The 89,118-nt window shown below is 33.0% G+C and carries 76 protein-coding genes, 2 tRNA genes, 1 pseudogene and 1 CRISPR repeat array; of the genes and pseudogenes, 31 read left to right on the top strand and 48 right to left on the bottom strand.

All coding sequences use genetic code 11. The features are described from left to right. Positions 1–116: 116 nt before the first annotated feature. The 12 genes and pseudogenes from P8K68_RS05810 to P8K68_RS05755 form a co-directional block, all read right to left on the bottom strand. A complete protein-coding gene (locus P8K68_RS05810; protein WP_300248750.1) occupies positions 117–3,110 on the bottom strand; it encodes a TonB-dependent receptor in 2,994 nt (997 codons plus the stop codon). Positions 3,111–3,215: 105 nt separating this feature from the next. Further along, positions 3,216–4,565, bottom strand: coding sequence for a T9SS type A sorting domain-containing protein (locus tag P8K68_RS05805; RefSeq protein ID WP_300248749.1), 1,350 nt, complete (start codon positions 4,563–4,565; stop codon positions 3,216–3,218). Between the two features lie 353 nt (positions 4,566–4,918). After that, positions 4,919–5,692 (bottom strand): annotated as a pseudogene (locus P8K68_RS05800) (cysteine peptidase family C39 domain-containing protein); the annotation flags it as partial. Positions 5,693–5,700: 8 nt separating this feature from the next. Next, a complete protein-coding gene (locus P8K68_RS05795; RefSeq protein ID WP_300248748.1) occupies positions 5,701–7,236 on the bottom strand; it encodes a thioredoxin-like domain-containing protein in 1,536 nt (511 codons plus the stop codon). A 58-nt stretch (positions 7,237–7,294) separates the two neighbouring features. Continuing rightward, a complete protein-coding gene (locus tag P8K68_RS05790) occupies positions 7,295–7,525 on the bottom strand; it encodes a hypothetical protein (RefSeq protein WP_300248747.1) in 231 nt (76 codons plus the stop codon). Positions 7,526–7,592: 67 nt separating this feature from the next. Next, a complete protein-coding gene (locus tag P8K68_RS05785) occupies positions 7,593–9,134 on the bottom strand; it encodes a thioredoxin family protein (protein WP_300248745.1) in 1,542 nt (513 codons plus the stop codon). A 59-nt stretch (positions 9,135–9,193) separates the two neighbouring features. Further along, entirely contained in the window at positions 9,194–9,472 is a 279-nt protein-coding gene (locus P8K68_RS05780; RefSeq protein WP_300248744.1) for a hypothetical protein, read from the bottom strand. A 199-nt stretch (positions 9,473–9,671) separates the two neighbouring features. Beyond that, a complete protein-coding gene (locus P8K68_RS05775) occupies positions 9,672–9,896 on the bottom strand; it encodes a hypothetical protein (RefSeq protein ID WP_300248743.1) in 225 nt (74 codons plus the stop codon). 22 nt (positions 9,897–9,918) lie between these two features. Continuing rightward, a complete protein-coding gene (locus P8K68_RS05770) occupies positions 9,919–10,218 on the bottom strand; it encodes a hypothetical protein (protein WP_300248741.1) in 300 nt (99 codons plus the stop codon). A 120-nt stretch (positions 10,219–10,338) separates the two neighbouring features. Further along, complete coding sequence (locus P8K68_RS05765; RefSeq protein ID WP_300248739.1) at positions 10,339–10,656, bottom strand: thioredoxin domain-containing protein; 318 nt, start codon at positions 10,654–10,656, stop codon at positions 10,339–10,341. A gap of 395 nt (positions 10,657–11,051) precedes the next feature. After that, positions 11,052–13,961, bottom strand: coding sequence for a hypothetical protein (locus P8K68_RS05760; RefSeq protein ID WP_300248737.1), 2,910 nt, complete (start codon positions 13,959–13,961; stop codon positions 11,052–11,054). Between the two features lie 362 nt (positions 13,962–14,323). Then, positions 14,324–14,405: transfer RNA gene (locus P8K68_RS05755), tRNA-Leu, on the bottom strand. A 116-nt stretch (positions 14,406–14,521) separates the two neighbouring features. Here P8K68_RS05755 and P8K68_RS05750 point away from each other — a divergent pair. From P8K68_RS05750 to P8K68_RS05740, 3 genes are all read left to right on the top strand, one after another. Then, positions 14,522–15,910, top strand: a complete 1,389-nt coding sequence (locus P8K68_RS05750) for a dipeptidase (RefSeq protein ID WP_300248736.1) — start codon at positions 14,522–14,524, stop codon at positions 15,908–15,910. Positions 15,911–16,077: 167 nt separating this feature from the next. Beyond that, positions 16,078–16,938: a DMT family transporter gene (locus P8K68_RS05745; RefSeq protein ID WP_300248735.1), complete on the top strand. Its 861-nt coding sequence runs from the start codon at positions 16,078–16,080 to the stop codon at positions 16,936–16,938. Between the two features lie 83 nt (positions 16,939–17,021). Continuing rightward, positions 17,022–18,122 carry a DUF4407 domain-containing protein gene (locus tag P8K68_RS05740; RefSeq protein WP_300248734.1) on the top strand — a complete coding sequence of 367 codons (1,101 nt, stop codon included), beginning with the start codon at positions 17,022–17,024 and terminating at the stop codon, positions 18,120–18,122. Here P8K68_RS05740 and P8K68_RS05735 read toward each other — a convergent pair whose 3' ends face one another. Further along, the gene (locus P8K68_RS05735) at positions 18,123–18,404 is read right to left on the bottom strand and encodes a hypothetical protein (protein ID WP_300248733.1); all 282 of its coding nucleotides are present in this window, start codon (positions 18,402–18,404) and stop codon (positions 18,123–18,125) included. It lies immediately after the preceding gene. 276 nt (positions 18,405–18,680) lie between these two features. On the opposite strand from P8K68_RS05735, the gene P8K68_RS05730 reads away from it, so the two are divergent. After that, on the top strand, positions 18,681–19,112 hold the full coding sequence (locus P8K68_RS05730; RefSeq protein WP_300248732.1) for a nuclear transport factor 2 family protein: 432 nt from the start codon (positions 18,681–18,683) through the stop codon (positions 19,110–19,112). A 222-nt stretch (positions 19,113–19,334) separates the two neighbouring features. Here the strand turns inward: P8K68_RS05730 and P8K68_RS05725 are convergent, their stop codons facing one another. The 8 genes from P8K68_RS05725 to P8K68_RS05690 all read right to left on the bottom strand — a co-directional run bounded on the left by P8K68_RS05725 (position 19,335) and on the right by P8K68_RS05690 (position 25,178). Continuing rightward, the gene (locus tag P8K68_RS05725; protein WP_300248731.1) at positions 19,335–19,913 is read right to left on the bottom strand and encodes an alkylphosphonate utilization protein; all 579 of its coding nucleotides are present in this window, start codon (positions 19,911–19,913) and stop codon (positions 19,335–19,337) included. 129 nt (positions 19,914–20,042) lie between these two features. Then, on the bottom strand, positions 20,043–20,873 hold the full coding sequence (locus P8K68_RS05720; protein WP_300248729.1) for a hypothetical protein: 831 nt from the start codon (positions 20,871–20,873) through the stop codon (positions 20,043–20,045). A gap of 160 nt (positions 20,874–21,033) precedes the next feature. After that, positions 21,034–21,393, bottom strand: a complete 360-nt coding sequence (locus tag P8K68_RS05715; RefSeq protein ID WP_300248728.1) for an MmcQ/YjbR family DNA-binding protein — start codon at positions 21,391–21,393, stop codon at positions 21,034–21,036. Between the two features lie 113 nt (positions 21,394–21,506). After that, positions 21,507–22,109 carry a DUF4230 domain-containing protein gene (locus P8K68_RS05710; RefSeq protein ID WP_300248727.1) on the bottom strand — a complete coding sequence of 201 codons (603 nt, stop codon included), beginning with the start codon at positions 22,107–22,109 and terminating at the stop codon, positions 21,507–21,509. Next, on the bottom strand, positions 22,110–22,859 hold the full coding sequence (locus P8K68_RS05705; protein WP_300248726.1) for a cyclase family protein: 750 nt from the start codon (positions 22,857–22,859) through the stop codon (positions 22,110–22,112). Next, positions 22,856–23,989: a radical SAM family heme chaperone HemW gene (gene hemW / locus P8K68_RS05700; RefSeq protein WP_300248725.1), complete on the bottom strand. Its 1,134-nt coding sequence runs from the start codon at positions 23,987–23,989 to the stop codon at positions 22,856–22,858. The genes P8K68_RS05705 and hemW overlap by 4 nt, the downstream gene beginning before the upstream one ends. Next, entirely contained in the window at positions 23,989–24,540 is a 552-nt protein-coding gene (gene ruvC / locus P8K68_RS05695; RefSeq protein ID WP_300248724.1) for a crossover junction endodeoxyribonuclease RuvC, read from the bottom strand. The genes hemW and ruvC overlap by 1 nt, the downstream gene beginning before the upstream one ends. Next, the gene (locus tag P8K68_RS05690; RefSeq protein WP_300248723.1) at positions 24,540–25,178 is read right to left on the bottom strand and encodes a cell envelope biogenesis protein OmpA; all 639 of its coding nucleotides are present in this window, start codon (positions 25,176–25,178) and stop codon (positions 24,540–24,542) included. Before P8K68_RS05690 ends, ruvC begins: the two co-directional genes overlap by 1 nt. 30 nt (positions 25,179–25,208) lie before the next feature. On the opposite strand from P8K68_RS05690, the gene P8K68_RS05685 reads away from it, so the two are divergent. The 3 genes from P8K68_RS05685 to P8K68_RS05675 all read left to right on the top strand — a co-directional run bounded on the left by P8K68_RS05685 (position 25,209) and on the right by P8K68_RS05675 (position 28,121). Further along, positions 25,209–26,177: a lysylphosphatidylglycerol synthase domain-containing protein gene (locus P8K68_RS05685; RefSeq protein WP_300248721.1), complete on the top strand. Its 969-nt coding sequence runs from the start codon at positions 25,209–25,211 to the stop codon at positions 26,175–26,177. A gap of 2 nt (positions 26,178–26,179) precedes the next feature. After that, positions 26,180–27,325: a glycosyltransferase gene (locus P8K68_RS05680; protein WP_300248720.1), complete on the top strand. Its 1,146-nt coding sequence runs from the start codon at positions 26,180–26,182 to the stop codon at positions 27,323–27,325. 61 nt (positions 27,326–27,386) lie between these two features. Beyond that, positions 27,387–28,121, top strand: a complete 735-nt coding sequence (locus tag P8K68_RS05675) for a Bax inhibitor-1/YccA family protein (RefSeq protein WP_300248719.1) — start codon at positions 27,387–27,389, stop codon at positions 28,119–28,121. Between the two features lie 3 nt (positions 28,122–28,124). On the opposite strand, the gene P8K68_RS05670 is transcribed toward P8K68_RS05675, so the two are convergent. Continuing rightward, positions 28,125–28,601 (bottom strand): hypothetical protein, encoded by a 477-nt coding sequence (locus P8K68_RS05670; RefSeq protein WP_300248718.1) that lies wholly within the window; start codon positions 28,599–28,601, stop codon positions 28,125–28,127. Positions 28,602–28,720: 119 nt separating this feature from the next. Between P8K68_RS05670 and P8K68_RS05665 the strand changes: the two genes are divergently transcribed. Further along, positions 28,721–29,218: a DUF456 domain-containing protein gene (locus P8K68_RS05665; protein ID WP_300248717.1), complete on the top strand. Its 498-nt coding sequence runs from the start codon at positions 28,721–28,723 to the stop codon at positions 29,216–29,218. 331 nt (positions 29,219–29,549) lie between these two features. Here the strand turns inward: P8K68_RS05665 and P8K68_RS05660 are convergent, their stop codons facing one another. The 4 genes from P8K68_RS05660 to P8K68_RS05645 form a co-directional block, all read right to left on the bottom strand. After that, positions 29,550–30,224, bottom strand: a complete 675-nt coding sequence (locus P8K68_RS05660) for a response regulator (RefSeq protein ID WP_300248715.1) — start codon at positions 30,222–30,224, stop codon at positions 29,550–29,552. Positions 30,225–30,233: 9 nt separating this feature from the next. Then, positions 30,234–31,964, bottom strand: coding sequence for a sensor histidine kinase (locus P8K68_RS05655; RefSeq protein ID WP_300248714.1), 1,731 nt, complete (start codon positions 31,962–31,964; stop codon positions 30,234–30,236). Between the two features lie 228 nt (positions 31,965–32,192). Continuing rightward, the gene (locus P8K68_RS05650; protein WP_300248712.1) at positions 32,193–32,348 is read right to left on the bottom strand and encodes a hypothetical protein; all 156 of its coding nucleotides are present in this window, start codon (positions 32,346–32,348) and stop codon (positions 32,193–32,195) included. Between the two features lie 365 nt (positions 32,349–32,713). Then, positions 32,714–33,715, bottom strand: coding sequence for a LacI family DNA-binding transcriptional regulator (locus P8K68_RS05645; RefSeq protein ID WP_300248711.1), 1,002 nt, complete (start codon positions 33,713–33,715; stop codon positions 32,714–32,716). A gap of 207 nt (positions 33,716–33,922) precedes the next feature. Here P8K68_RS05645 and P8K68_RS05640 point away from each other — a divergent pair, with 207 nt between their 5' ends. Further along, positions 33,923–36,430, top strand: coding sequence for a TonB-dependent receptor (locus P8K68_RS05640; RefSeq protein WP_300248710.1), 2,508 nt, complete (start codon positions 33,923–33,925; stop codon positions 36,428–36,430). A gap of 345 nt (positions 36,431–36,775) precedes the next feature. On the opposite strand, the gene glgP is transcribed toward P8K68_RS05640, so the two are convergent. Beyond that, positions 36,776–38,416 (bottom strand): alpha-glucan family phosphorylase, encoded by a 1,641-nt coding sequence (gene glgP / locus P8K68_RS05635; RefSeq protein WP_300248709.1) that lies wholly within the window; start codon positions 38,414–38,416, stop codon positions 36,776–36,778. Between the two features lie 420 nt (positions 38,417–38,836). Continuing rightward, complete coding sequence (locus P8K68_RS05630) at positions 38,837–40,153, bottom strand: glycoside hydrolase family 2 TIM barrel-domain containing protein (protein ID WP_300248708.1); 1,317 nt, start codon at positions 40,151–40,153, stop codon at positions 38,837–38,839. A 385-nt stretch (positions 40,154–40,538) separates the two neighbouring features. On the opposite strand from P8K68_RS05630, the gene cas1 reads away from it, so the two are divergent. Beyond that, the gene (gene cas1, locus P8K68_RS05625; RefSeq protein WP_300248707.1) at positions 40,539–41,423 is read left to right on the top strand and encodes a type II CRISPR-associated endonuclease Cas1; all 885 of its coding nucleotides are present in this window, start codon (positions 40,539–40,541) and stop codon (positions 41,421–41,423) included. Next, positions 41,414–41,743 carry a CRISPR-associated endonuclease Cas2 gene (gene cas2 / locus P8K68_RS05620; protein ID WP_300248705.1) on the top strand — a complete coding sequence of 110 codons (330 nt, stop codon included), beginning with the start codon at positions 41,414–41,416 and terminating at the stop codon, positions 41,741–41,743. The genes cas1 and cas2 overlap by 10 nt, the downstream gene beginning before the upstream one ends. A gap of 104 nt (positions 41,744–41,847) precedes the next feature. Then, a CRISPR array of direct repeats spans positions 41,848–43,135; the repeat unit is 36 nt; unit sequence AATATCGTGTTTTCTAATCTTTAATCAAACCACAAC. Between the two features lie 87 nt (positions 43,136–43,222). Here cas2 and P8K68_RS05615 read toward each other — a convergent pair. The 9 genes from P8K68_RS05615 to dnaE all read right to left on the bottom strand — a co-directional run bounded on the left by P8K68_RS05615 (position 43,223) and on the right by dnaE (position 56,535). Next, entirely contained in the window at positions 43,223–43,507 is a 285-nt protein-coding gene (locus P8K68_RS05615; RefSeq protein WP_300248704.1) for a type II toxin-antitoxin system RelE/ParE family toxin, read from the bottom strand. Continuing rightward, entirely contained in the window at positions 43,500–43,745 is a 246-nt protein-coding gene (locus P8K68_RS05610; RefSeq protein WP_300248702.1) for a CopG family transcriptional regulator, read from the bottom strand. Before P8K68_RS05610 ends, P8K68_RS05615 begins: the two co-directional genes overlap by 8 nt. A gap of 40 nt (positions 43,746–43,785) precedes the next feature. Then, positions 43,786–47,895, bottom strand: a complete 4,110-nt coding sequence (cas9, locus tag P8K68_RS05605) for a type II CRISPR RNA-guided endonuclease Cas9 (RefSeq protein ID WP_300248701.1) — start codon at positions 47,893–47,895, stop codon at positions 43,786–43,788. Positions 47,896–48,291: 396 nt separating this feature from the next. Further along, positions 48,292–48,365, bottom strand: a tRNA-Asp gene (locus P8K68_RS05600). Between the two features lie 79 nt (positions 48,366–48,444). After that, positions 48,445–49,374 carry a DUF58 domain-containing protein gene (locus P8K68_RS05595; RefSeq protein WP_300248751.1) on the bottom strand — a complete coding sequence of 310 codons (930 nt, stop codon included), beginning with the start codon at positions 49,372–49,374 and terminating at the stop codon, positions 48,445–48,447. A 142-nt stretch (positions 49,375–49,516) separates the two neighbouring features. Further along, on the bottom strand, positions 49,517–50,062 hold the full coding sequence (locus P8K68_RS05590; RefSeq protein WP_300248699.1) for an ATP-dependent Clp protease proteolytic subunit: 546 nt from the start codon (positions 50,060–50,062) through the stop codon (positions 49,517–49,519). A gap of 202 nt (positions 50,063–50,264) precedes the next feature. After that, the gene (gene trxA, locus P8K68_RS05585) at positions 50,265–50,582 is read right to left on the bottom strand and encodes a thioredoxin (RefSeq protein WP_300248697.1); all 318 of its coding nucleotides are present in this window, start codon (positions 50,580–50,582) and stop codon (positions 50,265–50,267) included. A 402-nt stretch (positions 50,583–50,984) separates the two neighbouring features. Next, positions 50,985–52,136 (bottom strand): serine hydrolase domain-containing protein, encoded by a 1,152-nt coding sequence (locus tag P8K68_RS05580; RefSeq protein WP_300248695.1) that lies wholly within the window; start codon positions 52,134–52,136, stop codon positions 50,985–50,987. 10 nt (positions 52,137–52,146) lie between these two features. Continuing rightward, positions 52,147–56,535, bottom strand: coding sequence for a DNA polymerase III subunit alpha (gene dnaE, locus P8K68_RS05575; RefSeq protein ID WP_300248693.1), 4,389 nt, complete (start codon positions 56,533–56,535; stop codon positions 52,147–52,149). 292 nt (positions 56,536–56,827) lie between these two features. On the opposite strand from dnaE, the gene P8K68_RS05570 reads away from it, so the two are divergent. The 9 genes from P8K68_RS05570 (at position 56,828) to P8K68_RS05530 (ending at position 67,524) form a co-directional block, all read left to right on the top strand. After that, positions 56,828–57,898: a lactonase family protein gene (locus tag P8K68_RS05570; RefSeq protein ID WP_300248692.1), complete on the top strand. Its 1,071-nt coding sequence runs from the start codon at positions 56,828–56,830 to the stop codon at positions 57,896–57,898. A 96-nt stretch (positions 57,899–57,994) separates the two neighbouring features. Then, positions 57,995–58,519, top strand: coding sequence for a 30S ribosomal protein S16 (locus tag P8K68_RS05565; RefSeq protein ID WP_300248691.1), 525 nt, complete (start codon positions 57,995–57,997; stop codon positions 58,517–58,519). Positions 58,520–58,681: 162 nt separating this feature from the next. Beyond that, entirely contained in the window at positions 58,682–59,212 is a 531-nt protein-coding gene (gene rimM, locus P8K68_RS05560) for a ribosome maturation factor RimM (RefSeq protein WP_300248689.1), read from the top strand. A gap of 59 nt (positions 59,213–59,271) precedes the next feature. After that, positions 59,272–59,931 carry a methyltransferase gene (locus tag P8K68_RS05555; RefSeq protein WP_300248687.1) on the top strand — a complete coding sequence of 220 codons (660 nt, stop codon included), beginning with the start codon at positions 59,272–59,274 and terminating at the stop codon, positions 59,929–59,931. Positions 59,932–60,040: 109 nt separating this feature from the next. Continuing rightward, complete coding sequence (locus P8K68_RS05550) at positions 60,041–61,219, top strand: acyl-CoA dehydrogenase family protein (RefSeq protein WP_300248686.1); 1,179 nt, start codon at positions 60,041–60,043, stop codon at positions 61,217–61,219. Between the two features lie 146 nt (positions 61,220–61,365). Continuing rightward, on the top strand, positions 61,366–64,818 hold the full coding sequence (locus P8K68_RS05545) for a hypothetical protein (protein WP_300248685.1): 3,453 nt from the start codon (positions 61,366–61,368) through the stop codon (positions 64,816–64,818). A 102-nt stretch (positions 64,819–64,920) separates the two neighbouring features. After that, positions 64,921–65,676 carry an SGNH/GDSL hydrolase family protein gene (locus P8K68_RS05540; RefSeq protein ID WP_366143731.1) on the top strand — a complete coding sequence of 252 codons (756 nt, stop codon included), beginning with the start codon at positions 64,921–64,923 and terminating at the stop codon, positions 65,674–65,676. A gap of 145 nt (positions 65,677–65,821) precedes the next feature. Beyond that, positions 65,822–66,724, top strand: coding sequence for a metallophosphoesterase family protein (locus tag P8K68_RS05535; RefSeq protein ID WP_300248683.1), 903 nt, complete (start codon positions 65,822–65,824; stop codon positions 66,722–66,724). A gap of 5 nt (positions 66,725–66,729) precedes the next feature. Beyond that, positions 66,730–67,524, top strand: coding sequence for a DUF1853 family protein (locus tag P8K68_RS05530; protein WP_300248682.1), 795 nt, complete (start codon positions 66,730–66,732; stop codon positions 67,522–67,524). Between the two features lie 230 nt (positions 67,525–67,754). Here the strand turns inward: P8K68_RS05530 and P8K68_RS05525 are convergent, their stop codons facing one another. Then, positions 67,755–68,084 carry a 2Fe-2S iron-sulfur cluster-binding protein gene (locus P8K68_RS05525; RefSeq protein ID WP_300248681.1) on the bottom strand — a complete coding sequence of 110 codons (330 nt, stop codon included), beginning with the start codon at positions 68,082–68,084 and terminating at the stop codon, positions 67,755–67,757. A 228-nt stretch (positions 68,085–68,312) separates the two neighbouring features. Between P8K68_RS05525 and P8K68_RS05520 the strand changes: the two genes are divergently transcribed. The 7 genes from P8K68_RS05520 to P8K68_RS05490 are packed head-to-tail and all read left to right on the top strand — an operon-like array spanning position 68,313 to position 73,781. Beyond that, entirely contained in the window at positions 68,313–68,741 is a 429-nt protein-coding gene (locus P8K68_RS05520; RefSeq protein ID WP_300248680.1) for a SoxR reducing system RseC family protein, read from the top strand. Positions 68,742–68,747: 6 nt separating this feature from the next. After that, on the top strand, positions 68,748–69,680 hold the full coding sequence (locus tag P8K68_RS05515; protein ID WP_300248679.1) for a Fe-S cluster domain-containing protein: 933 nt from the start codon (positions 68,748–68,750) through the stop codon (positions 69,678–69,680). Further along, a complete protein-coding gene (rsxC, locus tag P8K68_RS05510) occupies positions 69,673–71,001 on the top strand; it encodes an electron transport complex subunit RsxC (RefSeq protein ID WP_300248678.1) in 1,329 nt (442 codons plus the stop codon). Before P8K68_RS05515 ends, rsxC begins: the two co-directional genes overlap by 8 nt. 1 nt (position 71,002) lies before the next feature. After that, entirely contained in the window at positions 71,003–72,007 is a 1,005-nt protein-coding gene (locus P8K68_RS05505; RefSeq protein ID WP_300248677.1) for an RnfABCDGE type electron transport complex subunit D, read from the top strand. A gap of 2 nt (positions 72,008–72,009) precedes the next feature. Continuing rightward, the gene (locus P8K68_RS05500) at positions 72,010–72,594 is read left to right on the top strand and encodes an RnfABCDGE type electron transport complex subunit G (protein ID WP_300248676.1); all 585 of its coding nucleotides are present in this window, start codon (positions 72,010–72,012) and stop codon (positions 72,592–72,594) included. Positions 72,595–72,599: 5 nt separating this feature from the next. Then, positions 72,600–73,202, top strand: a complete 603-nt coding sequence (locus tag P8K68_RS05495; protein WP_300248675.1) for an electron transport complex subunit E — start codon at positions 72,600–72,602, stop codon at positions 73,200–73,202. A 3-nt stretch (positions 73,203–73,205) separates the two neighbouring features. Further along, positions 73,206–73,781 carry an RnfABCDGE type electron transport complex subunit A gene (locus tag P8K68_RS05490; RefSeq protein ID WP_300248674.1) on the top strand — a complete coding sequence of 192 codons (576 nt, stop codon included), beginning with the start codon at positions 73,206–73,208 and terminating at the stop codon, positions 73,779–73,781. 40 nt (positions 73,782–73,821) lie between these two features. Here the strand turns inward: P8K68_RS05490 and P8K68_RS05485 are convergent, their stop codons facing one another. The 3 genes from P8K68_RS05485 to P8K68_RS05475 form a co-directional block, all read right to left on the bottom strand. Then, a complete protein-coding gene (locus P8K68_RS05485; protein WP_300248673.1) occupies positions 73,822–74,556 on the bottom strand; it encodes a class I SAM-dependent methyltransferase in 735 nt (244 codons plus the stop codon). 119 nt (positions 74,557–74,675) lie between these two features. Then, positions 74,676–75,689, bottom strand: a complete 1,014-nt coding sequence (locus tag P8K68_RS05480) for a 2-oxoacid:ferredoxin oxidoreductase subunit beta (protein ID WP_300248672.1) — start codon at positions 75,687–75,689, stop codon at positions 74,676–74,678. A gap of 2 nt (positions 75,690–75,691) precedes the next feature. Then, complete coding sequence (locus P8K68_RS05475; RefSeq protein WP_300248671.1) at positions 75,692–77,548, bottom strand: 2-oxoacid:acceptor oxidoreductase subunit alpha; 1,857 nt, start codon at positions 77,546–77,548, stop codon at positions 75,692–75,694. Between the two features lie 153 nt (positions 77,549–77,701). Here P8K68_RS05475 and P8K68_RS05470 point away from each other — a divergent pair, with 153 nt between their 5' ends. Both P8K68_RS05470 and nifJ read left to right on the top strand, forming a co-directional pair. After that, on the top strand, positions 77,702–78,052 hold the full coding sequence (locus tag P8K68_RS05470; RefSeq protein WP_300248670.1) for a 4Fe-4S dicluster domain-containing protein: 351 nt from the start codon (positions 77,702–77,704) through the stop codon (positions 78,050–78,052). Positions 78,053–78,371: 319 nt separating this feature from the next. Continuing rightward, positions 78,372–81,902, top strand: a complete 3,531-nt coding sequence (gene nifJ / locus P8K68_RS05465; protein ID WP_300248669.1) for a pyruvate:ferredoxin (flavodoxin) oxidoreductase — start codon at positions 78,372–78,374, stop codon at positions 81,900–81,902. A gap of 132 nt (positions 81,903–82,034) precedes the next feature. On the opposite strand, the gene P8K68_RS05460 is transcribed toward nifJ, so the two are convergent. The 5 genes from P8K68_RS05460 to trmB all read right to left on the bottom strand — a co-directional run bounded on the left by P8K68_RS05460 (position 82,035) and on the right by trmB (position 85,303). After that, positions 82,035–82,277: a NifU family protein gene (locus P8K68_RS05460; protein WP_300248668.1), complete on the bottom strand. Its 243-nt coding sequence runs from the start codon at positions 82,275–82,277 to the stop codon at positions 82,035–82,037. Between the two features lie 52 nt (positions 82,278–82,329). Then, a complete protein-coding gene (locus tag P8K68_RS05455; RefSeq protein WP_300248667.1) occupies positions 82,330–83,466 on the bottom strand; it encodes an Mrp/NBP35 family ATP-binding protein in 1,137 nt (378 codons plus the stop codon). 200 nt (positions 83,467–83,666) lie between these two features. Continuing rightward, positions 83,667–83,996 carry an MGMT family protein gene (locus tag P8K68_RS05450; protein ID WP_300248666.1) on the bottom strand — a complete coding sequence of 110 codons (330 nt, stop codon included), beginning with the start codon at positions 83,994–83,996 and terminating at the stop codon, positions 83,667–83,669. Continuing rightward, positions 83,997–84,626 carry a LysE family transporter gene (locus P8K68_RS05445; protein ID WP_300248665.1) on the bottom strand — a complete coding sequence of 210 codons (630 nt, stop codon included), beginning with the start codon at positions 84,624–84,626 and terminating at the stop codon, positions 83,997–83,999. 2 nt (positions 84,627–84,628) lie between these two features. Then, complete coding sequence (gene trmB / locus P8K68_RS05440) at positions 84,629–85,303, bottom strand: tRNA (guanosine(46)-N7)-methyltransferase TrmB (RefSeq protein WP_300248664.1); 675 nt, start codon at positions 85,301–85,303, stop codon at positions 84,629–84,631. A gap of 362 nt (positions 85,304–85,665) precedes the next feature. Here trmB and P8K68_RS05435 point away from each other — a divergent pair, with 362 nt between their 5' ends. Next, positions 85,666–86,712: a glycosyltransferase gene (locus P8K68_RS05435; RefSeq protein WP_300248663.1), complete on the top strand. Its 1,047-nt coding sequence runs from the start codon at positions 85,666–85,668 to the stop codon at positions 86,710–86,712. Here the strand turns inward: P8K68_RS05435 and P8K68_RS05430 are convergent. Together P8K68_RS05430 and P8K68_RS05425 are read right to left on the bottom strand one after the other, a co-directional pair. After that, on the bottom strand, positions 86,695–87,738 hold the full coding sequence (locus P8K68_RS05430; RefSeq protein WP_300248662.1) for an ATP-binding protein: 1,044 nt from the start codon (positions 87,736–87,738) through the stop codon (positions 86,695–86,697). The two genes, P8K68_RS05435 and P8K68_RS05430, sit on opposite strands and share 18 nt — an antisense overlap. A 2-nt stretch (positions 87,739–87,740) precedes the next feature. Further along, complete coding sequence (locus tag P8K68_RS05425; protein ID WP_300248661.1) at positions 87,741–88,421, bottom strand: response regulator transcription factor; 681 nt, start codon at positions 88,419–88,421, stop codon at positions 87,741–87,743. 195 nt (positions 88,422–88,616) lie between these two features. Between P8K68_RS05425 and P8K68_RS05420 the strand changes: the two genes are divergently transcribed. Next, on the top strand, positions 88,617–88,958 hold the full coding sequence (locus tag P8K68_RS05420) for a T9SS type A sorting domain-containing protein (RefSeq protein WP_300248660.1): 342 nt from the start codon (positions 88,617–88,619) through the stop codon (positions 88,956–88,958). Positions 88,959–89,118 lie beyond the last annotated feature (160 nt).

The following is an 89,118-nucleotide window of genomic DNA, read 5'->3' as shown; positions in this document are numbered from 1 at the left end:
ATTTGCCTTGATTCATTTTCGTAATTTTGAATTACGAACATAATATTCATTTCAAATCGTCACGCTTCAAAATGAGACTTAAAATACAGACTTACAATAATTTCAAAGAACTTTGTTTAATTTTTAGTGGACACTAGTGATAAATTATATCCTGTAACAAAAAATCTAACTTCATCAAATTTCTCATTAAGTAGCGCTTCTGGTAAGGAGTAACCTAAGTTTATATTTTTGAATCTAACGTGTTTTCCATCTCTAACCCAAAAATCAGAGTATCTAGAATTATTAGGATTAGCTCCCCCATTAGTTACTCTTGGATAAGCTGCGCCAGTATTTTCGGGCGTCCAATAATCCATTTGATAATCATAGCCAGTAAATCCATTCAGTAAAGGACTTTGTGCCTCTCCAGAAATATAAAGATCATAACCTGATGCACCTGTTAATAAAACGGATAACGTAAAGTTTTTATATTCAGCACCTAAATTTAGAGAATAATTTGAAGCTGCTTTATTACCATTTCCAAATACTTTTTGGTCTCTTACATCAATGATATTATCGCCATTTAAATCTTGGTATTTAATGTCCCCGCGCTGAATACTTGTATTTCCATTTCCATCTTGGTCAGCATGCGCATCTATTTCTTCTTGTGACAGGAATAAACCATCAGAAATATAACCTCTTCGAAGTCCTGTAAAACCACCTGTTTCGGTAAAGTTCATTCTCATAAAAGGATCTTCTTGAAGCGCTTCATCTATAAATACTGCTTTCTCTCTAGAATGCGAATAGTTTAATCCTGCAATAATTTTTAAATCCTCATTTAATTCCTTTTCATAATTTAACGAAAACTCAAAACCTTCATTAGAATATTCATGTAAATTTTGAGCCGCTACACCGACTCCTAGAGTGCTAGGTATAGCTGCTGAAGGCTGCGCTAAAACATCTTCTTTTGTTCTGAAGAAATAATCGAAAGATAATTTAAGATCTCTGTTAAATAAGCTCGCGTCAAAACCAATATCATAAGTTGTGTTAGTTTCCCAAGTGATTTCCCTGTTTGGTAATGCCGTATTGTCTATTGTAGGAATAGCAGTATCGTTAATAGCATAGAAGAAACTATAATTAAACCCACTTAACCACTGATAGCCAGCAGTTCCATCATTACCAGCGGTCCCTATTGATGCTCTTAATTTAAACTCTGGAACAACCTCTTTCCATGATTCGAAAAATGTTTCTTCAGATAATCTCCATCCTAATGATAATGACGGAAACAAACCCCACTCGTTTCCTGGAGCGAATCGTGAAGACCCATCATATCTGTACGTCGATTCTATAAAATATTTTGATTGATAATCGTAAGAAAATCTTCCCACAAACCCTAAACGATTTTCGCGAAACTCACCACCATTAGCCCCTTGATTTTGTAATGAACCTGCAAATAGTTGATCAATTGCAGTCGATTGAAAGTCCTGTCGACTTGCCGAAAAATCCTGACCCTGTATTTTTTGGATTTCAGCAAGTAATAATGCGGACACATTATGGTCTCCAAAAGTTCTCTCGAAATTAATAGATTCTTGTAATACATAATGATTACTGTAGTTTGTGCCTTGAGATAAAATTGTTTCACTTGGTGTATCTAAAGGTGTCGCTCTAAATACATCATAGTTACCGGTTTGTCTATTTAACGTAAAAAGGTCATAACTTTTGTTCCATGTTTTATTAAATGATGTGTTGTAAACCATAGAAGCATACGATTTAACCTTTAAGCCTTCTACAAACGGAACATCCCATTCTAATGATAGTTTAGCGTCAAAATTGTTATTTCTAGCTCTATAGTACCCTGAGTTAAAATCTCTCAATCCTTCAACAATATGAGTTGGACTAAAACTTGACTTTGCAGGTGTTCCGTCTGGGTAGTAGGCTAGATCTGTTGGAAGTGCTCGACTCAATTCTCTAAAAATATTAAAAGCCGAAAATCCTGGCGCTTCAAACAACTGTCTACGACCTCCCATTTTTAATATTACATTTAAATTATCCGTAATGTCTGCATCAATATTTGCACGCAGATTATAGCGTTGAAATGAAAGCGCATCTGATTGATAATTTGAACCTTGATCTACAAAGCCACCCGAAACAAAATATTTTACATCTTCATTACCACCAGTTACGTTTAAATTGTGTTGTTGTTGAAACCCTGAATCTTTAATCACTAAACTTCTCCAGTCTGTATTTGGATAGTTAATAGGGTCTGTGCCGTTTCTATACAATTCTAATTGCTCCTCCGTATAAAAAGGGGTTTGACCAGCATTTCTTAACCCTTCATTTAAAACCTCGCCATATTGTGCAGAGGTTAAATACTCTGGAAAGGAGGTAAAAGAAGTGGAAGTAAACTGATTGCTATAAGTAAGTTTAGGTTTTCCGATAAACCCTTTTTTTGTTGTAATCAAAACTACTCCGTTACCCCCTTGCACACCATAAACCGCTGCAGCCGCAGCATCTTTCAACACTGAAATACTTTCAATTTCATTAGGGTCTAACTGGTTTAAATCTCCAGGGGAACCATCAACAATAACCAAGGCATTACCAAAGTTTCTAATTTCAAAGCTTGAGTTACTAAAACCAGGTTCACCAGAGCCTTGTCTTACAAATAAACCCGAAGCCAATCCTTCTAATGCATTACTAACATTCGGTACTGGTATTTTCTTAAGCGTTTCCTCGTTTACTGTAGAGACGGCTGATATTAATTTTGTTTTTGACTTGGTACCATACCCTATGACCACCACTTCCTCTAAAGTACTGGCATCTTGTTGAAGGATAATTGAAAGGGTTGTCTCGTTTCCTATAGTTACCTCCTTAGTTGCAAAACCTATAAAGGAAACAACAAGTATGTCGCCTGTTTCTGCGTTAATCGAGAAATTACCATCAAAATCTGTTTGTGCACCATTGGTAGTTCCTTTAACAATAACGTTTGCTCCTGGCAAGGGCAGATTAGTCTGATCAAAAACCGTTCCTGTAACAGAAACCTGTGCCATACCCATACCAAAGCATAGATATAAGGCTAGAACAAGAAGACTTCTTTTTCTAAGTCTTTTTGAATAATTTAAGAGCTCTTTCTTCATAATAATTAATTTAATTTAGAGTTTTATATCCGAATTTATTTGACAAATTAATAATCCTGCATAGTTGGTTATCCCATACAGGATTATGTGTTTTAAAAATACTTATTATTGTTTTATTAATCTTCTACTTTCCGTTCCTAATTCTGTTGTAATGTTAGTAATGTAAATTCCTGGAGCTAAGCTTGAAGCGTCAACTTGAGTATTTAATGTATTTGGTTTTAGAGTTTGCACCCTTTTTCCTAAAATACTATAGACCTCAATAGATTTTATAACTTGATTTTTTGTTGAAATGGCCCATGAAGCTGTTGTTGGGTTTGGATAGATTGTTAAGCCTTCAATTTTAAAATCTTTGGTGCTTAATGATGCAAATACTCCAAATATGAAGTCATCAACTTGAAAAACATTATCATTTGGGTCAGGAAAAGCAGTATCATCTTCTTGAATACCAAAAAACACAGCAATTTTAGTGTTTGTATTTGACGTAAAACTTGAAAAATCAAAGTCAAGTTTTTGCCAAACGTTTGGTGTAGTATAGTCAACTGCCACAGAATGCTCTACTGAGCCCTCAACTTTTATGGTAACTGAAAGCGCTCTTGGTCCTTTAACTTTCATTGAAAAACCCCTATCTCCAGTAGACAAATCTACTCCGTCGTCATATTGATATTTTAACTGAGACCACCAACTTAAATTTATACCGGAAAGCTCACCAACATTAGCAGTTGGGTTAATGCCGTTTAAAACAGTATTTATAGCATCATCATTAAATGTAGCACTTTCAGCCCCTTCCAGTGGAGTTACGGTATCAAAATCAAAGCTAAAATCTGTAAGCTTTGGTGGGCAAGGGGCACAAGTAGTACCTCCACAATCAATATCAATTTCGTCACCATTCATAATACCATCTGTACATGTAGGAGGGAGAAGAGTAGCACTTTTTTCAATATCATCAAAATAATATTTATGTCCAACTCCTGAAGGAATAGTATTCCCACCATCAAAATAAAGAACAACTCTATTATAATTTGTTGCCGTTGCGTCTTCAAAATTGAATTCTAACTGTATCCATTGATTTGTTTCTCCTGCACCCACTTGATATTTAACCTCTTTACTTTCCCACCAATTTGGGTCGTTTTGTAATTTAAAAATAATTTCAACTGGCTCATCAACCCAAACTTTCATTTTAAAGGTAGGTGTTGCCGTAAAATCAAAATTACTAAAAGGACCAGCAGATTCTATTCCAATATACCCACTACTACCGTCATGTGTAAATTCTCCAACATTCGCTGAAGTGTTTAAACCCGTTTGATCTGGGTTTACTATTTGTGCAAAACCAGCACTTCCCCAACTCCCAAAGCTACTTGAGGTTCCAGGTGTCTCATAATCAACGAGCACTTGACCTTGTACTTGATAAATAAATGCTATAAAAAGCATAATTGATAATAAAGTAATTTTTTTCATAATATTTAGTTTAAGTTAATTTAGCATACAAATACATCAAAATGCTTGTTGTTTAAAAGACGTATCGCAAGTATTTTTGTAGGTAAGCAAAAAGCTTGGGGATGTTTTTGATTTCACAAATATTTGTTAAAACAGAGTGAATTCCTAAAAAATCACATCTACAAAAACTTTGAATCAGCATGTAGAGCCCTCTACAAAACCTCTACATTTAAAATGTAAAATTCTGATTTAAAGGGTTTTAGAAAATAAAAACCATTATCACATTAAAAAGACTGAATGTAATTTGTAAGACTAGCGTCTTTTGGTAAATCTAACTTTTTTCGGAGGCGCCAACGTCCTTGCTCAACGCTTTTTATGGAGATATTCATAAGCTTTATAAAAAAATCTGAAACCAAAGAAATATTTATACGCGTACTAAAATGTAACAAAATCCAACTCCTAAAAATACCTACACTAGTTTGACCAATAAATAACATGACTTGAGCAATTAAAACCACGTAGATAAAATTAATATCTTGGTTTTGTATCCCAACATCTACAATACTCTGGGTTAAAAACGGGAAAATAAGTTGTAATAAACTCCCAACTACTAAACCAATAATAAGTTGTACAAGTAGTTTTTTGTATTTAAATAAATATTGAAACAGAAACCGAAATGATTTTTTATCGGTTTCTTCCCAATCTAGTTGTTTAAACTTTGGGGTGAGTTCTATTAAAAGTGCAACACCTTCTTTGGTGTCCTCTGTGGCATTATTACCTATCCATCTGGAAATAAAATCATCTTTTGAGTACGTTATTAAACCATAAGAAGGGTCAGAAATATATATTATATCTTTTTTAATTTTATAAACTACAACAAAATGGTTTTTGTTCCAATGCACGATTAATGGCAGAGGCGCTTCTTTAAGTTTTTTAAAATCAAATTTAACACCCAAAGACTTAAAGCCTATAGCCTCGGCGGCATCGCTTAATTTTAATAAATTACTACCTGCCCTCGTGGTTTCAGATAGACCTCGTATATCTTGTAAAGAAATGAGTTTGCCATAGTGTTTGGCTATAATACGCAAACAAGTAGGGCCGCAATCTTTTGCATCGGGTTGTTTGTAAAAGGGAAATGCCTTTTTCAAAAAAAAAATTATTTTATATTATCAATTATTTGTTTGAATACTTGGGTATCAGATGGTCTTGGCGCATTATTTAAAACAATTTCATTTTCTTTATTCAAGATTATATATCTAGGAATCCAATTGACCTTAAAAAATTTCCCTAGCTGAGAATTTGTACCATCAATAACAAAATATTGATTCTTTATATTTAAAAAGGGTTCAAGTTCTTTCGATTTTTTTAGCCATTTTTCTTTATCTTTATCTATCGATAAATAAATCCATTCTACATCTTTTTCAATTGACAACTTGTCCTTAAATGATTTTGCCTTTTTAATTTCGCTAATGCATGGGGGACACCAACTTGCCCAAAAATCTAACACTCTTATTCTTTTGCTTGAACGCTTAAAAATTTCGCCTAATGTTAAAGTGTCTCCAAATTTATCGAGTAACTTTGTATTTAATGCTGATTCAGGAAGTTTTAATTCGAAAGAATTCAAATCTTCCAAAAAAACTTCCATGTCCTTCGTATACTGAGAGGCGGGATATTGTTTGCCATATTCACGAATTTCATTTTTAAAAAAAGAAACACTTTCCTTACTGTTCCCGAAACCTTTATCATGATAAGTAGCGATAAGAGAAGCCATGACGTCTTCCTTGATTTTTCCATCAAAATTATGCTCAATAACAGCTTTTTCTGCCAAAAATTTTTCTTTTGAGTATTTTGGATGGTCTGAAGTTTCAAAATGATTTCTTATGAGTGTTGGTAAAACAGACTTGAAAGAAAGCATATTTAAATGGCTCTCATCTTTAAAATCATCTATGGTAATATCTCCTAAATAGTTTTTAATATTAAACAACCTCTCACTATTACTGTACTCTTTATGAATAATTGGAGTTAATCCATCTGGGGCAACCAAGTAAATAGAGTCTCGCCTTTTTTGTGTTCTAGGATTCGTTAATTCAAATACGTGCCAATATTTCAAATCTGACTCTATAAAATTAATAAATGTTTTTGATGTAATATAATGCCTCCTTATGTATCTATTGAAAAAATCTACTTTTTTATTGTAGATAGAATCTACCCTAGATTTATATTCCATAATATTACCTTTATAGGCGTTAAGCATATAATTTGGCGTAGAATCTTTTAAATTTGAATAAAAATTATATTCATTCGCTTTTTCTCCTATAAGAAGTAATCGCTTATTTTTAATTTCAAAAATTATCGTATCCTTTGGTTTTAAAATAAACTTTGCAAAGCTCCTTAAATTATCAGTATAAGAACTCATGAGTATTAATTGTGGTTCTGCAATGGAGTCAATCTCCAAGACTAAAGAGTCACCAATTACTTTAAATTCATTTATGTAATTTTTTAGTTTAAATGAAAACGAAGAGTTGTTAGTTATATTAAAATATTCAAAATCTCTTAAATCATCTGTTTTACCAATAATTAGAGCCTTTTCTAATTTTACATCACCCGTTTTAACCTTTATATAATCGGTATTGGTTTTATTGTTATTACAGCTAAACACAATTACTATTATAATAAATATTTGCTTTCTCATTGAAATATTAAATGTATTAACAGGGAAAAATAATTATCTTTCCCTGTATTAAATTAAATTATGCTCCTGTACATATCCAACTAGTGTATAATGGGTAATTCTGATCACAAAGATCACCGCATTTATTACAGTCATCCGTATTTGTTTCAGCCGACCTAGTGGGAGATAATTTGCATGTACATAAACCATTACCATAACCCCCATAACCCCCAAACACAGTTTTTAATTGGTTGCGTTGAAGCATATCTGTAGCCTCTAATTTTAAATTTTTTAAACTTAGTTTTTTCATAATAAAAAGTTTTAATAATTATATTTACCTTGAACAGTTAAAGACACTCATGGTTTATTCTGATTTTTTATTCAATACTATTAATAACTCTTTTAAAAACAAGACTATCCGAAGGATGAGGTGCATAATTCAAAACAATCTGATTTTGTTTATTTAGAATTATATACCTTGGAATCGAATGGACTTTTAGATATCTTCCTAGTGGCGATTTTTTACCATTAATAACTAGATATTGGTCACGAACATTAAGATAGCTTTCAAGTTCTCTTGATTTTTCTAACCATTTCTTTTTGTCTTCATCTATTGATAGGTAAATCCATTCTACATTATTTTCAACTGATAGTTTATCTCTAAAGTTTTGTGCCTTTTGTATTTCACTAATACAAGGAGGGCACCAAGTGGTCCAAAAATTTATAACTCTTATCCTTTTATTGGAACGGTTAAAAATTTCACCTAATGCTAAAGTGTCTCCATATTTACTGAGCAATTTGGTATTTAATGCAGATTCTGGAAGCTTTAATTCGAAATAATTTAGATCTTCTAAAATATATTCCATTTCCTTTGTATACTCGGAATCTGGATATTGTTTACCATATTCGTGAATTGCATTTTTAAAAAAAGAAACATTTTTTTTACTGTGCCCAAAGCCTCTTCCATTATAAACAGCAATGAGAGAGGCGATTGCGTACTCCTTGATTTTTTCATCAAAATTATGTTCTATAACAGCTTTTTCTGCCAAAAATTTTTCTTTTGAATAACTTGGATGATCTGAAGTCGCAAAGTAATTTCTTATAAGTACTGATAAAGCAGGTTTGAAAGAACCTATACTTAAATGGCTCTCATCCTTAAAATCATCTATTGTAATGTCTCCTAAATAGTCTTTAAAATTAAACAACTGCTCTTTACTACTATACTCTTTTTGAATAATTGTAAATAATTCCTCTGGGCCAGCCAAGTAAAAAGAGTCTCCATTTTTTTGTGTTCTGGGGATTATTAATTCATATAGGTGAGAATATTTCAAACCAGACTCTACAAAATCAATAAATGACTTTGATGTGATATTATGCCTCCTTACGTATTTATTAAAAAAGTCTACTTTTTTTCTGTAAATAGAGTCTACCCTGGATTTATATTCTATGATACTGCCTTTATAAGGATTGTGTATATATCTTGGAGTAGAATCTCGTAAACTTGAATAAAAGTTATGTTCATCTGCTTTTTCTCCCTTAATGCTAAATCGCTTATTTTTAATTTCAAAAAATATCGTATCATTTGGTTTCGCCATAAATGTAGCACGATACTTGAAATCTTTGGACGATGAAGCCAAGTGTAAGAGTTGCGGTTCTAAAATAGAATCGATCTCCATGACTATAGAGTCACCAATCACTTTTCGGTCAGTAATGCAATTTCCATGATTAAGTGAAGCCGAAGACGCGTTGAATACAGTAAAATGGTTAAAAGGTCTTAAATCATCTGTTTTACCAATAATTAAGACTCTTCCTTTTTTTACAATATTTGTGTCTTTAATCTTTTGATGATTGCTATTGCTTTTATTATTACAGCTAAAGACTACAATAACTATTACGATATAAAATATTATCTTTCTCATTGAAGAGTTAAATTTAGTTAACACAGGTTAAAGGTAATTACCTTTAACCTGTGTTTTTGTTAATAACCGTAACCACCACCTCCTAAAGGCCCTGTACATATCAAACTGGTCCAAGTTTTACCTGGAGGAACTTGATTATCACACCAACTACTTGTACAGACATCACAGCTACTGACGCCATCAAACCATGCAGCTCCAGTATTAGAATTTTTACAGCGGCATTCAACAGAACCTCCTCCTCCATAACCACCATATCCGCCAAATACAGTTTTTAATTGACTACGCCGAAGCACATCTGTCGTTTCTAACTTTAGGTTTTTTAAACTTAATTTTTTCATAATAAAAAAATTTTAATAATTATATTTGCCTTGAACAGTTAAAGACACTCAATGTTTGTGTCTGCCTTTCGCGAAAAGGATATTGTTTGTGCCCCAAGGGGTTTGTCTTGGGCCTTTTTATTGTAAAACATCTTTTAAATCTTCAATACTACTATCCTCTATTTTAAAAAAAATACTAAGAAGCGTTTCCTTTTAGGGTTTAATAAACAGTTGTTCCATGATTTCTACTATCAACTGTATGATATATTAAATATGAAACTGCTCCGGCAATGGGGATAAACATTACAATCAAAAACCAAATAAAAAACCTCCAGCCCCTTACGTTTTTTGATAAAAAATACAAAGCTGTTACATATAAAATAACTAAAAGCAGTCCAAATATCACAATTTCTATTGGAGCTATTGATAAAGATAAAGTGTTCATGTTTTAGGAAATTAAAATTAAATTAAGTGCAACAAAATGCCATTGTATAGTAGTGAACCACACCTATATCAGAGTATTCTGACGAACCTAATGCTATACAATTGGCGCCCATCCCTCCTGCTGTCAAATCATTGCCCAAATTAGTTACAAAAGTGGCATAGGCTGCAGATTGATTTAAACCGGCACCTACACTATAATATATATCCCAAAAACTACAGGCTCTAGAATACCCACCATACCCACCAAACCCAGATTTCAATTCACTTCTTTGAAGTACCTGATCAACTTCAATCTTTAGATTTTTTAAACTTAATTTTTTCATAATAAAAAAATTTAATAATTACATTTGCCTTGAACAGTTAAAGACACTCAAGGTTTGTGTCTGCCTTTCGTGTAATGGTATTGTTCGAACCCAAAGTTCAAACTTTGGTATCTTTTAATTTTATTGCAAAACTTCTGTTAAATCATCTATACTATACTCTTTGGGCAGTTCATAACCATTTATAAATATGGTGGGTGTATGAGTTATATTTTCGGCAATACACCAGTTATGCATAGCTTCCATTTTATTATTTTGCTGTTTTAATCCACCATTAATAGGATATTTACTAGCAAACAACTTATAATTTTTTATGTCGGCAAGATACCAATCGTTTAAAGCTTGTTTGGTTTTACTTTTAGTACTTAGGTCATCAATAGCTAAAAAATGAATTACAGGTTTGACTCTAGCATCATTACCGTCTGTATGCGCCGTAAACAATATTTGTAAATTATTTTACCTGCATTCACCAAATCTTCCAATACAGGGTGTGCTTTTGCACAAGGCCCACAATATGGGTTACATACTTTGATAATATGATATTTAGCCGATTCGTTATATATAGAAATTCCTAAACCTTCTGTTCTAGTTTCTATTTTTCTTGACTTAACCAATAAACCTTCTAAAACATTAAGGTTTTCCAAATGAATCTAAATCCATTATGAGTGTTTTTACTGTCTTATCACACCTAGCGAGTTAACAGAACAAATATAGTATTAAAATTAATTAAACGTAGTCTTTTACTTTATTTTATGACAGATAAAACCTCTACAAAATCTCTACAGATAAATTGTAAGTAATTGTTATTCAAATAGTTAAATAATACAGGTTTGTTTTTAAAAAGACTGAATGTAATTTGTAAGACTAGCGTCTTTTGGTAAATCTAACTTTTTTCGGAGGCGCCAACGTCCTTGCTCAACGCTTTTTATGGAGATATTCATCAACGACGCTATTTCTTTTGAAGATAGATTTAGCTTTAGGTAAGCACTTAATTTTATTTCGTTGGAAGATAAGTTGGCGTGTTTTTCTCTTAATTTATCAAAGAAATCGGCATGCGCATTTCTAAAATGTAGCTCGAAAGTGAGCCAATCATCTTTATCGACTAAATGATTATTAATCTTTTTTATCACCTTATTTATTGGAGAATGCAACGAGCTATTAAGTACGTTTTTATCTATTTTTTCAATATCCTCTATTAAATTAGAAAGTAGCTCGTTCTTTTTTATATTGTTAAGTGTAGACGAGGCTAATTCTGAATTTTTCTTTTTTATTTCTAAATTTAAATTTTCTTCTCTTAAGATTAACATTTTTCGCTCAGCTTCCAATCTATCCAATTCAAATTTTTCTTCTTGTCGTTGTCTTTTTTCTTGTTCTTCTGATTTTAAGACAGTCATTTGTTTTTTACTCTTTCTCTTAAAATAAGCTCTATACGAATAGTTTATTATTAATAACAACAACCCATAAACAACGAATGCTAAATGAGTTAAATACCAAGGTGGCTTAATATAAAATGCTTTAGAAATAGTTTCGGGATTCGTTTCTTTTTCATCGCCAGATCGCAATTCTAAAATATAATTTCCAGATGCCAATCCAGGGAAATTTAATTCAGAGAGGTTTTCCCAATTAGACCACTCCTTATTTAAACCGTTTAATTTGTATTGTATTTTTTTCGAATTAGCTAAAGCCATTTTAGGCAATGCTATACTTACTTTTAAAAAATTATTATGATTAGGAACCTCTAATTTTTCATTCTGATTTATTGGCGCTACAATAGTATCGGTTGTGCTAATAAATTCGATAGACCTAAACATAGGAGCTACTTTATGGGCATCTAATTCTTGATTATTAATATTATGGAAAAACATCCCATTATTGATACCAATTCCAAAAACAGAATCATTAATCTTTTTAAATGTATTAAAATCATTTAAATGTTTATTTCGTATGGAATGAAATGGCTCTTCAATAGTTTTAAATTGGTTTCTAATTCTTGAAACATAACCCAAAGACTTTAAGGTGGAATACCAAAACATATTGTCCTGTTGCGAAATACTGTTAATCCCTTTTATATCTTTAAAAACTACCGAAGGGTATTTAGCGGTTATAAAAGCATTATCAATAGGATCATAATTAAAAAACCCTTTTGGATTATAAAACACCAAATCCGTATCAATTTTACATAAATAGGCATAGATATCTACAAATTTGTTTGATACACCATAAAATTCGTAAGCTTTAAGTTCCATCCCATCATCTGATAAAAGCAATCGATAATAGCCCTTAGAAGGATGTGCTACCCACATATGGCCATATTTATCGAACTCTATAAAACGGGATGATTCCCCATAATTCTGCCATTTATCTACAAATTGCCATACGCCATTAATGTTCTTAAATACAGCAACGCCCGAATAAAAACCAACATAAAGCACATCATCTAACTTAGGGTGTTTTTTAAATACCCAAGCACCACCTTCATAATGAATCGGTTTTATCTTTTTATTATCGACACTAAAAACACCTTCGTGGGTACCTACTAATAATTGATTATTAACCTCTTCAATGCTCCATACCTGACCAATACCTTTATCTATTAATTCTGGAACTGACTTACTATCAAAAATATTTTTGGCAAACAACCCTTGATTTGTTCCTAAATACAATAGAGAATCTTTTAAATGACTTGTGTAAACTGTTCCAAACTCGCCCTCTGTATCGATTAAATAACGCGTATTACTATTAATTTGCACATAGCTAAGCCCTTGCTCCATACCTAACCAAAGGTTTTGGTTCAAATCGATAAAAAGAGTTCTTACGGTATTATCTAAAAGGCCATTATTCTTTTCTATATGAAAAAGCACTTTTCCTTGAGGAGAAACGATATAAACACCATTTCTTATGGTTCCAATTACCAGATAATTATTATCAAGTACTTGCACATTATTTGCTAAATGTTTCTCTATAACATCATTTATAACCCATTGCTTTTTTGAGAACACATTATTTTTCCATCCCCAAATACCATTATCTCTAGTTACCACTAATAACGCCTTTGTGTTTTCAGCTACAACACCAACAATATGAAATTTTACCTGATCTGTACCTTTAATTAATGAACGGTTATTTTCGGTTATTTCAAAAAGTCCCATTCCAGTATCCTGAATAAAAACTCTATTGTTTGAAGAAAATAGCAAATTGAATCCTTTTAAGGCAGAAATAGAATCTAATGTGTTTTTTAAGGGGTCGAATATGAATATTTGCTGAAATGTTTGAAACAAAATTTTCCCATTAACCTCTTTTATTTTTGAAAAAATAGGAAGTAAAGGGGATTCCTTTAATGGTTCTTTAAAAAACAAACTTGTATACTCTAATTTGCCTGTTTCATTTTTTGACCAATAACCAAATCCGCCATGACCAGACGTATAAATATGTTTATCATCTTTGTATAAAACAGCACGTAAGTCTGATTCTTTACCTGCCGTATAACTTATCCAACGAATACCGTCATATTCTAAAAGCGCCCCAGCAGTAGCAAAATACATGATACCGTTACTGCTTTGAGAAACCCCATAGATGGTTAGATTTTTATTTGTGCTTTCTTCTGTGAAGTTTTTAATAAAAGGTATTCCAGGGGCGTTTGAATACTGTGCAAATATGGTGGTACTAAGAAATAAAAAAACGAGAACAATTAAGTTTCTTTTCTCTTTTTGAATTCGTAGTGTTTTTACGTGTTTGGTTTTTAGCATAAAGCTCTAAAAAAATTCAACTAAATTTAGACTATTTTATTAAGGAAATCAAAAATAAAAATTTAAAACAGCGCTTTATTTAAAATATGTAATGAATTTACATTAAGGTCTACTTGATCAAAAAGTAACTAAATTGATTAAATATAGCTTTAAGAAAGAGTTTTTAAAAACAGTACATCCATTGTTTAATGACTTTAGCTTTATTTAGCGAACAGAAAATTGTTAACTCAAGTATTATTTTAGTTTCAAGAAATTTTGAAACAATTAAGGAAAACCAAAAAATCTTTTACTTATTTGTTGTAATAAAAAAAAGCTACTCTAGCGAAGAGAAGCTTTTAACTACACTTTAGTAGTGTACTATGTGCGGGCGGGGAGACTCGAACTCCCACACATTGCTGCACTAGATCCTAAGTCTAGCGTGTCTACCAATTCCACCACGCCCGCTTTTTGTCCCGATAATTACCGGGATGCAAATATAAACAACATTTTTAAATTGCAAACTTTATAGTATCAAAAAACATTCTTTTTTATACTTTTGATTGCATCCTTATAAAATTTCTATGAACCATATCAAATCTTATATTTCAGAACACAAAAACCGATTTTTAAACGAGCTAATCGAGCTTTTAAAAATTCCATCTATCAGTGCCGATTCAGCTTACAAAAACGATGTCTTAAAAACTGCAGATGCCATTAAAATTAGTCTTGAAAAAGCGGGTTGTAACACCGTTGAAATTTGCAAAACCGAGGGCTACCCAATAGTTTACGGCGAAAAAACAATAGACAAAAATCTACCTACGGTTTTGGTTTACGGCCATTATGATGTGCAACCACCAGACCCAATAAATTTATGGAACTCCCCGCCTTTTGAACCTGTTATCAAAAAAACAGATAAACACCCAGACGGAGCTATTTTTGCCCGTGGCGCTTGTGATGACAAAGGTCAAATGTATATGCATGTTAAGGCTATGGAGTTTATGACTTCCACCAACCAATTACCTTGCAATGTCAAGTTTATGATTGAAGGTGAAGAAGAAGTTGGAAGTGCAAACCTAGCCACCTTTGTAAAAAACAATCAAGAAAAACTAAAGAACGATGTTATTTTAATTTCGGATACAGGCATGATTGCCAATGATGTGCCATCAATTACCACTGGATTAAGAGGATTAAGCTATGTGGAGGTAGAAGTTACAGGTCCAAATCGCGATTTACATTCTGGGCTTTACGGTGGTGCTGTAGCTAACCCAATCAATATATTAACAAAAATGATTGCATCGCTTCATGACGAAAATAATCACATCACCATTCCAGGGTTTTATGATCAAGTAGAAAACTTATCCACAGAGGAGCGTGCAGAAATGGCTAAAGCACCTTTTAGTTTAGAAAACTATAAAAAAGCTTTAGATATAGACGCTGTTTATGGAGAAGCAGGCTACACCACCAACGAACGTAACTCTATCAGACCAACTTTAGATGTTAATGGCATTTGGGGCGGATACACTGGCGAAGGCGCAAAAACCGTTATCGCTAGTAAAGCGTACGCAAAAATATCCATGCGCTTAGTGCCGCATCAGGATTGGGTAGAAATCACCGAATTATTCAAAACCCATTTTGAAAATATCGCTCCTAAAGGTGTAAAAATAAAAGTAACACCGCATCACGGTGGGCAAGGCTATGTTACGCCAATAACCGGCATAGGTTATCAAGCTGCTAGTAAAGCCTATCAAGACACGTTTGGAAAAACCCCTATACCCCAGCGCAGTGGCGGAAGCATTCCTATTGTTGCGCTTTTCGAGCAAGAATTAAAAAGCAAAACTATTTTAATGGGCTTTGGGCTAGACAGTGATGCCATACATTCACCAAACGAGCATTTCGGGGTGTGGAACTACCTAAAAGGCATAGAAACCATTCCTTATTTTTATAAATATTTTACGGAGTTATCCAAATAATGTTTTGGGCGTTACTTTTTGCTTATACCTACAAGGCGCTTTACCAAACTTGGTTTGGTACAGCGCCTTGCAGGATCACAAAAAGTCGGGCTTTCAGGAGTCGCTCCCTCCTACCTCGGGGAGCTTCAACAAATCCTTCAATCCCTAACGCAAATTAGTAACACACCATGAAAAACCAACATAGTCATCAGCTTTTATTACTCACATTTGCAACCTTACTAATCAGTACTTCGGGTGCCTTAGGAAAGTTTATAGACTTGCCAACACCTGTAATTATTTGGTGCAGAAGTGCATTAGGTGCTGTATTCCTTTATATTTTTTGCCGATACAAAAAGTTGAATCTCAAAATTCAATCTAGAAAAGACATACCAACCATTTTTTTAAGCGCCTTATTATTAGGCACACATTGGGTTACCTATTTTTATGCCTTAAAACTATCTAACGTCGCCATTGGGATGCTGTCACTTTTTACATTCCCAGTAATTACCGCCTTGTTAGAACCGTTTTTTACAAAAGCTAGATTAAACCCTATACATATTCTTTTAGCCTTAATGGTATTGCTAGGAATTTACATTCTTGCACCAGATCTTAATTTTGAAAACACTTATATAAAAGGGATTCTTATCGGAGTTTTTTCAGCTTTATGTTACGCCTTAAGAAACCTTATTTTAAAGCGTCATGTGCATAAATACGACGGTACCGTACTCATGATGCAGCAAGTTCTAATAGTAAGTATCCTTTTATTACCAGTCATGTTCAAAATGGATATTAGTAACATCCAAACACAATTTCCATACTTGCTATTATTGGGTTTAGTTACTACAGCTATTGGGCATTCATTATTTATTAACAGTTTAAAACATTTCTCTGTAAGTACCGCAAGTATTATTGGAAGTGCCCAACCTATTTTTGGAATAATTATAGCTTTCCTCTTCTTAAAAGAAATCCCAACACTAAACACTTTTTTTGGTGGCTCTTTGATTATTGCAACTGTAATTATTGAGAGTGTTCGGTCTAGAAATAAATAAACGATTAATCTTTTACCTCTAAAAATGTAACAAACTAGATCATTTAGCGTTCTAATAGACATCAATCAAAAATCAATCACATCATGTTAAAACGCTTTTTCATCATCTGCTCTGGGGCAGATACTGATATTTTAGAAGATTGTTCCATTGGCGAACAAAACAAATATGCCGGTATTGGAGCCACCGTTTTTTTTACGGCCGTAATGGCTTTTATTTCCAGCAGTTATGCCCTTTATACGGTTTTTAATAATCTATATACTTCTATTTTCTTCGGACTCATTTGGGGGTTACTCATTTTTAATTTAGACCGATATATTGTTTCTACCATTAAAAAAACAGGAAGCGTTTTTGATGAATTAATTCAAGCTTCACCTAGAATTGTATTGGCAGTTATTATTGCTGTAGTAATTTCTAAACCTTTAGAATTAAAGATTTTTGAAAAAGAAATTAATCAAGTTTTACTAGAACAAAAAAACGAGCTCACACTTGCCAATAAAACCCAAATTGCGGAGCAGTTTACACCAAACATAGAGGGGTTAAATAATAACATTCTAAGCTTTCAACAACAAATAGATGCTAAAGAAGCGGAAGTCAATCAATTATACGACACGTATATAGCCGAAGCCGAAGGAACTGCGGGCACTAAACTTTTAGGCAAAGGACCTGTTTACAAAGAAAAACGAGAAAAACATAATGCTTTATTAGCTGAACTACAACAATTAAAAATTGACAATAAAGCAAAAATTGCGACGATTGAATCAGAAATTGTAAATCTAAAAGTAGATTATGACACACAGGTTAACGCCACACAACCTATTATAAATAATTTTGATGGTTTAATGGCGCGTGTTACTGCCTTAGGAAAACTACCATGGTTACCTTCATTTTTTATATTCATGCTATTTTTAGCTATTGAGACCTCTCCTATTTTCGCGAAATTATTATCTCCAAAAGGTGCTTACGACTTGAAGTTGGAAGACCAAGAAATGGTATTTAAAACTCATGTACTTCAAAACAAAACCCAACGCGAAGCCCTATTAAAAGCAGAGTATGCCATTAACGACCGTATTTATGATGACTTAAAAACCGACCAAGAATTATATACCTACAAACGCAAAAAAGCGAGGGAACTTATGCAATTTCAGGCAGATGCCTTTTATAAACAACAGAAAAATATATTATAGCTAGGCTGCTGCGTTTTCTTTTTTAAAATGATCGTATAGTTCTTTACAACCAAAACCGATTATAGATAGTTTTTTATTTCGAGTTAACGCTTCCTCATGAAGTTTTGAAATGGCATCCACACCATATTTATCCATACTCACAATATCCTGAATACTGATAGTTAGGTTATTAACGCGGTCAAAAATGTTGTTAAATTCTTTATTGAATACAGCCACTGAGTTTTTGTCTAAGATACCTTTTACTTTAAAAAAAGTATTGCAATGTGTAATTTTAAAATCCATAATTTATTGGTTTTTACGGGTTAATAATAAACTTGAGGGAGAGTAATCTTGGTGACTACAGATTAAAAGTATAAAAACAAAGCCGTTAATCCACTATTTTTTCGACCAATAGATTTTAACTTTAGACGAAAAATTTCTTTGTGTAAATTTCATCGATGAGTAACCTTTAATAATTATGATATTTTATTACATTTACCATCGCCTATTAATTTTTAATATTAAAATTGGTACAGGTTTTGTATTAAAATGAATGTATTTAAAAAATATTCTAAACTCATGAAAAAACTAGTTATGTTACTGTGTATGGTCTGTTTTTTTACTGGCTTCTCTCAAACCAATGAAGAGGCTGATATAAAAGCCATTAATAAAGTTTTAAAAAAACAGAGAATTGCCTGGTCTAATAATAACTTAGAAGGGTATATGGAAGGGTATTGGAAAAGTGATTCATTAAAGTTTTATGGCAGTAACGGGGTAACTCATGGATGGGAGAACACTTTAGAGCGTTACCAAAAAGCCTACCCTACAGAAGATCATACTGGCAAACTGAGCTTTAGAATTAATGATATCACAAAAATAAGTGAAGGTGCTTATTATGTTTTAGGTGAATACCATATTAAACGAGATCTTGGAAATGCCGACGGTATTTTTATGGTTATTTTTAAAATTATTAATGGTGAATGGAAGATTATTGCTGATACATCTACCTAAGAATTCTTTTAAACTTAGATTTCACTTAGAGTTTTTGTTAATTAATTCTTGATTATTCTTATGAAGCTAAATTTAAAAACTTATCTCAAATACAAACCTAAATTATTGAAACGGCATCCTTTTTTGAGATACAAAAAAACATATAGCTCTTAGGCTTTACTCAGAATAAATTCCAAACCAGAACCTCTTGGGCAACCTGTAGGTAGGAAGTTGCCTAAAAAACTATAACTTCTTTACATATTCAGTTATAATAACAATTTGTTGTGCGCCAACTTTACCTTCTATGTACTTATCATTCTCATAATCTACACGAATATTACGAACGGCTGTACCTTGTTTGGCAACCATACTTGAACCTTTAACTTTTAGATCTTTTACAAGCACTACATTGTCGCCATTTTCTAAAATAACCCCATTAATATCTCTATGGATAATTTTTTCGCTTTCGTCTTTATGCTCGCCTGTTTCTTTAGCTAGCGCCATAGCATCATCATCTAAATACATCATGTCTAGTAAATCTTTTGACCAACCTTCGTTACGGAGTCTTTGGAGCATTCTCCAAGCCATAATTTGAACTGCTGCATGCTCGCTCCACATGCTATCATTTAAACAACGCCAATGGTTTGGATTCATATCTTCGTCACCATTAATTTGGTCTAAGCAGGTTTTACAAACTAAAACATCGTTAGCTACATTTTCATTCAATGAAGGCGGAATGGTGTATTGTTCTAAATCTTTTGCAGAACTACATAATTCACAGGTATTATTGCTTCGTTCTTGTAGTGTTTGTAATACGCTCATGACTGTAAATTTGATTTTGCAATGATACAGCAAAATAGCAGGTTCTACAAGTTTAGAGTTTTGAAGGTTAACTTATTTAAACAAAAAAGGGACACTTAAAGTATCCCTTTTTATAAACTCATCCTATTTTTATTTTGAAAGGTCGTGAATAAATGTATATAAATAATCCCCGTGAACACCAGTAAAATATTTCCCCCATGCTTTTCCTTTAGCTTTATTAGCCTCATTTTCTGGATAGGCTTCTTTCATTAATTCAGAATTTCTATCAAACATTTTGTCTAAATCTGCCATTGAATCAAGAAAAAAACCTTCCATAAACTCTGTTTTATCTGATCCCCAAGCATGTACATTAGGATAGTATGCTTTAACGTATTCGTTTTTTTGAACAATAGCAGCATTACCTTCCATTCTTAATTTATTAAACTCTTCCATTGTACCGTCTTCAGGAAAAGCAAAATGACTTTTTCTGACGTAACACAACATATCCTTTGTTGGCTTTTCTGCCATAAATTTAGCACCAGATATAGGAGCATAAATTTCATCTGAATGCTCATTTGCATAATACGAATTTAGGTTTTTTAAAAAAGCTTTTCTCTTCGCTTCATCTGGCCATGCTTCATTTTCTAACTCACTACTTCTTTCCCCAAACTTTCCTATATCTTCCCAAGAGGCAAAGGTTTGCACAGTAAGAAACTCCGTATTGTCTGCTGTCATATTATGCAAATACATGGAGGCTCCCATAATATATTCATTATTCATTGTTACTTTTTCATGGTACTCTTTTGCAGCAGCTTTCCATTCGGACATTTTAAAGTCTTCTTTATCCATGTTCCAATGATTGGTGGTTACTGCAATAAATTCAGGTCTTTCTGGGGCGTCATCTTGCGCTAAAATTGTAGTGGAACTAAATAACAGTAATGCTAGTACTATTGCTGAAAATAATGGTTTGGTTGTTTTCATAATCTGTTAAAAATTAAAGTTAATATATTGGTTAAAATTAAATACTACTTTAAGATTTAAGGGCAATTCTGATTATGCTACTACTGTAATTAGGGAGAACAGAGAATATAAATGTACGATAAAAATATTTGATTATTAGGCAATTATATGTTATTTATTTTTACAAAGTAGCTCTTAGCTTTTTAGACATGCCTTTTAAAACCATACTGTAGCTATGGTCTATCAATTCTAAAATAAATTTTGCTGGTAATTCGCCTTTATAAATGGCGATAGTATTCCAATGTTTATTACTCACATAAGGACCAGGATAAACACTTTCATATTGTTCTCTTAATTCAACAGTGTAAATGGGGTCACTCTTTAACGTAATAGAGGCCTCTCCACTTTCCCATTTGTTTAGCGGTGCAATAACAAACATCTTGTTTAAAACCTTAAATACGAGTGTGTCCTTGTCAAAAGGGAAACTTTCTGTGGTTCCTTTTTTACTTAGGCAGTATTCTCGAATTTGTTCAATGTTCATGTTTATGAGCTTTCCAAAAAAAATTCACAGATTAAATTTAACTTCAATATAATTTAACAAAAACAAAACACACCCCTAAAGTCCTCATAAGGGAACAATTAAAAAAATTTATTTTATACGTTTTGTTTTCCTTCTTCAATTTTCAAAGCTGAATAGTCCAATTTCCACCCAATAGTTTCAACAATGGTTTCTATGAGTAAAATAGTTTCTAAAGCTTCTTTTTGAGCTGCTTGAATCAAACCACTTTCTGGTATTTTATCTTCAATATGTTTTTTAGCCTCCTTATGTAAACCCGTTAAATCAGTGGCCTCAAATCTATTAAAGTAACCTTCGGTTTTATCGTAATAATTCAAATTAGTTTCTATGGAAAGTACTTCGGGCTGCGGAAAATACTTTAACATAATTTTTCTTTTATCTACATCTGCTTGCAATTCAATTTTAGACAAATCATAACCTACATGAGCCTTCGCATGAATTACAACCAGTGCTTTTTTTCTACTAGAAAGGAGTTTTAAGAAACGTTCTTTAACATCTTCATAATGATAAATTTCAGCAAAATCACCCTCAACGGTAATAAACTTACATACCTTTTTTATCTTATCTAGAAGTATGGTTGACTGCGAATTAACAAGCTGTTTTTTCTTGATAGACTTTAAAACCGCAACAACTCCTAGTGTTACTAAAATTGCAATAATGACTGCTAAAAAAACTTCCATCTAACTCATAACTTTATATAAAACAGGTTTACTTGGTGTAGCATCATTTTCAAATGGTGCTATTTGTAAATTTAAAAAATACTCGCCATCTTCTATTTTATTAGACACATAAATTAATTCGGTAATTGTAGCATCAAGCCTTAATTTTCCTTTGGTATTCCAAAAAGCGTTATGGCCTAATAACTCACCACCATCTTTTTCTTTATCAATACTCGGTAAATCAATTAGCAAATGTTTTACACCCTTACTTACTAAAAATTCTAAAGCATCTTCTTTTAAATATGGCCAATTTGTATTTGAGTATTGTCTTGAAAATTTATCACGCGTATTTGGAATGGTTCTTAAAACAACAGCGTCTCTCTTTTTATTTCCTAAAGCAAATTTTAGTTGCTTTTTTGAAATAATTTTATCTTCCGCATGAGTTTCTGGGGCCACAGTAATCACCTCTGCAAGAAAAAAGAATGCTTTTAAGTTTTTATTAATAGAATGTACTTTTTCTGTAATATGTCCTACACATTCGGTATGTGTACCGTGAGCATGCGGGTTAAAGTTGATATTATTAAAATTGATACTTGCGCCTTTACTTACCGCTGCTATCCAATCTCCATCTTGTGCAGGTTCAATTTTTGGAGCATCAACATACCAGGCATTAACATTTTTTTCAGATGAAATTAAAGGCATTGAAATATCCAATGGTTTTGTAAAATCTATTTGAAGTTTTCTAGAATTGTATTGTATTGTTGCAATCAAGTTAAATTAATTTTAAAAAGGTTTGAAGCGATTCCATCACTTAAAAATTTTCCTTTTTTTGTGGTTAATAATTTCTCATCATCAATATACAATAAATGTTCCTTAATGTAAATCTCTGCTTGTAGTAAAAGGTATTTTTTATAACTCTTTCCAAAATCGTCTTCTACTTTTTTTAATGACACGCCCCAAATAGTACGTAATCCCGTCATAACATACTCATTAAATTTATCGGTAACTGTGAGTGTTTCAGTTTCTAAAGGCAGCATATTTTCTTTTATGGATTTAATATACTTGATGTTGTTATATACATTCCAACTGCGTTGATCTCCATTAAAAGAATGTGCTGAAGGACCAATACCCATATAGCGTTTTCCTTGCCAATAGGCAGAATTGTTTTCACTAAAATAATTTGGCTTACCAAAGTTAGAAAGCTCATAATTTACAAATCCTGAGTGTTCCAACTTTTCTGTTAGTATACTAAATTGCGCTTCGGCTAAATCATCATCGACATTATCTATAATACCTTTTTTTATGAAAGATGCCAAAGCTGTTTCTGGCTCTACAGTTAAAGCATAACTCGATATGTGAGGTATATTAAATAACAGCGCTGTTTCAATATTTTCAAGCCACTCTTCATTACTTAATCCGGGAATTCCGTATATTAAATCGATAGAAATATTATCAAAATGTTTCGTTGCCTCTTCCAAACATTTTAGAGCTTCCTTAGATTTATGCGCGCGATTCATGAGTTTCAAATCGCGTTCAAAAAACGATTGAACACCTATACTTAAACGGTTTATTCGTGTAGTTGTTAATTTGTTTATTTGTTTTTTTGATAAATCATCGGGGTTTGCTTCTAAAGTGATTTCTGGATTTTCTGCAACATTATAATTTTTATAAATCGTATTAATTAATAACTCTAATTCATGTTTAGTCAATAAACTAGGCGTTCCACCACCAAAATAGATAGTTTCTATTATTTCATTTTGAAGCTCACTTTGTCGCAATTCTAACTCTTTTATTAAACATTGAATTAGTTCATCTTTTTTATTTAACGTTGTAGAAAAATGAAAGTTGCAATAAAAACAAGCTTGTTTGCAGAATGGTATGTGGATGTAGATGCCTGCCATTACTTTTTAACTCTACCTTCATTCTGCTTTACAAAAGCATCCCATCCAGAATAACTTTTACCAACTTCAATTCTACCAGAATTATAAAAATGACAAACCGCAGCCGCTAAACCGTCAGTAGCATCCAAATTTTTTGGTAGAGTTTTTAATCCTAACAAGCTTTGAAGCATTTTTGCCACCTGTTCCTTACTAGCATTTCCGTTTCCTGTAATAGCCATTTTTATTTTTTTAGGCAGGTATTCTGTTATAGGGATTTCCCTACTTAAACCTGCAGCCATAGCTACGCCTTGTGCTCTTCCCAGCTTTAGCATGCTTTGTACATTTTTACCAAAAAAAGGAGCTTCAATAGCAATTTCATCTGGATTGTGCGTGTCAATCAACTCAATGGTACGCTCAAAAATGAGTTTTAGTTTTAAATAATGATCGCTGTATTTTTTTAAATCGAGCTCATTAAGTTGAACAAATTGCATTGTTTTTCCAACTACTTTTATAAGCCCAAAACCCATAATGGTTGTTCCTGGGTCAATACCTAAAATAATTCTTTCCTTCATTAATCTCCACAATAATAACAACCGCTTAGCGAAATAGATGCGCCAAAAGTTACAGTTAATAAATCTCCGTTAAACGATCCAAAACCATCAGAAACGGGTTTAAAATCTTTACTAAAGCCAAAAATATAAGCGGTATCTAAGTAGATTGATAACCTATCTGAAATACCATAATGAACCTCAACACCACCCATAGCATTTAAGTACGACGTTTTATTTTCACCATAATCATCTAAAGGCTTTATCATGGATAATCCTGGGCCTCCATGGATAAAAACTCCCGTTTTATTTAAAAAACTTGAAATTATTGAAGCATCATAGACCAGTTGGGCATTGATTCGTGAATAATTCACTTTAAACTCTGGTGTGTTACCTAAGTTTGAAAATCGATTATAACCAAAGTCTAACTTGGCCCCTATTTGGGGTCTAAACATATACTGCAAACCCAAATTTATACTTGGGAAATTAATTGAATTCGCTTCAAAATCATCTACAAAACCATTTGATGATGGACTATTAACACCCAAAGCAAATTGAGCTTTAATGGTACTTGTATCACTTTGAGAAAAACTTGAAAAACCATAAAAAAGGAAAGCTAATACAAACCAAAAACGGGTATTCAATTTAAAATTCAAGGTCATGTGATAATATTGATTTAATTTGCAATACGAATGATATACCCGCTACCATACAAAACTAAACAATTCTTTTTTGTGCTTATCAAATTAAGCATTGTAGTTGGTGCTTTTTATTTTATTTATCAAAAATTAGTAAATAATGATGCTTTAAGCTTTTCTGATTTTATTAATTTTCTAGAAACAAACACTGTTTTTTCGACTAAAAACATACTTACCTTGTTAGTTTTAACTTGTTTTAATTGGTTTTTCGAGGTTTTAAAATGGAAAACATTAGTAGCTTCTATTAAAAAAATTACATTCAAAAATGCTTTAGAACAAAGTTTGGGCGCATTAACCGCTTCCTTATTTACGCCGAATAGAATTGGAGAATACGGAGCCAAAGCCATTTATTACACATCCCATTTCAGGAAACATATAATGCTAGTTAATTTAATTAGTAACTTTCTACAAATGGGGGTTACAACACTTTTAGGTGGTATTGGTCTTAGCTTTTATATATTAAAATACGATCCTGAAATAAATTATTACAAACTAGCACGGTTTTTAGTTCTTGTATTACTTGTTATGGTTTTACTAGGCTTTGGATTAACAAAAAGTAAGTTTACTATTAAAGGCTTTTCATTAGAAAAAATGAAACATTTTATTGTAGTATACCCGAAAAACAAAATAGCCTTAGGGTTTCTGTTTTCATTCATAAGATATGCTATCTTTTCCTTTCAATTCTATGTTTTGTTGCAAATTTTCAAAATAAATCTAAGCTACTTAAATGCTATGTCAATAATTACATCCATGTATTTATTAGCGTCTATAATTCCATCTATTTTTATTTTTGATGTGATTATAAAAGGCAGTATCGCCGTATATTTATTTTCTTTAGCTGGAGTAAACGAACTTATCATATTATCTATAATAACTTTAATGTGGGGTCTTAATTTTGTTACTCCTAGTGTATTTGGAAGCTATTATGTGCTCAATTTCAACTTCCCAAAAAATCAAGATTGAATATGATTTTAATTAGCCTTACAATAACGATAATTTACTTGCTACTAGTAGGAAGTTTTATTTTCGGATTTGATAAGGTTTCTATATTTAAACTGAAAGACATTCCTGCTAAAACCAAATTTTCAGTAGTAATTCCTTTTAGAAATGAAGCTGAAAATTTACCAGATTTATTAGATACTATAGCAACTTTAAACTACCCAAAACATCTTTTTGAGATTATTTTGGTTGATGATGCTTCTGTTGATGATTCTGTTGAAATTATTCAGAAAGTTCTGGATAGTAAACAAGGAGGTTTCGACTTCGATAAACCTGAGATAGTAGTTATTTCAAATGAACGAAAAACAAATTCTCCAAAGAAAGACGCCATAACCTCTGCCATAAAAATCTCTAAATACGATTGGATAATAACTACCGACGCAGATTGCCAATTACCCCTATTTTGGCTAGATAGTTTTGATGAGTACATTCAAAAAAGTAATGCCGTTTGTATTGCAGCTCCCGTAACCTACAGCAATACTAGTTCATTTTTAAACCGATTTCAAATACTAGATCTGTTAAGTTTACAAGGGGCTACTATTGGTGGTTTCGGACTCAAAAAACCCTTTTTGTGTAACGGCGCAAATTTGGCCTATAAAAAACGGATATTTAAAGAAGTAAATGGTTTTGAAGGCAATAACAACATAGCCAGTGGAGACGATATTTTTCTACTTGAAAAGATTACAAAAAAATACCCACAACAGCTTCAATATTTAAAATGCGCGCAAGCCATTATCTCTACTAAACCGCAACCAACATGGAGAAACCTCATGTCACAACGTATCCGTTGGGCAGCAAAGACAAGCGCTTATAACAATGGGCTTGGTAAACTTACAGGTTTGGTTGTTTTATTAATGAATGCCTTAATCCTTATTGGATTAGTTCTTTCTATTATTGGAGTTATAAATTTTAAAACTTTCTTTTATATTATATTCATAAAGTTTAATATCGATTTCTTTTTAATCTATAAATCAGCTTCCTTTTTCAATCAAAAAGAGATTTTAAAAAGTTATATTTTGGGATTTCTTTTCTACCCGATTTTTAGTGTTTATATTGCCTGTATCTCAAGCTTTTATGGTTACAAATGGAAAGGGCGCGATTTTAAAAAGTAACAAAATCTCAAAGAATATTTAGAAACGTTCTTTTCAAATAATTTTAGTAGATTTATCGCTTATGGACTTATTCAAAAAAACCTCAAACCCAGCCTTTAATAATTACTTTTTTAGCGATAAAAATACCTCTCAAAAAACCATGACGGTTACAGGTATTTTTATAAAATCCATGCTATCCATAGCCATCATAATTATCATCTCCATTGGTATGTGGAAACTTCACGCCAATGGTGCTACTATCAAATGGTATTCTTTAGGTGGTATGCTAGCCGCTATTGTTATAAGTATTATCATTTCGGTTCGGCAACATTGGGCGCATGTTTTAGTACCGCTTTATGCTATTGCAAAAGGGTTTTTTCTGGGCGCCATGACGGTTTACGCACATGCACAATTCCCCAATTTACCATATCAAGCCATCGGGGTTACGGTAATCACTTTCACAGTCATGTTATTACTGTATCAAGCTCGAATTATTGTGGTTACAAAAAAACTACGCAGTGTTATCATTACCGCAGCCACAAGTATTTTTGTTATCTATATAATCTCTTGGATTTTGGGGTTCTTCGGCATAAAAGTATTCATTTGGGGCATCTCATGGCCAGCCATAATATTCAACATTGTCGCCGCAATTTTCGCCTCGTTATCATTACTTCTCGACTTCGATTATATTGAACGCCACAAAAACAAATCGCCTAAATACAAAGAGTGGCTCGCCACTTGGGGGCTTCTCGTAACCATCGTTTGGCTATACATGGAAATATTACGATTAATGCGAAAGCTAGCTATTCGCTTTTAAAATTTAATCTACATGAATAACAATAGGCAATTTAAACTCCGTAGTTACTTGTTGGCCGCGTTTTATAGCGGGATAAATCTTAGGTAAAGCATCCAAACTATTATTAAGCAACCGCTTAATATTTGGTATTTCTTGAGTGGTAAGCGAATCTATTTCTGCTTGTAATAATAACAAATTACCCGATTTAGAAACCTGAAACTGGAGCACAATAGTATCATCAATATCTTGTGTAACAACAAAACGCTCCTTCTGTAAATAATTGGTAATATGAGTTGTTATCGTTTCCTGAAAACAAAGCGTTCTAGCACCTTTAGTATGCGATGAATCACACTCAGAAAAACTAGGATATTCATCAACATCATTCCAATTAAAGGTTTGTAATTCTTCTTTTAAAATAGCTTCAGAAGATGTTTTTTTTACATTAAAATACTCGCAAGATGTGAGTGATAAAATGAATATAAAAACTAAAAGGTTCCTCATGGATTTCAACTGAAAGTGAAAAATACAATTTTATTCCAAAAATACAATCTTTAAAAAATATCTATTTGTAACATTTGGCATGATTTTTAGTCTAAATACTATATTACTTAAACATTTTCATGGATATTATTTTAATTATTATTGCTGCACTCTTTATGCTTTTCGGAGTTATAGGCAGCTTTTTACCTATATTACCCGGGCCAATTACGAGCTGGATTGGGCTTTTAGTTTTGCATTTTACAGATGCTATACCAATAGACAAATCGTTTTTAATTATAACTTTTGCAATCGCTATTTTTATTTGGCTACTTGATTATATTATTCCTGCCATAGGAACAAAACGTTTTGGAGGCACTAAATACGGAATGATTGGAACCACTATTGGGCTTATAGTAGGACTGATTGCTCCAATACCAGGTGGCATTATTATCGGGCCGTTTATTGGAGCTTTAATAGGAGAACTTATAAACAAAAGCGATACAAGAACAGCAACTAAAGCTGCTTTCGGTTCTTTTATTGGATTTTTAACATCAACTTTTATAAAATTTATAGTCGCCGTTATATATTTTGGTCTTTACATTGGTATTTTATGGGATTATAGAGAAGCTCTATTTTGATTACCATTTTCATGGCAATGACAATTTTAACGGATACGTATCAAAATATCGATGACTTATTTTTCAATTTAAAAAGAAGAAACCCTATGGGTCTCTCACATCCATAGGGTTTTGTAAATTGCTATTATCAACAAAAAAAATTGAGGGATTAATTAATTTTGAAGTGTTGATAAACAAATATACTTAGAACAATTATTTTCAAACTGCGGGAAACCCGTAACAATATTGCGGGTTAATTGTAGTTTATAAGTATAGCAAGCGTTTTTAGAATATGAAAAAAGGTGATTTTTATTGATAAAAATCACCTTTTTTCATATCTGTATTATTTCAACTACACAAATCCTTTTTTTCTTGCTTGGTTAAGTAAGGTTTCATCCTGTCCGTCTTGTACTTCAAATATATCTCTGAGCTGCTTTTTACGCTTTTCAATAGCACTTAACGAGATATCTAAATGCGACGCTAAATTTTTTGTCTTGATTCCTTGAGATAACAAGTGAAGAATTTTTCTGTTCTTATCATCTATTACAACATCACTAATTATGGTTTTCCTAATATGGCTATTCACTGTACCACTATAAAAAGGCGGGTTATTCAGTACTGCTTGAAATGCGCTTGCCAATTCACTAGATGTTAAATCACTTTTAATCATAAACCCTTCAGGGTCTATTGTTTTAATAATATTATGAATTCTAAATGACTCATTAAACATGGTTAAAATAATGATTTTTGAATCAGGTAAAATCTTTCTTGCATATTCTGCTAAATCCTCTCCAGAACTCATTTTGCCATCAGTTGATGGCGGTAGACTGATATCAACAAACAACACATCATACGGTCTTTTATTAAGCACGGATTTGTCCATACAAACCACAGCCTCATCACAATTATTGGCAATATCAATTTCTAATTCTTGATTGTCTTTTTTAGTAAACAATAATGTGTTTTGATAACCCTCAATAATCATTGGGTGGTCATCAATCATAAGTATTTTTATATTTTCAGTCATAATTTGTCGTTAGGATATTGGTGCCTCTATATTAACTTTGGTTCCTACATCTTTTTCTGAGGTAATATTTATGGTTCCGTTAATTTCATTAATTCTAGAATTCATGTTTTTTAAACCAATACCAGATTTTACTTTATTTACATCAAAGCCTGAACCATCATCTTCAATGCTTAAGCAAATTACACTATTTTTCAGTCTAAAACTAATATTTACCTTAGTAGCATTAGCGTGTTTGTGTATATTATGGAGGACTTCTTGAATAATTCTATATATATGGATTTTGTTTTTATTAGATACGGAATCCCAATTTATATCGTCGTCTTGTTCTAGTTTATGACTTATATTATATGCTTGGGATTGGGTCTCAACTAAGGTTTTTATAATATCAATAAAACCAGAACCTGAAACAAAATCAGTATTTAACTCATGTGATACTTTTCTAATATCCTCTTCAATAGTTTTAAGTCCATTTATGTATTGACCTCTAGTTTTTATAGCCTCAGCACTGTTACTCATATTTAAACTATCTAGACTTAAACGCGCTCCGAATAAACGCCCTAGCACCCCATCATGTAGCTCCTCAGAAATTCTTTTTTTCTCTTGATTTCTAGCCTCTTCAACACTTTCATTTTGTGACAACATGAGGTTATAAATCTCTTCATTAGTTTCTTGTTGTTTTTGAATAAATTGTAATTCTCTATTTTTATTTCTTTGAGAAATCACAATATATAAGAGTAATGAAGCTAAAACAACTACAATAGATATTATTAAAAGCCACAATCGTTCTTTAGTTATTTGAATGTTTTCTAGTTCAATTTGCTTGGTTTCAAATCGTATTCTTGCAAATTTATTTCTAATGGTTCGTTCTGCCTTTTGCAAACTATCATTCAATTTTATATACGCTCTAAGATGTTTTGTTGCAGTATCTCCATCTTCAATTTCTGAAAGTAAAAGAAGAGATTTCAACAGGTCATCATTATGATATGACTCTGAAATACTTTTGGCTTTATAGGCATAATACTTTGCTGATTCTTTATTACTTATGCTATTAAAGTATTCAGCCAAATGTTGATTTATAATAATAGAATTATAGCCCTTTGGACTTACACTATCAGTAACTTTTAAAGCTTTAAAATAGAGTTGTGGTAATTGACTAAAGTCTTTGGACAAGTATAACGTATATGCGTAATTATCTAACACTAAGGCATAAAAATCAGGCCGATCGATAATTAAATTCTGATCCTCTAAAAGCTGTTCATAATATTTTATAGCCAAATTATAATCACCAGAACGTCTGTAAACTCTAGCTAGATTATTTATAGAATTATCTATACTTGTTTTAAAATCCCCTTTTAAATTTCTTTTTAAATTAAGTGATAAATTATAATATTTAATAGATTGATTGTATTCTTTTAATTCATCAAACACAATCCCTAAATTATTATATAAGAAAGACTTGTATTTATTTACATCATTAGTATCATAAAGTGTTTCTAAAATAGAAATAGCTTCAATAGATGTGACCTCACTGCCTGTATAATCTTTTTCATAAGTTTGAATAACGGCTATACCATAAAGCGTTATAGCAGTTTCATACTTGTAGTTTAATCGCTTGTAAACTTTCTCCGCTTTTTTATAGTAATAATAGGCACTATCGCCAGAAAGAGAATACCTATGTAATTCAGCAAGTGAATAGTGAATTTTAGCAAATGCTATTGAATCGGTTACTTTTGAATTCAAAACATGCTTGTGTATTGAATCTATTTTACGCAAGTACTCATTTGATTGATTCTGAGAATTTACTTGAGATACAAGGGCTATTATAATAGAATAAAGGTATATAAATTTCAATAGGTCTGATAAATTTGCTATTTATCAAATGTATTTATAATTTTTAAATTATTTAAATTAAAAAAGACTCTTGGCAAAATTTGCCAAGAGTCTTTTAAATATAAAATTTCTATAAACTTAATCTTGAACGACTCCTCCAGTAACAGGAAGATTTCTAGATACCGTATTATTTGAATCATTTTGGATATCACCTTCGTTTAAATCTTGTTTGGTACAAGACGTTAATGATGCAAAAAACAATGCTGTAATTAAAGTAATTTTTAAGGTTTTCATATTAAATTTGATTTTAAGGTTTTACATATTTTTCTCTATTCTTTTGGAATAGCATTTTGAACCAAGATTTTGAAATCAAAATCGTAGCTAAGGGAAAAATGGATAATTAACTTAAAACCGAATACATGTAATATGTAGAGCGACTCTAAAATTTTTTTGAGGGAATATGACTTTAAAAGTCAAATGTGGATTAATTCTTCTTAACTGAACTTAGGGAAATAATGGGTCGCTCGGTTAAGGAAGTACTAAAGTATAATACAAGGCTACATAAAATATAATTTTTTCGACGAAAAGAGAAATATTCGACGAAATACATCATTTTTCATCGACGAAGTGCAAAAAAGAAAAAAACCGTATGTATTTAACTACAAAGTAGATTTGTTTTTTATTAAAGTAGTCTTTATAATTTTTGTTTTAAAATCTTCCGAATTAGGATTTTGAATTCTGTTTATAAGTAATTCCGCTGCATGTGCTCCAATAACTTTAGCATGTTGCCTTATTGTTGTTAATTTTGGCAGTGTATGGTTCGAATCTGATTTACTAGCGAATGCAATTACCGAAATATCTTTTGGCACTTTTAAACCAGAACTTACCGCAGTATTTAAAGCTATAATTCCTGACGAACTATCTGCGGCTATTACAGCATCAATAGCTGTTCGCTTTTTAAATAAGCTTTTTATCTTTTTTGCATGATCGTCTTTCTTCTTTATTTTTAATACAAATGGTTCAAGACTTCCACTTTCCAACATGGCTTTATTGTAACCACGCTCTCTTAATTTACCAACACTTATATCATTAATATTACTTATAAAAATAATGTGCTTTCTTCCTTCTTCAATGAGTTTTTTAGTTGCATTATAAGTCGCATCAAAATCATCAACAATCACTTTATCACATAAAACATCATGGGCAACTCTATCAAACATAACAATAGGCAAGCCTTGTTTAATGGTTCTTTTAAAATGCTCTACCTCATTATTCATCTGAGACTCTTGAGCAACCGATAATATAAAACCATCAACACTACCATTAGCTAGCAACTGTAAACTTTCTTTTTCCTTGTCTAACGATTCGTTTGATATACAGGTTATTATATTATAACCATGCTTAGTAGCTTCTCTTTCAATACCAAAAAGCACTTTTGCTAAAAATCGATTTAGAATATTAGGAATTAGAACTCCAATGGTTTTAGTTTTATTATTTTTTAAACTTAAGGCTACTTTATTTGGTCTGTAATTATATAATTCAGCAAGTTCTTTAACACGCCTTATGGTGTCCTCTCCTATTTCCTCACTATTATTTAGGGCTTTAGAAACTGTTGATATAGAAACGCTCAACTCCTTTGCTAATTGTTTTAAAGTAACCATGTTTTGAAATCCTGAATTTTATTCAACGCAATTTACAAAATTACTCTTAGCATCTATGAATTATTTACACCTTACAAATTATTTATTGTAAACCTTATTAGAACAAATTAGTCTGTTGCAACATAATTGTTTAATACAATTTATACATACATTTGCTTGCTTAAAATTTCACAATTAGTTTTTAACTTATCAAATCTTATTATTTGAATGAAACATTTAACCATAATACTTCTAGTTTTTTTTTTAGGAAACCAATTAATTTACAGCCAAATTACTGGTAAAATAATTGACGGAGATACTAACGCACCATTAGAATATGCAACAGCGGCATTATACTCTAAATTAAACAAAGAATTGATTGCTGGAGTTATTACAGATGCCGATGGAAATTTCGCTATTGAGGATATCAAGAAAGGAAGTTATTATTTAGAAGCTTCTTTTATTGGTTATGATACTAAAACGGTAAATACGGTTGAAGTAGCAAATAGAAACACATCTATTTCACTAGGTACTATTTCTTTAATTATTGGAAAAAATGAGCTTGCTGAAGTTTTGGTAAAAGGCGAACGCGCTACGGTGATTAACAAAATTGATCGTCGGGTTTTTAATACCAAAGCGTTTCAAAACACACAAGGTGGTTCGGCTACCGATGTTATTAAAAATTTACCATCGGTTAGTGTAAATGGCTTAGGCGAAATTAGTGTTCGTGGCAGTAGCGGTTTCGTTGTTTTGCTAGATGGCAAACCGGTTCAAGGAAATGCCTCTACACTATTAAACCAACTTCCTGCAAATGCGCTTGAACGTGTTGAAGTGATTACTGCACCATCAGCTAAATATGATCCTGAGGGGAAAGCTGGAATTTTAAATATTATTACCAAAAGAGGTGGCATAAACGGCAGTTTTGCTCAAATAAATGTGAGTGCTGGCTTACCTTCTATTGAAGATTATGATAATAAAGAAAACACAAAACGTTACGGTATTGATGGCACATATAACATAAGAAGAGATAAATGGAATATTTCTATTGGCGCCAACTACCAGCGTAAAGACATTAGTGGAAGACGTGAGGGTGATGTATGGACTATTGTTGATAATGTGTTTACCAATTTCCCATCTGATGGTGAGCGTAGTTTTGATGAGGAAAATTATTCTGGTCGGTTTACTATTGATTTTACACCAAGTCCTAACGATGAATTTTCTCTAGGGTTTTACGCCGGAAAGCGAGAAAAAGCACGTACAGCAGATATTCTTTATAACAATGAAGCCTATCCTGTTGGAGATGAAGACAACAAAATTTTTGAACTCTCTTATTTTAATGAAAACCTGCGTATTCGAAATGGCGATTTTATATTAGGAAGTATTGATTATGCACATACTTTTACTAACAAATCGAGATTATCATCTTCCATTTTATATGAATACACCCTACTTGGTGGACCAACAACCAATAGAAACTTAAATTTCCCAAATACCGATAGTTTAATTCAAGACGAATTCAATACGAATGATAATCCGTTAAACGGGTTTAGAGGACAGTTAGATTATACATGGAAACCACTTGCATTCGGAACTTTAGAAACCGGTTACCAATTTAGAACTTTAGATAATAGAGGTGATTTCTTTTACGGAAGACGCACCAATTTAAATGATGAATTTACTAGAGTCGATTTGTTTTCAAGTGATATTGATTTAATTAGAAATATTCATGCTACATATGTTCAATTAAGTGGCAAAAAGGACAAATGGGAATATGCAGCGGGTTTACGTTTAGAAATTTTGGATAGAGAGTTAATTTTAGCAGACAAAGCAGGTACTTTCCAGGAGACTTTAGATTATAACTATGAAAAATTATTCCCATCGGCATCTGTTCAATATAGCCTTAATGATAAAACGAATGTAAAACTGGCCTACAGCAAACGTGTGGATAGACCATCTGCTTTTAAACTGAATCCGTTTAGAGAGCGGGAGCATTCTGAAACTTTAGAGCAGGGCGATAAAAACTTATTACCAGAATTTATCGATTTAGTAGAAATAGGCATCACAAAAAAAATAAGCCAAGGCAACTCCCTTTTTGCAACAGCGTATTTTAGAAATGTAGAAAATTTAGTAAACCGCGTCAATCAAATTTATAGCGGTCCCCCAATTGATCCTGACGATGCTCGTTTTGACAATGTGGTTTTAGACCGTATTTATTCTAATATAGGAACAGGACGTTCACTTGGTTTAGAATTAGGCGCTCAAATTAAACCAACAGATAAATGGAGTAATTTTATAGGATTCAATATTTATAATTTCGAAATTGATGGTGCTTACAATGGCGAAAAAATTGATAATAACGCTACTCAATATTCTATAAATGCGAATAGTACTTATAATTTCTCTGATACGGCTACGCTTCAATTTACTTTAAATTACTTATCAGAAAGACAATCGGCACAAGGTGAAGATTCTAGATTCTATTCTCCTAATTTGAGTTTCAAAAAGAGCTTCTTAAACAATCAATTAGTCGCTACATTACAATGGCAAAATATTGATATGGGATTACTTGACACTAATGAGCAACGCATTACAACCTCCAGACCAGGAGAGTTCTTTACAACAACAAACTATGTTTACGAAGTGGATGTGGTGATGCTAAACCTATCCTATTCATTTAACAAAACTAAAAGTAAAGCGAAGTTTATTGATAGTGAGTTTGGGAAAAAGGAGTTTTAAACAAAAAAAGAGCTACAATGTCTTGTAACTCTCTCTCAGAAAAGTATGCTTTTCCTCGCAAAACTTTTATTGATTAATAGCAATAATAAGACACCGTTATTTCTGAAAGGTCACTTACGTATTTAAATATATAAACTCTATATGCTTTTATAACACGCCACAAATAATTTAAGTCCCTAAAAACAAGATAATATTTTTAATAGTTGATGGAATTTTTGCCTATTAATCCCAAAAGAAAAATCTAAAAACATCCACAAAACCATAAGACGAATTTTCCCTAAAACAAAAAAGCATCCCTATCTTCTTTATAAAAAAAAGGAATGCTTTAATTGATGTGTTTTTTAATTAGAACAACTTCTTATAGTAATCATCTGCCATTCTTTGTGTTGTAAACTCAGGAATCACATCATCCATGGCTTTAAACACAATGTCCTGCCATTTATCAGGATTTTCATAATATGTTGGAATAACTTTGTTTTCTAATATATGGTACAAATTATCTGTATCTATTTTATCTTGATCCCAAGTTGGTAAATGATGATCTAAAGCAGGAATTACATAGCAATTTTGTTCATCTTTTTTAAATTCTGGAATCCAACCATCATCTGTAGATAGATTTACAGAGCCATTCATTGCAGCCGTCATACCACTTGTTCCAGAAGCTTCGCGAGTAATTCTCGGAGTATTTAGCCAAACATCAGAACCACATTTTAGCCTTTTAGACACATCTATTTCATAACCAATAAGCACTGCAAGATTGGGCTCATGCTTAGATTGATGTACTAAATGATTAAACACATCTATAGCACCATAATCAAACGGATACGGTTTTCCTGCCCAAATAATCTGCACAGGATATTTATCGTTAGTAATTAACCTTTTAAAACGGTCATAATCACGCAATAATAAATCTGCTCTTTTATAAGCTGCAAAACGTCTTGCCCATACAATAGTTAAAACATTAGGATCAAATTGCTTTCCTGTTTGTTTATAAACCTCTTCAAAAAGTTCGGTTTTTAACTGTAATTTTCTTTGATTATAAATAACAGCATCCTTTTTCATCCAAGATGTCTTGATTATTTCATCTTGCCAAAATTTTTGATTTTGGGCATTGGTAATTGGAATAATGTCGCAAATACCATCATAATCCTTCCACATATCGTTGGCAACTATAGCATGAAGTTTTGATACGCCGTTTGCCTTTCTAGCCATTCGTAGTGCAGAAACAGTATAATTAATCATCCCTCCGTTTACCATTTCACTATGTAACTCATCTTCAGAAAATGTTCTCCCAAAAAAGCCACATCTGTTAAGATGACGCGCATCTCGTTCTTCATTTCCTGCTTTCTCGGGCGTATGCGTAGTAAATACCATTTGATCTTTGGTTACGCCCTTATCTCTTAAATAATAAAATGCGGGTAATGCGTGCCCTTCATTTAAATGATACGTATCTGCACCACCTAATGCTTCTACAACTTTAGCTCCAGCAATACCCAAAACAATACTTTGAGAAACTCTTGTTACTGGATTTTTATCGTATAAGTGATTTGTAATAGTTCTTGATAAATGGTCATTACCATCAACATCTGTACTTAAAAAATACATAGGTACAGTTCCAAAGATTTCAGGTTTTAAAACATAAGCCCTAACTTTTACATGCGGATTATCATGCAGCTTTATTTCTACTTCTATTCCAGTATCTTCTAGAAAATCAAAATGCTTTTCATTAAATTCTGTTTTTAATGTTTGGTCTTCATTTCTTGCCTGATCGTAATAACCATACTTCCAAAGCATACCAATACCAATCATATTCTGCTTTAACTCTAAACCCGAACGCATGTGTGATCCGGCGAGAAAACCAAGTCCTCCAGAGTAAATATTAAAAGTTTGGTCTATACCAAACTCCATACTAAAGTAAGCTACTTTCTTTTTATACTTTTTAGCTGGCGTATAGGGGTGGTGCCATTTACTATATATGTGTTCCATAAAATTATGTTTTAAAATTAAGCCCTAAATGTAGCCAAAAAAGATGTTTTATCATCTTTTAAAACACAACGAATTGATAATTTATAATACCTATAAATTTCGTTTAATCTGTTAATTTTTAATATTTTATGATGAAAATCAGTAAAAATTAAAAATGATTTTTATTTCTACTTTTAAAGCTTTAACAAATAAGTAAACCTTACGTAAAACAAAAAAGCATCCCAATTTTCTATAAAGAAAAAAGAAACCCTTATCCATTGGATTACCAAATTACTTTGGTACAAATACATCACGCTTTTGGCGTAATCAACTCAACATCTTTTAAACTATCCTTATAACTTCTTGACTAAAAAAAGATTGCATGTAATATGGCTTACTTTCATTTAAAAAAGCAAAAAAATCACATAAAATTCTAAAAACCTAGTGCTCTACCCAAAATGGGATGTTGGCATGTGCTGAATGTCTATTACCATCTTCTACATATATAAATAAGCGATAAGCACCTGGTTGAGAAGGAGCTAAAAACGAAGTAGAGCTATCAGTATTATCTGGAAATAGGCCATTAATAACATCAGGGATATACTCTGCATCTCCTCCTGATTTGTTTGATTGGCTTTCTTCCATTATTTCCCAACGATAAATCAATTCATCTCCATCATAATCAGAAGCTTTTACTTGAGCAGAATAGCTACTTCCTACTTTCAACTTAATATTGTCCACAGCCCGCTTTCCGTCTAAGGTAAAATCAATCAACCTAGGTGTGCGGTTTTCAGGCCATTCTCCATTCCACACATAATGCATAACATCTACCGATTCCGTTTCATTTCCATCGGGCATAAACATCCCAAACCAAGTGGGTGTCCGTTCTTGCTTTTGCCCCCAAAGGAATACGAAAGAACCTATTACTTGTTGTGATTGGGATACAATAGACTTTTCATAACGACTACGATAAAAATCTGCTTTTACAGAGCTATTATTCTCCAATGGTGCTCCCCATTCTGTTTTACCCACTTCCCAATAACCTGTCGCTCCCCATTCAGTAATCAATAAAGGCCCTTTATAATTAGATTTTGTAATAAGCTCTGGAAGTATTTCTATTGCTGCGTATAACTGAATACTTAAGAAATCTAAATCAGATGCTCTATGGCTAATCAAATCAACATTCTTCTTATCTATTCCTGCTAAAGATGTGGTTGTTAGATGATGCGGATCTAATTCATGAATCATTTCAGATATCTCATTCACTGCATCCCAAACTTTAGGGTTTTTGGAATGGTGGTTCATTTCATTTCCTATTCCCCATATTATCAATGCAGGATGGTCTTTTAGTTCTAATACTTGTTCACGAATACTTTCTAATTGCCTCTGTACAGCTTTTTCATCATCATAATCGAATCCATGACGTTCTAAACCTACCCAAATACCCATCATCACCTTCAAACCAAGTTCATCAGCTTTGTCTAGGTTCTCTCTCCCATTATCAGTACTCCAAGTTCTAAAGGCATTGGCCCCATGCTTATGCAGGGTTTCAAGACTACTTATATCTGAAACACCAGCACCTTTGACGTAAAAAGGATTACCATTTAAAAAAAAACGATAACCTTCATCGGTTAGACGAATTTCGGATTTAGTGACATTAGTATTGGATTTCTTTTTACTCTGAGCATTACAACTACACAACAACAAAAAAGAAAGAGAAAAGATGACATAACGAGATTGATATATTAAATACTTCATGTGTTAGTTTTAGCTAGTTATAAAATTTTGTAAATCTAAAATTTCTATAAATATACTATTAAATAGCCGAAATTGTTAATGTCACTTTTTTATCAATTAGTATTTAAAAATTGGTTAGCAGGTAGAAACAAACCTCCCTAAAACAAAAAAGCATCCCAATTTTCTATAAAGAAAAAAGGAACCCTTATCCATTGGATTACCAAAATAAATTTGGCAAACTACATCCTAGACACCTCTAGGACAACACAACATCGTTATAATTACCAAAAAAAGCCCTAATTTGAAAATAACTTATCTCTAAACCTAATTTAGTATATTTATTGCTCCCTAATTATTGAATTATTTATTAGCAAGGTTTATAATAATTACTAACACCTGTTAATTCATGATAAAAAAAACACTTCTATTCACAAATAAATGTACTATTACAACCACCAATGAGCAACTGGTAATAAAATCAGAAAACAGAAATAAAACGATACCTATTGAAGATATTGGTTATTTAGTTATAGACCATAACGAAACATATATAAGTATTCCTGCACTAAATAAACTAATAAATAATAATTGTGCTTGTATTATTTGTGATAATAAGCACCTTCCTAACGGTATGTTTTTAAACTTAAACAGTCATCACATACAACAAGAAATATTTAAACATCAGATTAATGCTAGCTTACCTCTTAAAAAACAATTATGGCAACAAACTGTTATTGAAAAAGTTAAAAATCAAGGGATCTTACTAGAACAAATAACACAAACAAAAAACAAGTTTGACTATCTAGCAAGTAAAGTTTTGAGTGGTGACACCTCAAACATGGAAGCTGTTGCTGCTAACTTTTATTGGAAAGCTTTTTTTGAAATAGATTTTAAAAGAGAGCGATTTGGTAATTACCCTAATAATTTTTTAAATTATGGATATGCCATTTTAAGAGCTGCAACTGCCAGAGCTTTATCAGGTAGCGGACTTCTCAATACATTAGGTATTCACCATAAAAGTAAATATAATGCGTTTGCACTTGCAGATGATATTATGGAACCTTTTAGACCTATTGTTGATGAAATCGTTCATCATATAATGCAAAATTATGACGAGCAAGAACTAACAACAGAAATAAAGTCTGAAATACTATCTATCCTAACTAGAACGGTATATTTTAAAGATGAAAAAAGCCCCTTAATGGTTGCGCTTCAAAAAACAGCAAGTTCATTACAGCAATGCTATTCTGGAAAAAGAAAGAAAATTAAGTATCCGAACTTATGGAACTAAACGGCTATAGAATTATGTGGTTATTTGTTTTTTTTGATTTACCAACTGATACTGCTAAAGACCGTAAAAATGCTTCTGGCTTTAGAAAAAATTTATTAAAAGATGGCTTTACCATGATGCAATACTCTGTTTATATGCGGCATTGTGCCAGTAGTGAAAGTGCAGATGCCCATGAAAAACGGATTAAAAAACTCTTACCACCATTTGGTAAAGTAAGTATTTTAAGAATTACTGATAAACAATTTGGAAATATTATGAATTTTTGGGGAAAATCAGAAATGCCAAAAGAACCGCAACCAACACAACTAGAATTGTTTTAAACAAAAAAATGCCTCAATCTTGCCTTATCACTGCAAAAAAGAAGCATTTTTTTAAACGATATTTCTCTTTATACTTTTGATTATTAGAAGGTAACAAGCCAACTAATATCGTGTTTTCTAATCTTTAATCAAACCACAACCACGGTGATGATTTTGTAGAATTATCTGTTAATATCGTGTTTTCTAATCTTTAATCAAACCACAACATAATACTATCAATTACCTTTTTGGCGTGTAATATCGTGTTTTCTAATCTTTAATCAAACCACAACTGTTAAAATAGAAGGTGCTGAATTAGTACAAATATCGTGTTTTCTAATCTTTAATCAAACCACAACAAAGTTTTTGTTAATTATGAAGAATATTAAAATATCGTGTTTTCTAATCTTTAATCAAACCACAACAGCCGATCACGAACCAAGCAAATAGAAACAAATATCGTGTTTTCTAATCTTTAATCAAACCACAACAGCCTTGAAGAAGCACATAAATTATACACAAATATCGTGTTTTCTAATCTTTAATCAAACCACAACCCACAATATAAACACTCGTTTTCTTTCTCTAATATCGTGTTTTCTAATCTTTAATCAAACCACAACTCACAACCATTAGGATAGTATTTTTTAAATAATATCGTGTTTTCTAATCTTTAATCAAACCACAACTTTTTGCGTGGTTATTTGGCAGGTGCTAGAAATATCGTGTTTTCTAATCTTTAATCAAACCACAACTGCGTTGGATGTATCTTTCCGTTTTCGCTTAATATCGTGTTTTCTAATCTTTAATCAAACCACAACTGACTTTCGATGTTGAGCTTCCTAATACTAAATATCGTGTTTTCTAATCTTTAATCAAACCACAACAAAACTAATCCCATCAAAATACGTTGCTCAATATCGTGTTTTCTAATCTTTAATCAAACCACAACTAAAAGCAACGCTCATTTATGCACAATATTAATATCGTGTTTTCTAATCTTTAATCAAACCACAACAACCGCTGTTAATAGATTGTCTTTTAGTCTAATATCGTGTTTTCTAATCTTTAATCAAACCACAACGACGAGACAATACAGATATACGCCGAATTTAATATCGTGTTTTCTAATCTTTAATCAAACCACAACCTATTGCTAAATCAAATTCATTGTCTTTAAATATCGTGTTTTCTAATCTTTAATCAAACCACAACGTTTCCCATTGTGCTGCCTTTCGTTCTTTTAATATCGTGTTTTCTAATCTTTAATCAAACCACAACTGTCATTAACAGGGAAAGGCGTTACCGTTAAATATCGTGTTTTCTAATCTTTAATCAAACCACAACACCGCTACGGTTAAGTCTTTTCTTCTTAACAATATCGTGTTTTCTAATCTTTAATCAAACCACAACGAAAAATCGTTGCAAAAAATTGAGAAGGTCAATTTTTCGTTGTGGTTTGGTTGTTTAAGACAGAAAGGTCTTATGCCAAAGAACTACTTATTTTGGGAAATCTTGTTTTCCAATAATCGTTATAATTTCTATTCTATTATTTTTTTTGATTTTATAGTATATAGTATCCGCTCCTGCAACACAATACCGAAAACCACTCTTTATGTGTTCGGCGCATGGGAATAAAAAAGGATTTGACTCAATTCGATCAAAACAATCATGTATCATATTAAAATATTTGTCCGCTTGAACAATTCCAAACGTTATAACTCCATAATAATATAATCGCCTTAAATCTTCTTTTGCTTCGCTACTTAAATGATAGCTATACATTAGGTAAATCTTGTTTAAACTCAACTAACATATCTTCTCTAGATTGCTTTTTTACAAAGCCACTATTCTCTCCTTTTTCTATTTTCATTCTCACAAAATCATAATATTTTTCTTGATTTCGTGCTTGTTTAATGAGATAGTTAACAGCCTCGCTTTTGCTAGAAAATTCTTGCTCTGCTACTTGATTCTTTAGCCATTCATCATTTTGTTTGGCTAATGTGATACTTTGCCTTGCCATAATAATTAAATTTAGTGGTGTAAATATACACCAAAATGATTTATTTTGCAAAATCTATTTTTCCAGAGGCAGACATTTTAAAATCCACATTTTCTTTAGCTGCTTTAAAATTACTTAAACTTATTCTTAATTTTTGAGCTGGTCTTTCAAAATCTAACGAAGATTCTTTTTTTAAATCTTTATCAGCTCCTCCTTGAATATGATGCTTTAATTGGATTCTAGCATAATTACCTTCACTTTCAAATTGTGTTATTTTATAAAGCCTATTGCTTAATTCTTTTTTATTCAATTGTTTTAATTCCTCCCTGCTTTTTTCATAAAACAACACCATTTGGTTTACTTTAAGCACATAACTTAATGGCAATAATATTTCGGGGGATTTTCCTTTATTTTTAATCATATTATCTTCTACAGGCACTTCCATATTTTGATTACCTTGATTATGTTTTGCAGTATCAAAGGCTGATATGGTTTGATGTGCTATTATTTTTTTTCCTTTACTATTCTCTGCTTCATAAACTGCCATCGCAAAAATGTTCTCTAAAGTTGCATAGTAATATTCCTTATGCGGTTTTTTGCTTTTTTGAGAGGTATGACTTTGCTTTTTAATTTTTGGTAAATTGTTTAACCTTGTTTTAAGACGAATACGTTTAATAAGCATTGGTTTTTTATTACCCTCTTCAGGTAACACTATAAATCCTTCATCCGTACGAATATTTTTAAGCCCATGTTTATAAATACGTTCTTTTATGCCTTCGTCAACAATATTCTTAACATCTGATTCAGAAAATGAACTATCTACAGGTTTTCTAATAACAAACCATATTTCTTTTTCTTCTTTTTCGTTTTCTCGTTCAATGGCACCATAAAAAGTATCCTTATGCAACGAATTACGTATGCCTTGACCTTGCTCAAACAAGAATTCTTTTTTATAGACTATATCTTTATTTCTATTTTTTACAAATTCATAATTAATTGAGCTTCCGTTAATTTCAAGTTTAAAAAAATCTACTCCTTCTATTTTATTGACACATTCTTTTTGAGAGAGTTTCTTTCCTTTTTGAGGAATTAATTTGTCGTTTTTATCCTTTTGATAATAATATTTTTTTATAATCTTTTTACCTTTATCATCAAGAATATATTTACCTTCTTCATTTTTAGCAAAATCAACTTTTGGCTGAATCTTACCACGTTTTCTCAATTTTCGTTTAGTATGTTCTAAAAGTTTATCGGAATGTTTATGTACAACCAAAATATCTTCTTGTAAGTCCAGAACATCTTCGGTAAAATTATCCCAAGGTTTTTCGACTAAAAATTTTTCACGTTTATGTAATGTTTCAGCTTCTAGGAATGATGCGGCAAGTTTTTCCCTTATATCTTTAGTCATGCAGGTTAATACTATAGCATCAATGGCATGATGATAATGTAAATTTCTGTCTTTTTCTTTTAAGCCCCAAGATTTCCTAACATCTGAAACCATAGTTCCTTTTGCAGGAAATACATCTTTAAATAAAGTTTGTAGATATAATTTAGCATATTTGGTAATGACACCTGTATCTACCAACTGACTGTTTTTGAACCTAAAATGAATTTCCTCATCTGTAAAACGTCTGTGTTTATCTCTCCAATAATCCAACTGTAATCTTAAATAATGCCTTAATTGAATAGCCTTATTCTTATCATTGACCGTAGATGCTTTTGCCGAATAATAATTTTGAATATCAATCTTTTCTTTTAAAGCTTCTATGTTTTCTTTCCAATGCGCAATATTATGTAGTGCATTTTGCAAATAGTTTGCAGGTAATTCTTGTGGAATTTTACTGCCTTTTATTTGATTGAATTTCTTTTCAGACAATGTTTTGTTTGCCAACGAATTATCAAAAGATTTACTTCTTGGAAAAGTATGTTCAATATCAAATTTAGGATTAGAACCAAACAAATCGGCTATTCCAATAGTTTCATTAGTGTATAAACATTTTCCGTTTTGCTCTATCCATAGTCTATATTTTACAATATCAAGATCTGTAACATTACTTTTGGCTTTTTTTGCATGTGGCTCTAAAAGGGTTCTATATTTTTTATTTTCAGCTTCACGCTCTCTTTGATAGCGTTCTATCGCTAAACGTTTGTTCTTATCGTTTAGTTCTCTTGCAAGTTCTATAATTATTTTTGTGTCAGCATCAATTTTATCTTCTTCTAAAAGTGTATTTACAAGCTTCCTTAATTGATATAAAGTACGCATTGCCATTGGGTTGCGAACTGATGTTGTAAACGGACTTTCTAATTCGCCTGATAAACTGTCTTGATAAATATCAATAGCAGAAGGATGGTATAATTTACCTGCCTGTTCTTTTGTTACCTTATATTCACTTATCAAAAAGTCTTTAATTTTTTCGTCTAATCTGGCTTTGGGTAAATAATAACCTCCTGTTCTTCGTTTTTGTAATTGTTTTTGAAAAAGTGTTTCAATTTCTTTTTGAAATTTTTCTTTTTTCGCTTCGCTTAAAGCATTCCATTTTGATGTTCCGTAAAAGGAAATAATCTTTTCTTCTACATTTTTTTTATCAGTTTCATCTAAAACATAATCTAAATGCGCATTGTCATACTCCTTAATAAAATCGCCTACCAAACCATTAACGATATCAGCTATTAAATTATCTTCTTTATAACACGTAATTATATCAATTATAGTATTTTGAATAAACTCGTTATTTGATTTCCAGACATCTTTACCAACAATGGCTTCCACGTTACTAAAAAAAACAGCATGAGAGTAAATAATATGCTCTTTCAAAAATGGTAATATATTTTTAATTGCTTTTCTACTTAATGATGCATAGCCTTGTTTTAAGTTTATAGCTTCATAGGTTTCAATTTGTTCCTCAGTTACATTGTAACGCTCTCGAATAAAATCTTTTACTTTTTTTGATGTGATATCATTTACAAAATCGCCAGCAAAAAACAAGGTATGCCATAGTTCGTCAATGAGTTCATCCGTTAATTTATTGTTTGATAATTTATAACTGTTTTTAATTTTCGTTTTACAATCTTCCCAATCTTCGGCAGCTAATAGATTTATAAATTGGCTTAACGTTGGACTGCCAACTATTGGGTATTTGTCCTTATAATTGCATTCAAAATGTTCATTTCCTTTTTTTGCTTCTTTATTTATGGCTTTTGAAATATCAGCAAACTTAAAATTGGGTTTGCTTTTTCTGAAAAATAATCGTTTTACGATTTCAAAATAATGTGGGAATTCAGTTAAAAAATGAAACTGAGAATCATTGCCAAACGTATTCTTAATTTTGATTGAATTAAGAAATTGGTACATTCTAAACTCTTCATACAATGGATGACTTACTGCACATCTTGGTTTGGTTGGTTCTAAAGTACACTTACCAATTGTTCCTTTTTGGGATTTTAAGGGTCTTTGAAAAAAGATAGCATGAAACAATTTTTCAGTTAAGTCCTTATCAAGGTTTTGTTTTTTAACAATAACATCAAATTCTTCTATATAACTAATACGAGAAGAATTAACTTCTTGGTCATCGGCTTGGTATTTTGTTTTTCTCACTTCAATTCCAGCCTCTAATTGGCTATTTAAATAAGCTCCAAGAGTTTGGTCGCCTCTTTCTTCTTTTTCTTTAATATAAACCTCCATATCCTTTCCTGTATCGGCATCTTTTCTACCGCTTTTAAAACCTCTTCTTTCACAAATATGATACAAGGCTCTACCTAATTCATTATTTGACACAGTTCCTTCTGAAGCTTTTCTTCTTAATTCATAAGGGTTTAACTTTAACCATTCCCTGAATTCTTCGTCTTCGGTTGGATATTTATTTTCCTTGCCCTTTTTATATGTTCCCCAAACATTTAACTCGTTTATAGTTAGCGGACACATATTATTTTCTATTAAAATTTTAAGCGTATCTATTTTTCGCCATTTGCGCCTTCTATATAACTTTCTTGATGCCCTGTGTTTTGTACGTTCTGATGCTAATGAGAATTCTACACCCTTTTCTTCGCCCACACCTTGTGGAAATATTAATACTCCAGAATGTAATATTTGATTTTTATTACCTAAATTACTGTCTCTTATCGCCCAGCCAATACTATTGGTCCCCAAATCCAATCCTAATATTTTACTCATAACCTGTATTTATTTTATAGTCCTAAAACTACAAATAAATAGAATAAAACTTTACGGTTTCCATCATTGTAAATAAGAAATCTTTTTACTACATTTGAAACAGATTAAAATTTCTAATCTTTAATCTTATCACAATAAGGCTATATGCCGTAGATGAAAATCTTTAGTCCTGCTTCGGTGGGACTTTTTTTTATTTTTGAAGAATCAGAGGTTTTACAAACCTCCCTAAAACAAAAAAGCATCCCAATTTTCTTCACAGAAAAAAGGAAAGCTTTCCATTGGATTACCAAAATAAATTTGGCAAACTACATCCTAGACACCTCTAGGACAACACAACATCGTTATAATTACCAAAAAAAGCCCTAATTTCTCAGAGCTTTCTTTTGCAATTTTTAGCGGTCTGGACGGGACTCGAACCCGCGACCTTCGCCGTGACAGGGCGACATTCTAACCAACTGAACTACCAGACCGTTGCATTATTGCGGTGCAAATATACACGCCTTTTTTTATATCTCAAATCTTTTTTCTCTTTTTTACATAAAATTTTCATCAAGCAAACTTTTGGCGCTCTATCATGTAGGTAGTGAGGATGTTATTAAAATTTTTATTAATATCTGCCTCAACATATTTTATTTTGTATTGTGCACATTTTAAACGTAAGGCTTTAAAATATGCATCAACGGTTTTACTATAACTCTCTTTAATAGAATCTGCGTATAAGTTGATGTACTCGCCAGTTTCAACATCAATAAATCGCTTTGGTTTATTATCAAAATCAAAATTTAACTCTTTTGCTTTATCAAATACATGAAATAAAACCACCTCATGTTTGTTATATTTTAAATGCCTTAAAGCTTCAAACAACCTAACCTCATCTTCTGTAGTTTGAAACATATCTGTAAACAAGAAAATCATCGAACGTCTGTGAATCTTTTCGGCAATCTCATGTAAATATTTATACGTTTCAGTTTGTTTGTTTTGAGGTTTCGAAATTACAGCGTCACTTAAATGATTCAATAACATTTGATGATGGCGCTCGCTACCTTTCTCTGGCGCATAATAATCATAATTATCACTATAAATACTCAAACCTACAGCATCACGCTGTTTTTTTAAAATTTGCATTAAAGCCGCTGCTGCCAATACTGAAAACCCTATCTTATTAAGCCTGTCAATAGAAAACGAATCCAATTTAGGGTAGTGCATAGAGCTACTATTATCTAATATAATATGACAACGCAAGTTTGTTTCATCATCATAACGCTTTGTATAAAGCTTGTCTGTTTTAGCAAATAGTTTCCAGTCGATATGGCGTGTGCTCTCGCCTTGATTGTATATTTTATGTTCAGCAAATTCTGCCGAAAACCCATGAAACGGACTTTTGTGCATCCCAGCAATAAAACCTTCAACCACTTGTTTTGCAAGTAGCTCAAGATTTTTAAACCCTTCTGCTTTATTTAGTTCGCTTCGTAAATTCATAAGAGAATCCCCACCTAACCTCCCCATGGGGAAGGAATAACTCATGCGGCAGATCTTTATTTTAAAAAATTATTATCTATTATTTCAATCCCCAATTAAAAACAACATTGAGAATTCCCCCTTCTGGGGGTAAGGAGCTTTGCTATTGGGCCACTATATCTACAATGCCATAGGCCACAGATTCCTGAGCTCCCATCCAATGGTCGCGGTTAAAATCTTTCATGACTTTTTCAAAGGTTTGCCCACAATTATCAGCTAGTATTTGCGCACTTAACTCTTTAGTAATAATAATCTCTTTAGCCGTAATTTCAATATCACTGGCTTGCCCTCTAGCACCTCCACTTGGTTGATGAATCATGACACGTGCATGTGGTTGAATATAACGTTTCCCTTTTGTGCCAGCTGACAAAATAAGTGAACCCATAGATGCAGCAAAACCCGTGCAAATCGTAGACACATCGCTTTTTAAAGATTTCATAACATCATAAATAGCAAAACCAGAGGTGACATAACCGCCCGGGCTGTTTATATATAAATGGATGTCCTTAGTCTCCAATGCATCCAAATACATCAACCTATCAATAACATGTTTAGCCGATTTATCATCTACCTGCCCCCATAAAAACACTTTACGTTGTTCTATTAATTTGCTATCAATAACATCTTGAATTTTTACCTCTTTACTCATAATTCGTTTTAATTTTAGTGTGTTTAAATGCTATTAATTTTTAAATTAATAACAACCAGAACCGTTTCTCATGCTCATTAACAATCTTTAAAAAATACATATCGTAAATGTACTTTTTAAATTTATCAATTTTCGTTTTGTCTAAAATAAAAAAAGGTTCACCATTATGGCAAACCTTTTCAATATTCTTTTTATTTATCTTTTACAAAAGACCATCAATAGCATCTGTATAGGCATTTTTTGGAGCTACACCAACTTGACGTCCAACAACTTCTCCGTTCTGAAACACCAATACCGTAGGTATGTTACGCACGCCGTATTTAGCAGCAAACTCTTGGTTAGCATCAACATCAACCTTTCCTACAATAGCTTTACCATCATATTCCTCGCTAATTTGTTCTATAATAGGTCCTACCATTCTACATGGTCCACACCAAGCTGCCCAAAAATCAACCAAAACAGGTTTGTCACTTTTTAATACCGTTTCTTCAAAAGTTGCATCTGTTATCTCTAATGCCATAATATTTATATTTTAATATGTTCTTAATTCGTTTTAACAACACAAAATTAGTCAAAAAAAACGCGAAAGCTTACAAACCACCAATTTGTTTTACCTATGATGGCATTGCTTGGGTTTATTTCAACTTGGGCGCATCCCAAAGGGTCGGGCTTTACTCGTTGATTCTTATTTTATATTATTGAACTCATGAATATAAAAATTTCACTACTCGCTCCCTCCTGCGTTGGGGAGCTCAAACAAACTGTTCAATTCCTTGCGCAAAGTCGTTTCCAAAACAAAATCACAATTTAGCAACCATTAAGTCGCATATTAATCAACAAACGAATAAAATAATGAAGATGTAAAAAAAAAGTCGCATTTAATAAAGCCATAGTCCAAGTATGGAAAGCAAAAAGATTAATTTTATTCCAAGTGCTTTAGTGCTTCTAAATAAGCTCTACTTACATTAACCCGCAAATGCCTTTTATCCCTTTCGAGTACAAAAACAGAAATAGTAGCATTTAGCTCTGGATAATGGTTCACGACTGTTCCCCAATACCCATTATGCCCAAAGCCTTTTATGTCATTAAAATCAACAGGTGATATCCCTAAAAAATAACTCCACTCTTTAGGCTGTTTTGTATCAACTTCTGTAAATAAGAGTTCGAGAGTATTTGGCTTTTCAAAAACTTTATTATTAAAAACACTATACAAAAAGATAGCCAAATCTTTGGTTGTTGCAGCCAAACCTCCACCACCAAATAAATCAAAAGAATGATCTAGACTATAACTATGAACACCCTCTTCGGTTGAATATTGATACGCTAATGGTTTTATGTTTTTAGGATACTCCTCTAATGTTGAAAACCAAGTAGCGTCTAAATTAAGACCTTCAAAATTCAATAGCTCTCGTATGGCAGTATAAAAATCCTGCCCAGTTAAGGTTTCAATGATTTCCGATGACAAAAGATAATTTGTATCAGAATACGAAAACACATCTCCGGGAGCACCTAGTGGTTTTCCAGAAGACATGGCCAATTGAATTTGCTCATCGCGTGTCCATCTATAGTTTGGTTGGGTTTTAATGAACTCAAAAAAATCACCTGATCCTGCATAATCAAATATCCCGCTGGTATGCGTAAGCAAATGTTTAACAGAAATATCCTTTAGTTGATATCCATGTGATTCCAAAAGACGTTTAGACTTTGGTGAAATATAATTTTCAATGTTGCTATCTAATTCAATTTTATCTTGTTCAACAAGTCTTAATATTGCAACAGCAACATAAGTTTTCGTATTACTAGCGATTAAAACAGGCTGATCTTTTTCTAAAACGGATTTAGTTTGTTTGTTTGAAAATCCTACTGCACCATTCCATGATATATCTTTATCTGGAGCTTCAATATGAGCCATCAAACCAACACAATCTTCATTTTGATGGTATATAGAATCTAAAATCTTTTGAAAAATAATGTCGTTAGAAACAACTTTTCCATTTTGCTTTTTGGCTTTGCAACTTGTTAAACCAACAAGAATAAAACAAACAAATAAAGAGATTTTATATTGAAAATTCATAATACCCTATTTAATTCAACTTAAATTTAACATCCTGTGCCTCTAATTCACTAATAAGTTCCTGACTAACTCTCACCTTCTGCCTTCTACTAGACATGCTCAATTTCATCTTTTCTTTCATATCATAAACCAAGAAATTCAAAGCTTGATTTCCTGGATGCATATGTAGCAACTCTTTTAAAGCTGTTATTTTTTGCTCGTCTAAGTCCTTAATATCAACTTGTATGGATAGTTTTTTAGCATAATTCTCCATCACATCATGCAGTAATTGGAAACTATTAAACTGCAACCTTGGATCGCTTTTCTTTCCTGTGTCTTTATTTACCCAGCCTTCACGAATAAAAGATTTTACAAACACAAAACTATTTTTGAGTAAGAAGTGCCTAAATTTTAAGTACTCTTCTCCAAAAATTCTAAATTCATAACTATCTGTATAATCCTCAATCGTAAAAAGTGCCCAACCTTTACCTTGTTTACTTACACGATGTTGTACATCGGTAACCACACCACCAAATACCAATTCACGATTCACGTAAGGTTCTAAAGTATTAAACATACCAACCGTAGCATTACAAAAGGTTTTCATTTCTGTTTTAAAATCATCCAACGGATGCCCAGAAATATAAACGCCAACTACTTCGCGCTCTTTACTTAGCTTTTCCATGGTGCCCCACTCTTCACATGGCGGCACCTCGGGTTCAGCTATTTGCACATCACTAGCTTCTCCAAACAAACTTACCTGAGCAGAATTTTCGTTTTCTTGATGTTTATGTGCATACTTAATCGCTTTTTCTAAAAAGGTAATCCCATCGCCGTCATCATGAAAATATTGCGCTCTATGTGTATCGCCTAAACCATCAAAACCTCCAGCTAACGCTAGATTCTCAAAGGCTTTTTTATTGGCAGCTCGCAAATCAATGCGCTTTGCAAAATCAAAAATCGATTTATAAGGCCCATCTTTTTTTCTATGCTCAACAATCGTCATTACGGCACCATGACCGACACCTTTAATGGCACCCATACCAAAACGCACCGCATAATCTTTATTTACTGAAAACTTATAAAACGATTCGTTTATATCTGGACCAAGGACATCAAGTTTCATGCGTTTACATTCATCCATGAAGAAGGTCACCTGCTTAATATCGTTCATGTTATTAGACAATACTGCAGCCATATATTCCGCAGGATAATGCGCTTTAAGGTATGCCGTTTGGTAAGCAATCCAAGCATAACATGTGGAGTGTGATTTGTTGAATGCATAACTCGCAAAGGCTTCCCAATCTTTCCAAACTTTCTCTAAAATTTTAGCATCATGTCCGTTGGCACTAGCCTGCTCGATAAATTGCGGTTTCATTTTATCAAGCACCGCAATTTGCTTTTTACCCATCGCCTTACGCAACACATCGGCTTCACCTTTGGTAAATCCTGCTAAACTTTGAGACAATAACATCACTTGCTCTTGGTATACCGTAATCCCGTAAGTTTCTTTTAAGTACTCTTCCATGGCTGGTAAATCGTACTCAATATCTTCATCGCCATGTTTTCTTCTTACGAAACTTGGAATGTATTCCATTGGACCCGGACGATACAAAGCATTCATCGCAATTAAATCTTCAAACACCGTAGGTTTTAAATCGCGAAGGTGTTTTTGCATTCCGGGAGATTCATATTGAAAAACCCCAACGGTTTCCCCTCTTTGGAATAACTCATAGGTTTTTTCATCGTCAAGCGGAAATGTTTCAGGGTCTAGTAAAATATCATGCTTCGCTTTGACTATTTTTACAGTATCTTTAATTAAAGTCAGCGTTTTTAACCCTAAGAAATCCATTTTTAACAACCCAGCATCTTCCACCACCGAATTATCAAACTGGGTAACATACAAATCTGAATCTTTGGCTAAAGCTACGGGAACAAACTTCGTAATATCATCAGGTGTTATAATAACACCACAGGCATGAATTCCTGTATTTCTAACTGAACCTTCCAGCGTTCTAGCAAGATTTACGGTTTCAGCTTGCAAATCGTTACCATCAGCAATATTTAAAAGCTCATTGACTTTTTCTAAATCTTCAGCCCTAAATTTCTTTCCTAATTCTTTTTCATCTAAACCAAAAATCTTTCCAAGCTTAGACATGGTCGGAATCAATTTCGCAATTCTATCGGCATCAAATAATGGTAAATCTAAAACACGAGCGGTATCTCGAATGGACGATTTTGCAGCCATGGTGCCATAAGTAATAATCTGTGCGACTTGACTACTGCCATATTTATCAATAACATATTGCATAACGCGACCTCGGCCTTCGTCATCAAAATCAATATCAATATCGGGCATACTAACACGATCTGGATTTAAGAAACGCTCAAAAAGCAAATCGTATTTTAAGGGGTCTATATTGGTAATCCAAAGGCAATATGCCGCTACAGAACCCGCCGCAGAACCACGACCTGGACCTACCGAAACATCCATTTTTCTAGCTTCGCGAATAAAATCTTCAACAATCAAAAAATACCCAGGATACCCTGTATTTTCAATAACACTTAATTCAAAATCTAATCGTTCTTGGACTTCTTCTGAAAGTTCTTCTCCGTATCGTTTTTTGGCACCTTGAAAAACCAAATGTTTTAAATAGGCATTTTCTCCACGCTTACCACCATCGGTTAAATCATCTTCATGTTTAAACTCCTCAGGAATATCAAAAGCAGGTAATAGTACATCACGCGCTAATTGAAAGCCTTCAATCTTATCAACCACTTCTTGTACATTAGAAATCGCTTCAGGCACATCTTTAAAGAGCTCCTTCATCTCGTCAGGCGACTTGAAATAATACTCTTGATTTGGCAATCCGTAACGATATCCTCGCCCTCTTCCGATAGGCGTCGCTTGCTTTTCGCCGTCTTTTACACACAATAAAATATCGTGCGCATTAGCATCTTCTTGATTTTGATAGTAGGTGTTATTAGTAGCAACTAACTTAATATGGTGTTTATTTGCTAATTTTATTAATGTAGGATTTACGCGGTTTTCATCTTCTTGATTATGGCGCATGAGCTCCATATACAAATCATCACCAAATTCAGCTTTCCACCAAAGCAAAGCTTCTTCTGCTTGATTTTCGCCAACATTCAAGACTTTACTTGGTACTTCACCATATAAATTCCCTGTTAATACAATCAAATCTTCTTTGTATTCCTGAATCAATTTTTTATCAATTCTTGGCAGATAGTAAAACCCATCCACAAAAGCGTGTGAGGATAATTTTGCTAGATTATGATACCCGTTTTTGTTTTTAGCTAATAATACGATTTGATAACCATTATCTTTTCTGCTTTTATCTGCGTGGTCTTCACACACAAAAAATTCACAGCCTACAATGGGTTTTATCGGTTTTGCCTCAGTAGTTTCTCCCTTTTCTTTAGCCTCAGCAATTTTAGCTTTAACACTTTTATTATGTTTATTTACAGCATTCACAAAGTGAAACGCCCCCATCATATTCGCATGATCGGTAAGCGCCACTGCTGGCATATTATATTTGGCTGCCGCCGAAACAATATCAGCAACACCCATAGTAGATTGTAATACTGAAAATTGTGAATGATTATGCAAATGCACAAAATCTACATCGGATAATTCTGATATATTTTGCTTGATATCCTCAGATGAAATATCAGGTTCTTGAGCTTTTTTAAGACGCGCACTGATTTTAGCACTTTCCTTTTTAAGGTTGATGTGTTTTAAACCAATAAGTTGAATGGTATTGGGATTTTCTTTTTTAAAGTTCTCGAAATAATCTGGCTGAACATCTAGCTGCTCTTTGGTGTATTCTCCCAAACGTACCAATTCGAAAAAACAACGTGTGGTGGCCTCAACATCGGCAGTTGCATTATGCGCTTCAGAAAACGGCACATTAAATAAAAATTCGTGTAACTCTGTTAGCGTTGGTAACTTAAACTTACCATAACGCCCCCCAGGAATCTGACATAAACCGGCGGTATGCTCGGTACAAGTATCTAAAACGGGTAATTCTTGAAGTTGATTTTCAAGAGCAACTCTCACAAATTCGGCACCCATAATATTCAAATCGAACTTCACATTTTGCCCAATAACAAATTTCGTTTTCCCTAAAGCCTCATTAAATTTTTCTAAAACTTCAGCTAACGAAACACCTTGTTCTTGAGCCAGTTCCGTAGAAATACCGTGTATTTTTTCAGCATCATAAGGAATATTAAAACCCTCTGGTTTTACCAAATAATCTTGACTTTCAATACAATTACCCATATCATCATGTAATTGCCATGCAATTTGAATACACCTTGGCCAATTATCCGTATCAGTTATTGGTGCGTCCCATCGTTTTGGCAATCCGGTAGTTTCAGTATCGAAAATTAAGTACATTCTTGAAGTTTAGATGTTTGTTGTTAAATCATTTAGAAAACGAAAACCTAGCCTATAAAAATACATAGAATTTATACTTTTTTTAAACCAAGTTATAAACAGTTGTAAACAAAAAAAAGTGCTCCTGCTTGTTATAGCTGAAACACTTCTCTAATTCTCCCTAAGAATTAATTAATAGCATTGCAAAACTAATACTTTAAGAAAACCCTTGAAATACCTAATAATGGGTATTTTTAATCATTTTCAGGTAAAATAAAAAGCTTATTTTTGAATCCTAATTCTAATTTTTTTTATGAAATTTAAATTTATCGTCATAAGTTTTTTATTTGTATTTGCGTTCTCTTCTTGCAAGCAGCAAAACCTAACACTTTATGTTGGCACTTACACCAACGGAGACAGTGAAGGTATTTATCGATTTGATTTTAATACAGAAACAGGCAAACTTTCTAACAAACAATTAGCTGTCGCAGTGGAAAATCCTTCATTTATAACATTCTCTCCTAATAAAAAAAACCTATACGCTGTTGGTGAAGGGGAGGCAAGTGCTGTAACAGCATTCAAACTAAAAGAAGATGGCACTTTAGCATTTATAAATACTGAAAGTAGCAATGGAAAAGGACCATGCCATGTTGCTGTAAATGAATCTGGCAATAAAGCTGTTGTTTCTAATTATGGTGGTGGCACCATATCAATCTATTCAATTAATAAAAATGGAAGTTTAGAAAAAGCATCTCAAATTTTTAACCATAATGAAGAAGGCGAAAAACCAGCACGAGCGCATTCATCTCAATTTCATAAAGACGATTTATTTGTTTCTGATTTAGGCAGAAACAGATTTTATCATTATAAACTCCTGGACAACAACTATCAAATAGAGTCAGAATCCATAATTAATATTAAAGGCAATCCAGGACCAAGACACTTTGCCATATCCAAAGATGGTAACTTTATATACATTATAAACGAATATGGAGGTTCAATAACTTCAATTAAAAAAACAGATTTTGGCTTCGAACAAATTGATTTCGATTCTACTTTAGATGAAAATTACACAGGAAATAACAAATGTGCAGACATCCATTTGTCAAAAGATGAACGTTTTTTATATGGCTCTAATCGTGGTGAAAATACAATTGCAGTATTTAATAGAAACACTAAAACTGGAGAAATTGAAAGAATTCAAAACACATCTGTTCATGGCGACTGGCCAAGAAACTTCACAATAGACCCAACAGGGAAATTTCTTCTTGTAGCCAATAAAAAAAGCCAAAACATTGCTGTTTTTAGCATCGACAAAACTTCTGGCAAACTCACCTTTTTACATGACGTTAAAGCCCCAGAGCCTGTTTGTCTATTATTCTAAAAATCATCAAAAATAAACTCCTAGTAATTAAATATTTATAGTATCTTTGCGCCCTTATTAATAACAGAGGTCGAGAACCTCAAATAATTAATTATTATGCCAGTAAAAATTAGATTACAAAGACACGGTAAAAAAGGAAAACCTTATTACTGGATCGTAGCAGCTGATGCACGTTCAAAAAGAGATGGTAAATACTTAGAAAAATTAGGTGCTTACAATCCAAACACAAACCCAGCAACTGTTGAATTAAACGTTGATGGTGCTGTACAATGGTTACAGAATGGTGCACAACCAACTGATACCGCTAAGACATTATTGTCTTACAAAGGTGCTTTATTAAAAAATCATCTTGTAGGCGGTGTGAGAAAAGGTGCTTTAACTGAAGAGCAAGCAGAAGCTAAATTCTCTGCTTGGTTAGAAGAAAAAGAAGCTAAAATTCAAGCAAAAGCTGACGGTTTAACAAAAGATGAAGCTAAAGCGAAAGCTGATGCTTTAGCTGCTGAAAAAGCTGTTAACGAAGCAAGGATTGCTGCAGCAGCTCCTGTTGTTGAAGAAGTTGAAGAAGCCGCTGCTGAAGAAGCTCCTGCTGCTGAGGCTGAAGCTTCAAAAGAAGAAGAATAAAAAAATAATTTTTTATACTTTTAAACTCCGATAGAAATATCGGAGTTTTTTATGCAAAAAGGTTTCTTTTTGCATCATGCTGAATTTATTTCAGCATCTTATAAACGCATTATGTTAATGAGATCCTGAAACAAGTTCAGGATGACAAACAAAATATTTGTCATGAAAAAAGAAGATTGTTTTTACTTAGGTAAGATTGTTAAGAAGTATAGTTTTAAGGGTGAAGTTTTAGCAAAACTAGATACAGACCAACCTGAGCTTTATGAAAACCTCGACGCTATATTTTTAGAATTAAGAAATAATCTTGTGCCCTTTTTTATTGAAAGTTCTCAATTACACAAATCTGAATTACTTCGAATAAAATTTGAAGATGTAGATGTTGAAGCGGATGCGGATGCCATTATGAAAAGCGGCTTATATCTCCCTCTAGATTTGTTACCAAAACTTGATGGTAATAAGTTTTACTTTCATGAAGTTATAGGATTTAAAATTGAAGATAAAAACTTTGGTGAAGTTGGTTTTATTAAAGCGATAAATGATTCAACTGCGCAATCACTTTTTGAAATTGATAGAAACGGCATAGAAATTTTAATTCCTATGAATGATGAATTTATAGTAAAAGTAGATAGAGCTAATAAAACTATTTTAGTTGAAACTCCTGAAGGTTTGATTGATTTATATTTAGAAGAATAACCGTGTCTGCAAAGCCTTTTAAGTTCAAAGAATTTACAATTAACCAAGACCAATGTGCTATGAAAATTGGCACAGATGGTGTTTTGTTAGGCGCTTGGACTTCCATTGAAAAAACACCTTTTTCTGTTCTAGATATTGGTGCTGGCACAGGCATTCTTTCTTTAATGCTTGCGCAACGCAGTTATGCAGAACTTATTGATGCTATTGAAATTGATGATAATGCTTATGAACAATGTGTTGAAAATTTTGAACAATCACCTTGGGGTGATAGATTATTTTGTTATCATGCCTCTTTGGAAGCATTTGCAAGAGAAATAGAAGATGAATATGATTTAATAATTTGCAACCCCCCTTTTTATTCTGAAGATTACAAAACTAATAGTAATGAACGTGATTTAGCACGCTTTCAAGACGCGATGCCTTTTAAAAATATCATTGAATGTGTCTCAAAATTACTTTCTAAAGATGGAATATTTTCAGTTATTATACCTTATAAAGAAGAAATTAAATTTATGGAGTTAGCTTCAAAATTCAAGATTTTCCCAAATAGACTTTTACATATAAAAGGCAATCCAAATTCAGAAATTAAAAGAAGCCTATTAGAATTCTCTTTCCACGAAAGTGAAACAATCATTGAATCTTTAATTATTGAAACAGAAAGACACCAATATACCGAAGATTACATTAATTTGACGAAAGATTTCTATTTGAAAATGTAACTAAATCAATAAAGATTATTTAAATTTGAGGGATAAAAATGATTATTTGATAAAAAAATCGTCGTTTTATTAATTATTATCCTTTAAACTACTATTAAATTCAGTCTTTATGCGACCAGATTTATTTGAAGCACCAGATTATTATAACCTTGATGAGCTTTTAACCGAAGAGCACAAATTAGTTCGAGATGCAGCAAGGGACTGGGTAAAACGTGATGTCTCACCTATTATCGAGGAGTATGCTCAAAAGGCAGAATTTCCAAAACAAATTATTGGCGGTTTAGCTGAAATTGGTGCTTTTGGCCCCTATATCCCTATGGAATATGGTGGCGCAGGTTTAGACCAAATTAGTTATGGCTTAATCATGCAAGAAATTGAACGCGGCGATTCTGGCGTTCGTTCAACAGCCTCGGTACAATCATCGTTAGTCATGTATCCTATCTGGAAATATGGTAATGAAGCCCAACGGAAAAAATATTTACCTAAATTAGCAAGTGGCGAATGGATGGGATCTTTTGGTTTAACAGAACCTGACCATGGCAGTAACCCTGGAGGAATGACGACAAATTTTAAAGATATGGGCGACTATTATCTTTTAAATGGTGCAAAAATGTGGATTTCTAATGCTCCTTTTTGTCAAGTTGCCGTAGTTTGGGCGAAAGATGAAAGTGGACGAATTCATGGCCTTATTGTAGAACGTGGTATGGAAGGATTTTCAACACCAGAAACGCATAATAAATGGTCGTTACGTGCTTCAGCTACTGGCGAACTTATTTTTGACAATGTTAAAGTGCCAAAGGAAAATTTACTACCTAACAAATCTGGTTTAGGTGCACCACTTGGCTGCTTAGATTCTGCGCGTTATGGCATAGCTTGGGGAGCAATTGGCGCTGCTATGGATTGTTATGATACAGCATTACGCTATAGTAAAGAGCGGATGCAATTTGGAAAACCCATTGGCCAATTTCAATTACAACAAAAAAAACTCGCCGAAATGATTACCGAAATCACAAAAGCACAACTTCTAGCCTGGAGACTGGGTGTTATGCGCGAAAATGGTACTGCAACTTCTGCACAAATATCTATGGCAAAACGTAATAATGTGGATATGGCCATTAATATTGCTCGAGAAGCTAGACAAATACTAGGTGGTATGGGTATTAGTGGCGAATATAGTATTATGAGGCATTCCATGAACTTAGAAAGTGTCATTACTTATGAAGGCACACACGACATCCATCTACTTATTACTGGCTTAGACATAACGGGTTTGAATGCTTTTAAATAGCCACTTAATAAAGCGCTTTTCCTCAATCGTTATCGTAAAAAAATATTGGCAACATGACATTTGACAGGTTTTTTAAATATTCCTGTTGCTATTTTTGTATCAAATATTCATTAGGTAAACGAGCAAATAATAAAAGTTAGAGAAACATGGTAGAATCAAGAAAAGACATCATCCAATTTATCAATTTGCAATTAGCAGCAATTGGACAACCTATTTTTAAAGACAAAGTGGATAGCAAAGAAACATTTTGCGACCCTGAATTTGAAAAAACAACGCGACCATTAATAATGAGTCTTAGAGAAAAATCTAGACTTTTAGCAAACCACCTATCCCCTGCAGACACAAGAATCCAAAATTTTATAGATAGATATTTAAAAGATGTATCGGTAGATAAATCTTATCAATTGTCAAATAATACGTTAATATTATCTAAAAAGGGACAAGCAAGAGAAGCTAGTTTACCACCTGATGGTAATTCCTTTGAAAGTGATTTAGTCAATTCTAAAAGACTAAAACAAGGGATCTTAAACAACCCTTTACACGACAAAAGAACAACGAAAGGAACTTTCCATATTGTTGAAGGCCCACTACCTGTACCCTTAGATAAAAAAGAAGTCCCAAGAGTCGTATTAGCACACTTTTTAAATGCCGCTTTTAATCCTTCGGATGAATTAAATACGCTACCGTTTACTTCTAATCAAGAAGAGAAAGCTAGAACCATGGTTTCAATGCTGTTAAGACCAACAGTATGCCCAGAAGTGAAAGGTGTTATTTCAAAAAAATCGTTAGAAGTTCGCTTCTTTGCCCCTGGTACTTTGGTAAGTAATTTAGATTTTGTTGAAAATATTTTTGGTAATGCTGGCAACCCTAATTTAGCACATAATGATGCGGCATTAGACCCAGAACACTGGACAGGTCATACAGGCTGTATCATTCTTGCACCACAATTATTAAAACTTAAAAAGAAAGATGTAGGCTTACCGCATTGTGATGACGCTACTGATCGTCAGAAAAAAGACGGTATGTGCTGGAAGGGTGAAAACGAACTTTATAATGACGGCGGCGCTTTTAAAATTACTTGTAGAGACGAAAGTGGTGTAGTAGTAACATTAATTGCCGATAACTATTATGGATATTCAAAAAAAGAAATAAAAACTCAAATTAGTTATTCAGCAAACCTTTTTGGCTTAGTTGAAGAAGAACATGCTGGTGGTGCGATTGCTTATGCAAGGCGTGTTATGGGTGATACAGTAAACTGCAACGATTATAAAGAATATTACGGACTAGATCATACTTTTGAAAATGTTAAAACCTTATTGGCAGACAGAATTGAAATTAAACCTGAAAATTATGCTGTAGATAAAACTTACCCTAATATCGTTTATATTCCTGAATCGTCTTATTTTAATACGAATACGAATAGTATCACATGGAACTACAAAGGCAAAGAACAAAAATTAAAATTATCGCCTTTTAAAACCTACATGCATCCATCTGGTAATAAACTAAGGTTAGAAAAACATAAATCTATCAATTTATGGCGCATTATAGAAACGTATCCAGAAGGTGTATTTTGCCATAAACCTTGTACGGTTTCAGGAGGAGGCAAATCAGAGATTTCTAAATCTATGCAGAATGCTATTACGTATAGCAGATTTAACATTCATAATATTGAAGAAGATTTTAAGAAAGCTGATGAGGTTATTGAGTTTAATTACTCAACCCGATGGAAAGATAAAGATACTAAAAGGCCTTTATCAAGATCATTGCTTAGTGAAAAAAGGACATTAGGTTCTGTTGTAAAACTATTAACACCTTCAGACGAAAACTCGGATGAATTTAATGCATGGCTAGAAAATATTCCGGTACACATACGCTCGTTAGTATTATTCGTTAAGCGTATGTTTAGACAAGCACATGGCGCTAACCTTAATTGGAAAGACTTGATGTCTGTAGAGATCATAAACGGCGTTAAAGGCACATCATTGATATACAATAATACCCCAGTAGTTGGTAGTTATGTTAGAATTGGGTTTAATCAAGAAGGCAACTGGATGTTAAATAAATTGCGTTCAGATTTTTCTGCATGTGAAAAAATCCAAACTGAAGATGATATTACGGCGTCTATTACACTTCCTAGAAATAATTTCAAAGATTTAAACGCAGAGTATCCTAATCAAAGCGTGAAAGTTTTAACAAACTGTGAAGCTCATTTATTCCAAAGACCAGATGAAGCTATTGTAAGAGGTTACGATAAAGGCGCAGAATTAGATATTATTTCAGACGGTAGATTCTTGACTAATTATGAAATGTTATCCAAAAAAGACGCCATTGAAATCTATGAAGACACTATTAATTATGACAAGTACACACAGCCTGTTCAAGATTTTATAAAGGAGATAATAAATAGTAATGATGAAGACATCCAGTTTGTTCTGCCATCTCACCCGAGAATTATTGAAGATGGTTTACCAACTAAAAACCCGCGTTATTTAGAACCAAATATTGTTTATAATGAAACGGAAGCTACTTATATTTCTGATATGGGAGTGCGTTTAAAAAGAAAGATAAAACTTGACGACCCAGTAATTCATGTTGTAAATGCCGTTTTACCAGGTAGACGCAATAACCCAGCAGACAGAGAAGCTGGAATTAGACCATTAGCGGTATACAGTCCAATCCATTATCAAGAAACGCCTGAATTGTTTATGGACTTTATTTGTAGTTTAACAGGGAAATCACCATCCACTACAGGTGCAGGATCAGAAGGCGCATTAACAAAAGCTCCGTTTAATATGTTGACTCCAACAACAGATTTAAACAACGCTTTATTATCACATATACTAACAGAATCTAACGGATTTAGTACGGCTGCAGGCTATGTAGGTGCTGAAAACAAAATAGACCATGATGTGAGTTTATTAATTCCCGAGATTTGGGCTAGAATGGCACCTAAAGATAGAGACCCTAAACATTTGATTGAAATCGGATCTCTAGAAAAACTTGAAGATTTCGAACATAAGGGTGAGAAAGTATTAGCCAGCCGTTTAGGTTATAGAATAACAAAAACATTCTCGTTATGGTGTTTAAACAGATTGTTTGATGAGCCTACCGCTGTATTTAATGAGCGTATGCTAAAACCCGAGTTACAAAATTTAGAAGATTATGTTGATGGTATCAATAATATAGTTGAAGCACAGCAAAAAGTAGCGGTAAACTATTTTGAAGATGGCAGTATCGAAGCTGCTATTCCACCATTAAAAATTCTATTGAATATTATGGCCTATGGAAATTATGAAGGTAAAGACATTAGCGACCCAGAATTGCGGAAATATTTTGAAAGAAGCTATGTAATAAATTCCGATTGGTACCAAGAACGATTAGCATTAAAACAGCAAAAGGATATTACATATTATTGTTCTCAAATTGACTATTTAGAAGCATTTATGAAAAATCCGTACAATGATATTTTAGTAGACGATATGAATATAAAAGCACGTTTAGATACGACTAAAAAATTATACAACGATGTTAAATCTCCAGATTATTTAAAACGATTAGTTGGCACCATAGGTGTTGATCCATTGTTTAAAAAATAGATTACTAATTAGACACAAGAAAAAGCTCCTATTACGGGAGCTTTTTTCGTTTTTTATAGTTTTTACGCTCAAAATTGTATCTTTAAAAGAAAAAAAATGAAAATGAAATGGACCGCACTATATTTTAGTTTGAGTGTTCTTTTCTTTTTTGGGTGTTCAGAAAACCCTGAAATTGATATTCAAAATGAAGACATTGAAATTTTAGATGATACCAAACAAAATGAGGAAGAAGAAACAGATAGTGAAACCTCAAATGGAAATACAATTAAAATCCTCTCTTTAGGGGATAGTTATACCATTGGGGAAAGCGTTTGTGAAACCTGCCGATTCCCTGAACAACTAAAGGATAGTTTATTACTAAAAGTAACAACTGCTTCCAGTATTCAACTTAAAATTATTGCTCAAACGGGATGGACTACCTCTAGGCTAATTAATGCTATAGCTACAGATAATCCGACTAGTGATTATGATTTAGTAACACTTTTAATAGGTGTGAATAACGAATATCAAAACAGGCCTTTTTCGGTTTATGAAACCGAGTTCCCTCAATTAGTTAATAAAGCTATAGAAAAAGGGAACGGAGATAAAAGTCATGTTATTATAGTTTCAATACCTGATTATGCGTTTACTCCTTTTGGCAGAGGCAATACAAATACCTCAACAAGGCTAGACATGTACAATAACTTTGCTAAAACATACTGCATAAACAATAACATTAGTTATGTTAATATAACGGATATCACTAGAGAAGGGTTAATCAAACCTGAGCTTGTTGCCTCAGACGGATTGCACCCTTCTGCTATAGCATATTCAAAATTTGTGGAACGCATATTACCCGTTGCTCTAGAAAAACTTTAAGGTTTTATTGAAAATTGAAAAAGCGTTTCTAGTTAAAACGGTTTTTGTTTACATTTACTTATGTTTTCATGTGTTTAATATTGTTTTTTTCTAGAGTCACATGTAACATTCATTAAATCATTTTCCTAATATTACAAATTTAGTTATGAATGTTTCATCCAAGAAAAGATTAGATAACGCTTATAAAAATGCCAAAATCATTGAATTTGATGATGACAGCAAATTCATTTTATTTAGTGACTGCCATAGAGGCGATAACAGTTTTGCTGATGATTTTGCCAACAACCGAAACATATACTTCCATGCACTAAAACACTATTACAATGAAGGCTTTCAATATTGTGAATTAGGCGATGGTGATGAGTTATGGGAAAACTTATCATTTGAATCTATTTTGAATGCTCATAAAAATGTGTATATGCTTATGAAGCTTTTTCATAAGGACAATCGTTTACACATGATTTGGGGAAACCATGATATGGTTTACAGAAATCCAGATTATGTAAAGAAGCACTTATCAACATATTTTGACCCTAAAATTGGTGAAGAAGTTGAGCTTTTTGGCGATATAAAATACCAAGAAGGCATTGTTTTAAAACACTACATGACTGGGCAAGAGCTATTTTTAACACACGGGCATCAGGCAGATTGGTGGAATTTTTTGTTTTGGAAATGGAGCCGACTTATGGTTCGTTTGCTTTGGAAACCCTTAAACGTTATGGGAATTGCAGACCCTACAAGTCCGGCAAAAAACTACAAAGAACTTATAAAAGTGGAGCGCAGAACTAAAAAATGGATTAGCGAAAATAATAATGTAATGACTATTGCAGGGCATACCCACCGACCGCGTTTCCCTGAACCAGGAGATATTGCTTTTTTTAATGATGGTAGCTGTGTACATCCTAGGAGTATTACTGGTATTGAGATTGAAAATGGAGAGATTTCTCTAATTAAATGGCAGATAGCAACAAAGGATAATGGTACCCTTCAAATTGTTAGGGTTTTATTAGAAGGTCCTGTGAAGTTGAAAGATTATAAGACTGAATAACCTAAATGATTCAAAAAAGATACGAAGGCTTTTTAAATACGCCGTGTTTATGGAAAAACAATACTGTTTTTAATCTTCAGCAATTTGAAATTAGCTCTAGATTAGATAAAATAGAGTTGTTTTTAGATGAAAAACTAAGGCTAGGAAAGTATGTAGAGCAGCTGGTTGCATTTGAAATTGCTCAGCAAAGAGGTATTACTCCTATAGCTGAAAATATTCAAATTCAAGAAGGAAAACGAACTTTAGGGGAATTGGATTGTTTATTACTAAGGAACAATAAACCCATTCATCTAGAAATTATCTATAAATTTTATTTGTTTGATGCCACTGTAGGGACAACTGAAATAGAACATTTTATTGGTCCGAATAGAAAAGATTCTTTAATAGAAAAGCTTACTAAATTAAAAGAAAAACAACTACCACTCCTCTACTCTGATACTTGTAAATCCTATTTAACTAATCTGGGTTTAAATCCAAAAGATATTTCTCAGCAAGTGTATTTTAAGGCACAACTATTTGTTCCGTTTTCTATTGAAACTATTGCGTTAAAAACTTTGAATCCGGAATGTATTACTGGATTTTATATTAACCAAACGGAACTGCATCAATTTGAAGATTGTAAATTTTACATGCCGTGTAAAAAAGATTGGTTGTTGGTCCCTCACACGAATGTAAACTGGCTAAACTTCAATGCTTTTAAAACGACAACAAAGGATTATTTTGAGCAGAAATTTTCTGCTTTATGCTGGGTGAAATTTAAAAGTGGCCAATTGAAAAAAATGTTTTTGGTTTGGTGGTAATTACTCCCTTTATATAAAGAAACGCTTTTAGCAAGTACACCCGCGTTAGGGATTGCAGTGGATAGCCCACAGCTTTTGCGCCTTAGCGCAGAAGCGAGGACTTGTAACGTAAAGCCCGACACCGACCTTAGGAGGTGTAACGCACAAAGAAAAGAAATTTAACTTTTTGAGATTTTATTTATAAGAATCCTGCCGAAGTTTGTATTGAGCAGAGCCGAAAGGCAGGAACACTAACTTTCTGGTGCTAGCTGAACCTCAAGCCCTTCCATTTCTGGATTAATTTGAATTTGGCAACCTAAACGGCTATTATCTTTTACGTCGAAAGCTTCAGATAGCATTGCTTCTTCATCATCACTCATTTCTGGCAATTCGGTTTGACTTAAAACATAGCATTGGCAAGAAGCACACATAGCCATACCACCGCAAACACCTATGGTGCCCTCAGGTGCAAGCTCATAAGACCTTACTACCTCCATTAAGTTCATAGCCATATCTGTTGGTGCTGCTAAAGTGTGTGCAATACCTTCTCTATCTGTTATTTTAATTGTAATATCTGACATTTAAAAAAAATTAAGGGGCAAAAATAAGTAAATTCGTTTTAAAAACCTACTAATCCTACTAATTTAATAGGTTAATTAGTTTTATAGCATTTACAAGGCTTGCCCTACTATTATTATATATAATATAATAGATACTTCAATAATCGTGCCTTTTAAACCTGACATATATCATAGAAATACGCGTGCAAATGTACTAATTTCAGCATTGAATTTATAGAAAAGGCATTTATGAGTTCGGAAGTTTCAAATAACAATGTATTTACACATTCCGGTATTATATCTAAAATAACCGGCAACTCTGTTATTGTTTCTTTAGAACAAAATATCCATTGTGACTCTTGTCGTGCAAAAGCCGCTTGTGGTATTTCAGAATCTACAACCAAAGACGTTGAAATAATGAATTCTGATACTTCGTTTAAAATTAACGAACAGGTAAATGTGGTTCTAAAAAGGTCTTTAGGTTTTAAAGCGGTGTTTTGGGCTTATATTTTTCCTTTTATATTAATGTTTTTTACATTAATAATAACATCTGGTTTTTTAAAAGAATGGCTATCTGGAACGTTGTCTCTTTTAATCTTATTGCCTTATTACCTATTGCTCTATTATTTTAAAAGCACTCTTAAAAGCGCCTTTAATATGTCCGTTTTAAAAATTTAATTAAGCATGTCAGATTCAGTCTTATATAGTGTTTTCTTATTAGTCTCTTTAGGAATAATAGCGGCTATTGTATTGTATGTAGTTTCTAAAAAGTTTTACGTTTATGAAGACCCACTAATTGGCGAAGTAGACGACATACTTCCTGCCGCCAATTGCGGTGGCTGTGGTTCTCCAGGATGTAAGGCCTTTGCTGAAAAGCTTGTTAACACAGAGGATATCTCTGAGTTATTCTGTCCGGTTGGTGGTAATGATGTTATGAAGCAGGTGTCTGCCATTTTAGGAAAAGAAGTTGCAGAACAAGACCCAACTGTTGCTGTTTTACTATGCCAAGGTGCTTGTGAAGTTAGACCAAAAACAACCTTATATCAAGGCCCCAGAACCTGCGCTATTTCTGCTATGGTTTATGGCGGGGAAACCGATTGTCAATATGGTTGTTTAGGAGATGGCGATTGTGTTGCGGTGTGCGATTTTGATGCTATGTGCATGGATGAAAATACAGGTTTACCCGTAATTATCACAGATAAATGTACGTCTTGTGGCGCTTGTGTAAAAGCTTGCCCAAGAGATATTATTGAAATGCGTCCACGTAACAAACGCGACCTAAAAATATTTGTTGGATGCTTAAACCAAGATAAAGCAGGTATTGCTAAAAAGGCTTGTGATGTTGCTTGTATAGGTTGCTCAAAATGTGAAGATATTTGTCCTAAAGATGCTGTGATTATGACCGATACTTTGGCCTATATCGATCCTATAGCATGTACCCTTTGTAGAAAATGTGTAGAGGTTTGCCCAACACATTCTATTATAGAAACAAACTTCCCTCCAAAAAAGGTAAAAAAACCAAAAGAAGACAAACCGAAAGTGGAAAAACAAGCCATAAAAAAAGTAACTGTAGCTAACACGAATGTAGAATCAGAAAAACCAAAAACAGATGCTTAAAACATTTCCAAAAGGGGGGATTCATCCTGCAGAAAACAAAATTACGTCTTCAAAAGCAATTAAAAGGATGCCCGTCCCAAAGGTTGTCTATGTTCCTATAGCACAACATATTGGAATTCCTTCTGAAATTATTGTTGACAGAAAAGATAAAGTTGAAATTGGACAAGTTATAGCCAAGTCTGGTGGGTTTGTATCATCTAATATACATTCTCCTGTTGCTGGAACGGTTACAAAACTTGATATGATTGTTGATACAAGTGGTTATAAAAAACAATGCATCGTTATAAGAACTGATGTTAAAAACGAATCAAATTTTGAGGTTCAGGATTTTCCTTTAAAAAAGGAAATTACTATGGGGCAAAAGGATATTCTAAAACACATTACAGATTCTGGTATTGTAGGTTTGGGAGGCGCTACATTTCCGTCGCATGTTAAGCTAGATCTCAAAAATGACAACAAAGTCGATTGTTTGATTATTAATGGTGTAGAGTGCGAACCTTATTTAACTGCCGACCATAGATTAATGCTTGAAAGAGCAGATGAGATTATTGTTGGGATTCAAATATTAATGCATGCCTTACATATTAATGAAGCCGTAATTGGCATTGAAAACAACAAAAAAGATGCGGTTAAAGCTTTAAAAAGAGCGGGGCAATCTGACAAAAGAATTAAAGTTGCCGCACTACAAGTTAAATATCCCCAAGGCAGTGAAAAACAACTTATTAAAGCCATTCTAAAACGCGAAGTACCTAAAGGCGGACTACCAATGGATGTTGGTGTGATTGTGCACAATGTGGGAACCATTTTCTCTATTTATCTAGCGGTTCAATACGATCAACCACTAATCGAGCGCGTGGTTACCGTTACAGGGAAAAAAATTGAAAATGCCTCTAATTTTTGGGTGAAAATAGGAACACCAATCAAGGATTTAGTTGCCGAAGTTGGTGGCTTACCAGAAGGCACCCGAAAAATAGTGAATGGTGGGCCTATGATGGGCAAAGCCATTAAAAATACTGACGTTCCTGTTACTAAAGGCACCTCTGGAATTTTAGTTATATCTGAAGATGAAGCAAGCAGACAAGACCCTAAAAACTGTATTCGCTGTGGTCACTGTGTATTTGTTTGCCCAATGGGATTAGAACCTCATTTGTTAATGAATTTATCGGAAAAAGGTCTATACGAACGTGCTGCATCTGAAGATATTATGACTTGTATTGAGTGTGGCTCTTGCAGTTATGTTTGTCCTTCTCACAGACCTCTATTAGACTACATAAGATTTGGAAAAAGTATTATTAAAAAATTAAACACTGCAAAGAACTAATATGGCAGATCCAATTATTATTTCAGCCTCACCACATGTGCATTCAGATAGAACATCGAAAAGAGTTATGTATGATGTGCTTTATGCCTTAATTCCAGCTTTTTTGGTATCCATTTATGTCTTCGGAATAAACGCTTTAATACTCACATCAGTTGCTGTTATATCTTGTATTGTATTTGAATATCTCATTCAAAAATATCTTTTAAAAACAGAAATTGCAATTGCGGATGGTTCAGCATTGATAACAGGAATACTTTTAGCATTCAATTTACCATCTAACTTACCTATCTGGATGATTATTATTGGTGCTTTTATTGCCATAGGAGTCGCAAAACTATCCTTTGGAGGTTTGGGTTATAACATTTTTAATCCAGCGCTTGTTGGTCGTGTATTCTTATTGGTTTGTTTCCCTGTACAAATGACCTCATGGCCTATTGCAGTTGAAAATTATTTGTCGTTAGATGCCGTTACTGGCGAAACTACTTTGGGAATCATCAAAGAAGGTTTAATGTATGGAGAAACCATGACTACCATTAGCGAAAAAATCCCTTCTGTAATGGAATTATTGCTTGGTATAACTAGTGGATCAGCTGGAGAAATGTCTGCATTGGCGTTACTTCTTGGAGGTTTATTTTTAATTGTAAGGAAAGTGATTACTTGGCACATTCCTGTCACCATATTAGTAACCATGGCAGTTATGACTGGGGTTTTCTGGTTAGTGAATCCAGAGCTGTACGCCAATCCATTAATTCATATTTTATCTGGTGGTGCTATTTTAGGAGCTTTTTATATGGCGACCGATTTAGTCACTAGCCCAATGACCAAAAAAGGCATGGTGATTTTCGCCATAGGAATTGCAATCATAACCGTAGTCATAAGATTATTTGGCGCTTATCCTGAAGGCGTATCATTCGCCATTTTAATTATGAATGCCTTTGTACCGCTTATAGACAAGTATTTTAAACCAAGACGATTTGGAAATAAAATAAAATCAAAAATCATGTAATTATGAGTAAAAAGGAATCTACTTTTTTTAATATGACTATGGCTCTTTTTGTAATTACAATTGTTGCAGGTGCGTCTCTTGGTTTTATAAATGATATCACTGAGGGTCCAAAAGCAAAAGCAAAATTAGAACGAAAGATAAACGCCTTAAAACAAGTTTTACCAGAATTTAATAACAATCCTGTTGAAGAAGTTTTAATGCTTAAATCTGATAAAACCAAAGATAGTATCGAAGTTTATATGGGAACTTTTGATGACCAACCTATAGGAACGGCAGTTATTGGTTCTTCCGAAAAAGGTTATAGTGGCTTGGTAAAAATAATGGTGGGATTTAATCCTGATAAAAGTATCAAAAATATTGTAGTGCTTGAACAAAAGGAAACACCAGGATTGGGAACAAAAATGAAGGATGAAAAATTCATGAGACAGTTTAGAGGTAAAAAACCATCAAAATTCAATTTAAAACCTACAAAAGATGGTGGTGACATTGATGCTTTAACCGGAGCAACTATTTCTACTCGTGCTTTTGGTGAAGCTGCCCAAATGGCTTACGATGTGTTTATAAAAACTAACCCATCTAAAAATTAGATATTATGGCAGAGAAATTAACTCAAAAGGAAAACTTTTTAAAAGGGATTATAAAAGACAATCCTGTTTTTGTGATGTTGTTAGGTATGTGTCCAACTTTGGGTGTTACCTCATCAGCTTTTAACGGATTGGGAATGGGAGTTGCAACATTATTTGTGTTATTAATGTCGAATATTGTGGTATCCTTGATTAAATCTCAAATACCAAGTAAGGTTAGGATTCCTGCATTTATTATCATTATTGCTTCTTTTGTTACTATTGTTGAGATGGTTTTAGAAGCCTACATCCCTTTCTTATTTGAACAACTCGGAATTTTCATCCCATTAATAGTAGTAAACTGTTTGATATTAGGTCGTGCTGAGGCATTTGCGTCAAAAAATGATGTAGTATCATCTATAGTTGATGCCTTAGGTATGGGAATTGGATTTACAATTGCTTTAACGGCTTTAGGCGCAGTGCGTGAAATATTAGGAAGCGGTAGCCTATTTGATTTCCGTTTCGTTTCAGAAGATGCCAACACTTTAATACTTTTCATCTTGCCACCAGGCGCTTTTATTGCTTTGGCTTATCTATCCGTTTTGTTCAATAAAGTATCTAAAACAAAATAACACATGGAATATATTTTAATACTTATAGCAGCCGTTTTTGTAAACAATATTGTATTGTCGCAGTTTTTAGGGATATGTCCATTTTTAGGTGTTTCTAACAAAGTATCGACGTCTATAGGCATGTCTGGCGCCGTATTATTTGTGATGACTATAGCCACAACAGTGACTTATTTATTACATGAATATATTTTAGTTCCTGCTGGATTAAATTATTTAAGAACCATCACGTTTATTTTGGTAATTGCGGCGTTAGTGCAGATGGTTGAAATTATTCTGAAAAAGGTAAGTCCGCCCTTATATCAAGCGTTAGGTGTTTTTCTTCCTTTAATTACTACCAACTGTGCTGTTTTAGGTGTCGCAATATTAGCATTAGGATTGGAAAATAGCAGTTTAATAAAAGCTGTGTTTTTTGCAATTTCAAACTCTATTGGATTCGCTTTAGCTTTAATTGTTTTTGCAAGTATAAGAGAACAACTAGAACTTGCTAATATTCCAGAAGGTATGAAAGGTGTTCCTATCAACTTGTTAGTAGCAGGGCTTTTATCACTAGCTTTTTTAGGGTTTACGGCGTTGGTTTAGGGTTGTAATTGGAATAATCCATTTATATGTAAATTCTGTGTTATTTCTTTAACACAACTACAAGATTCGTTGATTCATCAGGATTAAAAGGTTGTTTCTTTAGATCCCCATAGAATTCAATTTTAAAACCCATTTCTTTCGCCATTATATTGAAATCACTTTCTGAATGCCGGTATAATTTCGTTATAATTTGACTTTTCTGTTGGCTTTTCTTATCAATTTTATCGATGGTAAAATCTAAATCATTCTTATTCATTTTGTATTTCCTGATTATGGATACTTCATCATTTTCAAATACATTAAGTATATGGTTGCCACTTTCGGGTAGTTTAGCATAATTTACAATTTGCAATAATGCACTTCCGCCATTATTTAACATAACGGATATTTTTGACATTAATTTCCTTAATTCTAACACATTAATATTAGCAATGGTATTACCCAAGGATACGATAAAATCGTAATCTTTGTTTTTTGGATTGAACGCTGTTAATCCAGATTCAATAAAATTAATATCGGCATCAAAATTTTTTGCATTTTTCATGGCTTGTTGCAACATTCCTCTAGAGTGGTCAACGGCATCAACTTGTATTCCCAGTTTTGACAAGGCAATAGCATCTGCCCCAGTGCCACAACCTAAATCAAGGGCTGTTTTATAATTAATTGCAAGAAAGTTTTTTATGAAGGAAATTTTATTTTTTAGTGCTCTCTCAAAATCAATCATCAAATCATAATCATCGGAAAGTTCATCAAAAAATTGGCTATTGCTTTTCATATCTTTTTATTGAGGTCGATAAAAACTAGGTTTTAGAACACCATTTCTTATTTAAAATAACCAAATTCAGCATGAAGTTATTCAATATTATTAACACGATAAAAACAACTGAAATCAAACTATTTTACTTCATATGTTTCACCCGAGAAGAAGAGATCATCTGTTTTTGTAAACTTTGAATTTGCCATCACTTCTTTAGTTAAAGCGTCTTCTCTTTCTTCTAAAGTAACATCTTGAAAACGTCTTATAATTCCAGTAACTAAAGGATATTCTAATCTTACTAACATTTGATGTAAAGTTGGATCTTGTTCACCTGCATTGTGCACTAAAATATCTTGCTCTGTAATGCCATTTTCTCCAATGGTTACAACTTCTAATTTTAATCCATTTAACACCAATCCTTTATCCTTGTTTTTTCCGAAAATCATGGGTTCTCCATCTTCAACAAATAACTGTTGATCTTCCCTAACATTTTTATCTGTATATTGTGTAAAACAACCATCATTAAAAATTACACAGTTCTGTAATATTTCAATTAAAGAGGTCCCATTAAATGTTTCGGCATCTATAAACATTTGCGTCATTTCTTTTGGAGTATTCCCCCCTATTCTTGCAAAAAATCGTGCTTGAGCTCCAATGGCTAATTCACCTGGTTGAAATGGCGGTTGTGTATTACCATATGGAGATGACTTTGTTTTTTGTCTAACTAAAGAGGTTGGCGAAAACTGACCTTTAGTTAAACCATAGATTTCGTTATTAAAAAGCAAAATATTTAAGTCGATATTTCTTCGTAATACATGAATAAAATGATTTCCTCCTATAGCCATTGAATCGCCATCACCAGTAACTACCCAAACACTTAAATCTGGGTTTGCTAACTTCACACCAGATGCAATTGCTGGAGCTCTACCATGAATACCATGCATACCATAAGTATCCATATAATAAGGGAAACGAGAAGAACAACCAATACCTGAAATAAAGACAACATCTTCTTTTTTTACACCCATTTCTGGCAGTGCTTTTTGCATGGATCTTAAAATAACGTAATCATCGCAACCAGGGCACCATCTTACTTCTTGGTTACTTGCAAAATCTTTAAACGTATATTCTTTTTTAGCAGTTGTTTCCATAATTAACTTAGCAAATGTTTAAATTTCTCTGTAAGTTCTGTATTCCCAAATGGTAAGCCTTGAATTTTATTGAATTGCAAAAAGTCATACTTATTAAAATTCATTTTTAAAATACTAGCAAACTGACCATTATTTAACTCGCACACCACAATTTTTTTAAATTGACGCAAAATGGCTTCCGTATTTTTTGGCAACGGGTTTATATAATTAAAATGTGCATATCCAATCTTGTCATAGCCTTTTTCATTTAATTGTTTTACTGCAGAATGTAAACTACCATATGTTCCTCCCCATCCAACAACAAGTAAATCCCCAGTTTTGGCAAATTCAGTTTCTAATTCAGGGATGTAATTTTCAACACGTTTAATTTTTTCAGCCCTAATTTTAGTCATGTATTCATGATTCTCTGGAACATGAGACACGTCTCCCGTAATTTTATCTTTTTCCAAGCCTCCAATTCTATGTTCCAATCCAAAAGTACCTGGAACTGCCCAATCACGAGCTAGGGTTTCTTTATCTCTATCATACGGATGCCAATTTTCTTTGACTTCGTTTATTCTATTATTTTTTATTTCTGGCATTTCAGCAACCGATTTAATTAACCAAGGTTCAGAGCCATTAGCAATGTATCCATCGGTAAGCAATATAACTGGAGTCATATGTTCTAAAGCCAGTTTAGCAGCTTCGTATGCATATTTAAAACAATCTGAAGGTGTACTTGCTGCCATTACAATTACTGGGCTTTCACCATTTCTGCCATACATGGCTTGCAATAAATCAGACTGCTCTGTTTTGGTTGGTAACCCTGTTGATGGACCTCCTCTTTGAACATTTACTACAACCAATGGAAGTTCCACCATCATAGCTAATCCTAGAGCTTCACTTTTTAAAGCCAAACCTGGACCAGATGTGGTTGTGATTGCTAAATCTCCTGCAAATGATGCTCCAATAGCTGATGTTATTCCAGCAATTTCATCTTCTGCCTGAAAAGCCTTTACTCCAAAATGTTTGTGCTTAACTAATTCATGTAATATATCGGTAGCTGGTGTTATAGGATAAGACCCTAAAAATAATTCTATACCCGATTTTTCAGCTGCTGCTAAAAAACCCCAAGCTGTAGCTGTATTACCACTAATAATTCTATACGTACCAGCAGGCATACTTGCTGGTGATATTGTATATGAGTTAGGAATTAGCTCTAATGTTTCTGCAAAATAAAAACCTGTATTTAACACTTTAGTATTCGCTTCTATAAGATGTGGTTTAGATGCAAATTTTTTATTAAAAAAGTCTATCGTATGGTCTGTAGAACGGTCATACATCCAATACACTATTCCTAGAGCAAACATATTTTTACTTCTCGTAATGGTCTTATTATCTAAGCCCTCAACATCCTTTAAAGCTTCTTTTGTAAGCGATGAAATAGCGACTTCAATGACTCGATAATTATCAAGACTTCCATCTTCGAGCGGATTTGTTTCATATTTCGCTTTCTCTAAATTCTTTTTACTAAACGAATCGGTATCTATTATAATGGTATGCCCTGGCTTAACCGCATAAAGATTCGTTTTTAAACCCGCAGGATTCATAGCTACCAATAAATCTACATCATCGCCAGGTGTACTAATCTCTACACTACCGATATGAACTTGAAAGCCAGAAACACCATATAAACTTCCTTGAGGTGCTCTAATTTCTGAAGGGTAATTAGGAAACGTTGACACATCATTTCCAATCATTGCAGAAGTATCAGAAAATTGCGTTCCAGTTAACTGCATCCCATCACCAGAATCTCCAACAAATCTTATAACCACAGCTTCTAGAACTTCGGGTTGTATTTTGTTTTTTTCAGCAATCATAATTTTTAGGCATAAAAAAATTAGTATCAAAAAAATTGAAGTTGTCTTTATCAAATATAACTTCTGTATTTAAAATTTAACATGATTTATATCATATTATAAACGCCTAATAAAATTTAATTTTACTCCATACTATCATAAAAACATATTAATATGGCTATCATAATAACAGATGAATGCATTAATTGTGACGCATGTATTGTAGAATGTCCTAATAATGCAATTTATGAGCCCGATCAAGAATGGGCTTATGCAGACGAAACTGCTTTAAGCGGAACAATTACGCTTCCAAATGGCGATGAAGCTGACGCTGATGAAATGAACGAACCAATATCTGATGAGTTCTATTTTATAGTACCTGAAAAATGTACCGAATGTAAAGGATTTCATGATGAACCACAGTGTGCTTCAGTTTGTCCTGTAGATTGTTGTGTGCCTGATGAAGACCATGTTGAAAGTGAAGAAGCTTTATTAGAGAAAAAAGCTTGGCTACATGCCGAATAATTTTTATTAAACAATTAAAATAAATTTTTTTTGTATTTATTTCTAGCTATCAACACCTAAGAAATTTTTAGCAATTAAATTGAGGACCTCATATTATATGGGTCCTCTTTTTTTTTCAAAACACTTAAAATCTAACCAATTACATGATATTTATCATAGTCTATACTTTATAGTTCCTTTAATTTTATTGGGTATTTATTTGAACGACCTTTAGGTTTTAGTCAAAAAAAGAATCTTGTTAAGGTCTACACAATTAGAAATTTCAAAAAGCGTACTTACGTAGTTTTTTGTGAATTTTATTTAATAAGATAGCTTTATTATGAAGAAAAAATTTCCAAAACTAATTTGTGATGCCAATGAGGCGGTTGCAAGGGTTGCACATAAAACCAATGAGGTTTGTGCCATTTACCCAATTACGCCAGCATCACCAATGGGCGAACACGTAGATGTTTATAGCTCAAAAGGACAAAAAAACATTTGGGATAATGTCCCAAGAATTGTAGAAATGCAAAGTGAAGGTGGTGCTTCTGGGGCAGTTCATGGTTCGTTACAAGCAGGTGCTTTAACAACTACATTTACAGCATCTCAAGGCTTGTTGTTAATGATTCCTAACATGTATAAAATGGCAGGAGAGTTGTTACCATCAGTAATTCATGTAGCAGCAAGAACTATTGCAACACATGCATTATCAATATTTGGTGATCATTCTGATGTTATGGCGGCAAGACAAACTGGTTTCTCCATGTTATTTAGTGGTTCTGTACAAGAAGCACAAGATATGGCATTGATTTCTCAAGTTGCAACATTAAAATCAAGAATACCTTTCATGAATATTTTTGATGGCTTTAGAACCTCTCACGAGATTTCTAAAATTGATGGTATTACTGATGATATTATTAAGGATATGATGCCAGAGGACGACATCATGGCTCATAAAAAAAGATCATTAGATCCAGACAATCCTGTAATTAGAGGTACATCTCAAAATCCAGATGTATTCTTCCAAGCAAGAGAAGCTGCCAATCTTTATTATGATAAAGTCCCTGGAATTGTTGAAGACACTATGAATGAGTTTTACAAACATACAGGAAGAAAGTATAGCTTATTCTATTATGTGGGTCATCCTGAAGCCGAAAAAGTAGTGGTAATTATGGGTTCTGGCCAAGGCCCTGTAATGGAAGCTGTTGATACCATGGTTAAAAATGGGGAAAAAGTTGGTGCTATTATAGTACGTTTATTCAGACCATTCTCTATTAGTCATTTTGTAGATGCATTACCAGAAACAGTTAAAAAAGTTGCTGTTTTAGACAGAACTAAGGAGCCTGGAAGTATTGGTGAGCCACTTTATCAAGATGTTGTTACAGCCTTTATAGAAAGTGAAAGAGCGATGCCAAAAATTATTGGTGGACGCTACGGTTTATCTTCTAAAGAGTTTGACCCAGCAATGGTTAAAGCGGTTTATGATGAGTTAGACAAAGCGCAACCTTTAAACCATTTTACAGTTGGTATTAATGATGATGTTTCTTTTAAAAGTCTAAATATTGGAAGCAGATTACATACTGTTAAAAACACCTTTAACTGCATGTTCTACGGTTTAGGTTCTGATGGTACCGTTGGTGCTAATAAAAACTCCATTAAAATTATTGGCGAAACAACTGATAATTATGTGCAGGGTTATTTTGTTTATGATTCTAAAAAAGCAGGTGCTCAAACCGTGTCACATTTACGTTTTGGACCAGACCCAATATATTCAACCTATTTAATTCATAAAGCAAACTTTATTGCGTGTCATCAATTTAATTTTATTGAAAAATATGACATTTTAAAGAACATCAAAAAAGGCGGAACCTTCTTATTGAACTCGCCTTTTGATAAAGATGTTGTTTGGGACATTCTTCCTAAAAAAATGCAGGAAGAAATTGTTGAAAATGAATTGGATTTCTATGTAATTGATGCCACTAAAGTAGCTCAAGAAGCAAAATTAGGTAAACGTACCAATACCGTTTTACAAACATGCTTCTTTGCTATTTCAGGAGTACTTCCAAAAGATGAAGCGATTCAGAAAATTAAAGAAGCTATTGTAAAATCGTATTCTAAAAAAGGAGAAGCTGTTGTTCAGATGAACTTCAACGCGGTGGATAAATCTTTAGAAAACCTTCAAAAAGTTGATTATCCAAAACAAATTACAAGTGATACAGAATTGAAACCAATGATGACAGGTGATGCAGACCCCTTTGTAAAAGAAGTTTTAGGAAAAATACTAGCTGGAAATGGAGATGAGCTTCCGGTAAGCGCATTCACGGTAGATGGCACGTTCCCAACAGGAACAACGCAATTCGAGAAACGTGGTATTGCTGATAAAGTTCCAGTTTGGGACGGAGAAGATATCTGTACACAATGTAACAAGTGTGTGGTTATTTGTCCGCACGCAGCCATTAGAGCTAAAGTAGTTTCTAACGAAGAATTGGTTGGCGCACCTTCTACATTAAAATCGGTTCCAGCAATAGGTAGACCATTTAACAAAGAAGAAGAATCGTATGTATTGCAAGTATCTCCACAAGATTGTACAGGTTGCGACCTTTGTGTTGAGGTTTGTCCTGCTGTAAGTAAGGAAGATCCAGACTTTAAAGCGATTAATATGCACAGTAAACTTAAAGTTGAAGCCGCAGAAGATCCTAATTGGGACTATTTCATCAATTTACCTGATTATGATAGAACAGAATTAAATATCACTAATGTAAAAGGATCTCAGTTCCTTGAACCATTGTTTGAGTTCTCTGGAGCATGTTCTGGTTGTGGTGAAACACCATATATTAAATTACTAACTCAATTATATGGAGACAGTATTTTAATAGCTAACGCAACTGGTTGTTCTTCTATTTATGGGGGTAATTTACCAACAACGCCTTATAAAACTAATAAGTTTGGTAGAGGTCCAGCTTGGGCAAATTCATTATTTGAAGACAACGCTGAATATGGTTTAGGAATGAAGTTAGGGTTAACTAAAAAACAGGAAATTTCTGAAAACCTATTAAAAGGATTAGAAGCAGAAGTTGGTTCTGAATTAGTTGATGCTATTTTAAACAATCCGGAAAAAACGGAAGCTGAAAAAGAAGAAAACTTCGCAAACCTTGACACCCTTAAAGCTAAGTTAGCTACAATTGATAAACCCGAAGCCAAAAAATTATCGCAATTAACAGAGTACCTACGTAAAAAGTCTGTTTGGATTCTTGGTGGTGATGGTTGGGCTTATGACATAGGTTATGGTGGCGTTGACCACGTATTGGCGTCTGGAGAAAACATCAATATTATGGTGTTAGATACTGAGATATATTCCAATACTGGTGGACAAATGTCTAAAGCGACCCCATTAGGCGCAAGTGCTAAATTTGCTGTATCTGGTAAACGTACTAGCAAGAAAAATTTAGCCTTACAAGCTGTTTCTTATGATAACGTATATGTTGCTCAAATAGCAATTGGAGCGAAGGATATGCAAACGCTTAAAGCTATTGAAGAAGCTGAAGCTTATGATGGACCATCATTAATTATTGCTTACTCACATTGTGGTGACCATGGTTATAATTTAAAAGATGGAGCAATTCATCAACAAAAAGCGGTTGAAACTGGTTATTGGCCATTATTTAGATTCGACCCTTCTAAACCAAAAGGCAAGAAGTTTAGATTAGACTCTAAAGCGCCTTCTGCACCACTTGAGGAATTTATGTATACAGAAACTCGATTCTCAAGAGTTGTTAAAGATGATGCCGAATTAGGAGCTAAACTTCTTAAACAAGCGCAAGAAGAAGTTGATTCTAGATGGGAACGCTTAGAACTTCATAGAGGTATGTAAATATCATGAAGGTTATGCTTTAATTTAAAAATCATTCTACATGTCTTAATTGCAGGTAGAATGATTTTTTTTATTGGCAAATTAGAATTTACCAGAGAAATTTTGGTATTAATATTAATGCGGACTTAAATTTTATGCATCAATATTAATAACTTGTTCTATTTGTGGCGCATACTTTTTTATAGTCATTTCTACACCAGATTTCAATGTCATTTGATTAACACTACAACCCACACAGGCGCCTTGAAGCTGCACCTTTACAAGGTTGTCATTTTCAATAGACAATAATGAAATATCACCACCATCACTTTGTAAAAATGGACGAATTTCATCTAAAGCTTTTTCAACATTTAATTTAAGTTCTTCTGAGCTCATAATCTATTTTTCCTCACCCTAGCCCTCTCCAAAGAAAAGGGAAATGAATTTATTATTTTTTAACTGCCGCGCAACCTGCCATAGTTGTAATTTTAATGGCTTCGGTTGGAGGTAAATCGTCATTTCGTCTTACAACTTCCTGAACCACATTTCGAGTTATTTCCTCAAATGCTTGTTCAAGCGGTGTTGCCGTTTGTAATGCTGCTGGACGACCAACATCTCCAGCTTCTCTGATACTTTGCACCAATGGTAATTCTCCTAAAAATGGCACTTCTAAATCTTCAGCTAAATTTTTGGCGCCTTCTTTTCCGAAGATAAAATATTTATTGTCTGGCAATTCTGCAGGTGTAAAATATGCCATATTTTCAATAATACCTAATACTGGCACATTAATACTTTCTTGCTTAAACATGGCTACACCCTTTTTAGCATCAGCTAACGCCACATTTTGAGGTGTACTAACTACAACAGCACCCGTAATTGGTAACGATTGCATGATGCTTAAATGAATATCGCCTGTTCCTGGAGGCAAATCAATTAACAGAAAGTCTAACTCACCCCAATGGGCATCAAAAATCATTTGATTTAATGCTTTTGCCGCCATTGGCCCTCGCCAAACTACGGCCTGATCCGGTTGTGTAAAAAACCCAATTGATAATATTTTAATCCCGTAGTTCTCTACAGGTTTCATTTTAGATTTTCCTTGAATGTTTACTGCTAATGGTTTCTCATTAGCAACATCAAACATAATAGGAATAGATGGTCCGTAAATATCGGCATCTAAAACACCCACTTTAAAGCCCATTTTCGCTAAAGTGACCGCTAAATTTGCTGTAACGGTAGATTTTCCAACACCACCTTTACCAGAGGCCACCGCTACTATATTTTGAATGCCCGGAATTGGCTTTCCTTTTATCACATTTGCTTTAGGAGTAGCTGGTGCATCAACCTTTACATTAACTGTAATTTTTGCCTTTTTATAAACCTTTTCATGAATGGTCTTAAGGATATCAACCTCGGTACGCTTTTTTGCTTGTAAACTTGGGTTTTGTATGGTAATATCTACAATAACCTCATCTCCAAAAGTGATTATATTTTTAACCGCTCCGCTCTCGACCATATTTTGTCCTTCTCCAGGAACTGTTATGGTTTCTAATGCTTTTAATATATCTTTTTTATCTAACTTCATTTCTTTTATTAAGAATCATTCTAAGAACAAAGATAGGCAATAAAGCTTAAAATTAGAAGCTTGTTGTTAGAAGTTTTAACTATGTAATTATTGGGTTTTTGATTATGGCTTTTGAATTTAGAATTATTTGTGTTTTATTCAAAAATTAAGAAATAATAAAACAACCTTAATTTGAAACTGAAATACATTGAACATAACAATTACAGCTCCTTAGAAGGATCCCAATACACCTTGTCTAATTCTTGAATTTGATTTTCAATGACTTTAATACCTTCACTTTCCAGTAACTGCTGCATCAAATTTGTGCCATCAAAATGATGTTTTCCTGTTAGCAATCCTTTTCTATTTACAACACGATGTGCTGGCACATCTTTACCATGAGAACCATTCATAGCATAACCTACCATTCTAGCGCTTCTTGCTGCACCTAAATAGGTTGCAATAGCCCCATAACTTGTGACTCTCCCATAGGGGATTTGTTTTGCAACTTTGTAAACTTTATCAAAAAAACTTAGCGTTTTTGGTTGCATTTAGAAATCTTGGATAATGTTAATTAAAGTCACAATGGAGATAACACCTGTAATACCACCAATAATACGGTTCATGTTTTTTTGAGAAGTGAATGATTTTCCTTTTACTTTATCAAAGAAAAAAATATACATATATAGTGTTACAAATGTTCCTGTACCAGCTCCAATAACATAAGACATAATACTTGTTTTTTCGAATGTCATCCAACCGAATGACGCCAGAGTAATAGTCATATAAGCTTGGTATGGAATTGGAAACACATTGATTGCTGATAAAAATACACCTTGAAAAAACCGACTATGTTTACTCTTTATTTTAGGGTCTATTTGTTGTTTTAACTCTGATTTAGCTATAAATAAAAAATAGACTGTAATTAAGATAAAGATTACTAAGGCAACAATTCTGAGTATACCGATAACTTCTGGATGCATACTTAAATACCTAGCAAAAATTGCAGCCAAATACGTTTGAACCAAAACTACGACACAAACTCCTAAAGAAAACATAATACCCCTGACGTGACCTTCTTTTAAGCTAATTTTTGCAACCGTCATATTTAGTAACCCAGGAGGAATAACGCCTATTAAAGCAAAAAATAATCCTAAAAAAAAGATAAACGTAATATTCATTACTATTTTATTTTGAATCTAATATAAGTAATTGGTTTGTTTTGTTCTAAATATTGCGACTCATAAAAAGTTTGAATACTTGTTACTTCTTCCGGACTTCCTTCTTGCTTATATACATTATGGTTTGCATATAGTACTTCGTGTTCTGCACCATGTAATAAACCAAGCGTGTAACCGTGCATAAACTCGCTATCGGTTTTTAAGTTCATGATGCCTTCTGGCTTTAAGATTTGCTTATAACGCTCTAAAAATGTGGCGTTAGTCATGCGGTGTTTGGTACGCTTATATTTTATTTGCGGATCGGGGAAAGTTATCCAGATTTCGTCCACTTCGTTTTCTGCAAATGCATGATCGATTAACTCGATTTGGGTACGAAGAAATGCTACGTTTGGAATATTTTCTTCAATGGCTGTTTTAGCACCTCTCCAAAAACGTGCGCCTTTAATATCGACACCTACAAAATTTTTGTTTGGATATTTTTTGGCTAAAGCAACAGAATATTCGCCTTTACCACATCCTAATTCTAATACTAACGGATTATTATTTTTAAAAACTTCTGTTCTCCAATTACCTTTTAAATTGAAATTTGAATTTACCAACTCGTCTCTGGTTGGTTGAACGACATTTGAAAATGTTTCGTTTTCTTTAAATCTTCTAAGTTTATTTTTACTTCCCAAAACTTCTTAACTATTTCTTATGATTACTTTTGAATTGGTAAAAATAGAGAATTTATAGCTACAAAATTCTCTATTTTAGATTCCCGTTTTATTCATTGTTGATATTTTATAATAATGAATTCATGAATCTTACGATTTCGTGGGAATGACAAATTTAACTGAAACCCAAAGAACAATTTCGGGAGCGTTTTCTTAATATTAAGGAAATACACAATAACCTTAATAGCTTATCTTTGAATTTAGCAAAAAAGTGCGTGAGGGATTGAGGCATTGTTGAAGCTCTTTTTGTGTTGTTGCACCTATGCAACACAAAAAAGCGACTGCCGAAAGCCCGACCCTTGGGGCACGCCCAAATTATTATAATGAAAAAACGGATTTTAGTGGCACCTTTGAATTGGGGACTTGGACACGCCACGCGTTGCATACCGATAATTAACGCTTTGATTGATGAAGGATTTGTACCGGTTATTGCTAGTGATGGCGGTACTTTGACCTTACTACGGAAGGAATTTCCAAACCTTTCTTCGATTGAATTGCCTTCGTATAACATTACGTATACCAAAAATGGGAAGCTTTTTAAATTGAAACTTCTAAAGGATTCTCCTAAACTTTTAAAAGTAATTAAGGCTGAAAAAAAAATGATTTCAAGAATTTTAGACCATAACGATATTGCGGGAATAATTTCTGATAATAGATTAGGGGTAAGGAGTAAAAAAGTGCCCTCCGTTTTTATGACGCATCAGTTACATGTTTTGAGCGGCAAAACGACTTGGTTAAGCACTAAAATGCATCAAAAATTTATAAAAAAGTTTGATGTTTGTTGGATTCCTGATGCTCCAGGTAATATAAACTTGAGTGGTATATTAGGACACGTTAAAACTTTTGATATACCTTTAAAATATATTGGTCCGCTGAGTAGGTTTAATAAATCTAATGCTAAAATTAAAAATGACTTGATGGTTTTACTTTCGGGTCCTGAACCACAGCGCACACTACTTGAAGAAAAATTACTTTCGGAATTGAAAGACTACTCTGGAAATGTTGTTTTTGTGAAAGGCACTATTGAGAAAGAGCAAACCATACAGGTTTTTGGCAAGGTTACTATTTATAATTTTATGACGTCTAGCTTATTAGAAAAAACTATAAATGAGAGTGCTTTGGTTTTATCTAGATCGGGCTATACCACCATTATGGATTTAGCAAAACTTAACAAAAAAGCGTTTTTTATTCCTACTCCTGGACAGTTTGAACAGGACTATTTAGCCAAACGACTTACAGAAATGAGCTTAGTACCTAGTTGTAAACAAAACGATTTTACGTTACAAAAATTAGATGATGTTAAAGCTTATGAAGGGTTGAAACCCTTTGATTTTGAAGTAAATTACAAAGAATTATTTAGCCTTTTCTAAAGTAAAAGAGAACTCGCTACCAACACCATATTCGCTTTCTACATAAATTTTTTCTTCGTGTGCTTCTATGATATGCTTTACAATAGACAGCCCAAGGCCTGAGCCTCCTTCTTTTCTTGATCCACTTTTATCTACACGATAAAACCGCTCAAATAAACGTGGGATATGCTCTTTACTAATCCCTTCTCCGTTATCGGTAACACGAACAATAACTTTATTTTTAATGAGGTTTTCAACACTAACTTCTGTAGTGCCTCTTTCACTACCGTATTTTATTGAATTAACCATTAAATTAGCCAAAACTTGCTGAATACGTTCTCTATCTGCCTTTACCATTATAGGATTAGGATAATCCCTATCAAAAGTTAGGGTTATTTTTTTCTTGTGAGCTTTCATCTCTAACATATCAAATACATTTTCGACTAACTCAACAATATCAAAAACCTCCATGTTTAAACTTAAATCACCTACTTCTAATTTGGTAATCATGTCTAAATCTTTAATAATATAACCCAACCGTTCTATCCCTTTACTGGCTCTTTCTAGGTATTTCTCCCTAATATTTTTATCATTCATAGCACCATCAAGTAAGGTTAAGATATAACCTTGCACCGTAAATAAGGGCGTTTTTAATTCGTGCGATACATTACCTAAAAACTCTTTTCGATATTCTTCTCTAACTTTTAGGGTTTCAATTTCAATCTTTTTGTCTCTAGCAAACTTATCTATTTCTTGAGTTAAAGTTTGCATATCTGTTGTAATGGGACCTTTAGCTAAGTTTACAGATTCAAGGAGTGTTAAATCATCATAGATTCGTTTTACACTTTTGTAAATAAATCGCTCTACACTAAATTGAATAATGGCAAAAGAAAACACGAATATACATACCGAAATTAAAAATGGATAATACCATTCAAAATCATGGTAGTAATACAAAAAAACACTCATTAAGAGTGTTGTATATAATGTTATGAAACATGCTGTACGAGCAGCAAATCGATATGATTTTTTAAATTTTGCCTGCATTATTAATCAACAAACTTATAGCCTACCCCTTTTATAGTTTTAAAGCTTTTATCACCTAATTTTTCACGAAGTTTTCTAATATGAACATCGATAGTCCTTCCTCCAACAACAACTTCATTACCCCAAACAGCATCAAGAATATCATCTCTTTTAAAAACTTTTCCGGGTTTGGATGCTAGTAAAGATAATAATTCAAATTCTTTTCTAGGCAAAACAAGTTCTTTTCCTTTTGAAATAATTTTATACTCGTCTCTATTAATAACCAAGCTACCAACCTTAAGGGTGTCTGCAACATCTTCCTCTTTAAAACGTCTTAAAAGGGCTTTAACTTTACTCACTAAAACTTTTGGTTTTATGGGTTTTGTAATATAATCATCAGCTCCTGCATCAAACCCAGCTACTTGAGAATAATCTTCTCCTCTTGCTGTTAAAAATGTGATAATCGAATTTTTTAAATCAGGATTTTTTCTAATAATCTCACAAGCTTCAATACCATCCATTTCAGGCATCATAACATCTAAAATAATTAAATGCGGAAGTTCCTTTTTTGCCTTCTTAACACCTTCCTGCCCGTTTTCAGCAGTAATAACTTGGTATCCTTCATTAGACAAATTGTAACCAACTATTTCTAAGATATCTGGCTCATCATCAACTAATAATATCTTAATATCCTTTTTTTTCATTATTGATACGCTTGTTTATTGAAGTAAAGATAAAACTTAAAATACAATTTTATTAACATAACAAAATTAATAACATTATGGTAACAAATACTTTTTACTAATTTTAAGCTTTCGACCAATTACTATAATCTTTAACACTCTTTTGGCACCACTTTTGCTGTTATTTATTATCTTTATATAACCAAATCGTAGTGTATGAAAAAAGCTTACATTTTATTTTTATTCGCAATATTAGCTCTTTTTACCTCCCAAAATATGGGAGCTCAAAACTACGCTAAAAACCCCACTACGCATCAAAATATTGAAGGACTATCCATTTATCCTAATCCTGCGAATAGCCAAAGACCCATAATAAACATTGCATCAAAGCACAATTTAATTAAGCATATTGAAATATTTGATGTTCTTGGAAAGCAAGTATTCGCCACTATTATTTCAAATAAAGAATTGAATATTTCTAATTTAAGAAAAGGTGTATATATTTTAAAAATTACCGAAAATAATATCAGTGCATCAAGAAAGCTTGTAATTAAATAGTCCAAGACTATAAAATCAGTAAAAGAGGCTGTCTAAAAAGGCAGTCTCTTTTTTATTGTTTTAGATTTTAAAAAAAGTATTGGTTTTCGTATCTTAAAGGTATGAAAAGCAACATCGTTTGGAAGACGAATAGTCAGTCTCAATTAAGTCTTCTCCCACC

The sequence above is a fragment of the Algibacter sp. genome, from assembly GCF_029245835.1.
Classification (GTDB): Bacteria; Bacteroidota; Bacteroidia; order Flavobacteriales; family Flavobacteriaceae; genus Algibacter_B.
This window is presented reverse-complemented; position numbering and strand designations above follow the sequence as displayed.

Bases quoted from the DNA above. Each gene is read 5' to 3' on its own strand.
- P8K68_RS05810 (WP_300248750.1), bottom strand. From the start codon at position 3,110: ATGAAGAAAGAGCTCTTAAATTATTCAAAAAGACTTAGAAAAAGAAGT.
- P8K68_RS05805 (WP_300248749.1), bottom strand. From the start codon at position 4,565: ATGAAAAAAATTACTTTATTATCAATTATGCTTTTTATAGCATTTATT.
- P8K68_RS05795 (WP_300248748.1), bottom strand. From the start codon at position 7,236: ATGAGAAAGCAAATATTTATTATAATAGTAATTGTGTTTAGCTGTAAT.
- P8K68_RS05790 (WP_300248747.1), bottom strand. From the start codon at position 7,525: ATGAAAAAACTAAGTTTAAAAAATTTAAAATTAGAGGCTACAGATATG.
- P8K68_RS05785 (WP_300248745.1), bottom strand. From the start codon at position 9,134: ATGAGAAAGATAATATTTTATATCGTAATAGTTATTGTAGTCTTTAGC.
- P8K68_RS05780 (WP_300248744.1), bottom strand. From the start codon at position 9,472: ATGAAAAAATTAAGTTTAAAAAACCTAAAGTTAGAAACGACAGATGTG.
- P8K68_RS05775 (WP_300248743.1), bottom strand. From the start codon at position 9,896: ATGAACACTTTATCTTTATCAATAGCTCCAATAGAAATTGTGATATTT.
- P8K68_RS05770 (WP_300248741.1), bottom strand. From the start codon at position 10,218: ATGAAAAAATTAAGTTTAAAAAATCTAAAGATTGAAGTTGATCAGGTA.
- P8K68_RS05760 (WP_300248737.1), bottom strand. From the start codon at position 13,961: ATGCTAAAAACCAAACACGTAAAAACACTACGAATTCAAAAAGAGAAA.
- P8K68_RS05750 (WP_300248736.1), top strand. From the start codon at position 14,522: ATGAACCATATCAAATCTTATATTTCAGAACACAAAAACCGATTTTTA.
- P8K68_RS05745 (WP_300248735.1), top strand. From the start codon at position 16,078: ATGAAAAACCAACATAGTCATCAGCTTTTATTACTCACATTTGCAACC.
- P8K68_RS05740 (WP_300248734.1), top strand. From the start codon at position 17,022: ATGTTAAAACGCTTTTTCATCATCTGCTCTGGGGCAGATACTGATATT.
- P8K68_RS05735 (WP_300248733.1), bottom strand. From the start codon at position 18,404: ATGGATTTTAAAATTACACATTGCAATACTTTTTTTAAAGTAAAAGGT.
- P8K68_RS05730 (WP_300248732.1), top strand. From the start codon at position 18,681: ATGAAAAAACTAGTTATGTTACTGTGTATGGTCTGTTTTTTTACTGGC.
- P8K68_RS05725 (WP_300248731.1), bottom strand. From the start codon at position 19,913: ATGAGCGTATTACAAACACTACAAGAACGAAGCAATAATACCTGTGAA.
- P8K68_RS05720 (WP_300248729.1), bottom strand. From the start codon at position 20,873: ATGAAAACAACCAAACCATTATTTTCAGCAATAGTACTAGCATTACTG.
- P8K68_RS05715 (WP_300248728.1), bottom strand. From the start codon at position 21,393: ATGAACATTGAACAAATTCGAGAATACTGCCTAAGTAAAAAAGGAACC.
- P8K68_RS05710 (WP_300248727.1), bottom strand. From the start codon at position 22,109: ATGGAAGTTTTTTTAGCAGTCATTATTGCAATTTTAGTAACACTAGGA.
- hemW (WP_300248725.1), bottom strand. From the start codon at position 23,989: ATGGCAGGCATCTACATCCACATACCATTCTGCAAACAAGCTTGTTTT.
- ruvC (WP_300248724.1), bottom strand. From the start codon at position 24,540: ATGAAGGAAAGAATTATTTTAGGTATTGACCCAGGAACAACCATTATG.
- P8K68_RS05690 (WP_300248723.1), bottom strand. From the start codon at position 25,178: ATGACCTTGAATTTTAAATTGAATACCCGTTTTTGGTTTGTATTAGCT.
- P8K68_RS05685 (WP_300248721.1), top strand. From the start codon at position 25,209: ATGATATACCCGCTACCATACAAAACTAAACAATTCTTTTTTGTGCTT.
- P8K68_RS05680 (WP_300248720.1), top strand. From the start codon at position 26,180: ATGATTTTAATTAGCCTTACAATAACGATAATTTACTTGCTACTAGTA.
- P8K68_RS05675 (WP_300248719.1), top strand. From the start codon at position 27,387: ATGGACTTATTCAAAAAAACCTCAAACCCAGCCTTTAATAATTACTTT.
- P8K68_RS05670 (WP_300248718.1), bottom strand. From the start codon at position 28,601: ATGAGGAACCTTTTAGTTTTTATATTCATTTTATCACTCACATCTTGC.
- P8K68_RS05665 (WP_300248717.1), top strand. From the start codon at position 28,721: ATGGATATTATTTTAATTATTATTGCTGCACTCTTTATGCTTTTCGGA.
- P8K68_RS05660 (WP_300248715.1), bottom strand. From the start codon at position 30,224: ATGACTGAAAATATAAAAATACTTATGATTGATGACCACCCAATGATT.
- P8K68_RS05650 (WP_300248712.1), bottom strand. From the start codon at position 32,348: ATGAAAACCTTAAAAATTACTTTAATTACAGCATTGTTTTTTGCATCA.
- P8K68_RS05645 (WP_300248711.1), bottom strand. From the start codon at position 33,715: ATGGTTACTTTAAAACAATTAGCAAAGGAGTTGAGCGTTTCTATATCA.
- P8K68_RS05640 (WP_300248710.1), top strand. From the start codon at position 33,923: ATGAAACATTTAACCATAATACTTCTAGTTTTTTTTTTAGGAAACCAA.
- glgP (WP_300248709.1), bottom strand. From the start codon at position 38,416: ATGGAACACATATATAGTAAATGGCACCACCCCTATACGCCAGCTAAA.
- P8K68_RS05630 (WP_300248708.1), bottom strand. From the start codon at position 40,153: ATGAAGTATTTAATATATCAATCTCGTTATGTCATCTTTTCTCTTTCT.
- cas1 (WP_300248707.1), top strand. From the start codon at position 40,539: ATGATAAAAAAAACACTTCTATTCACAAATAAATGTACTATTACAACC.
- cas2 (WP_300248705.1), top strand. From the start codon at position 41,414: ATGGAACTAAACGGCTATAGAATTATGTGGTTATTTGTTTTTTTTGAT.
- P8K68_RS05615 (WP_300248704.1), bottom strand. From the start codon at position 43,507: ATGTATAGCTATCATTTAAGTAGCGAAGCAAAAGAAGATTTAAGGCGA.
- P8K68_RS05610 (WP_300248702.1), bottom strand. From the start codon at position 43,745: ATGGCAAGGCAAAGTATCACATTAGCCAAACAAAATGATGAATGGCTA.
- cas9 (WP_300248701.1), bottom strand. From the start codon at position 47,895: ATGAGTAAAATATTAGGATTGGATTTGGGGACCAATAGTATTGGCTGG.
- P8K68_RS05595 (WP_300248751.1), bottom strand. From the start codon at position 49,374: ATGAATTTACGAAGCGAACTAAATAAAGCAGAAGGGTTTAAAAATCTT.
- P8K68_RS05590 (WP_300248699.1), bottom strand. From the start codon at position 50,062: ATGAGTAAAGAGGTAAAAATTCAAGATGTTATTGATAGCAAATTAATA.
- trxA (WP_300248697.1), bottom strand. From the start codon at position 50,582: ATGGCATTAGAGATAACAGATGCAACTTTTGAAGAAACGGTATTAAAA.
- P8K68_RS05580 (WP_300248695.1), bottom strand. From the start codon at position 52,136: ATGAATTTTCAATATAAAATCTCTTTATTTGTTTGTTTTATTCTTGTT.
- dnaE (WP_300248693.1), bottom strand. From the start codon at position 56,535: ATGTACTTAATTTTCGATACTGAAACTACCGGATTGCCAAAACGATGG.
- P8K68_RS05570 (WP_300248692.1), top strand. From the start codon at position 56,828: ATGAAATTTAAATTTATCGTCATAAGTTTTTTATTTGTATTTGCGTTC.
- P8K68_RS05565 (WP_300248691.1), top strand. From the start codon at position 57,995: ATGCCAGTAAAAATTAGATTACAAAGACACGGTAAAAAAGGAAAACCT.
- rimM (WP_300248689.1), top strand. From the start codon at position 58,682: ATGAAAAAAGAAGATTGTTTTTACTTAGGTAAGATTGTTAAGAAGTAT.
- P8K68_RS05555 (WP_300248687.1), top strand. From the start codon at position 59,272: ATGAAAATTGGCACAGATGGTGTTTTGTTAGGCGCTTGGACTTCCATT.
- P8K68_RS05550 (WP_300248686.1), top strand. From the start codon at position 60,041: ATGCGACCAGATTTATTTGAAGCACCAGATTATTATAACCTTGATGAG.
- P8K68_RS05545 (WP_300248685.1), top strand. From the start codon at position 61,366: ATGGTAGAATCAAGAAAAGACATCATCCAATTTATCAATTTGCAATTA.
- P8K68_RS05540 (WP_366143731.1), top strand. From the start codon at position 64,921: ATGAAATGGACCGCACTATATTTTAGTTTGAGTGTTCTTTTCTTTTTT.
- P8K68_RS05535 (WP_300248683.1), top strand. From the start codon at position 65,822: ATGAATGTTTCATCCAAGAAAAGATTAGATAACGCTTATAAAAATGCC.
- P8K68_RS05530 (WP_300248682.1), top strand. From the start codon at position 66,730: ATGATTCAAAAAAGATACGAAGGCTTTTTAAATACGCCGTGTTTATGG.
- P8K68_RS05525 (WP_300248681.1), bottom strand. From the start codon at position 68,084: ATGTCAGATATTACAATTAAAATAACAGATAGAGAAGGTATTGCACAC.
- P8K68_RS05520 (WP_300248680.1), top strand. From the start codon at position 68,313: ATGAGTTCGGAAGTTTCAAATAACAATGTATTTACACATTCCGGTATT.
- P8K68_RS05515 (WP_300248679.1), top strand. From the start codon at position 68,748: ATGTCAGATTCAGTCTTATATAGTGTTTTCTTATTAGTCTCTTTAGGA.
- rsxC (WP_300248678.1), top strand. From the start codon at position 69,673: ATGCTTAAAACATTTCCAAAAGGGGGGATTCATCCTGCAGAAAACAAA.
- P8K68_RS05505 (WP_300248677.1), top strand. From the start codon at position 71,003: ATGGCAGATCCAATTATTATTTCAGCCTCACCACATGTGCATTCAGAT.
- P8K68_RS05500 (WP_300248676.1), top strand. From the start codon at position 72,010: ATGAGTAAAAAGGAATCTACTTTTTTTAATATGACTATGGCTCTTTTT.
- P8K68_RS05495 (WP_300248675.1), top strand. From the start codon at position 72,600: ATGGCAGAGAAATTAACTCAAAAGGAAAACTTTTTAAAAGGGATTATA.
- P8K68_RS05490 (WP_300248674.1), top strand. From the start codon at position 73,206: ATGGAATATATTTTAATACTTATAGCAGCCGTTTTTGTAAACAATATT.
- P8K68_RS05485 (WP_300248673.1), bottom strand. From the start codon at position 74,556: ATGAAAAGCAATAGCCAATTTTTTGATGAACTTTCCGATGATTATGAT.
- P8K68_RS05480 (WP_300248672.1), bottom strand. From the start codon at position 75,689: ATGGAAACAACTGCTAAAAAAGAATATACGTTTAAAGATTTTGCAAGT.
- P8K68_RS05475 (WP_300248671.1), bottom strand. From the start codon at position 77,548: ATGATTGCTGAAAAAAACAAAATACAACCCGAAGTTCTAGAAGCTGTG.
- P8K68_RS05470 (WP_300248670.1), top strand. From the start codon at position 77,702: ATGGCTATCATAATAACAGATGAATGCATTAATTGTGACGCATGTATT.
- nifJ (WP_300248669.1), top strand. From the start codon at position 78,372: ATGAAGAAAAAATTTCCAAAACTAATTTGTGATGCCAATGAGGCGGTT.
- P8K68_RS05460 (WP_300248668.1), bottom strand. From the start codon at position 82,277: ATGAGCTCAGAAGAACTTAAATTAAATGTTGAAAAAGCTTTAGATGAA.
- P8K68_RS05455 (WP_300248667.1), bottom strand. From the start codon at position 83,466: ATGAAGTTAGATAAAAAAGATATATTAAAAGCATTAGAAACCATAACA.
- P8K68_RS05450 (WP_300248666.1), bottom strand. From the start codon at position 83,996: ATGCAACCAAAAACGCTAAGTTTTTTTGATAAAGTTTACAAAGTTGCA.
- P8K68_RS05445 (WP_300248665.1), bottom strand. From the start codon at position 84,626: ATGAATATTACGTTTATCTTTTTTTTAGGATTATTTTTTGCTTTAATA.
- P8K68_RS05435 (WP_300248663.1), top strand. From the start codon at position 85,666: ATGAAAAAACGGATTTTAGTGGCACCTTTGAATTGGGGACTTGGACAC.
- P8K68_RS05430 (WP_300248662.1), bottom strand. From the start codon at position 87,738: ATGCAGGCAAAATTTAAAAAATCATATCGATTTGCTGCTCGTACAGCA.
- P8K68_RS05425 (WP_300248661.1), bottom strand. From the start codon at position 88,421: ATGAAAAAAAAGGATATTAAGATATTATTAGTTGATGATGAGCCAGAT.
- P8K68_RS05420 (WP_300248660.1), top strand. From the start codon at position 88,617: ATGAAAAAAGCTTACATTTTATTTTTATTCGCAATATTAGCTCTTTTT.